Here is a 114,274-nt window from a genome sequence, read left to right as displayed (position 1 = left end):
GCCAATGATCAGTGCGCGGTGGTAGTCCTGCATCGCGCCGGCGAAAATCTCCGAAGCCGAGGCGGACAGGCGGTTGACCAGCAGCGCCATCGGGCCTTTGTAGAAGGCGCCCGGGTTTTCATCTTCGAGTACATCGACCCGGCCATCGGCGTTACGCACGAGCACGGTCGGGCCTTTGTCGATGAACAGGCTGGTCAGCTCGGTGGCTTCCTGCAAGGAGCCGCCGCCGTTGTTGCGCAGGTCGATGACCACGCCGTCGACTTTCTCTTTCTGCAACTCGGTCAGCAGTTTCTTGACGTCGCGAGTGGTGCTCTTGTAGTCCGGATCGCCGGCACGGAAAGCCTTGAAGTCGAGGTAGAAGGCCGGAATCTCGATGACGCCGAGCTTGTAGTCCTTGCCATCCTGCTTCAGGTTGAGGACCGACTTTTTCACGGCCTGGTCTTCAAGCTTCACCGCTTCGCGGGTGATCGGCACGATCTTGGAGGTCTGGTCGTTCGGCGCATTGCTGGCCGGGATGACTTCCAGGCGCACCACGGTACCTTTCGGACCACGGATCAGCTTGACCACTTCGTCCAGGCGCCAGCCGACCACGTCGACCATCTCTTTGTTGCCCTGGGCAACGCCGATGATCTTGTCGGCCGGTGCGACCTGCTTGGTCTTGTCGGCAGGACCTGCCGGCACCAGACGCACGACTTTCACCTGGTCGTTGTCGCTCTGCAACACAGCGCCGATGCCTTCGAGGGACAGGCTCATGTTGATGTCGAAGTTTTCCGCGTTATCCGGCGACAGATAGTTGGTGTGCGGGTCGTAGGACATGGCGAAGGTGTTGATGTACGCCTGGAAGATGTCTTCCGGACGGGTCTGGTCCAGGCGCGAGAGCTGATTCTTGTAACGCTTGGTCAGCGTTTCCTGAATCTGCTTGGGCTCTTTGCCAGCAATCTTCATCCGCAGCACTTCGTCCTTGACGCGTTTGCGCCACAGGTCGTCGAGCTCTGCGGTGGACTTGAGCCAAGGCGCGTCCTTGCGATCGATCAGCAAGGTTTCCTTGGCGGTGAAGTCGATCTTGTCGACGCCCTTGTTCAGCTCCGCAAGGGCAAAGTCCAGACGCGCTTTTACGCGGTCCAGGTAGCGCTTGTAGATGGTGAACCCGGCGTTGAGGTCGCCGCTTTTGAGGAAGTCGTCGAACTGGGTTTTCCACTTGTCGAATTCGGCAATGTCGCTGGCCATGAAGTAGCTGCGCGACGGATCCAGCAGCTTGAGGTAGCTGTCGTAGATGATCACGGAGCGTGCGTCATCGAGCGGCGGCTTGCTGTAGTGGTGACGCTTGAGCAACTCGACGACATTCAGACTGGCGATCACTTCGTCACGATCTGGCTGAAGCTTGTCCCAGCTATTGGCTGCGAACGTATTGCTCGACATCGGCATCAGGCCGATACCAATAAATAGGGCGAGGGCGGTGCTGGGGAACAGATGCTTCATGCTGATTCGACGCGGGGACAATTGATAACGCATATTAGGCCGTCTTTGAAGTCGCCGGTACCACAAGGGCCGGTCGCATAATGCAAAAAGCCCGGCGCTACAGCTTCGGGCTCAGTCCAGACTCACTATGGAGGCACTGTGAAAGCATTGCAAGGCGTTGACGGTCAAGTGGAGTGGGTTGAAGAGCCCGGTCCTACATGCGATGTAGGGCAAGTTCGCATTCGCGTGGCGGCAGCGGGCCTCAATCGCGCCGATTTGTTACAGAAGGCGGGCCTTTATCCGCCACCGCCGGGGGCCAGTCAGGTACTGGGTCTTGAGTGTTCCGGGGTGATCAGTGAGGTCGGCCCGGGCTCGTCCTGGCAGGTCGGTGATCGGGTCTGCGCCTTGCTGGCCGGGGGCGGGATGGCCGAAGAGGTGGTTGTCGACGGACGGCATGTGCTGCCGGTCCCCGAAGGATTGTCCCTGGCTGAGGCGGCAGCGCTACCCGAAGTCTATGCGACCGTCTGGCTGAATTTGTTTCAATTGGCTGCGCTCAAACCGGGTGAGAAAGTTCTTCTTCACGCCGGAGCAAGTGGAATCGGTTCAGCTGCCATTCAGCTGTGCAAGGCGTTTGGCAACCCGTGCTGGGTCAGCGTCGGTTCTGCCGAGCGTCTGGCCTATTGCGAAGCGCTGGGTGCACAGGGTGGCGTGGTGCGCACCGACGCTCTGGACAGCTTGAGCGACCTGGGGCCGTTCGATGTGATTCTTGACCCGGTCGGCGGCAACTACGCCGCGCTGAACCTCAAGCTGCTGGCTCTTGATGGCCGTTGGGTGTTGATTGGCCTGATGGGCGGCCGTGAGGCAAAACTGGATCTGGCGCAGGTGCTGGCCAAACGCGTGCAGTTGCTGGGTTCGACCTTGCGCAGCCGTGACGATCAGTTCAAGGCGGATTTGTTCAGTGATTTACGCCAGCATGTCTGGCCGTTGTTTGCCGAAGGGCGATTGAGCCCGCAGTTGGCGAAGACCTTCCCGATCAAGGATGCCGAAGCGGCATTTGCCGAGTTGGCGACGAACAAGGTGGCGGGGAAGTTGGTGTTGGTGATCGACGAAAGCCTGACCTGAGGTCTGGTACGGCGCCATCCTTGTAGGAGCTGGCTTGCCGGCGATTCAGACGATGCGGTCTACAGGGTCACCGCGTTATCGTTCATCGCTGGCAAGCCAGCTCCTACAGGGTTTTGCGTTATTTCCAGAGGTGGATCGGCCAGCCGGCTTTTTCGGCGTGCTCGAGCAATACCGGGTCAGGGTTCACCACGTGTGGGAAATCTACCTTCAGCAACAGCGGCAAATCATTACGTGAGTCGGAATAGAAACTCGCGCCCTCCAGGTTTTCCTCTTCCGCATCCAGCCATTCCAGCAATCGGGTGATCTTGCCTTCGCGGTAGGTCAGCGTACCGACGGTGTTGCCGCTATAGACCCCATGCAACACTTCCAACTCGATGCCCAGAATCTCGTCGATGCCCAAGCGGTCGGCAATCGGCCTGACCAGGTGTGTACCCGACGCCGAAATCACCAGTATCCGGTCACCGGCCTTGCGATGGGCGGCGATGGCTTTGGTTGCGTCGCTGAAGATGATCGGTTCGATGAAGTCTTCCACCCACGGCCCGACCAAGTGGTCGACCTCTTCGGGTGTGCGCCCGATCATCGGTTCGAGGCTGAAGGCCATGTATTCCTCCATGCGCAACTTGCCGTGGCTGTAAGCGTCCATCAGTTCGTTGTTCTGACGCATGAACGACTCGGGATCGACCCAGCCCAGCCGGCCCATCTGTTCGCTCCAGAGGGTGGCGCAGTCGCCGTGGATCAGGGTTTCGTCCAGATCAAAAATTGCCAGGGCCATCAGTGCAGTTCTCTCTTCAACATCAGCAAAGTCATCAGGCTACCTCACACAGGGCCGTCGGATCGATGGAAAGCGCCAGACGCTGACCATCGGGGTGCAGATCGGCCGCCGAGCGGTTGAGCACATCCACCACCAATTCCACGCCCCGGGCCTCGATCCGGTAGCGAATCACGTTGCCCAGCAGGCTGTGGCTGCGCACTTGTGCGTCAAGTTCGCCGTTCAGGCTCAGTTCGATGGCTTCCGGGCGAATCGCGATGCGATGCGTAATCGGTCGTTGCAGCAATTTCGAGGCGTTGTCGGCGTCGAGCAGGTTGTAGTTGCCGATAAAGCCGGCAGCGAACACATCCACCGGCGCGGTGTACAGGGTTTCGGCGTCGCCGCTCTGTACGATCTTTCCCTGATTCATCAGGAAAATCCGGTCAGACATGGTCAGCGCTTCTTCCTGATCGTGTGTGACGAAGATCGTGGTCAGGCCCAGCTCGCGCTGGATCTGACGGATCTGTTCGCGCAAATGCTTGCGAATCCGCGCATCAAGGGCCGACAGCGGTTCGTCCAGCAGCAACAGGCGTGGACGGGTCACCAATGAGCGGGCGAGGGCGACGCGCTGGCATTGACCGCCGGACAGTTGGTGCGGATAACGGGCGGCGAAATCGTTGAGCTCCACCAGTTTCAGCACTTCGGCAACGCGCTTTTGGCTGTCGTCGCTGTTGACCTTCTGCATGCGCAAACCGAAAGCGACGTTTTGCTCCACGGTCATGTTGGGGAACAGGGCGTAGCTCTGGAACACCATGCCGATCCCGCGTTTCTGCGGGCTCAGCGGCACGATGTCCACACCATCCAGCAAGATCTTGCCGCCATCTACCGAGGTCAGCCCGGCGATGCAGCGTAGCAGCGTGGATTTGCCGCAACCGGACGGGCCGAGCAGGGTGACGAATTCGCCCTTCTGGATTTCGCAGTTGATGTCGCTGAATACGGTGGTGCCTGCATAGTTTTTCTGCAGATGTTGGACGCTGACATAGCTCATTCGCTTTTGTCCTTGTTCAAGATATTGGCCGCCCAGGTCAGAACCAGTACGAAGAAAAAGTAGGAAATCACCAGCGCACTGGTGAAGTGGCCGCTGCTGTTACGCATGTTGTTGAGGTAGACCTGCAGGGTTTCGTAGCGGGTGCCGACGAGGATGTTGGCGAACACGAACTCACCGAACAGGAACGAGAACGACAGCAGCAACGCGACCATCAGACCTTTGCGCAGGTTCGGCAGCACCACCAGGAATGCCGCCTGAAAAGTGCTGGCACCGAGCAGTTGGGCGGCGTCCATCAGGTCGCGCAGGTTGATCGCTTGCAGGTTGTTGGTGATCGCGCGGTACATGAACGGCAGCGCCACGGTGAAGTAGCAACCGATCAGAATCCATGGCGTGCCGACCATCGCGAACGGCCCTGAACCGTAAAGCTGCAACAGCCCCACCGACGACACCACCGGCGGCACCGCGAAGGGCAGCAGGATCAGGATGTTCATCAGCGCATCGAGTTTCGGGAAGTGGTAATGCACCACGAACAGCAGGGGCAGGATCAGCACCACCGACAGGATCAGCGCACCGATGCAGACCAGCAGCGATTGGCCAAAAGCACTCAGGAATCGCGGATCGCTCCACAGCTGCACATACCATTTGACGGTGAAGCCGCTGGGCAGAATGGTCGCCGACCAACTGCTGGCAATCGAGTAGATCAGCGTGCCAACCAGTGGCAGCAACAGAATGGCAAACAGCAGGTAAACCACGACGCGGTGATAGATACCGACGGGGCCCAATTCAGCGCGAGACATGGTAGCTCCTCTTCAACAGCAGCTGATGCACGATGGTGACCAGGGTCATCAACGCCACCAGCACCACGGCCAGCGCACTGGCGAGGTTCGGGTCCAGGGAAATGTCACCGGAGACCATCGCCGCAATACGGATCGGTAGCACGTTGAAGTTGCCGGTGGTCAGTGCGTAAACCGTGGCGTAGGCGCCGAGGGCGTTGGCCAGCAGGATCACGAAGGTGCCGAGCAGTGCCGGCGTCAGCACCGGCAAACCGATGTGTCGCCAGAACTGCCAGCCGTTGGCACCCAGCAGCGCGGCAGATTCACGCCAGTCCTCGCGCAGGGCGTCGAAGGCCGGGTAGAGCAGCAGCACACCGAGGGGGATCTGGAAATACGTGTAGAGAATGATCAGCCCGGTTTTCGAGTACAGGTTGAAATCCTGAATGATCCCGGCCTGCTTGAGCATGATGGTGATGCTGCCGTTGAAACCCAGCAGGATGATGAACGCGAAGGCCAAAGGCACGCCGGCAAAGTTGCTGGTCATGTTGGCGAAGGCGTTGACGAAGTTACGCAGCTTCGAGTCGACACGGCGCAGGGAATAAGCGCCGAGCACCGCGATGATGATCCCGAACACGCTGGACCAGAAACTGATCTCGAGGCTGTACTGGATCGCCTGCAAATAGAACTTCGAATTGAAGATCTTGGTGAAGTTGGCCAGGCCCCAGCCGAACTCTTCCGATTGCAGGCTGTTGATCATCACCCAGATGAGCGGGGCGATCTCGAACACGATAAAAAACAGTGCGAAGGGCACGAGGCACAAGGCCGCCAGCCATTTGCCGCGAGTCATGGCATTCACTTGAGCAGCTCCCGGCACACTGGTTTGTCGTGGGCCACGCCCAGCAGTTCGCAGACGGTGCCGCAGATGTCTGTCTGTTTCGGTTCGGCACCGGCGTTGAAGCTGAAGGCGTCACCGAGCACGAACAGTGGCACTTCGCGTTCTTCCGGCAACAGGCCGTTGTGGGAGCGGTCGTTGTTCATGCCGTGGTCGGCGGTCACCAGCACCTGGTAACCGGCGTCGAGCCAGTCTTGCAGGTAGTCGGCGAGAATAATGTCCGCCGAGCGGGCGCTGTTGCGGTATTGCGCGGTGTCGAGGCCGTGCTTGTGCCCGGCGTCGTCGATGTTCATGGGGTGCACCAGGAGAAAATTCGGTGCGTGGCGCAGGCGCAGGTGTTCTGCGTCGGCGAACAGGTGCGAGTCCGGGTAGTGATCGTTCCAGTAGAAGTGCCCGTACTGGATCGGCAATTCGGGGGCGTCGGTGTGACGGTCCCGGGCGGCCACGAACGGCGAACGGTTGTACAGCTCACTGACCCAGTGATAAGCCGCTGCTGCGGTTTTCAGGCCCGCTTCGCTGGCGTAGTGATAAATGCTGCGTTGGTTGGACAGGCGCGAAACGTTGTTGTGAACGATGCCGCTATCGATCGGCGTGACGCCGGTCAGGATGCATTCATACAGCGGACGGGACAGGGCCGGCAGTTCGCACTCCAGTTTGTAGAGTGCCGCGCGTCCTGCGCCGACGTAAGCCTGCAGGTGCCCCATGGCGTGGCGCGCAACCTCGTAATTGAGGCCGTCGAGCACGACAAGGATGACGTTGTGCTTCATAGGGGCGGGACTCCGGGAGACTGGAAATATCGTAGAAACCTGTAGGAGCGAAGCTTGCTCGCGAAAGCGTACTTTCAGTCAACATAACTGTTGAATTAAAGTCCCTCTTCGCGGGCAAGCCTCGCTCCTACAAATGAAGCATTACTTCATCTCGACGATGACTTCTTCGTTCCACTTTTGCGGCAGAGCCTTGGAAGTTTTTTCCCACGCATCCGCGTCTTTGATCGGCGTGACCTTTTTGTACTGCTCATTCGGCAGCAGCTTGGCCTGGACTTCGGCTGGCAGGGTCAGGTGCTCGGCACGGATCGGACGGGCGTTACCCTTGGCCAGGTTGATCTGACCGGCATCGCTGAAGATGTATTCACGAGCCAGTTTGGCGGCGTTCGGGTTCTTGGCGTATTTGTTGATGATGGTGGTGTAACCGGAAATCACCGAACCATCGGAGGGGATCAACACCACGTAGTCATCCGGATTGGCCATCTTGGCCTTGTAGCTCAGACCGTTGAAGTCCCAGACCACGCCGACCTCGATTTCACCCTTTTCCATGGTGGCAATCGTCGGGTTGGCCATGGACAGGCGGCCTTGTTTCGCAATGTCAGCGAACAGCGCCAGGGCAGGCTGGAGGTTTTTTTCGTCGCCGCCGTTGGCAAGTGCAGCCGCCAGAACGCCGTTGGCGGCCTGAGCCGCGGTGCTCACGTCACCGATGGATACTTTGTATTTACCGGTTTTAAGGTCGGCCCATTTGGTCGGCGCTTGCGAACCGTGCAGCAGCTTTTTGTTGACGATGAACGCGATGGTACCGGTGTAGGCCAGTGCCCAGTTGCCGTCCTTATCCTTCGCCCAGGCAGGCACCTGATCCCAGGTGCTTGGCTTGTACGGCTGGACCACGCCTTGCTTGACCGCGATAGGGCCGAACGCTGCACCGACGTCGCCGATGTCGGCCGTGGCGTTGTCTTTTTCAGCGGCGAACTTGGCGATTTCCTGTGCCGAGCTCATGTCGGTGTCGATGTGTTTCAGGCCATAGATCTTGGCCAGGTCTTCCCAGGTGCCTTTCCAGTTGGCCCAGTCATCGGGCATGCCGACGCTGTTGACCGCACCTTCCGCTTTCGCAGCGGCTTCGAGGGTTTTCAAATCATCAGCCGCCATGGCGGCGGTGCACATGGCAATGGTCGAACCTAACAGTGATGCCAGGAAAAGCTTTTTCATCCGAAGCTCCTTTGGGCGTTTTCAACGCTGCGATTGCGGTTGTGTTGGTCTAGGTCAGCAATACCTGAGCCAATCTAGGCGCCCCTGATGACATTTTGATGTCGACCAGCGGTCCGTCTGCATTTTCTTCAGATCAACGCTCAGGCTTGCGAGTAAGCGTAGACCATGGCTAAAGAACTGATATGAAAGGACTTGGCCGTTAAATTGCACACGTTTGACTGCACCGTTCAGCGCCTTTGTCATCTGTCAGTCATGTGCAGTGCCTAGGCTTGCTGAAAGTTGACGGAGTCGTTTCAAATGACGGTTCTGCTCCGAAACAGTGCTGGTCTAGTCCAGATAGGTAACGTTGATGCGCATCGAGACAACCAAAGCGGTGACAGCCATCGGGCAGGTTCTTCAGGAACAGCTCGACCACGGCCTGTTGGCGCCTGGCAGCAAGTTACCGGCGGAGCGCAAGCTCAGTGAGTTGTTCGGCACGACACGCATTACCGTGCGCGAAGCGTTGTTGCAGCTGGAGGCCCAAGGGCAGATTTATCGCGAAGAGCGCCGGGGCTGGTTCGTGTCGCCACCGCGCCTGGCTTACAACCTGATGCAGCGCAGCCACTTTCACGCGATGGTCAGCGCTCAAGGGCGGGTGCCGTCTACCGAGGTGATTTCGGCACGCTTGCAGCCTGCGTCGGCGGCGGTCTGTGCCTGGTTGCAGTTACCGGCTTTGTCGAGCGTGATTCAGATCTGCCGCGCGCGGCGAATTGATGAGCGGCTGGTGTTGTACGTGGAGCACTACCTCAATCCGCAGTATTTCCCGGGGATTCTGGAGTTTGATCTGAATCAGTCGATCACCGAGCTGTACGCGCGGCATTACGATTTGCATTACGGGCGGGTGCGCTTCGAGATCGTGCCGACGGCGTTGTCGGTGGATGCGGCGGCGGCGTTACGGGTGTCGGTCGGCAGTCCGGGATTGCGCATCGCCCGGGTCAATTACGACCAACACGAACGGTTGATCGATTGTGACCTGGAGTTCTGGCGGCACGATGCGATCCATGTCGGTGTTGATGTGGTCTGAGCCTGGCCGCCGCAGGTCTCGGTTTTTCATTACCCGAAGCGGTAAATGTCCATGCCCAGCGCGCCCATGGTGAAACCCTGGTGGCTGACGCTGAATGCCCCGCCGGCACTGCGGGCAAAGTACAACGGCAACAAATGTTCATCGCTCGGGTGGTTGCGCACGGCGTTCGGTGCTTGCTGGCGATAGTCGTGTAACGCGGCTTCGTCGTTGGCCTCAAGTTTCTCGATCATCCAGTCGCGAAACACCTTCGCCCACGGTTCTACGCTTTCCGGTCCGGCGTGCCAGTCCAGTTCGCGCAGGTTGTGGGTGATGCTGCCCGAACCGATCAACAGCACGCCGTGTTCGCGCAGGCTGCTCAGGGCATGGCCAACGCGGGTTTGCAGCTCAGGACCGCCGCGTGTGGGCAGCGAGACTTGCACCACCGGGATATCCGCCTGCGGATACATCAACGACAACGGCACCCAGACGCCATGGTCGAAGGGCCGTTTGCTGTCGATGCGAGCGGGCAGGTCACTGCGCTTCAGCAACTCGACAACCTCAGCGGCCAGTTGTGGATCGCCGGGTGCCGGGTATTGCACCTCGAACAACGCCTTGGGAAAGCCGCCGAAGTCATGCCAGGTTTCAGGCTGTGGATTGCCGCTGACCAGCAATTCATTGCTTTCCCAATGCGCGGAAACAATCACGATGGCCCGGGGTTTCGGCAATTCGGCAGCCAGGCGCGCGAGCGCCGGCCCACTGGCACCGGGTTCCAGTGCCAGCATGGGTGAGCCATGAGAGATATAAAGGCTGGGGAACATGAAGGAGCTCCTGAGAGTAAGATGGGCCCATCTTCAGTCAGATCATTGATCTAAATCTAATATAAGTTTTAGGGTGTTTTGATCGAATTTTCGGAGATATTTATGCAGCCGGAGTTTTGGCACAAGCGATGGCAGTCGAATCAGATCGGCTTCCATCTGCCGCAGGTGAACCCTTATCTGCAACGTTTCTGGCCGCAATTGGGGCTGGAGGAGGGGGCGCGCGTACTGGTGCCGTTGTGTGGGAAAAGTCTGGATTTGTTGTGGCTGGCGCACCAGGGGCATGAAGTCCTGGGAATTGAGCTGTCGGAAAAGGCTGTCGAAGATTTCTTCAGCGAACATCACTTTGACCCGAACGTCACTGAGCAGGGGCCCTTCAAGGTCTATCGAGCAGGCTCGATCGAGTTGTGGTGTGGTGATTTCTTCGAGTTGACTGCCGGCGATGTTGCCGATTGCACCGGCCTGTACGACCGGGCGGCACTGATCGCTCTGCCGCCGGCCATGCGCGAGCAATACGCGGCTCATTTGAACCGGATTTTGCCAAAGGACGCGTTGGGGCTTTTGATCACGCTGGATTACGACCAGACGCAAAAAGACGGACCGCCGTTTGCCGTGCTTGATGATGAAGTGCAGCGGTTGTTCGGGGCTGTGTGGTCGTTGAAGATTCTGGAGGATCAGGACGTTCTGGGTGAGAGCTGGAAATTCGTCGAAAGCGGCGTGACGCGGCTTGAGGAGCGGGTTTATCGGGTTTCTGCCAGGTAATTGATGCTGCTTCTACCAGCCTCTTCGCGGGCAAGCCTCGCTCCTACAGGTTTTGTGTAATTCGCCGATTATGTGAACGACACAAATCCTGTAGGAGCGAGGCTTGCCCGCGAAGAGGTCCTGATGAACACCGCATTAATCAAGCAGACAAAAAAAGGCCCGCATCACTGCGGGCCTTTTCTTTTAGTGCCGAGCCTGTCAGCCCCGACGACGCAATGCGTCGATACGCTCTTCCAGCGGCGGGTGGCTCATGAACATGCGGGCGAACCCCTGTTTGATGCCACCGTTGATGCCGAAAGCATTAAGGGTGTCCGGCATGTGCACCGGCAGCCCTTGTTCCGCACGCAGGCGTTGCAGTGCGCCAATCATCGCGTTGGTGCCCGCCAGGCGTGCACCGGCTTCGTCGGCACGGAACTCGCGTTTGCGCGAGAACCACATGACGATGGAGCTGGCCAGAATGCCCAGCACCAGTTCGGCGACGATGGTCGCGATGTAGTAGGCGATGCCCTGGCCTTCTTCGTTCTTGAAGATCACCTTGTCGACAAAGTTGCCGATGATCCGCGCGAAGAACATGACGAAGGTGTTCACCACGCCTTGGATCAGCGCCAGGGTGACCATGTCGCCATTGGCCACGTGACCGATTTCGTGGGCCAGAACGGCTTTCACTTCATCCGGCGAGAATCGCTCGAGCAAGCCCTGGCTGACCGCGACCAGTGCATCGTTCTTGTTCCAGCCAGTGGCGAACGCGTTCGCCTCGTAGGCCGGGAAAATCCCGACTTCCGGCATCTTGATCCCGGCTTCGCGAGACAGTTGCTCGACCGTTTGCAGCAGCCATTGCTCGTGACGTGTGCGCGGCTGGGTGATGATTTGGGTGCTGGTGCTCATCTTCGCCATCCACTTGGAGATGAACAGCGAGAACAGGGAGCCGGCGAAACCAAAGACCGCACAGAAAATCAGCAGCTGATTGAGGTTGAGATCAACCCCATTGGCCGCCATGAACCCGTTGAAGCCGAAAAGGCTCAGGGTGATGCTGGCAATCAGCACGACCGCCAGGTTAGTGGCCAAAAACAGCAGGATGCGCATCATGGTTGTAGAAATCTCCTTTTGCTAAAGATGTAGCGTACTGCGGGGTATATAAGGTGCTGCAACGGGCTATTCAACCGGGTGACTATTTCAAACTGTGTCCTACAGCAACAGTCTAGTCGCTTGCAGGGCATTTCCGACGTGGGCAGGGGAAGTGTTTGTCAGCCGATTCGCGTTGCGGGCCCCGTGATTGTTGGACGCGGTCACAAAGCTTGCTACCGGGCAGCGATTGCAGTGGGGATGTACGGCGAGGCTTAAAGATATGTTGCTGAATTAATCCTCGTGCGACTTTCGTGGAAAAGTCGCACGCGGCCAGAGCGATTACTGGCGATAGGATTTGAGGAAGTTGCCGATTCGTCCGATGGCCATGTCCAGGTCGTCGACACGCGGCAGGGTCACGACGCGGAAGTGGTCCGGCCATGGCCAGTTGAAAGCGGTGCCTTGAACCACCAGCAGCTTTTCCGACAGCAGCAGGTCGAGCACGAATTTTTCGTCGTTGTGGATCGGGCAGACTTTCGGGTCGATGCGCGGGAACGCATACAGCGCGCCCATCGGCTTGACGCAGCTGACACCGGGAATGTCGTTGAGCAATTCCCAGGTACGGTTGCGTTGTTCCAGCAGGCGACCTTGCGGCAGGACCAGATCGTTGATGCTCTGATAACCCCCGAGGGCGGTCTGGATCGCGTGCTGACTCGGAACGTTGGCACACAGGCGCATGTTCGCCAGCATGTCGATGCCTTCAATGTAGCTTTGCGCGTGGTGTTTCGGACCGGAGATAGCAATCCAGCCGGAACGAAAACCCGCCACGCGATAGGACTTGGACAGGCCGTTGAAGGTTAGGCACAGCAGGTCAGGGGCCAGGGAGGCGGTGCAGATGTGCACGGCATCGTCGTACAGGATCTTGTCGTAGATCTCGTCAGAAAACACCACCAGGTTGTGCTGACGGGCCAGTTCCAGCATGCCCAGCAGGACTTCCTTCGAATACACCGCGCCGGTCGGGTTGTTCGGGTTGATGATCACCAGCGCTTTGGTATTGGGGGTGATCTTGGCCTTGATGTCGGCCAGGTCCGGCCACCAGTTGGCCTGCTCGTCGCACAGGTAATGCACCGGGTTACCGCCCGACAGGCTCACGGCAGCGGTCCACAGCGGGTAGTCGGGAGCCGGCACCAACACTTCGTCGCCGTTGTTGAGCAGCGCTTGCATCGACATCACGATCAGCTCGGAAACGCCGTTGCCCAGGTAAATGTCTTCAATGCCGACGCCTTCTACCTGCTTCTGCTGGTAGTACTGCATGACGGCTTTACGCGCGCTGAACAGGCCTTTGGAATCGCTGTAGCCCTGGGCGGTCGGCAGGTTGCGGATCACGTCCTGGAGGATTTCATCCGGCGCTTCGAAACCAAAAGGCGCCGGGTTGCCGATGTTCAGCTTGAGGATGCGATGGCCTTCCTCTTCCAGGCGTTTGGCGTGCTTGAGCACTGGGCCGCGAATGTCGTAGCAGACGTTGGCGAGCTTGTTCGATTTGCTGACCTGCATGGCGATGTGTTCCCGAAAATGAACGATCCAGGCGGTGTATGAACTACCGTACTGGGAATCCTGCGTATTCACACAGGCCTGGCGCCTTGAGAGGCAGCACCCATAAATCCGTTTGAATGCGCGTGGTCTGGCTGCCAGACTGGCGTTTGACGAGGCGCAATCATACGTGCCGCCCGATCCGTGGAAAAGGTACAGATCGGGCTTTTTCAGCTGCTGAGGTGTGATGATGGAAAAGTTGGAAAAAACCCTGGAAGAATGGAAGGCCATGCTCGATCCGGAGCAGTACAACGTTTGCCGCCTCAAGGGCACCGAACGGCCGTTTTCCGGCAAGTACAACGGCACCAAAACCGACGGTATTTACCACTGCATCTGCTGCAATGAGCCGCTGTTCGACTCAAAAACCAAATTTGACTCTGGCTGCGGCTGGCCGAGTTTCTATGCGCCGATCGGCGACAGCGCCATGACTGAAATCCGTGATGTCAGCCACGGCATGATCCGCACCGAAGTGGTCTGCGCCAAATGCGATGCGCATCTGGGGCATGTGTTCCCGGATGGTCCGCCGCCGACCGGCCTGCGGTATTGCATCAACTCGGTGTGCCTGGATCTCGTTCCGCGTTCGTGATGCGGGCCCTTGTAGGAGCGAAGCTTGCTCGCGAAGGCGTCGGGTCAGTCAACATCAGTGTTGAATGTTAAGACGCCTTCGCGAGCAAGCTTCGCTCCTACAGATATTCGGCATCCAATAATTTAAATTGCACACAATTCAATTGCTCGCTATGTTTGCCTCATCTTCTTTCATTCGAGAGTCCGAATCATGAGCGACAACCTGCTGAGCATCCCTTGCACCACCATCAAGGGTGAGAAAAAGACCCTGGCGGATTACGCCGGCAAAGCGGTGCTGGTGGTCAATACCGCGAGCAAATGTGGCTTCACGCCGCAATACAAAGGGCTGGAAGAACTGTGGCAGACCTACAAGGATCAAGGGCTGGTGGTGCTCGGTTTCCCGTGCAACCAGTTCGGCAAGCAGGAGCCGGGCAATGAAGGCGCGATTTCCGAGTTCTGTGAACTGAACTTCGGTGTCAGCTTTCCGCTGTTCAAAAAGATCGACGTTAACGGTGCCGATGCCCACCCACTGTTCGTGCAGCTGAAAAAACGCGCACCGGGTGTTCTGGGTTCTCAGGGCATCAAGTGGAACTTCACCAAATTCCTGATCGGCAAGGACGGCCAACTGGTCAAGCGCTTCGCTCCCGCGACCAAGCCGCAAGACCTCAGCCGCGAGATCGAAGCCCTGCTCAAATGAATACCTTGTCCGTCGATTCCCTGAAGCTCGACAGCCAGCTCTGCTTCAAGCTGTACGCCGCTTCCCGGGCGGTGATCCGCGCTTACAAGCCGATGCTCGATCAGCTCGGCCTGACGTACCCGCAATACCTGGCGATGCTGGTTTTGTGGGAATGGCAGGAGGCGGCGCCGGAGCAGCCGACGGTCAAGGCGTTGGGCGAGCGCCTGGCGCTGGATTCCGGCACGTTGACGCCGCTGCTCAAGCGACTTGAACAACTGCAACTGGTGCAGCGACAGCGTTCAGCGCGGGATGAGCGTGAAGTGCACCTGAGCCTGTCGCCCACGGGCAAGGCGTTGCGCGATCAGGTCGGGCCGCTCAAAGCCCGCCTGTTGTGTGACAGCGGTGTCGATCTGGATCGCTTGAATGATCTGCGCGAGGGGCTTGACCACTTGTTGGGACAAATCAAAGCACTGTCGTAGCGGGCATCCACAGGTCCAGCAGGGCGGCCAGTTCTTCCCGGCGGAAAGGTTTGGCCAGGTAATCGCTCATGCCCGCCGCACGGCAGCGTTCGCGTTCCTCGGACATGGCGTTGGCGGTCAGGGCGACGATGGGCAATTGCGGCCAGCGACCGCTGCGACGGATTTGCCGACTGGCTTCGTAGCCGTCCATCACCGGCATGTTGCAGTCCATCAGCACCAGATCGAATTCGCTTTGCTCCAGTTGATCCAGGGCCTCGCCGCCGTGAGCGGCGACAATCACCTCGCAGCCGAGTTTGCCGAGCATGCCCTTGGCCACCAATTGATTGACCGGATTATCCTCCACCAGCAGCACCCGTCCGCGCCGCTGGGGAGTGAGCGCCTCCAGTCGCGCATCGTTGATGGTGTTGATTTCCGGTTGCAACACTCGCCGCAGTGTCTGGTACAGCGCATTGCGCGCCAGAGGCCGGGCCTGTTGTTGTAACGGCGCCAGGGCGCTCGCCTGTTCGCTGGGCATGAAACTGCCGTAAGCGGTCACCAGCAGAATCGGTGCGGTACAGGTGGGGCGCAGGCGAAACAGGCATTCCGGGCAGTCGGTGATGACCACGTCGGACTTCAGACCAATCATCGCGTCATCGATCGAACGCTGCTGATAGTCGAGCCCCCAACCCGGCAACAGACTCTTCAACAGCTCCGCCAGGCCGCTGCTGGCGGTGGTGATCGCGATCACGTTGCCGTGCAGCGTTGCCGGGGCGAAGGCGCGGGTGTGGCTCGGCAGCGGCAGGTCGGCGCAGAACTGGCTGCCGAAACCGGCTTCCGAGCTGATGGTGAGGCGCCCCTGCATGGCTTCGCAGAGGTTGTAAGTCAGCGCCAGCCCCAGCCCGGTGCCGCCAAACTGTCGGGTAATGCCGGCGCCGGCCTGGGTGAATGGCTGGAAAATCTTGACCTGAGCGTCCTGGGCGATGCCGATGCCAGTGTCGCAGACTTCGATTCTGACGCCGTCTTCGTACGTCGACAGGCGAACATCGACCCGGCCGAAACGGGTGAATTTGAGGGCGTTGGACAACAGGTTGCTGACGATCTGCCGGACCCGGGTCGGGTCACCGAGCACCAGCGCCGGGAATGTCGGTTCGATCAGGCACGTCAGTTCGACGCTTGGCGCCGCGTTTTGCGACAGCAGGTTGGCGGTGTCCTCGATCAGCGAACCGAGGTCGAACGGAATGTGTTCGAGTTCAAGCTGTCCGGCGTCGAATTTCGACAGGTCGAGAATATCGTTGAGCAACTCCACCAGCACTTTGCCCGAGTCATGGGCGATAGACAGTTGTTGCTGTTGCTCGGCATTGAGCGGGCCGTCGAGGGACAGCGCGATCATCCCCAGCAAGCCATTGAGGGGCGTACGGATCTCGTGGCTCATGTTGGCGAGAAATACCGAGCGTGCCTCGGCCATGTCCAGGGCGGTGCTGCGCGCGACTTCCAGTTCCTGGTTGGACTGGCTGAGCCGGCTGTTGATCGCCTTGAGTTCGGCGGTACGCGCCGACACGATGTTTTCCAGTTGCCCGAGGTAATCGGTCAAACGGTTTTCAGCGTTGCGCCGCTGCTGGATTTCAGTGGCAATGTTCTCGAATTGCTGGTTGGCAACTTTGACCAGCACGCCGATCTCATCGTTTTTATGCCCGCTCGGGTACTCCAGCCAGGTCGGTTCGACACTGCGCGGATCGCGGCTGCTGAGTTCGCGGATAACCCGCACCAGCGGTTTGGTCAGCATCACATAGAACAGCGCCAGCAGGATACCGGTCAGGATCAGGCTGCGGGCAAAGCCATTGAGCAGGGTCACTTCGGCCCGACGCAGGAAGCGGTTACCGAAAGAATAGGTGTCGACTTCCAGGCGCAAGGTGCCGAGGGATTCGTTGGGCAAGTGATCCAGATACAGCCGGTCTTCGAACGCTCGGTTGGTACCGAACAGGAAGTCGCTGATCACCCGATAGCTGCTCTGCGATGGCGGGCGCTTGACACTGGCCAGCACCGAGCCGTTGTTGTCGGTGAGTTGCGCAGCGATGATCGCCGGTGAACGCAGCAGGCCCAGGGTCAGTTCCTGGGCGAGTTCGGCGTCGATGTTGTAGGCAATGCGCGAAGCAGGGTTATGGCTGATTTCCAGCAAAGACACTATTTCACGGTTGATGGAGGCGTCTTCACTGGCATAATCGATGCCTATTTGCAGCAGGCTGAGCAGCGTACCCAGAATGAAACCGACCAGCACGGTAAGCCGGGCTTGCTTGTAGGACAGCCGGTTGGTGAACTTGATATCCATGGGGTGTCGAACCACTTCCGTTTCCCTTCGCTGCTCAAGCATAGTCGATCATGCATGGATACCGATGTTCTCGCGAGCCCTTGTGCACGGGATGAACACGTCTGTGAATGCTGTATTTCGTCGCTGTAGCGCCATCATTACTGTGAACGTGCCCGAGGAGAAGACGTGGATTCCCGATTGAATGCTTTTCTTGAACGCGCCGATGCCGTTCTGGCCCGTATCGAACCGCTCTTGCCCGCACCTCGGCAAGCCATCGACTGGACGCATTGCCTGGCCGCACGCTGGCAGAGGGAAGGGCGCAGCGGTTTTCTGCTGCCGCTGCAGGTCAGCCTCGATACGCGATTGTCCGACCTGATCGGTGTTGACCGCCAAGTAGAGCAACTGGGTCGAAACACTCAACAATTCCTCGACGGCATGCCAGCCAACCACGCGTTGCTCTGGGGCTCGCGTGGCACCGGTAAATCGTCGCTGGTGCGCGCGCTGCTGGCCGAACACGCCAAGACCGGTCTGCGACTGATCGAGATCGAACGTGATCACTTGGCCGACTTGCCGCGTGTGGTCGAGCAAATCGCCAAACTGCCCCAACGTTTCGTGCTGTTCTGCGATGACCTGTCGTTCGAAGCGGGCGAGGGCGACTATCGCGTGCTCAAGAGCGTGCTCGACGGTTCTCTCGAACAGGCGCCGGACAACGTTTTGCTGTACGCCACTTCCAACCGTCGCCACCTGGTGCCGGAAAAGGAAAGCGATAACGAAAACTGGAAAAGGGTCGACGGCGAATTGCACCCCAGCGAGGCTGTGGAAGACAAGATCGCGCTGTCGGACCGTTTCGGCCTGTGGTTGTCGTTCTATCCGTTTACGCAGGAACACTTCCTTAATGTGGTCGAGCACTGGATCGGTCAACTGGCCGACAAGGCCGGCCTGAAGTGGCAGCGTGACGAAGAACTGGACATCCTCGCGGTGCGCTGGGCCACCGGCCGAGGCAATCGCAACGGACGTTGCGCCTATCAATTTGCCCGCTATTGGGTCGGGCTCAAGCTGTTGGAGCACAAGGCATGATCGATTTACAACAAAGCGGCCAAGGCCTGGAAGGCTACGGCATGCTGCACGCGCAGCTGGAATCCTTGCTGGCGGACGAGCGTGATTTCATCGCCAACGCCGCACAGTTTTCCGCGTTCCTGTACAACCAGCTCGACGACTTGAACTGGGCCGGTTTCTACCTCAATCGCAATGAAGAGCTGGTGCTGGGTCCGTTCCAGGGGCAGATCGCTTGCGTACGCATCCCGTTCGGTCGTGGCGTGTGCGGGACGGCGGCGGCGACGTTGCAGACTCAGTTGGTCGAAGACGTGCACGCCTTTCCCGGGCACATCGCCTGCGACAGCGCGTCGAACAGCGAACTGGTTGTGCCGCTGGTCAAGGACGGCCGCCTGATCGGCGTGCTGGACCTCGACAGCCCGAAACTGGCGCGCTTCACCGAACATGATCAAGCCGGGATTGAAAAGCTGGCGGCCATCTTCCTGCGCCTGACCGACTGCTGATTACCCCCTCAAGCCTGCCTTGGCCAGCAGGCCTGGCGGGTCTACGGCATCGATCTGTTGCGGATCGAGAAATCGCTCGGCGTATTGCCGGTAGATTTCGGCGTTGATGAACAGCCTGAACAGTTCCGGGTCGATGTGGGCGTCACGGCACATGGTGGCCATGATGCCCAGTGCTTCGCTCAACGGCTTGGCTTTCTTGTAGGGACGATCGGCGGCGGTCAGCGCTTCGAAAATATCGGCAATCGCCATCATCCGCGCCGGCAGGCTCATTTCCTCGCGCTTCAACTGTTTTGGATAACCGGTGCCGTCCATTTTTTCGTGGTGGCCGCCGGCAATTTCCGCGACGTTGTTGAGGTGGCCGGGGAAGGGCAGGTGGCTGAGCATCAGGATCGTCTGCACCATGTGGTGATTGATGATGTAACGCTCCTCGCGCGTCAACGTGCCTCGGGCGATGCTCAGGTTGTAGAGTTCGCCCCGGTTGTACTTGTAGCGGGGCACATCGAGTTTGAAACCCCAGGGATTGTCTTCCGGCATCAGCTCGCCTTCGGCGCGTTCGAACAGGTGCTCCGGTTTGTCCGCCAGCAGCGGCTCGCTGACCGGCAGGGTTGGCGCCGATGTTCGCGCCTGACGCCGGTTCTCTTCCCAGGAAACGCCCAGCCGGTCATCAAGGGTTCGGGTCCAGGTGCGCTGGGCCAGGTTGCGCAGGCGTTGCAAATCGGACTCGGCCATCGCCTCGCCGCCCAGATTGCAGCGGGCAACAAACGCGAAATCATCGTCCAGCGCCGCCAGAGTGGCATCGCGCAGCTCCGCAAGGTGCTGCTCGTCACCGCCCAGGGCAATGGCTTGCCAGTAGCTGATCCAGGCATCGCGCTTTAGTACTTCGAAGCGGGTGCGGATCTCATGGATGCGGTCGTTCAGGGTTTCCAGCTTGGTGGCTTTATCGACCACGTACTCCGGCGTAGTGACCTTGCCGCAGTCATGTAGCCAGGCGGCGATGTGCAGCGCCTCCCACTCGTCCTCGGTCGGTTGATAACTGCTGAAGGCCGGGTCCTGACTCGCCGCGGCAGCCTGGGCGAGCATCAACGTCAGCGCCGGCACTCGCTGGCAATGACCTCCGGTGTAGGGACTTTTTGCGTCAATGGCGCCGGCCAGCAGTTGAATGAACGCGTCCAGCAGTTGCTTCTGTTTGGCTTGCAGGCGCTGACTTTCGATACTCACGGCCGCCGCGCCGGACACAGCCTGAAGGAACGCGATACGGTCCGGACGAAGTTTTTCCAGATCACTTTGATCGCCGCTGTCCGCCAGCAACAGGACCAGCAGGCCCACGGTTTCGTTATGGCGATTGTGCAGGCGGATACCGATCAGATGCACTCGCGGGCATTCCATCGCCAGCAACACTTTCTGCAAATCCCCCACCTGTTCGAAACCGAGGCTGGTGACCACGTTGTCGGCATGCGACAGCTGCTGTAGCCAGGCAGGGCTCTGTGGGTCCTGGAGTTCATGGCTGCGAATGTCGAATGAGGGCAATGCCTGTGAAATGTCGTTGATGACCAGACCGTGAGGTGTCATGCGATCGCCGTCATTTTCCCGCAGATAGATCAGGCCCGCCTGGGCCTGTCCGATTTTCACGGTTTCGAACAACACCCTTTCCAGCAAGGGGGCAAACCGGGTCTCGGCGCTCAGGCTGTCGGTGATCCGGAAAAAACTCGCCAGGGTGTCTTTCATGCGCGCCATCGACACGCTCAGTTGGTCGACTTCGAGTACCGGAGAGCGACGGGAGGCCGGAAATTTGAAATTGAAACTGCGAATCGCATCGGCTTCCTGCACCAGAGCACGCAGGGGGGTGACCAGAATTCTGGAGGTCAACCAGCCCAAGGGCAGGCACAAAAGCAACGTGGCCAGCGTAATCAGCGCGCCCTGCCAACGCATGCGGTAGGCATCGGCGAGCAATTCGTCTTCCGGTACCAGCAGCGCCAGTTGCAGCCCCTGCGGACCACCTTCCTGCATGCTGCTGCGGGCAACGATCCACTGCCGGCCGGCGGCCCTCAGCCGATTGCCTGTTGGCGGGTTGTTCAGCAATGCGCCGAGGCCGGGACTCAGGTCGGCAGCCTTGCTCAAGCGTGCGGTCTGATCGTCGACGATCAGTTTGTTGCTGTCGGGGTATGCGATGGCATTGCCCTGGGCATCGAACAGCACGATTTCGGTATTGGGGGTTACAACGTGCTTGGCCAGCGTCGCGGACAGTTCCGCCAGGGTCAGGTCGGCGCCCATGATGGCGTGCTCGCCGCTGCGCCGGGCGAGGGTGGTGCCGATATTGCGGGTGGAGAAAAAGAGGTAGGGCTCGGTGGTGATCTGATCGCTGTCGCCGCGAGCGCTGGAGTACCAGGCGCGGGTGCGCGGATCGTAGGTGTCGTCGGGGTTGTCGTGACGGCTGAGGAGGTTCAGGTCCTGATCGAAAAACAATGACTGGGAATGCACCGGGCCGCGGTTTTGCTCGATGCTCCAGACTTGATAAACCGCCTTGTCCGGGGCCTTGAGCAGCGCTTTCAGGGTGGCGGTTCGCAAGGGGCGAACCATGAAGAAATCACCGTTGTCGTAGCCCAGATACAGCGAGGCCAGGTCAGGATTGTCCTTGAGCGACTGGCTGAAGGGTTTGAGCAATGCCAGGCGCTGCTCCAGGTCAGGCGCCTGCGCCGCCGGGTTGAACACCAACAGGCTCAACAGATGGCGAATGGGCCCATAGGTGGCGTGCAGGTCCAGGCGGACATCTTGCTCGATGCGCTCGAAGAGCTTCTCACTGCTGGACAGAATGATTTGCGTGGTTTGCCCATAGTTGAAAATGCCCAGCACCACGCCAGTCAGCAGCAACAGGAAGGTGAACATCACGCTGATATGGACGTGCAGGGGAAACCGTCGTTGATCCGGGCGCAGTGGGCTGGTCATTGCGGGGTCTCTCCATGATGTTTAACACACTGCTCAGCGACCAAGCATAGTTAAGGCTCCGTCATTCTGCTTTTGTCGTTTTGTCCAATTTGTTGCTGCAATGCCTGTTCCAGTTCAAGCATGGCGCGCTCCATGGCTTTGCAGCATTGCGCCACTTCTTCTTGATGGAAGACGCCAAGGCAGACCTGCTCAAGCGCCTCGCAGCTGTCCATCAAACGGGTGGCCTGGACAATGCGCGCGGCGCCCTTGATTTTGTGGGCGATGTCGAGAAAAGCCCGCGGGTCTTTTGACCGGGATAATGCCCGCAGCGCTAGCAGGTCCTGGCGGTTACTGCTCTGCAGCTCGGTCAACAATCGCCTGTCCATCACGGGATTGCCACCGGTCAACAGGTGCAGACCTTGCAGGCTGAAGGCGGGATCGCGAACGGGCGGTTTGATGCCGGCCACCCATTCGCTCAACGCGGTCAGCGTCAGTGGCTTGAACAGGCAGTCGTCCATCCCGGCTTGTTTGCAGCGCAGTAGCTCTTCGGGCTGTGCGTTGGCGGTGAAGCCGAGCACGGTGCAGGGCGGTCGTTTCGAATGCTGTTCATGGCGGCGAATGGCGCGGGTCAGCTCGTATCCGTTCATGATCGGCATGTTGGAATCGACAATCACCAGATCGAACAGCCCGTTTTTCCACGCTTCCAGTCCAGCTTCGCCGTCTTCTGCGACGCTGAATCGATGCCCCAGAAACTCCAGTTGCTGACACATCAGCAAGCGATTGGCCGGGTGATCGTCGACCACCAGAACGTTCAAGGGCGTCGTCGTGTGGATGGGCACTTCAGCAGCTTTCGGCACCTGTTCGACGGGGACTGTGGCCAGGTGCAGCGAAACCTGAACCTGCGTACCTACCCCCGGCTGGCTGCTCAAATGCAGGCTGCCGCCCATCATTTCGCACAGGCTTCGGCTGATCACCAGACCCAACCCGGCGCCGCCTCTGCCGGCCTGCCCGTGGTCATTGGCCTGGGCGAAAGGTTCGAACAGGCGTTGCTGATCCTGTTCGCTGATACCGATGCCGCTGTCCTCAACCAGCAACAGCATCCGGATGTGCCCGGGCTCGGTGCCCGGGAGCAACTCAACGGTGATTCTGACCTCGCCTTGCTCGGTGAATTTAATGGCGTTGCTGACCAGATTCGACAGCACCTGCTTGAAACGCATTGGGTCCAGCAGGACACCGACGGGCGGGTTGGCCGGGTTGAACTCAAGTCGCAGATCGAGGTTTTTCTGGCGGGCCAGCCCATCGAAGATCCTTGCAACCGAGCCGATGATTTCAAGCGGATTGACGCGTTGCGGGCTCAGGCTCAAGCGCCCGGATTCGATGCGGGCGATGTCGAGAATGTCCCCGATCAGTGCCAGCAGGTCCTTCGCCGAGTTGTACGCCACGTCGATGGCCGGGCGATCCGGATGGTTGCGATCGATCCGCCTCAGCGTCAGTTCGAGCATGCCGATGACGGCATTCATCGGGGTGCGGATTTCATGGCTCATGGTCGCCAGGAACGTGCTTTTGGCCCGGTTGGCTTCATCGGCGCGATCTTTCGCGCAGCGCAGCTCGTCGAACAGTTGCCGCCGTTCACGCAATTGATCGTTCAACGCACGCTCAGCCGCCTGGCGTTGTTTTATCTGGCGACGCATGTAAGCGTTCCACGCCGCGGAAATCAGCAGCAGCACGCCGGCACCGATAACGATCTGATAGAACAATCGCTGGTAGTTGCGCCAGGTACTTTGCGATGAAGCCGAATAGCCACGCCAGCGGCTGTTGATGATGCCGAGCTCTTCCGGCGCGATGCTCAGCAGCGCCTTGTTGAGGATGGCGTTGAGTTCTTTGGCGTCTTGCCCGGTCGCCAGCGAGAACGCGGCCTGGCGGGTGCCGATGGTGGTGCTGATCTGAAGCGTGTGTTCAAAGAGACGCGATGACATGAAGTAGTTGGCGATCACCAGTGAGTTCACCGCACCTTCCGCTTTGCCTTCGGCGAGCAACTCAACCGCGCTGAACGTGTCTGGCGTCTCTATCAGCTTGATTCGCGGGAACTCCCGACGCAGGTAATCCACCAGTGGATTGCCTTGGGCGATGGTCAGGCGCTTGCCTTGCAGTTGCTCAAGGTTGGTCGGGCTGTCGGCGGCTTTGCGCGTCAGCAACACAAAGGAGTTTTGCAGATAGGGACGGGTGAAGTTCAGGATCGTTTCACGTTCATCGCTGGGGAGCAGGGCGGCGATCACGTCGGCCTGATGATCTTTGATCTGTTTGATCATCTCGTCATCGCTTCGGCTGCGTCGGATATCGAAGCGCAGGCCGGTACGCAATCTGATCAGTTCAAGCAGGTCTGCGGTAACGCCGCGAAAGTTGCCATCGCTGTCGAAAAACGTCAGCGGTGCATAGGCTTCATTGACCACCACGCGCACCACCGGATGTTGCGCGAGCCAGCGTTCTTCGAGGTGGGTGAGCTGCAGTTTCTGGTCGGTGAGCAGAATGTCGCTGCCGGCACTCCAGCGTTCGGCAATGTTTTCCCGCTCGCTGGCGGGGATGGCCATGAGCATCGCGTTGATGATTGCGAGCAGTTCCGGGTTGTCTTTATGCACGGCAAAACTGAATCCGTGGGCCTCGTGTTTGCCGAAGTTGGCCATGCGGATATTGTTCAGGTAACCCTTGTTGATCATGTAGTGGGTCGAGATGGTGTCGCCGAGGAAGACGTCAGCCTGGTCGAAAGCCACGGCATTGATTGCATTCTGATAGGACGGATAAGACGTGATAACGGCTTTGGGATACAGGGCCCGGACTTCCTCCAGCGGCAAATAGTGATACACCATGCTCAACCGCAGACCGGCGAGGCCGTCGGTCAGGGATCGGGTTTCTCCTTCCCGTGTCACCAGAACCGGCTGGTCCACGGCGTAGGGGGTTGAAAGCACGATATCGGCGTTGTGAGCCTCGAAGCCATTGGCGGTGCCGAGCAGATCGACCTCGCCTTTTTCGAGCGCCTTGATCGCAGCCCCTCGGGACGCGAAGCGCTGCACCTTGATCGGCAAACCGATGGCCTTGCCGAGGAGGCCCGCGTAATCGGCGGTGAAACCTTCGTAATCCTGGCCGCTGACGGTCAGGTCGAAAGGTGGGTAGTCCGGCGCTGACGTGCCGAGAATCAGTTGCCGTTTACCGGTGATCCATTGTTGTTGTGCTTGATCCAGTTGGACGTCCAGGTGTCCGGCCGTTGAGCGACTGAGCAGGTTGTAGTGCTCGCTGGCTGGCTGTGCGGCAAGCACCGAAGAGGTCAGGCATGCGGCGGCCATGAGTAGCAGATAATCCTTTATGCGACTGGGCATCCTGTGTCTCACACCAATGCGTTACGTTTTGCCATCTCGATGAGTTCAACCAGGGATTTGGCTCTGAGTTTTTGCATGAGTCTTTTTTTGTAGGTGCTCACAGTCTTGTTGCTGAGAAACATGCCTTTGGCAATTTCCTTGTTGGTGCGGCCCTGGGCAAAAAGTTGCAACACCATCAGCTCTCGGTCGTTGACTGACTTGAACAGTTCCAGTTCTGCACAGCGCACCTCATCGCCGCGAACAGGATTCAGGGCCTGGCTCGGGAAGTAGTTGTAACCGGACAATACTGCTTTGATAGCACTCACCAGTTCACTCAGGTCTTCCTGTTTGCATACATAACCTGAAGCACCGGACTGCATGCAGCGAATACCGAAAAGTGTCGGGCATTGTGCAGTTAATACCAGTGTTTTCAGGGGGGTACTCATCGCGTTGAAGCGGGCGAGAACTTCGAGACCATCCAGTTTCGGAATGCTGATATCGAGAATGACCAGGTCGGGCATGCATTCGCGAACCATCTGCATGGCATCGACCCCATTGTCGGTTTCGCCGACGACTTTGTAGCCTTCGTGCTCCAGCAACATTCGGACGGCGAGACGGATGACGGGGTGATCGTCGACAATAAAAACGGAGTTCATAATCAAATCCCATACGAGCTCTAATAAAGCGCGCACCTTAGCTCAGATAGTTGAGGGGACGCATGAACTGACGGACCTCAAGCAGCAATATAGGAATAATCCTACAAACGAATAGGAAAGGGGCTACGAATCAACTAGGTTTTTAATGAAGATGGCTGGAAGTTGCGTGTGGTCAGTCAGTCTGTTGGGAGTTTTTGTTTGTTGTTTTCAAGTTGTGTATCGAAAAGCAGTTATCGCACTTGTGCTGTTTTTATAATGAGGCCAAGGTCAATAAGTTTCTGAATTCGGATTGTTTCAAGGGTTTGATCAAATAACCAAGTAAGGGTAGCCCCCGCTCGTTGGCTGTTTTCTCAATTTCATCAAGTTCTGTACAACTCAGGCTGCTTAACAGTATGGCCTGCCTGATCATTCCTCGATGACTGGCGAACTGGACAAGATCAAGTCCGGGAAGGTCGGGCAAACATTGATCGCACAATAGAATATCGAACGGTTGCACAGCCCTGAACATTTGCTGCAACGCGCCTTTGGCACTGTCGGTGGTGGTCACTTGAGTGAAGCCGTAACTTTCAAGCAGGTACTGAGTTGCCCTGAGTTGAAAGGGATGATCTTCCACCAGCAGGATGCGCAGGTCGTCTTTGAACATGGAGTTACTCACGCTTCGTCTCTGGGACGCGTGATTATTTCGCGAGTATTCCGAGTAATCGATCAGCTTGCTCGACGTGAGGTGTAGGGCGATTCAGCGAGCGTTGAGTGCACTTGGGCGTTGGGAGGCTGATCAGCCATTTCAGGTGGCGTAATGGCTGATCAACCTGCTCTCGTCAGTGGCTCGAACGTCCGGTCATCTCCAGGGCCATTTCGCTGGCATAGCTGTCGGTCATGCCGGCGATGAAGTCAATCATGCGCAGGAACGACGTGTGCAATGGCCCGTGAGGGTCTGGCGCGTTGTTACCCAGCAAATCGAGGATGCGACGGCTCTTGAACGAAGGCGCCCGCCCGTTGTGCTGTTCCAGGGCTGCGCCGCAGAAGGCGTTGAGCAGGATTTCCAGCGTGGTATAGGCACCGATTTCGTGCAGGGTCTTGCGCTTGTCCTGAAAGATTTTCTTGCGCGCCATGTCCTTGGCATTCAGTACGCAACGCTTGGCCGGACCGTGCATGTGCTCCACCAGATCACCGGGCAGTGTACCGGCCAGCAATGCATCCTGTTGCTCGACAAAAGCGCGGGCGGCGGCGTTGGTCAGGTGTTCGATGGCCTTGCCGCGCAGGATCGCCAGTTTGCGTCGGCGCGAGTCACTCGGGCCGAGCAGGCGATAGGTTTCCGGCAGATCGTCGCCGACCAGGTCCAGCAACAGGGACTCGACTTCAGCGTACTCCAGCAACTCCATTTCCAGACCGTCTTCCAGATCGATCAGCGCGTAGCAGATGTCATCGGCGGCCTCCATCAGATAGACCAGCGGATGGCGGGCCCAGCGCTGCTCTTCGAGTTGCGGCAGGCCGAGTTTATGGGCGATCTGCTCCAGCAGCGGCAACTCACTCTGATAGCAGCCGAATTTGTGCTTCTTGTAACCCAGCGAATCGGCGTGCATGGCCGTCCATGGGTATTTCAGGTAAGTGCCCAGCGTGGCGTAGGTCAGCCGGGTACCGCCATCGAACTGATGGTACTCAAGTTGGGTGAGCACCCGGAAACCTTGGGCGTTGCCTTCGAAGTTGAGGAAGTCATTACGTTCGGCTTCGCTCATTGCATCCAGCCAGCCGCGGCCGGCAGCCTGTTGGAACCAGTGACGGATCGCGTCTTCGCCGGAGTGGCCGAAGGGCGGGTTGCCGATGTCGTGGGCCAGGCAAGCGGATTGCACCACCATGCCCAGATCACTGGGTTCGCACCAGTCGGGCAGGGCGCTGCGGATGGTTTCACCGACACGCATGCCCAGCGAGCGGCCGACGCAACTGACTTCCAGCGAGTGGGTCAGGCGCGTGTGGATGTGATCGTTGCTGGTGACCGGATGCACCTGGGTCTTGCGTCCGAGGCGGCGAAACGCTCCCGAGAAAATGATGCGGTCGTGGTCTTTGTGGAAAGGGCTGCGGCCGAGTTCTTCCGGGCTGTGCAGCGGCTTTCCGAGGCGTTCGCGGGTAAGCAGGGTTTGCCAATCCAAGGCTGATTCTCTCCGTCAGGTGACTGATGCCTTAAGCTTCCCGGTTCGCGTCAGGACCTGCAAGCGGAACTACAGCCCCGCAGCGTCGATGTCGATGAGCAGCAGTCGCTCGCCGTTGGCGAAAAATTGCCCGGCGGTGAGGCAGTACTGGTTGCTGGTGGCGTCGCGGTAAGTGTTGGAAAGCGTCAGTCGGCGCTCATCCCAACCCTCCGCCAGCAAATGATAAAAGTACGGACGCCATGACCAGTTATGGCCCAGGTAGCGATCGTCGGCTTCCCAGCCGCTGTTGCGCCATTCGAGGTTGGGCGTCAGTTGGGTGCCGTGGCGGTCGCATTGATAGAAACGCAAGAGCCAGGGAAAGGCGTCCAATTGTGGCAATGCGCTCAGCGGTGCGCTGGCCTGGGCCCAGGCTTGCAGAATCGCCATCAGCTCGCAAAGTTGCTGGCGCATGCTCATCAGGCGACCGCGCTCAGTCAGTTTTTGCTGTACATAGCGCTGACGCAGCTGGGCGAAGCGCTCGACGAAGGCGTCGGTGGCGAAGAAGTCAGCCTGCGCACGGGCGAACAGAAAACCCTGCACATAGCGCGATCCGCACTCCAGGGCAAAATTCAATTGAGCCTCGGTTTCCACCCCTTCGGCAATGATCCAGCACCCGGTTTTCTCCGCCATTTGCGCCAGGGCCTTGACCACGTCGCTGCTGGGGCCGCCCAACGCCGCGGCCTGGAACAGTCGCATGTCGAGCTTGAGAATGTCCGGTTGCAGGGCCAGCACGCGATCAAGCTGTGAGTAACCGGCACCGAAATCATCGATGGCGATTCGCGCACCGGCGTGCCGGTATCGCGCCACCACGTCAGCCAGACGCTGGATGTCACCGCCCAGTTCAGTGATCTCGAACACGATTCGCTGCGGGTCGACGCCGTGCCGGCTCAATTGCTTGAGGCTCGGCAGTGCCTGGTCCGCGCGCAAGCGACTGATCCAGCGCGGTGACATGTTCAGGCTGAGAAACCACTCCGGGGGCGCTTCATGCAAACGGCTCAGGGCGTTATCGCGGATCTGGCGGTCCAGGCGACGCAGGGCGATGGCGGGTGTTCTCGGGTCGGCGAACAGTGGACCCACCGAGGCCAATTGACCGTCGGCCTGACGCAGTCGGCCCAGTGCTTCGACGCCGGCGATACGGCCGGTGGCGGTATCGATGAACGGCTGAAAGCAGGCGAGCGGTTGCCCGTCGATCACGAGGCCTCCTTAGTAAGGTCTTGTTTTTGGATTAAACCTGATGCCGGGTAGGCGCGCAGGTTTGAACCCCTCGATAAAGAGGTTCATCCCGGAGATGTTGCAAGAATGCAGCCAGCTAGTGGCTTCAGTGTTTGGGCGAGTTGCCTTGCAGGATCAGCTTGATCAGCGGCCCCAGCGTGGTGCCTAGCCGAACCAGTCGAGTCAGGGTGCTGACGCCACCGCTCTTGGCGCCCTTGCCGGTCAAAAAGCCCAGCAGGGTCACGGCCGCTACGCCCCAGAGCGGGGCGTGCTTGATGCCGAAGCCGTCTTGCAGGTTTTGTGTCATCCCGCGCACACGTTGCAAGGGTTGCAGCAGTTGCGCGGATTCGTGACGGATTTCCTGGCGATGCATCTCCATGCGCAGACGGATCAGCGCCTTGCGCATTTCCGTGCGCGAGCTGTTGTGAGGCAGTTCAGGCAGGCTCATGGCAGCAGGCGCTCCCGATCGTTGGCCAGTTCTTCCAGGGTGCCATTGAAGGGCGAGGATTCATCGAAAATCGCTGCTCTCAAGCGCATCGCGCAGAAGATGGCCGCGAGGGTGTAGAACACGCAGAGCCCGATGATGGCGGGCAGGCGATAGGTGTCCCAAAACAGGATCAACACCAGCGTCGACAACCCCACCAGCAACAGCAAGGCAAACACCAGCGCCAGGCCTGCGAACAGCAACAGGCTGACGGTGCGGGCTTTTTGTTCCTGCAATTCGATGCCGAACAGTTCGACATGGCTGTGCAGCAGTCCAAGGAAAGCGGCACCCAGGCGCCGCGATGAGGAGCTTGGGCCCGTCTCGGACGAGCCGGATTCACCGATCGCCATAATCAGCGCCGTGTTGCCAGCAGACCGATCAGGAAACCCACGCCGGCCGCGATCCCGACCGATTGCCATGGGTTGGCCTGAACATAGTCTTCAGTGGCGGTGACGGCGGCCTTGCCGCGTTCGCGCAGGGAGTCTTCAGTCAGTTTCAAGGTTTCGCGTGCACGCAGCAGGCTGTCGTGGATCTGTTCGCGCAACTCATCCGCCTGATCACCGGCCAATGTGGCGGTGTGTTCCAGCAACCGCTCGGTGTCGCTGACCAGGGTCTGGAAGTCGTTCATCAGGATTTCTTGAGCAGTCTTTGCCTTGATGCTGGCCATTGGTGATCTCCGTAAGTGGCTTCTGTTGCGTTCGAGTATGAGCCTTGCGCGAAGGTTCAGTACAAATGACTGGTACAACTTTTGCTATGTCGTGGTGCGTCAGCCCGCGTGTTTGCGCTGTTGCTGGGCAAGAATCGAGCAAAACCTTATCTCAAATAATGAAACCTCGCGCAAAGGTTCCAACCTTGTGCGCCAAAGTGACTCATCGGGATCAATGGACTGATCCGGCGAAGTTGCAACTTGGTGCATGAATTGTCTGCGCGAACTGCTTTGGTGCTTTTTTAGCCTTCAGGTCTGCCAACTCCATGGAAAATCTGCAAAGCGCTGTGGACAGTCTGGTCCATAGCTCCAACACGTTGTTCATTCTGATCGGTGCAGTCATGGTCTTGGCCATGCACGCCGGTTTTGCCTTTCTCGAAGTCGGCACGGTTCGACAGAAGAATCAGGTTAACGCCTTGTCGAAGATCCTCAGCGACTTCGCCATTTCGACCCTTGCCTACTTCTTTATAGGCTATTGGATTTCCTACGGGGTCACCTTCATGCAACCGGCGGCGGTGATCAATGCCGATCATGGCTATGGCCTGGTGAAGTTTTTCTTTCTGCTGACGTTCGCCGCAGCCATACCGGCAATCATTTCCGGCGGCATCGCCGAGCGCGCCCGGTTCGTTCCGCAGTTGTGTGCGACGGCGTTGATCGTGGCGTTCATCTATCCCTTTTTCGAAGGCATGATCTGGAACGGCAACTTTGGCTTGCAGGCCTGGTTGCTGGCGCGCTTTGGTGCCAGCTTCCATGATTTCGCCGGTTCGGTGGTAGTCCATGCCATGGGCGGCTGGCTGGCGCTGGCAGCGGTGTTGTTGCTCGGGCCGAGGCAAGGTCGCTATCGCGAGGGACGCCTGGTGGCGTTCGCACCGTCGAGCATTCCCTTCCTGGCCCTGGGCTCGTGGATTCTCATTGTGGGCTGGTTCGGTTTTAACGTGATGAGTGCGCAAACCCTGCAGGGTGTCAGCGGGTTGGTCGCGGTGAACTCGCTGATGGCCATGGTGGGCGGCACCGTGGCAGCGCTGATCGTCGGGCGCAATGACCCGGGCTTTCTGCATAACGGCCCGCTGGCCGGGCTGGTGGCGATCTGCGCCGGTTCCGATCTGATGCACCCGGTCGGCGCGCTCGTGACCGGCGCCATCGCCGGGGCGCTGTTTGTCTGGTGCTTTACCGCTGCGCAAGGCAAATGGCACATCGATGACGTATTGGGTGTCTGGCCGTTGCACGGTCTGTGCGGTGTCTGGGGCGGGATCGCCTGTGGCATTTTCGGTCAGAGCGCACTGGGTGGCCTGGGTGGGGTGAGCCTGGTCAGTCAGTTGATCGGAACCTCCCTCGGGGTGGTCGTGGCGCTGGCCGGCGGCTTTACCGTGTATGGCGTGATCAAGGCGTTCCATGGCCTGCGCCTGAGTCAGGAAGAAGAGTATTACGGCGCGGACCTGTCGGTGCACAAGATCGGCGCCGTGAGCCAGGACTGAGTCAGGTTTCTTCATCGTCGGCACCGGGATAAAAACCGTGCAGCAGGCGATAGCGGTCATGCCGTATCTGGTCGGCTCGCTCTTGGACCTGATGCGCGGGTATACCCAGCATGATCAACGCATGGGAGGCGAGCATCAGGCTCGACTCCAGCAATTCGGGCACGACTTCGCTGGCGCCGGCTGCTTTCAACTCGGCCAGTTGGCTGTCGTCCCGAGTGCGTACCAGGATTGGAACGGTCGAGTTTAATCGGCGCGCCTCCTGGAGAATCAGCAACGCGATATCGGCCTGGTCCACGGCAATCACCAGCAGCCTGGCGCGCGCCAGTCCTACCGCCAGCAGCAGTTCACCGCGTCGTGAGTCGCCATAGTGCACACAGGTTTCACCCACGGCGGCTTCCTGGACACGCACCGGATCGGTGTCCAGCGCGATATAGGGCTGCAGCGCATTGCGCAGCGCTCGCCCGATCGACTGACCGACGCGACCATAGCCACAGATCACCACATGGCTGTGCAGTCCGGCGTTCAGCGCGCTTATTTCGTCGAGCTTGGCTTCTTCGTTGGGCTTGCGGTGCAGACGCGTTGCGATGCGGGGCGCCGAACGCAGCAACAGTGGCGTCAGCAGCATCGAGCAGAAAGTCGCGGCCAGCAGCAGCCCGCCGAGGTCGGCGGGCATCATTTTGTTTTGTTGCATCAGGGCCATCAACGCGAAGCAGAACTCGCCGCCTTGGGCCAAAGCCAGGCCGCTGCGCCAGGCGGTCTCGACATCGCTGCCGCGCCATTTGACCAGCAGCGCGACCACGCAGCCTTTGATCAGCAGCAAGCCGATGGTCAGGCCGAGGATCAGCAGGCCGTGGCTGGCGAACAACTGCAGGTCGATCAACATGCCGATGCTGACGAAAAATACCCCGAGCAGAATGTCGCGGAACGGACGGATATCGGCCTCGATTTGATGGCGGTAATGACTTTCCCCCAGCAGCATGCCGGCGAGAAATGCCCCCAGGGCAGGGGAGAGTCCGAGCAGGTGAGTCAGCCAGGCGGTCAGCAGCACAATGACCAGCGCCAGCAGCACAAACAGCTCGGCGGAGCGGGCCGCCGCCACTTCATGGAACAGCCGCGGCAGCAACCAGCGACTGGTCAGCAACAGTCCGACGAACAGCACAACGGTCTTGCCGAGCGTCACAGGTAACGCCCAGTACCAGGCCTGATCGCTGTTCCCGGCGAACACAGGCACCAGGGTCAGCAGCAACACCGCCACGACGTCCTGGAACAGCAACACCGCAATGGCGTTCTGGCCGTGGCTGCTGAAAATCTCGCCGAGACTGCCCAGTTCCTTGCTGACAATGGCGGTGGACGACAGCGACAGACCGGCACCGAGCAGCAGCGCAGGGGTTACCGACATGCCGAGCAACATCAGCACCCCCCCAAGCAATGTCGCGGTGACCAGTACTTGCAGGCCGCCCAGCCGAAACACCACGTGGCGCAACGCGAGCATTTTCGTCAGGGAAAACTCCAGCCCGAGGGAGAACAGCAGGAACACCACGCCCAGCTCGGCGAGGTCGGGCAACTCCTCGCTTTCATTGACCCAGTTGAACGCAGTCGGCCCGATCATCAACCCCACGCACAAATAGCCCAGCACCGGTGGCAGGCGCAGGCGCTGGAACAGTGCAATAACCACCAGAGAGGAGGCGAGGATGATCAACAGGTTGGCGAACACAAAAAACTCCGGTCAAGGTGCGAGTTACTCAAGCGTAGAGGCAAAAAAAGCCGCGAGCATCGCGCAAGTGACATTGCGCTTGAGTGATTTGAGTCAGGGAGTTGCCGAAAACTTTGGAAATGCGTCGTTGCCAAGGCGCCTGAGTCATTGGCTCGACTGCTTCTTATAGCGGGCCTAGAATAAACGCTCACTTTACCGGGTTGTGTGCTCATGCCTCCTGAATGTCAGCTTTTCGGCACCCTTGGGTGCCATCTCTGCGAAGTGGCCGAAGCCATAGTGATGGAATTTGTCGAGCACGGTCTGCTGGTCGAGCTGGTGGATATCGCTGACGATGAATCATGGTTCGAAGCCTACAGCCTGCGCATTCCGGTGTTACGGCGAGTCGATACCGGCGCTGAGCTGGGTTGGCCATTCAGTGCCGACCAGGTCGTGGCGTTCCTGCGCTGACCTCGACATTTTTCTCGATTCCCATCTGTCGCTGTTCTCGTTTCGGTCATTGGCGAAATGCAGGTTATTCGGTTACTGTATGTGCATACAGTTATTCCGGTCACCTGTCGTGTTCTCTTTATTGCGGATTCAGGCAGGTGATCCCGGAAGTCAGAGGGATGAATCTTGGTCAATGTCGAACAGTTGAAGAACAGCGTGAACCGGATGTCGGTGGACGTAGTGCGTGAGGCCGTCCACGAGTTGCGTCTGGATGGCCTGGTCACGGAAGGAAAAACACCGTTCAACAAGCTGCATTTCAATACCTGTTTCGCTGAAATCGAAGCATTGTTCCAGCGCGCGGGTTATCACCGGCAGCTGGACGTCGTGGGCTATCAGGGCTTGTTGTACGCACTTTACGATCCGGGTCGCTGGGAGGCGGTCGATGTGTTGCGCTGGCTCAAGGAGTTCACTGAAGCGGCGGCGCGCACGCAGTCGATTCCGGCCTGAGGATTCTCTGCTAGGTTCGGTCCGGCCTCTGTTGGATAATGCCGCCCTGCATTGAGGGTCAGAACTTCCGTATGTCCACTTCATCTTTTTCTGCTGCGCACAGTCAGGCCAGTACGCTCTACTTGCCGGCCGGCCCGTGGCAGACCGTACTTGAATGCCTGTGCGAGCACTTCAGTGCCATCGGTCGCGAGCAATGGCTGGACCGAATCGCCCGTGGTCGCGTCCTCGACGGGCACGGTGCGCCAATTGCCCTTGATCTTCCTTACAAGGAAGGCCTGCGGATTCACTACTTTCGGGAAGTGCCGGACGAAAAGCCGATCCCTGTGGTCGAGTCGATTCTGTACGCGGACGAGCACCTGGTGGTGGCTGACAAGCCGCATTTCCTGCCTGTGACGCCAGCGGGTGAATATGTCGAGCAGACGCTGCTTCGACGGTTGATCCGTCGGCTGGATAACCCGCACCTGGTGCCGTTGCATCGCATTGATCGGCATACGGCGGGGCTGGTGCTGTTTTCAGCCAATCCTCAGAGCCGTTCCGCGTATCAGTCGTTGTTTCCAACGCGGCAGATCGAAAAGCGCTACGAGGCTATTGCCAGGGCATTGCCGGAACTGACCTTTCCCTTGGTCCACAAGAGTCGGCTCGTTGATGGCGAGCCTTTCTTTCGTATGCAAGAGGGGCCGGGCGCCAGCAATACCGAGACGGCCGTCGAGGTCAGGGAGAAGAACGGCGATCTCTGGCGATATGCGCTTTACCCGGTGACAGGCAAGAAGCATCAGTTGCGGGTGCACATGACGGCTTTGGGGGCCAGCATCTGCAATGACCCGTTCTATCCGCAAGTGCTCAAGGATGTCGAAGACGACTATGCCAATCCGTTGAAGTTGCTCGCACAAGGGCTTCGGTTTGTGGACCCGGTCACGGGGGAGGAAAGAGACTTCGAAAGCGCTATCACCCTGCAATGGTGATGGCTGTTTTTCAGCCATGAAAAAGCCCGCATAAAGCGGGCTTTTCTGTATCCGGTTGGTGCCGCAAAGATTACAGCTCTTTGACGGTACGAACTTGATCCTTGTTGACGCGGGTTTGTTTGCCGTCCAACTGTTCAAATTCGTAGAAACCCGATTCCTTATCGTATTTTGGCGAGTCGACAGCCTGGATTTCGCGACCATCATTCAAGGTGATCACTGCAGGCGATGCGCAACCGGCAAGGGTAGCGAGGCCGAGTGCGAGCATGAAAGCGGCGAGGGTCCGTTGAGTCATTTAGTGTGTCTCCGAATATGAATTCTTTTGGTAACTGAGCTTGAGACGTTCGCGACACGCGCAAGTTCATTCTCGTGTCAGTCTGACACAGTGTTGTGGGCACTTAACAGTTCCGGTGTATTGAGGTTGGCCAGGCGAGGATCGTTGTCGGGGCACTGCAACGCCGTGGCGCCCAGTTTGCGCATGAGGCGCCCCGGGCTGCGTTCGCCGTCATTCCAGGCACTTTCGAACGCTTCTCGCAGGGCAAGCGGAATGATGCACAGCAAGGGTTCCCAGTGTCCGTCATGGCGCAGCATCAGCGGTTTGTCCGGATGCTCGCTGGCAGTTTCGCGCATGCTGTGGAGCAGCTCGGCATCGATGCGCGGTACGTCACAAGGCAATACCAGCAGATACGCATGACGAGCGGCCTTCAGGCCTGCACGCATGCCAGCCAACGGACCGGGGAAATCGCCTTCGTCGTCATGGACCAACAGGTCGGCGTAGGGCGCATACTTTTCCAGGTTCCTGTTGCAGGAGATGATCAGGTCATCGCTCAGCGGACGGGTCTTGCGATGCAAATGCGCGATCAGTGGCTCGCCGTGCCACTCGATCAGCCCTTTGTCCTGGCCGCCCATGCGTTGGCCGCGCCCCCCTGCCAGGAGCAGAATGGAACAGGGTGGCAAATGTGTATTCGAGGTCATGGCAGGTCTCCATGGGGGCGGCGAAAAAAGGAGGCGCTGTGATATAACACCGGGCTGTTTCTCCTACAACTGGACGAGCCTATGAAAGCCAAGGCTGATGTACCTTTCGCACCGCTCAACATCGCGGTGCTGACTGTCAGCGATACCCGTACTCTGGAAACCGACACGTCAGGCCAGGTCTTCGTTGACCGCTTGATCGCTGCTGGCCATAACCTGGCCTCTCGGGTTCTGCTCAAAGATGACCTCTACAAAATCCGCGCGCAAGTCGCCAACTGGATTGCCGACGATGTGGTGCAGGTTGTCCTGATCACAGGTGGTACGGGATTCACCGGGCGCGACAGCACGCCCGAAGCGGTGAGCTGCCTGCTGGACAAGCAGGTCGATGGATTTGGCGAGCTTTTCCGGCAGATATCGGTGGCGGATATTGGCTCCTCCACTGTTCAGTCCCGCGCCTTGGCCGGTTTGGCCAATGGCACGCTGGTCTGCTGCTTGCCCGGCTCGACCAACGCTGTGCGAACCGGTTGGGACGGTATTCTCGCTGAGCAACTGGATTCGCGGCACCGCCCATGCAATTTCGTGCCTCATCTGAAACAGGCGCAGCCCTGTGAATCCCGTGGGTAAGCCAGGCAAGACAGGCAGCCTGATGGCTGTCGAAGTCGCACTGGCGCGCTTGCTGGAAATGGCTGAAGCCACGCCGATTCGTGAGCGTGAGCGCTTGCCCCTGGCGCAGGTTGAGGGTCGTGTTCTGGCCGATGACCTGATCTCGACGCTTGATCTTCCTCCGTGGCCCAACAGTGCAATGGATGGTTATGCGTTGCGCGCGGCCGACTGGACGGGAGAGCCGTTGGTGGTCAGCCAGAAGATTTTTGCAGGCAACGCTCCACCGCCTTTGACGCCCGGCACCTGTGCGCGAATCTTCACCGGTGCGCCGGTTCCTGCTGGGGCCGACTGCGTAGAGATGCAGGAAAACGCCGAAATCCAGGCGGATGAACGAGTCCGTTTCACCGAAGCCCTGGCGCCAGGACAAAACATCCGGCCACAAGGCCAGGAAACTACCTTCGGTGAACTGATTCTGCCAGCCGGCACACGGCTTGGGCCAATTGAGCAGGGCCTGGCTGCTTCACTGGGATGCGCAGAGCTTGAGGTGATTCGCAAAGTTCGCGTCGCCGTTTTGTCCACCGGTGATGAATTGGTTGAACCGGGTAAGCCGCTGGGACCTGGCCAGATCTACAACAGCAATCGTGTGTTGCTCTGCAGCTGGTTGCAGCGATTGGGTTGTGAGGTGATCGACGCCGGTATTCTTCCAGATGACCTCGAGACCACTCGTGCCCGTCTTGCCAGTTTGGCAAGCGTCGATCTGATCCTCTCGACCGGTGGCGTATCGGTGGGTGAGGCGGATTTTCTGGGCATTGCCTTACGGGAGGAGGGCGAGCTGACATTGTGGAAACTCGCTATCAAACCGGGCAAACCGCTGACCTTCGGACATTTCCGTGGGGTTCCGGTCATTGGTTTACCCGGTAACCCGGCGTCGACCCTGGTGACCTTTGCCTTGTTGGCAAGGCCCTATCTATTACGCCGCCAAGGCGTAAAAGTGGTTGAGCCGCTGAAATTTCAGGTGCCGGCAGGGTTTAACTGGACCAAAGCCGGCAGTCGACGCGAGTACTTGCGTGGACGTCTGGAAAACGGCCGGGCGATCATCTACAAAAATCAGAGTTCAGGTGTACTGCGCAGCGCAGCCTGGGCCGATGGTCTGGTTGAAGTGCTGGAGGATCACACGCTAATTGAAGGTGACAGCGTGTATTTCATCCCGCTGAGCGAAGTTCTGGGCTGATATCTGCCTCACGCTGGCCACGCAAACCCGGTTGATCGAACCGGGTTTTGCGTTGATGGCTGACGCTTAATGTGCGATGAGTGCCACGACCTGGTCGAAACGACTGTTGGCGATCCAGCCCAGAAGGCCGAGCACCACGGCAGTGCCACCGGCTGAATAGGCAAGCCGGTGTTTGATCGATTTCACGTCACTGCGGACTTCATCCATGTCTCGTCGGATGTATTCGAGGTGAGTTTCCAGTTCGACGACGCGAGGTTCCATTTCGGCTTCTCCAGTGGGTTTTGTACTTTTATTGAATTCGGCTTGCTGTTTGGCCCGTCTTTCCGCGAGTGGTGCAACCGGGATGCCCGGTAACCTGATGTCATGGCTTTGCATGGTACGTCCCTGTAATTCCTGCTGATGACTGATAAACCGCGGCCACCAAGGTGTACCAATCAAACGGGTGGGTCAATTGAGCCGATTCCTCAGGTTTTGTAAGAAAAAATCCCGCCTTGTAGGACCTCAATCCCGGACTCCTTGAAATAATTCGGTTTCCTGCGACTTTTATGGTGCGCATCGCGGTCAACATCTCCCATACGGAATGCAAACATGGGGGTGATCACAATGAGCGAACGCAAGGCACTGTTGATTCTGCATGGCAAGCAGGCGCTCAACGAGGAGGTTCGTGCGGCGGTCGAGGGCAGGCGCGCACAAGGTTGGGAGTTGACTGTTCGATTGACCTGGGAGGCCGGCGACGCACGACGCCTGGTGGATGAGGCTCTGGCGGCGGGCTACAGGCAGATCATCGCTGGGGGCGGTGACGGAACGTTGCGTGATATTGCCGAAGCCATGGCTGCACAGTCGACGCAGGCCAGTCTGGTGCTGATGCCGTTGGGAACCGCCAACGATTTCGCGCGCGCTGCCGGTGTGCCTCTGGAACCCGCCCAAGCCTTGAATCTTCTGGAAACTGAACCGTGTGCCATCGACCTGGGAGAGGTCGGCGGGCAGGTGTTTCTGAATATGGCCACGGGCGGCTTCGGCAGTCAGGTCACGGCCAATACCTCAGGGGAATTAAAGAAAGTGCTTGGAGGTGCGGCCTACCTGTTCACGGGGTTGTCACGTTTCAGCGAGTTGCATGCGGCCTATGGCGAGCTGCATGGCCCGGATTTTCAGTGGAGTGGCGAGCTGCTGGCACTGGGCATCGGCAATGGCCGCCAGGCTGGCGGTGGTCACGTACTGTGCCCACAGGCGCTGGCGGATGACGGTCTGCTGGATATCAGTATTCTGCCTGCACCGCAGGAAGTGGTGGGTACGTTGAAAAGTTTGCTCTCCGACGGCTTCGGTATCGACAGCATGTTTGTGCGCGCCCGTCTGCCATGGGTCGAGATCAAGGTCTCGGAAGGTCTTTACATCAATCTCGATGGTGAACCACTGGAAGGTGACAGCTTGCGTTTCTCGGCGTGCCCGGCAGCACTGCGGGTACATTTGCCCGAGGACTCGCCGCTGCTGAGCGTTCCGGCAATGATCAATCGTCCAGACTGATGATTTGCTCGCGCACGGCGAACAGCACCAGGCCTGCCACGTCGTAAATCTGCAAGCGCTTCATGATTTGCGAGCGGTGGGTTTCGACCGTCTTGATACTCAAACCCAGGCCATTGGCGATTTCCCGGGTGGATTTTCCGCGAACAATCAGCCGCAGGATTTCCAGCTGACGTGCGGTCAGGTTGTGCGAGTCCGCGGGTTCCGGCTGATGTTTCTGGTTGCGGGTTAGCGCCTGGTTGATAACCGTATGGGCGATGGCCGGGCTCAGGTAGCGTTCGTTGTTGCGCAGGGCTTCCAGGGCATGTTCGAGTTCGGTGGCCGTGGTGTCCTTGAGCAGGTAACCGTGGGCGCCGGATTCCAGTGCCTGCATGATGAGCGCCGGGTCGGTGTGCATCGACAGAATCAGCACCTTGCTTTGCGGGCGCACGCGCTTGAGGCGCTGCAAGGCTTCAAGGCCACCGGTTTCCTTCATGGAAATATCCAGCAGCACGATGTCCGGGGACAGATGCTCGACCATTTCGAGCAGCTGCGAGCCGTCATTGGCCTCGCCGATGACGGCGTAGCCGGGAATATCCAGCACCAGAGCGCGCACGCCAGCCCTGATAAGCGAGTGGTCATCCACCAGAAGTAAGTTACAAGTCAACGCATAACCTTATTCGTACTGGCCCGTTCGAGCGCACGTGGCGCCCAGGGGAAGAGAGCTTCGATTTGAGTACCTTTGCCCGGTTCGCTGGTGACGGTCAATGTACCGCCCAGTTGATCGATACGTTCCGACATTCCGGCCATTCCGCGCTGGCCCTCACGACCCGGATCCGTCGCCGGCGCGAAACCCAGGCCGTCGTCGCTGATCAACAGCGTCAAGCCTTGAGGCTGGCGTTGCAGGCGGACCAACAGATTTTTCGCCTCGGCGTGGCGCAGTATGTTGGTCACCGCTTCCTGGGTGATTCGAAAGGCGGCCACCGCCATTTCTTCGGGGATGCCGGTCAAGCGTGAATGGCATTCCAGGCTCCAGTTCACCGTCGTATTGCCCAGTGTCTTGAGCAAATGTGCACGCAGACTGGCTTCCAGCCCCAGGCTGGTCAACTGTCTGGGGTTGAGGATGGCCGATACGTCACGCACTTTGGTCAGGGTTTCTTCCAGCGTGTCGCAGAGCGCCGCGCATTGCTCTTGCAGTTCTTCGGGCATTCGGCGTCTGAGCCAATCACTTTGAAGTTTTGCCGCGGTCAATAACTGGCCAATATCGTCATGCAGTTCACGACTGAGCCGGTGGCGTTCGTTCTCCTGAACCTTCAATAAACGGTCGGCGAGCTCTTGAGGCTCGAACTTTATCGACTTGCGCGACAGGCGATGCTGCACCCAGACGCACGTCAGCGCTGCAATATTGAGCAGCAGCAGACTTAACGGCAAGCGTGTGGACAGGCCATAGATCAGCAGGCTGCCGAGCGCCGAGCAGGTACACAACAAAAGCGTGAACCGACGCGCGTTTACTCGGGAGGGGGGCCACATGGTGATTGACTTGAGGCTGGCGTACATAACGGATGGAGCCAATGGATGTTCGCTGCGGGCAGACCGGTCTAATGGACTGACGGGTCTCTGTCTGAGTCACTCTGCCATTAATTGACGTCAACTAATGGTCGGCATAATACCACTTAACATACCGTTGGTCGCGTTCGGTATATATGTCTATAGAGTCAGGAAATAAAGGTTTTGGACGATAGTTCCACAATGGAAAAGTTTATCGGCAGGAAGGGAATAGTTACTTGTATCGGGCTGTCGTTGACAGGCATGAAATATTCAATTGCGACATGAGCGTGATCAAGTTACAGAGTGACATCTTGGCAATATGAATACAAACCACGGAGTAATTATCGGGTGAAATTAAGCCTGCCGCTCCGTAAAGGAAACGAGCCGGAACGGTTTGGAATTAACCGGTGGCTGAAACTGGTTTTGCCCGACCTGGTAGGCAAAGGCTTCGATCAATGAGGTTTGTTCACTGTCGTCGAGGCTGAGTTGGCCGGTGGTCTGATCGATCAGTTCGAGTTGCCAGGCCATCAATGTGAAGCAGTCTTTCAACGCATCCAGCGCCTGAGCATGCAGGTCGACGTGGTTTTGGGCATGGTTCAGCAGGCCATGAATGTGCAGCGAAAACTCCGAAACGGCGACCAGGGCGAGGGCATCGGCCTTGTTGGCCAGCTTGAGCAGGGTGCTGAGCATGCATTCGATGGCGTCCTTGTCATTGCTGATCAGTTGCAAATGACTCAGGCACTCCTCGGATTTGGCCAGGAGTGTTTCAGCTTCGGCGAGAAACTCCGGGAACCGCTTGGCCCACTCGTTACGGTCGTTCGGCATGCTTATCTCCACAACGTCATGTCAAGTGAGGGAATGTCGTGTGTGTCAGCGAGAATGATCTGCGCCATGGCGTTGCCGTGCCGTCGTGAGATCGCGCTCCAGCCGGGCTGTCTGCAGGCGGAGGAGTTCAAGAGGGTGGATGGCCACTGACCTGCGATCGCACACAAAAGCCTGACTCCGTTCATGCAATGAGAATGGCGTCACATTAATGGCTATTGGATATTGCGAATATCAGGTTGGGCCTGATTGTTACTAGGGGAATCCCTTACGCACGGGAACCTAATGGACGAAACAGGGTCGCGCCGCAGGGAGTGAAGCAGATGAAGTGATGGCGCCAGTAAAGCATGATGTTAATGTGACATCAATGCCTGAGCGTGGCATTTTGCATCGGGGTCAAGGTCCTGAAAAAACAGCCGATAACCCTCTTTAGTGAATTCATCAGAACAAGTACCAGGAGTCATTGATGGCCGGCATTCTCGACACGGTAGACCAACGCACGCAACTGGTGGGTGAGAATCGCCTGGAAATTCTCATGTTCCGCCTGGCTGGGCGGCAATTGTTCGCGATCAACGTTTTCAAAGTGCAGGAAGTGCTGCAACTGCCGAAACTGACCCTGATGCCCCAGCGCCATCCGTTCGTCTGCGGCGTGGTCAACCTGCGTGGCCAGACGCTGCCGGTGATCGACCTGTCCCAGGCCATCGGCATGCGTCCGCTGGTGCCGAGCCCTACCAGCACGATCATCGTCACCGAGTATAACCGCTCCGTGCAGGCTTTCCTGGTGGGCGGTGTGGACCGCATCGTCAACATGAACTGGGAAGCCATTCTGCCGCCGCCGACCAGCGCCGGCCGTCAGCATTACCTGACTGCCATCAGCAAGGTCGATGATCAGTTGGTGGAGATTATCGACGTCGAGAAAGTCCTCGCCGAAATCGTTCCGTACAACGCCAAGGTGTCCCGCGACAAACTCGACGATCCAATACTGGAGCGCGCCCGTGGCCGTGAAGTGCTGCTGGTGGACGACTCCAACGTGGCGCTCTCGCAGTTGCGCGACACCCTCGGCCAGTTGGGCGTGAAGATGCACATCGCCAGCGATGGCTTGAAAGCGCTGAACATGCTCAAGGGCTGGGCGGATACCGGCGTGAACATGACCGACAAATTGCTGATGATCTTCACCGACGCCGAGATGCCGGAAATGGACGGCTATCGCCTGACCACCGAGATCCGTAACGATCCGCGTCTGCGCGGCCTCTACGTGGTTCTGCACACCTCGTTGTCCGGCAGTTTCAACGACTCGATGGTCAAGAAGGTTGGTTGTGACAACTTCCTCTCCAAATTCCAGCCGGACAAACTGGTCGATGTGGTGCGTCAGCGCCTGATGCTCGACGAAGTGCCTGCCTGATCACGATACAGTTTCCTGTGGGAACGAGCCTGCTCGCTCCCACAGGGTTGGTAATCCAGTTCGCAGTCTTTGATTCGGCGATCAAGCTCGTATAGGGTGGCATTTTTGTCCTCCAGGGAGCTGGTCATGCTGCGTCTGAGCGCGCTTTATCGTTATCCGTTGAAATCCGGCAAGGGCGAGATCCTGCAACAGGTCAGTCTCGACAAACTGGGGCTGGACGGGGATCGACGCTGGATGCTGGTGGACGAGGCCAGCGGGCGCTTCCTGACCCAGCGTGCGGTGGCGCAGATGAGCCAGCTGTCGGCGTTGTGGAATGCCCAGGGTGGTTTGACCCTCAGCGCTCCCGGCCACACGCCAATTGATATTGCCTTGCCTGCCAACGACGCTGAGTTGCGTGGCGTGACCATCTGGCGCGACACCTTGCGTGTGCCTGATGCCGGTGACGAGGCGGGGGCCTGGGTCAGCAGATTCATTGGCAAGCCGACTCGCCTGGTGCAGGTGCCGGTTGATCGCGCTCGGACCACACAGGCCGGTTATGGCAAGGACGACGATCAGGTGGCCTTCGCCGATGGCTTCCCGTTGCTGCTGATCGGGCAGGCGTCCCTTGAGGATCTGTCACAAAAAGTCGGGCGTTCGTTGGAGATGCTGCGTTTTCGACCGAATCTGGTGATCGAGGGCAGCGAGGCGTATGCCGAGGACGGCTGGAAGCGTATTCGTATCGGCGATGTCGAGTTTCGTGTGGTCAAGCCGTGTTCGCGCTGCATTCTGACCACCATCGATCCGCAGACCGGCGAACGCAGCGATGACCGTGAACCGCTCGCGACCTTGCAGAAGTATCGTGCCCAGGAAGACGGTGCGATGTTTGGCCAGAATCTGGTCAATGACGGTAATGGCCAGCTCGAAGTCGGTATGCCGGTCACGATCCTGGAATAAGCGACCCTGAATGAAAAATGCCCGTGTCCAAGGACACGGGCATTTTTTTGCGCTGTGAAAACCCGGGGTTTTAGCCGCGGTATTCGCACAGGTAAGCAGTGTCGACGGCCACTTTCAGCTGGAATTTGCTGTTGGCTGGCACGTTGAACTGGCTGCCGGCGGCGAAGGTTTCCCAGTTGGTGCTGTCTGGCAGTTTGACGGTCAGGGCGCCGGTCACCACGTGCATGATTTCACGCTGGCTGGTGCCGAATTCGTATTCGCCCGGAGCCATGACGCCAATGGTCGCCGGACCTTCAGCGGTGCCAAAGGCGATCGACTTGACGGTGCCGTCGAAGTACTCGTTGACTTTAAACATGGGCGATTCCTCGAAAAGGGCTAAAAAGGGCCGGCCAGTATGCACAAGGCCCTTGGCGCCGTCACCTCTCTAGAGCGGGAGAATCAGCGGTAACAGACGCGCTGTATTGCGCGCATCTTCCAGTGCCCGGTGCTGCTGGCCGGTGAACTGCATGCCGGCCAGTTGCAGGGCGCCGTTGAGTCCCAGCGGGCGTTCCAGCCGTCGGGCCTTGGCAAAGCGCTGCTTGAGGTTCATGTGCGGCACGCGACTCAGTTGGCTGTCGAGTTGCAAGCGCTCCCACTCCTGGAGCAGTTGCCTGCGATCGTAATCGCCCCAACTGGCCCAGCCTTCCAGCCGTGAATGATGTTGGCCGAGCCAGCGCTCGAAGACCGGCCAGACCTCGGTCAGCGCCTGTGCGCTGTCGATATTCGCCTGGGTGATGCGGGTCAACTCGCGACAAAACGGCGTGAGCAGGGGCCGTCGCAGCGGTCGCACGAAGCGCTGGAAATGGTCCTGCTCACGCCCTTGGCGGTCCACCAGCGTGGCGCCGATTTCGATGATTTCCATTTCCGTAACTGGCCAGCCACCTTCATCGGTGGTGGCTTCCAGATCGATCACCAGCCAGTGAGGCATTGAAGGGTTCCCGGTATCCGCATCCTGATAGGGCTTGAGCGTAGCCAAACCCGACGGATCCGCCTAGCGGCTTATTCGACCTCCAACAAAATCTGACGATTTTTTACCTGATCGCCGACCTTGACCTGCAAGCGTTTGAGCACGCCGTCGATGCCGGACTTGAGCGGATGCTCCATTTTCATTGCTTCCAGCACCACCAGCAGTTGGCCTTTACTGACCGGGCTGCCTTGTGCGACCAGCACGTCGACGATCGCGCCGTCCATCGGCGCCTTGAGCGTGCCGGAGCTGACGCTGGTCTGGCCGCTGACCAGCGCTTGCGTGCGATCCTCCAGGCGCAGGCTGCCGGGGCGGGTGAACAGCCAGAGTTGTCCGGCCTCCAGACGATACGCATGACGCTGGCGGATGCCGTTGATGTCCAGGGTGGCCCAGCGTCCGTCGCACTGGATGACGTTCAGTTCGAAGGCCTGTGCGGCGACTTCAATCCGGTACGGTTCACCTGGTACCGCGTTCAACTGCACCGGCCAGTCCCGATCCTCCAGGCCGATGCGATAGTGCAGCGGCACACTGGCGTTGTTGCGCCAGCCGGCCAGCGCGGCGGGATGAGCCTGCGCCGAAGCCTGATAAAACAGCGCCGCCGCAATCGCCAGTTCTTCAGCACTCGGGTTATGCGGATGCAAACAAGGATGGTCGGCGAAATGCGTCGGGATGAACCCGGTGCTGAACTCGCCACTGATGAAGCGTGGATGTTCCAGCAGGCTGGCAAGCAAGCGCTGATTGCTCGGCAAGCCCAGCAGCACACTGTCTTGCACCGCGCGCAGCAACTTGCGCCGGGCTTCTTCACGGGTAGCGCCGTGGGCGATGATCTTGCCCAGCATCGGGTCATAGAACGGGCTGACGTGTTGACCTTCGATCAACCCATGGTCGATCCGCGCTCCACTCTGCAAGGCCGGTTCCCAGGTGGTGATGCGCCCGGTCTGCGGGAGGAACCCTTGGGTCGGGTCTTCGGCATATAGCCGCACTTCCATGGCGTGGCCGTTGAGTTGCACCTGTTCCTGGCGCAATGGCAGCGGTAGCCCTTCGGCGACGTGCAACTGCCAGGCCACCAGATCGAGGCCGGTGATCAATTCAGTCACCGGGTGTTCCACCTGCAACCGCGTGTTCATTTCCAGAAAGTAGAACTGCCCGTGCGCGTCCAGCAGAAACTCCACAGTGCCAGCGCCCACATAGTTCACCGCGCGACCGGCCTTGAGCGCCGCTTCCCCCATGGCCTGGCGCAGTTCGGCGGTCATGACCGGGCAGGGCGCTTCTTCGATGACTTTCTGATGGCGGCGCTGGATCGAACAGTCGCGTTCGCCGAGGTAGATCAGGTTGCCGTGTTGGTCGCCGAACAGCTGAACCTCAACGTGACGCGGATCGATCAGCGCTTGTTCGAGGATCAGTTCGTCGCTGCCAAATCCGTTCAATGCCTCGGAGCGCGCGGTGCGAATCTGTGCGAGCAAATCCCCTGCATCTTGCACCAGGCGCATGCCGCGCCCGCCACCGCCGGCACTGGCCTTGATCATCAGCGGAAAGCCGATGCGTTCGGCTTCGCGGCTCAGGCTCGCATCGTCCTGCCCGGTGCCTTGATAGCCTTTGATGCAGGGCACACCGGCGTCGAGCATGGCGAGTTTCGACAGGCGTTTGCTGCCCATCAGTTCGATGGCTTCGGGGCTGGGGCCGATGAAAGTGAGGCCGGCGTGCTGGCAGGCGCGGGCGAATTCGGCATTTTCCGAGAGGAAGCCGTAGCCGGGGTGGATCGAATCGGCACCGGTGCGGCGGGCGGCGTCGAGGATGGCCGGGATGTTCAGGTACGACTGCTGGACCGGGGCCGGGCCGATGTTGACGGCTTCGTCGGCGATTTGTACGTGCAAGGCATCCGCATCTGCGTCGCTGAACACAGCGACGGTGCGGTAGCCCAAGGATTGGGCCGTGCGCTGGATGCGGCAGGCGATTTCACCGCGGTTGGCGATCAGGATTTTTTTCAGGGCGGGCATGGTTTATTCCCTTGGTTTTTGCGGTGAAAGTGATGGCCTCATCGCCGGCAAGCCGGCTCCTACAGGGATTTGTGTCGTTCACTAGACCGTGTAGGAGCCAGCTTGCTGGCGATGCTTTTAAGGCGCCCACCCCGGTTTACGCTTCTGCACGAAGGCCATCGTGCCCTCGACTCCTTCCGCTCCGATCACCGCTTCGCTGAACCACTCGGCCGCTTCATCCAGCAACGCATCCGACGGTTGCCCGGCACTCGCCAGCAACAGTTTTTTGGTCGTCGCATTGGCCCCCGGCGCGCAGCACAGTAAGTGCGCCAGAATTTCACCGAGACGCTCGGCCAAGGCTTGCGCGTCATGCTCGACAAAATGCACCAGCCCCATGCGCCGCGCCTGGTTGCCATCGAACCGCGCCGCCGTCAGCGCCAGGCGCCTGGCCTGAGTCAAACCGATGCGCTGGACCACAAACGGCGCGATCTGCGCGGGCAGCACGCCGAGGCTGGTTTCCGGCAGCCCGAATTGCGCCTGATGATCCGCCAGGGCGACATCGCTGACGCAGGCCAGACCCAAACCGCCGCCAAGCACTGCGCCTTGCAACACGGTGATCACCACTTGCGGCGCGTGTTGCACCTCTTGCAGCAGCGCGCCGAACGCACGGTTCAGATCACGGTAGGCGTTCGCGCCTTGAGCACGGGCGTTGGCCATGTCCTTGATGTCGCCACCGGCACAGAAATGTCCACCGGCACCGCCGATCACCAAGGCCCGAATCGCACGGTTATCGCGCACGGCCAACAGCACCGCGCGCAGTTCGGCGACCATTTGCAGGCTCATGGCGTTGCGGCTTTCCGGGCGGTTGAGGGTGATGTGCAGCACACCGTTATGCGGTTCGAGCAATAACGTCTGGCAATCCGGCAGGGTGCTCATTTCTTTTTCCCCGGCAGGATGCCCATGAGTTTGCAGATGATCCCCAGCATGATTTCGTCGGCGCCGCCGCCAATCGACACCAGCCGAACATCGCGGTAAGCGCGGGCCACGGGGTTGTCCCACATGAAGCCCATGCCGCCCCAATATTGCAGGCAACTGTCGCTGACTTCGCGGCCCAGTCGCCCGGCCTTGAGTTTGGCCATCGACGCCAGACGCGTGACGTCCTGACCTTTGATGTACTGCTCGGTGGCCTGATAGACCAGCGCCCGCAGGCATTCGATTTCGGTTTGCAGTTCGGCGAGGCGAAAGTGGATGACCTGATTGTCGATCAGCGCATTGCCGAAGGTTTTACGTTCCTTGCAATACTCGATGGTGCTGTCGATGCAGTATTCCAGGCCCTTGATCATGTTCGCCGCGCCGAACAGGCGTTCTTCCTGAAACTGCAGCATTTGCATCATGAAGCCCGCGCCTTCATGGCCGATGCGGTTGCGTTGCGGCACGCGCACGTTGTCGAAAAACACCTGGGCGGTTTCCGAGCTGCGCATGCCGAGCTTGTCTAGATGCGAACTGAGGCTGATCCCCGGCGTGTTCATCGGCACCATGATCAGCGACTTGTTGATGTGCGGTTTGTCGTCCGAGGTGTTGGCCAGCAGACAAATGAAATCGGCGCTTGGCGAGTTGGTGATCCACATCTTGCTGCCGTTGATCACGTAGTCGTCGCCGTCCTTGCGGGCGGTGGTTTTCAACCCGGCCACGTCGGAACCGGCGCCGACTTCGGAAACGCCGATGCAACCGACCTGTTCGCCGGTAATGGCAGGGCGCAGAAACTCTTCACGCAGTTCATCGGAACCGAAGCGCGCCAGCGCTGGAGTGCACATGTCGGTCTGCACACCGATGGACATCGGAATGCCGCCGCAATGAATGGTGCCGAACTCCTCGGCGGCGACAATCGAATAGCTGTAGTCGAGCCCCATGCCGCCGAATTTTTCCGGTTTGGAAATTCCCAGCAGGCCCAGGTCACCGGCCTTGCGGAAGATTTCGTGGATGGGAAAGCGCCCGGCCTTTTCCCATGCCTCGACGTGCGGGTTGATCTCGTTTTCGACGAATTGGCGAACGGTGCGGCGCAGTGCTTCGTGTTCCTGGGTGAAGATCATTTTTATTGTTCTCCTCTGGCCGGTTCAGAACCGGGCTACGCCAAAACTGTTGGTTTGCAGCGGCCGCACATCGGCCTCATGACAGATGTCCAGCAAGTAACCGAGCAGGGTCCGGGTGTCCCGCGGATCGATGAGCCCGTCGTCCCACAGACTGGCGCTGCCATAAAGCGCGGTGGACTGGCTGTCGAGTTTCTGTGCGGTGACCTGCTCCAGCATGTCGAGCATTTTCGGGTCGGGCACCAGGCCGTCCTTGAGTTGTTTGGCTTCGGTGACGATGCGCAGCACCTTGCCGGCCTGCGCGCCGCCCATCACCGCCGTGCGGCTGTTGGGCCAGGCGAAGATAAAGCGCGGGTCGAGGCCGCGACCGCACATGGCGTAGTTACCGGCACCATAGGAACCGCCGACGACGATGGTCAGTTTCGGTACGCGGGCGTTGGCCACCGCCTGAATCATCTTCGCGCCGTGCTTGATCACGCCTTGCTGTTCCGACTCGGTGCCGACCATGAACCCGGTGGTGTTGTGAAAGAACAGCAGCGGCGTCTGGCTCTGATCGCAGAGCTGGATGAATTGCGCGGCTTTACTCGCCCCTTTGGGGGTGATCGGGCCGTTGTTGCCAATGAATCCGCAGGCGCGCCCCTGAATGTGCAAATGGCCGCAAATGGTTTGCTGATCGAACTCACCCTTGAACTCAAGGAAGTTCGAACCGTCGGCAATCCGCGCAATGATTTCGCGCACGTCGTAGGGCTTTTTCGGATCGTCCGGGATCAGTCCCAGCAGCTCGTCGATAGGGTAGAGAGGTTCTTTCCACTGCCGTTCGGGCAACCATTGCAACTGCTCGTTCCATGACAACAGGCTGACAATCTCGCGCACCAGGCGCACGCCATCGGCATCGTTCTCGGCCAGGTATTCAGCGGTGCCGGCGGTTTGCGCGTGCATCTCGGCACCGCCCAGTTCTTCGTCGGTCGCCACTTCTCCGGTCGCGGCTTTCAGCAATGGCGGGCCGGCGAGAAACAGTTTGGCTTTGCCACGCACCACTACCGTGTAATCCGAGAGCCCTGGCTGATAAGCACCGCCCGCCGTGGCCGAACCGTGGACCACGGTGATCTGCGGCAACCCCATGGCCGACATCCGCGCCTGATTGGCAAAACTGCGCGCGCCTTCGACGAAAATCTCCGCTGCGTAATTGAGGTTGGCGCCACCGCTTTCGGCGAGGGTGATCACCGGCAGTTTGTTCTCCATGGCGATCTGTTGCAGACGCAGGGACTTTTTCAAACCGCTGGGGGAAATCGTCCCGCCCTTGATCGCGCTGTTGTTCGCCACGACCAGAACCCGCACGCCGGACACGTAACCGATCCCGGCGATCAAACCGCCGCCGGCTGAGCTGCCGTCCTTGTCGTCATGCAATTTGTAGCCGGCCAGGCTCGCCAGTTCGAGGAACGGTGCACCGGGGTCGAGCAGAAGATTGAGGCGTTCGCGGGGCAGCAATTGCCCGCGCTTGTCGAACCTGGGCTTGGCTTCGGCCGCTTTGTTCAGCAGGTTCTGTTCGAGCTGACGGACTTGCTCTATCCCGGCCAGCATCGCTGCACGGTTCTGGGCAAACTGTTCGCTGAACGGGTCGACTTGCGACTGAATCACCGGCATGACTTATTCCTTGTCCTTGAGCACGTCCGGCAAATACGCGCGGTGGAACCCGTTGTACGACTCACTGATCTTGGCCTTGTGGATCGGCCACGCCCGACCGCCAAGGCTGGCGGCGCCGTCGATACGCAAGGTGCTGCCACTGACAAACGCTGCGGCCGGACTGAGCAGGAAGACGATCGCGGCGCTGACTTCCGATTCGGTGCCGATGCGTTTCAGCGGCACGTGCTCGCGCAAGGTCGGAATCACCGCTTTGAACGCACCTTCGTAAGTGTCCATGCCGCTGGAGGCGATCCAGCCCGGCGCCACTGCATTGACCCGCACCCCGGCGTAACCCCATTCGAACGCAGCGGTCTTGGTCAGGTTGTCCATGCCTGAGCGCGCCGCGCCCGAGTGGCCCATGCCGGGCATGCCGTTCCACATGTCGGCGAGCATGTTGACGATGGCGCCGCCGTGTTGGCTCATGGACTGGTTGAAGACTTCGCGCGCCATCAGGAAACCGCCCACCAGGTTGGTGCGCATCACCGTTTCGAAACCCTTCTGGTTGATCGAGGCCAGTGGTGAGGGGAATTGGCCGCCGGCATTGTTGACCAGTCCGTGGATCGGACCGTGCTTGCGGATCAGTTCGCTGACCAGATGCTTGACCGCTTCTTCGTCGCGAATATCGCAGGTCTGCCAATCGGCCTTGCCGCCATCCTCGGTAATCTCGGCAACCACGGATTTCAGTTTGTCGGCATTGCGCCCGATCAACAGCACATGGGCGCCGAGGGCCGCCAGTTCATGGGCGGTGCAGCGACCAATGCCGCTGCCGCCACCGGTGACGATGATGTTTTGGCCGGCAAACAGATCAGCTTTGAAAATCGAATCGTAGGCCACGGCGGCAGTCCTCTAGTTGACCTGGTCGGCGATGCGCTGCGGCACCGGAATCTGGATGTCCAGCAGTTGTTGGGCGAAGGCTTTACCTTGCGGATCGATCCGCAGACTGGCCACGCCACCACCGCCAAGGGCGTTTTCCAGCAAGAAATTCAGGCTGTGGGTCGCGGGCAGGTACCAGCGCTCGACGCGCCCGTGAATCGGGTCGAGCACATGGCTCATCCAGTCGACCATCACTTCCGGGGTAAGGGCTTCGGCGATCCACGGCAGGTACTCCGGCTCGCGTGCCATGACGCCGATGTTGCTGTGATTGCCCTTGTCACCCGAGCGTGCGACCGCGAGCTTGATCAGCGCCACGCTGGCATCGGCGCGACCGGTGGGTTTCGGTGGGTCGTACGGCACCGGCAGGTCCGCGGTGGTGAGCGCGTCGAGGGCGGGCAGGGCGCACGGATGACGTTGACCATTGAGATCAATGTCCAGCGTGCAGGCGGATTTGTCGATGAGGAACGAGAACAGCCGGATCAGCGGATACACCGTCGGCCGTCCGCCGACGATGCCGGTCAACCCCGGCGCCATGCCGGTGGCGGCCTGGGCGATTTCCCGGGAGAACACGATCAGCGCCTGTTTGTCCGGATGGCGCACGGCGAGTTTGATCACCACTTCGCGGCTGTCGCGACGCTGGCCATGGGGACCGTACGTGGCCTCGCTGCCGAGCAGTTCAATATTGACTTCGCTGTAGGGCGCCCAACCGCGCTGGCTGAAGATTTCCGAGGTCTTGCTGATGATCGCTTCGCTGACGCGCCGCGCCTTGTCCACCGCATCGATCCCGGCGATCAGGCAACTGGCGGTGCAGCGGAAACCGTCCGGATACGTCGCGCTGACCTTGTACTGATCGGTGGGCGGCAAGCCTTTGGCGCCGTGTACCTGAACTGCGTTCTTGCCTTGTTGCTGAAGTTTGACCTGGGTGAAATCGCAAATCACATCGGGCAGCAGATAGGCCTGCGGGTCGCCGATTTCATAGAGCATCTGCTCGCCGACCGTGAGTGGCGTGACGAGACCGCCGGAGCCTTCGGGTTTGCTGACGATGAACTGGCTGTCGGCGCTGACTTCGACGATGGGGAAACCGATGTGTTCGTAGTCGGGCGCGTCGCGCCAATCGGTGAAGTTGCCGCCGGTGCACTGGGCGCCGCATTCGATGATGTGACCGGCGAGTGCGGCTTGCGCGAGTTTGTCGTAGTCGTGCCAGGACCAGCCGAATTCATGCACCAGTGCAGCGCTGACCACGGCGCTGTCGACCACGCGCCCGGTAATGACGATGTCCGCGCCCAGGCGCAAGGCTTCGACGATGCCTGGCGCGCCGAGGTAGGCGTTGGTGGAGACGCACATCGGCGGCAAGGGCGCGCCGCTGAACATTTCGCGAAGGCCGCGGGTGCTCAGGTGTTTGAACTGCGGTTGCAGGTCATCACCCAGCAACACGGCGATTTTCAGCGCCACGCCGGCCTTGTCGCAGGCCGCTTGCAGGGCAGCGGCGCAGGCCTGCGGGTTGACGCCGCCGGCGTTGCTGATGACGCGGATGTTCTGTGCGGCGAGCTGCGTGAGCAGCGGGCTGAGCACTTCGATGAAGTCGCTGGCGTAGCCGGCCCGGGGGGCTTTCATCCGCGCACCGGCCATGATCGACATCGTGATCTCGGCCAGATAATCGAACACCAGGTAATCCAGGCGTCCGCCTTCCACCAGTTGCGCGGCGGCGGTCGAGGTGTCGCCCCAGAAGGCGCTGGCGCAACCGATGCGAACAGTTTCAGGCACAGCCCTTTCCATAGCCACCTCCCTCAGACGTGTATCGAGACTACCAAGCAAGCGCTTGGTTTGTAAACGACTTAAATATCTTCTGCCCGAGCGCTTGCTTGGTTGCCTTCGTCAGCTTAAATTGCCCGCGCAACCCCGCTGTTTTAGCGGTGAGTACGACTGTAGGAGAGAACGGGTGGACGAGCAAAAAGCCCTGAGGGTAATGCGCGAATTGGTCGACAACGGCCAGTTGACCGACCCGGACAGCGCCCGTGGCAAATTGCTGCAAGTGGCGGCTCACCTGTTCCGCAACAAAGGCTACGAGCGCACCACGGTGCGTGATCTGGCCGGCGCGGTGGGCATTCAGTCGGGCAGCATTTTTCATCACTTCAAAAGCAAGGACGAGATCCTGCGGGCTGTGATGGAGGAAACCATTCGCTACAACACCGCGTTGATGCGTGCGGCGATCGCCGAAGCTGAAAACGTGCGCGAACGGGTACTGGCGCTGATTCGCTGTGAGTTGCAGTCGATCATGGGCGGCAGCGGCGAGGCCATGGCGGTGTTGGTGTACGAATGGCGTTCGCTGTCCGAGGACGGGCAAGCGAAGGTGTTGGCGTTGCGCGACATCTATGAAGACCTCTGGCTGCAGGTGCTGGGGGAGGCCAAGGACGCGGGATTCATTCGCGGGGACGTGTTTATCACCCGGCGTTTTCTGACCGGTGCGCTGTCCTGGACCACGACCTGGTATCGCCCGGATGGCAGCGTGAACCTCGATCAATTGGCCGATGAGGCGTTGATTCTGGTGCTCGAAGAAAAACAATAGTGTTGCCCGGAGCCGCAGGAAACTGGCTAAGTGGCCGAAACCGCCTAGCTTGAATGAATTGATGCGTACTTTTTTGGGGAGTGGGTTGTTTTGATGTCTTCGCCAATTCGGACGGCCTCGCGGCTTTTTCTGGCGGCGCTTGCAGCGCTTTGGGTATTACCGTCTCCGGCGGCGCAACTGGTGCGGGTCGGTGCCGCGCATTTTCCGCCGTACACCGTACGCCCTGAATCCGGTGCTGACACCGGGCTTCTGCCGCAATTGGTGGAGGCGCTCAATGCCTTGCAAACCGACTACCAGTTTGTGCTCGTGCCGACATCCATTCCGCGACGCTTCGGTGACTTCAAGCAGAGCCGGGTGGACATGGCTATTTTCGAGAACCCGAACTGGGGCTGGAAGGACATTCCCCACGTCAGCGTCGACATGGGCCTGGAAGATGCCGAGATTTTTGTCGCGCAACGGATACCCAATCGTCAGCAGAACTATTTCGCCGATCTTGCCGGCAAGCGTCTGGCGCTGTTCAGCGGCTATCACTACGAATTCGCCAACTTCAATGCCGACCCCAAAGTCCTCGCGCAAAACTACAACGCCACGCTGACCTATTCCCATGACAGCAACCTGCTGATGGTGCTGCGCGGGCGCGCCGACATTGCCCTGGTGACGCGCTCCTACCTGAGCGATTACCTGCTGCGTAACGAGAAGGTCGCCGATCAGTTGCTGGTGTCCGAGCGCATCGATCAGGTCTATCACCATTACGCCATTCTCCGTCCGACGGCGCCCATCAGTGGCGTTGCCTTCGGCAAGTTGCTGCAAGGGTTGCGGGACAACGGCCAGATGCTGAGGATTTTCGATCCTTACAAGATCGCCATCGTGCCAGTTCCCCAGGATTGACGATAAGGCTTCAACCCCCTGGAAAGTAGCAGGCGCCCATACGTCGTAAATTCCTTTTTTCGAGGAGCAAACTGTCAAATGTGACAGTAGTCGCTCTCATTGCCTTGCGGTTAGATGACTTTCCGGTGCTGAACCCTTTAATGGGGGAAAGCCTCATTACGAAAAGGCATCTGCAATGTCAAATAACGAATCGAATTTACTCCCGCGTCTTCCAACTCCGTTGGTGAAGCAAGCTGTCGGCAAGTTTCTGACTGTGCCGACGCCGGATGGAGAGTCCGGTATCACTGTTGATGTTGCCCGTTGGCGGACTATTGAGGTTGGCCAACCGACTACTTTGCATATCTGTGGGTACAATCGGGATGGCTCGACAATGATGCAGCTCATCGTAGATAAGGAGCCTGTAACCCAAGACGAATATGTGAAAGGTTGGTCTCGAGACATTAGTTGGGAGCATTTTCAAGGCCTGCTTGACCGCAGTCACCTCATGTTTGTTTTTCAGGTGCCGCTGGAGAACGGCGAATGTGGTTGCCCGGATTTGTTTCCGCCACTGAGTCTTGAGATTGTGTTGCGCTACGAAGATGTAACAACGTTCAGTGCGAAGGACGGGACAGATAACTGGAACGGCTGGATGAGGGGAGAGGCTGCGGCTGACCCTCGAGATCTCACTGTCAGGCAAGATGGGAATGGCTATGCATTATTCAGCAACACGTTCACCAGTCGATCTTCAGGCGTTCTGTTAAGCAAGAGCTTCCAGGATTTAGAGGTGGGGCGCGTGTATACCTTTGGGATTGACGTGCGCCGTTGGATAAACCGTTATGCAGTTCCAGTGCTCTCACTTGAATCCAGTGCTGGTGTCATTGTCCCACCCACTGAGATTACATCAGCGGTAAACCGCCTGGAGGGTTCGTTTACGGCGGACTCGTCGCAAATGGACTTGGAGATCGTCAGTCATATCGCCACTGGTGTAGGGAACGACTACATCATTAGCAAAATCTGGCTTACGTCACTCTGAGGTTTACGACAGTCATCGCTAAATTTCCAAGCCTGGCTCACGTTCCTAAGTGAACTGTCGATGATCGTGAGCCCGACCCATGCCCAATCTGAATGACCTGACTGCCGTGGCTTTGCCGACAGGCAACCGCCTTGTCGCGGATGAAACCGAAAACCGCCTGAGCCTGAGCCTGGACGCGCAACCGCTGATTACCTTGCGGCTGACGCGTGAGCCCGAGTTGCACGTGCATGTCGAGGCTCGCGTCGACACTCAGGCCGTGTGGGCCGCCGGTTATTGGCTGTTTGCCCGTGACCCGGCTTGCCAGCGCCTGACCTGGCACCTCGATAAAGCTCCCGCCGAAGCCTTGCTCAGCGGGTTGCTGGTGTCGACCGAACTCGCCGGCCAGTATCGCTGCGAGCGCACACTGTTCTGGCAGTTGCCGCAGCCTTGGCTGGGGACATCGCTGACCAGCGGCTACCCGCAGCAAATGGTGATCAGCGCTGGCAAGCGTCATCCATTGCGCCCGGTGAAACCGCGCGGTGAAGTCTATCGACGTTTCGATGCGCGGCTGGGGGCGTGGATTTCCCTGCGAACGCTGGACATCGACCTGGACCTGGCGCGGTTCAATCGCTGGCAGAACAGTGCGCGGGTGGCGAGTTTCTGGCAGGAAGAGGGCAGCCTTGAACAGCATCGCGAATACCTGGGCAAACTCGACGCCGACCCCCACACCGTGACGTTGATCGGCTGTTTCGATGATCAGCCGTTTGCTTATTTCGAAGCCTACTGGGCCAAGGAAGACCGCATTGCGCCGTTCTACGATGTCGATGATTACGACCGTGGCATTCACATGCTGGTCGGCGAAGAAAACCATCGCGGTCCGCACAAGGTGGCGAGCTGGTTATCGGCGTTGACGCATTACCTGTTTCTCGACGATCCGCGTACCCGGCGGGTGGTTGCAGAGCCGCGAGCCGACAACGCGAAGATGATCGGGTACATGCAGGGTCAGCGGTTTCATTGCGAGAAAGAGTTCGACTTCCCGCACAAGCGCGCGGCGTTGATGGTGTTGGGGCGGGAGCGGTTTTTTGAGCGGTGTGGGTTGGCTTGATGCTTATGGCTCAAGATCCGTAGCGGTCTTGAGTCCGCCTTCGCGGGCAAGCCTCGCTCCTACAGGTTAGTGTCGTTTTGGCGAGCGACACGGACCTGTAGGAGCGAGGCTTGCCCGCGAAGCTTTTAACGGCGGGAGAAAGTGTCTGCGCGACTGCCCGACACCTTGCGGCAATGCACCAGCGCGTCGCGAATCATGAAGTTCACCAGGGTTGGCGAAACACCCAGTTCCTTGGCGATGTCCTTTTGCGGCACGCCGTGCAGGCGGTACATCTCGAAGGCGTAACGGGTGCGGCTCGGCAGCTCCGTCAGCGCGTCGGCGATGTTTTCCAGGGTCGAAAAATTGATGTGCGAGGTTTCCGGCGAAGCGCCTTGAATCACCACGTTCAGCCCTTCTTCTTCAGGCCCCGAATACTTCTGCTCCAGCGCCTGTTTGCGGTAGTGGTCGATCGCCAGGTTACGCACGATCTGGAACAGGTAACTGAGCTGAGCCTTGATCGAGGAGGTGATCTGCGGCGCCGATTGCAGGCGGAAGAACGCATCCTGAACCACATCTTCGGCACGGGATCGGCAGCCGGTAATACGGGCGGCAATCTTGACCAGAATCAGTCGATTGTCCACGAATGCCTGAAGTAGCGGTGAATCGCACCTGCTTGTGGATACTTGTTCCGTCATGGAAATCACCTTGCTGCAAATGGGGTCGTGGGACGACGGGTATATCGGAGCCGTCCTACACATCGAGCGACAAATTATTCTGAATGATAATGATTGTCAATTGAGAAAGAGAACTAATCCTTCTCTAAGGTTCGCAGTGAGAACTGCGACACGCTGTTGCGCTCGCTTGCGACACCCAGCCCCCGTTGGCGATCAAGCCTGCCGACTAATTATTTCAAGACGCCATCCGTTCTCATTGGTGAATGGCTCCGGGCGCAAGCCCCGGCCAAAACAGCATTCCCAATGCCTTGCGCGGTCGGCGAAGACCGCGTCCTGCATGCCCCTGAAGGGGCGTGAAAGCAGAAAACCGATTCCAATTGCAAGCCGAATTCAGGCAGGAAACCTCATGACCGACGCGTTCAAAATACCTGGCACACTGGTCCAAGCCCTTCAGCGCCGCGCGGCCCTGACGCCGGATCGGGTGGCCTTGCGTTTTCTCGCCGAAACCCCGGATCAGACGGTGGTGCTCAGTTATCGCGAACTGGATCAGCGGGCGCGCACCATTGCCGGCGCGTTGCAGGCCGAAACTGACTTTGGTGATCGCGCGGTGCTGCTGTTTCCCAGCGGTCCGGACTACGTCGCGGCGTTTTTTGGTTGCCTGTATGCGGGCGTGATCGCGGTGCCGGCTTATCCGCCGGAGTCGGCCAAGCGTCATCATCAGGAACGCCTGCTGTCGATCATCAGCGACGCCGAACCGCGCCTGCTGCTGACCAGCGCCGGCCTGCGCGATGCGTTGCTGCAAATCGAAGGCGCGCCGCCGCTGCTGTGCGTCGACACCCTCGACGGTGCACTGGCTGCCCAGTGGGTCGAACCGAATCTCGAAGGCGACCACATCGCCTTCCTGCAATACACCTCGGGCTCCACCGCGCTGCCAAAAGGCGTGCAAGTCAGCCATGGCAACCTGGTCGCCAATGAGTTGCTCATTCGCCACGGTTTCGGCATCGACCTGAACCCTGACGACGTGATCGTCAGCTGGCTGCCGCTGTACCACGACATGGGTTTGATTGGCGGTCTGTTGCAGCCGATTTTCAGCGGCGTGCCGTGCGTGTTGATGTCGCCGGCGTACTTCCTCGGTCGGCCGCTGCGCTGGCTCGAAGCGATCAGCGAGTACGGTGGCACCATCAGCGGTGGGCCGGATTTTGCCTACCGTCTGTGCAGCGAACGTGTCAGTGAATCGGCGCTGGAACGCCTCGACCTCAGCGGCTGGCGCGTGGCGTATTCCGGTTCCGAACCGATTCGCCTCGACACCCTCGATCGTTTCGCCGAGAAGTTCGCGACTTGCGGTTTCACCCCGGACAGTTTCATGGCGTCTTACGGCTTGGCCGAGGCCACGTTGTTCGTCGCCGGTACACCCCGTGGTCAAGGCATCGGCAACCTGCGCGTGGATGATCAGGCGTTGGCGCAAAACCGTGCCGAAGCGGGTGAAGGCAGCGCGATCATGAGTTGCGGCATCAGCCAGCCAGATCACGCGGTGCTGATTATCGACCCATTGGCGCTGACCGAACTGGCCGACAACGCGGTCGGCGAAGTCTGGGCCACCGGGCCGAGCATCGCCCATGGCTACTGGCGCAACCCCGAGGCCAGCGCCAAGACCTTCGTTCAACACGACGGCAAAACCTGGCTGCGCACCGGCGACCTGGGTTTCATGCGCAACGGCGAGCTGTTCATCACCGGTCGCCTGAAAGACATGCTGATCGTTCGCGGTCACAACCTGTACCCGCAGGACATCGAGCAGACCATCGAGCGTGAAGTGGAAGTGGTGCGCAAAGGTCGCGTCGCCGCGTTCGCCATGAACATCGACGGTCAGGAAGGCATCGGCATCGCCGCGGAAATCAGTCGCAGCGTGCAGAAAATCCTGCCGCCCGAGGCACTGATCAAAGCCATCCGCCAGGCGGTGGCCGAGGCGTATCAGGAAGCACCGAGCGTGGTGGTGTTGCTCAATCCGGGCGCATTGCCAAAAACCTCCAGCGGTAAACTGCAACGTTCGGCGTGCCGCAATCGGCTGGCGGATGGCAGCCTCGACAGCTACGCACTGTTCCCATCGGCGACCCCTGAAAACCAGGCAAAAACCGAGTCGGGTTCCGAGCTGCAAAGCTTGATCGGCCAGATCTGGGCCGAGCAATTGCAGGTGAAACAGATCGGTGCCGATGACCACTTCTTCCTGCTCGGTGGCAACTCCATCGCCGCCACTCAGGTGGTTGCGCGTTTGCGCGAAGAGTTGGGTCTGGAGCTGAACCTGCGCCTGCTGTTTGAAGCGCCGACCCTCGGTGCATTTACCGCGGTGGTCGCACAGCAACAACAGGATGGCGGCCTGGCCCAAGGCGCGATCAGCACGCTGTCGCGCAGCGAAGCGATGCCGCAATCCCTCGCGCAAAACCGTTTGTGGATTACCTGGCAGCTCGACCCGCAAAGCAGCGCCTACAACATTCCCGGCGCCTTGCGTTTGCGTGGCGAACTGGATGAAGACGCCCTGCGCGCCAGTTTCCAGCACCTGATCGAACGCCACGAATCCCTGCGCACGCGCTTCTTCGAACGTGACGGCGTGGCGCTGCAACAGGTCATTGCCGCTGGCGAATTCAACCTGCAACGGATCGACATCAGCGATTTGCCCGTCGCCGAGCGTGAAGCCCGCGCGCAGCAAATCCGCGAGGACGAAGCGCACACCCAGTTCGATCTGGAGAAAGGTCCGCTGCTGTGGGTGACGCTGGTGCGCCTCGATGACGAGGATCACCAGTTGCTGGTGACGCTGCACCACATCATCGCCGATGGTTGGTCGCTGAACGTGCTGATCGACGAGTTCTCGCGCCTGTATGCCGCTGCGTCCCAAGGGCAAACGGCAACGTTCGCGCCATTGCCGACCCAGTACGCCGACTACGGCAGCTGGCAGCGTCAATGGCTGGCGCAAGGTGAGGGCGAGCGGCAACTGGCCTACTGGAAAACGCAGTTGGGCGAGGAGCATCCGACCCTGGACCTGGCCACCGATCACCCGCGTTCGGCGCAACACCGTCACAGCGCCGCGCGCCACACCGTGCGTTTGGCTGCCCCCCTCAGCGAGGCGATTCGCCAGACTGCCCAGGCCCACGACGCCACCTCATTCATGCTGTTGCTCACGGCGTTCCAGAGCCTGTTGCACCGTTACAGTGGCCAAACCGACATTCGCATCGGCGTGCCGAACGCCAACCGTCCGCGCCTGGAAACCCAGGGCTTGATCGGCTTCTTCATCAACACTCAGGTGCTGCGTGCCGAGGTGGATTCGCGGTTGCCATTTGTTGAACTGTTGGCGCAAACCCGCCAGACAGCCTTGGGCGCCCAGGCGCATCAGGACCTGCCGTTCGAACAACTGCTGGAAGCGTTCCCGCAGGCCCGCGAACAAGGCTTGTTCCAGGTCATGTTCAACCATCAGCAACGGGACCTGAGCGCACTGCGTCGCTTGCCCGGGCTGCTCGCCGAAGAACTGCCGTGGCACAGCCGCGAAGCCAAGTTCGATTTGCAATTGCACAGTGAGGAAGACCGTAACGGTCGCCTGAGCCTGTCGTTCGACTACGCCAGCGAGCTGTTTGACGCCACTACCATCGAGCGTCTGGCCGAGCATTTCAGCAACCTGCTGCGGGCCATTTGCGAGCAGCCGGTCACCACCGTCGGCGACCTGCAACTGTTGACCGCGAGCGAGCACGATCAGCAAACCTCGTGGAGCGTCGCACCGTGCACACCGGCCAGCCAATGGCTGCCGGAACTGCTGAACGAACAGGCGCGCCTGACCCCGGAGCGCACCGCGCTGCTGTGGGACGGCGGCAGCCTGGACTTCGCCGAACTGCACGCCAAGGCCAACCGCCTTGCGCATTACCTGCGCGACAAAGGCGTCGGCCCGGACGTTTGCGTGGCCATCGCCGCCGAGCGTTCGCCGCAACTGTTGATCGGCCTGTTGGCGATCATCAAGGCCGGTGGTGCCTACGTGCCGCTGGACCCGGATTACCCGACCGAGCGCCTGGCGTACATGCTCGGCGACAGCGGCGTCGAATTGCTCCTGACCCAAACCGAATTGCTCGACCGGCTGCCGGCCACCGATGGTGTCAGCGTGATCGCTATGGATGCACTGCACCTGGAGAACTGGCCGAGCCAGGCGCCGGGCCTGCATCTGCACGGCGACAACCTCGCTTACGTGATTTACACCTCTGGCTCCACCGGCCAGCCGAAGGGCGTCGGCAACACCCATGCGGCGCTCGCCGAACGCCTGCAATGGATGCAGAACACTTATCGCCTGAACGACACCGACGTGCTGATGCAAAAGGCGCCGATCAGTTTTGACGTGTCGGTGTGGGAATGCTTCTGGCCGCTGATCACCGGGGCGCGTTTGCTGATTGCCGGGCCCGGCGAACACCGCGATCCGCACCGCATTGCCCAACTGGTTCAGCAATACGGGGTGACCACGCTGCACTTTGTGCCGCCGCTGCTTTCGTTGTTTATCGACGAGCCGCTCACCGCCGAATGCACCAGCCTGCGTCGTGTGTTCTCGGGCGGCGAAGCCTTGCCGGCGGAACTGCGCAACCGCGTGCTGGAGCAACTGCCGACCGTGCAACTGCACAACCGTTATGGCCCGACTGAAACCGCGATCAACGTCACTCATTGGCATTGCAGCACGGCCGATGGCGAGCGCTCGCCGATTGGCCGTCCGTTGGGCAACGTGATTTGCCGCGTGCTCGACAGTGAGCTCAACCCGGTGCCGGCCGGTGTGCCCGGTGAGTTGTGCATCAGCGGCATCGGTCTGGCCCGGGGGTATCTGGGGCGTCCGGGGCTGACGGCTGAACGTTTTGTCGTTGACCCGTTGGGCGAGCAGGGCGCACGTCTGTATCGCACCGGCGACCGCGCCCGTTGGACCGCCGATGGCGTGATCGAATACCTCGGCCGTCTCGATCAGCAGGTCAAACTGCGGGGCTTTCGCGTCGAACCGGAAGAAATCGAAGCGCGTCTGCTGGCGCAGGACGGTGTCGCGCAAGCCGTGGTGCTGGTGCGCGAAACCGGCGCTGGCGGGCAGTTGATCGGTTACTACACGGCCAGCGAAACCAGTGAATCCGAAGACACTCAAACCGCTCGCCTGAAAACCGCGCTGGCGGCCGAGCTGCCGGAGTACATGGCCCCGGCGCAGCTGATGCGCCTTGACGAAATGCCCCTCGGCCCAAGCGGCAAACTGGACCGCCGTGCCTTGCCGGAGCCGCAATGGCAGGTGCGCGAACACGTCGAGCCGGTGACTGAACTTGAACAGCAGATCGCCGCGATCTGGCGTGAAGTGCTGGGCTTGAAGCAGATCGGTCTGCGCGACGACTTCTTCGCCCTCGGCGGCCATTCGCTGCTGGCCACGCAAATCATCTCCCGCATCCGTCAGGCCTGCGACGTCGAATTGCCGCTGCGCGCGTTGTTCGAAAACAGTGAGCTGGGGGCATTCTCCCGGCAGGTTCAACAGATTCAGGCCAGCGGCAACACCAACAAACAACCGCCGATTGAAAAGGTCGACCGCAGCCAACCGGTGCCGCTGTCCTATTCCCAGCAGCGTATGTGGTTCCTCTGGCAGATGGAGCCGGACAGCCCGGCCTACAACGTCGGCGGCATGGCGCGGTTGCGCGGGGTGCTGGACATCGGGCGCTTCGAGACAGCGTTGCAAGCGCTGATCATGCGTCACGAAACCTTGCGCACCACGTTCCCGAGCATCGACGGCGTGGCGCAACAGCGCGTGCACCCGGAAACCGGGATGCGCATGGACTGGAAGGATTTTTCCGCGCTGGACGCCGATTTGCGCGAACAGCGGGTGCAGGCACTGGCCGACAGCGAAGCGCATCAACCCTTCGATCTGGAAACCGGGCCGCTGCTGCGCGCCTGCCTGGTCAAGACCGCCGAGCAGGAACATTACCTGGTGCTGACCCTGCACCACATCGTCACCGAAGGCTGGGCGATGGACATTTTCGCCCGGGAACTCAGTGCGCTTTACGAAGCGTTCGTCGATGACCGCGAATCGCCACTGGCGCCGCTGCCGGTGCAATACCTCGATTACAGCGTCTGGCAGCGCCAGTGGCTGGAGTCCGGCGAACGTCAGCGTCAGCTCGACTACTGGACCGCGCAACTGGGCCGCGAACATCCGTTGCTGGAATTGCCCGCCGACCGTCCGCGTCCTGCGGTGCAAAGCCATCAGGGCGAGCTGTTCCGTTTCGACCTGAGCGATGATCTCGCCGCACGAGTCCGCGCCTTCAACGCGCAAAACGGCCTGACCCTGTTCATGACCATGACCGCCGCGCTGGCCGTGCTGCTTTACCGCTACAGCGGCCAGACCGACCTGCGCATCGGCGCGCCGGTGGCCAACCGCATTCGCCCCGAAAGCGAAGGGCTGATCGGTGCGTTCCTCAACACCCAAGTGCTGCGTTGCCAGCTCGACGGGCAGATGTCCGTTGGCGAACTGTTCGAGCAGGTGCGCCACACCGTGATCGAAGGCCAGTCCCATCAGGACCTGCCGTTCGATCATTTGGTTGAAGCGTTGCAGCCACCGCGCAGCGCTGCGTACAACCCGCTGTTCCAGGTGATGTGCAACGTGCAGCGCTGGGAATTCCAGCAGAGCCGCACGCTGGCCGGCATGACGGTCGAGTACCTGGCGAACGATGCGCGAGCGACCAAATTCGACCTCAACCTGGAAGTGACCGACCTCGATCATCGGTTGGGTTGCTGCCTGACTTACAGCACCGACCTGTTCGATGAACCGCGCATTGCGCGCATGGCCGGGCACTGGCGCAATCTGCTGGAAGCGTTGCTGGCCGATCCGCAACAGCGCCTCAGTGAACTGCCGTTGCTCGAAACCACGGAACAGCAAAAGCTGCTCGACAGCCTGGGCATCGAACCGGGTGAACATCGACTGGATCAGTGCATTCATCACCTGTTTAGTGAACAGGCGCTGGTGCGCAAGGATGCGCCGGCGCTGACGTTCGCCGGGCAAACCCTGAGCTACGCCGAACTCGACAGCCGCGCCAATCGCCTGACCTGGATGCTGCGCGAACGGGGTGTCGGGCCGCAGGTTCGCGTCGGTCTGGCACTTGAGCGGTCGCTGGAAATGGTCATCGGCCTGCTGGCGATCCTCAAGGCGGGTGGCGCTTATGTGCCGCTCGATCCGGAATACCCGCTCGATCGCCTGCATTACATGATCGAAGACAGCGGCATCGGTTTGCTGCTCAGCGATGCGGCGATGTTCCAGGCCCTGGGTGATCTGCCGACAACCGTCAGTCGCTGGTGCCTCGAAGATGACGCTGCCGAATTGGCCAACTACCCGGCCACCGAACTGCCGTTCATCAGCCTGCCGCAGCATCAGGCGTACCTGATTTACACCTCCGGTTCCACCGGCAAGCCGAAAGGCGTGGTGGTGTCCCACGGTGAAATTGCCATGCACTGCCAAGCGGTAATCGAGCGTTTCGGCATGCGTGCGGACGACTGTGAGCTGCACTTCTATTCGATCAACTTCGACGCCGCGACCGAGCGTCTGCTGGTGCCGTTGTTGAGCGGTGCGCAAGTGGTCTTGCGTGCTCAAGGGCAGTGGGACGCAGAAGAAATCTGCGGATTGATCCGTCGCCACCACATCAACATCCTCGGCTTCACCCCAAGCTATGGCAGCCAACTGGCGCAGTGGCTGGCGACTCAGGGTGAAACCTTGCCGGTGCGCATGTGCATCACCGGCGGTGAAGCCCTGACCGGCGAGCACTTGCAGCGCATTCGCGCAGCGTTCAAACCGAGCCTGTTCTTCAACGCCTACGGCCCGACCGAAACGGTGGTCATGCCGTTGGCCAGTCTTGCACCGCAGCAACTTGAAGAAGGGTTGGGCAGTGTGCCGATCGGCAGCGTGATCGGTGCTCGCGTGGCCTACATTCTCGATGCCGACCTGGCACTGGTGCCGCAAGGCGCAACCGGTGAGTTGTACGTCGGCGGTGCCGGTCTGGCCCAGGGTTATCACGACCGTCCGGGCATCACGGCGGAACGCTTCGTGGCCAACCCGTTTGCAGCGGATGGCGGGCGGATTTATCGCACCGGCGACCTGGTGCGGCAGCGCGCCGACGGTCTGGTGGAATACCTCGGCCGCATCGACCATCAAGTGAAAATCCGCGGTTTCCGCATCGAACTGGGCGAGATCGAAACCCGACTGCTGGACCATGATTCGATCCGTGAAGCGGTGGTGCTGGCGCTGGACGCCCCGAGCGGCAAACAACTGGTTGGCTATCTGGTCACCGAAGTGGCTGAGCAGGACGAAGCGCAACAAGCCGAGCTGCGCGAAGCCCTCAAGGCTCACCTGAAATCGCAATTGCCGGAATACATGGTACCGACGCACCTGATCCTGCTGGCGAGCATGCCGCTGACTGCCAACGGCAAACTCGACCGTCGTGCATTGCCGGCGCCGGACCCGGAATTGAATCGTCAGGACTATGTGGCGCCAAGCAACGAGCTGGAACTGACATTGGCGCAGATCTGGTGCGAAGTGCTGAACGTCGCGCAAGTCGGCCTCAACGATAACTTCTTCGAACTGGGTGGCGACTCGATCCTGTCGATCCAGGTGGTCAGCCGCGCGCGGCAGCAGGGCATTCACTTCAGCCCGCGTGACCTGTTCCAGCACCAGACAGTTCAAACACTCGCCGCCGTGGCCAGCCGCACCGAGCAGGTTACGGCCGAGCAGGGTTTGCTCACCGGCGAATCGCGTCTGACCCCGATCCAGCACTGGTTCTTCGACACCGACATGCCCGAGCGTCAGCACTGGAACCAGGCGTTGTTGCTGGAACCGACCGTTGCGCTGGAACCTCATCGCCTGGAGCAAGCGCTGCTGGCGGTGATCGAACAGCACGACGCCTTGCGCTTGCGCTTCACCGAGGCCGGCGGCGCATGGACGGCGGCGCACCAGAAGGTGGGAGACGCTCCCGTGTTGTGGCAAGTGCATGTGCCGGCGATGGATAAATGCGCGGCTTTGTTTGCCGATGCCCAGCGCAGCCTTGACCTCGAACAGGGGCCGTTGATGCGTGTGCTGCTGATCGATGGTCCCGAGGGCCAGCAACGGCTGTTCTTCGCGATCCATCACTTGGTGGTGGACGGCGTTTCCTGGCGTGTGCTGCTGGACGATCTGCAAACGGTGTATCGCCAACTGGCGGCTGGGCAGTCGGTGAAACTGCCGGCGAAAACCAGCGCCTTCAAGGATTGGGCAGCCCGCTTGCAGGCGTATGCCGGCAGCGAATCCCTACGTGAAGAACTGAGCTGGTGGCAGTCGCAGCTGGCCGGACCGAGCGTCGAATTGCCGTGTGATCGCCCTGAGGGCGGCCGGCAGAATCGTCATGCGCAAACCGTCAGCGTACGCCTCGACGGCGAGTTCACTCGCCAGTTGCTGCAACAGGCACCGAGCGCCTATCGCACCCAGGTCAACGACCTGTTGCTGACGGCATTGGCCCGCGTGCTGTGCCGCTGGAGCGGGAATGAATCAGCGCTGATCCAACTTGAAGGCCACGGTCGCGAGGCACTGTTCGACGAGATCGACCTGACCCGCACTGTCGGCTGGTTCACCAGCGCCTACCCGCTGCGCCTGACACCCTTCAACATTGAAGAAGCCGCCGGCCAGGGCGCTTCGATCAAGGCGATCAAGGAACAACTGCGCGGCGTGCCGCACAAGGGCCTGGGCTATGGCGTGTTGCGTTACCTCGCCGACGACCTGTGCCGCGAAGCCATGGCCGCGTTGCCGGTGGCGCCGATCACCTTCAACTACCTCGGCCAGTTCGACCAGAGCTTTGGCGCGGACGCGTTGTTCCGTCCACTGGATGAACCGGTCGGTGCCGCCCACGATCCGAAAGCGCCGCTGCCTAACGAGTTGAGCGTTGACAGTCAGGTCTACGGCGGTGAATTGGTGCTGCGCTGGACCTTCAGCGCCGAGCGCCACGATCCGCAAACCATCAGCGAACTGGCGGACGCCTACCTCGGCGAATTGCAGAGCCTGATCGTGCATTGCCTGCGTGACGAGGCGGGCGGCTTGACGCCGTCGGACTTCCCGCTGGCGAAGCTGACCCAGCCGCAACTCGATGCACTGCCGATTCCGGCCGCCGCCATCGAAGACGTCTACCCGCTGACCCCGATGCAGGAAGGCATGCTGCTGCACACCTTGCTCGAACCGGGCACCGGCCTCTACTACATGCAGGACCGCTACCGCATCAACAGCGCGCTCGATCCGCAACGTTTTGCCGAGGCCTGGCAAGCGGTGATCGCCCGTCACGAAGCCTTGCGTGCATCGTTCTGCTGGAACGTTGGCGAAGACATGCTGCAGGTTATCCACAAGCCGGGCAGCACGCCGATCGAGTCCCTCGACTGGACGACAATCGCCGAGGCCGAGCAAGAACCCAAGTTGCAGGCGTTGCTGAAAAGCGAGCGTGAAGCCGGGTTCGATCTGCTCAACCAGGCCCCGTTCCACCTGCGTTTGATCAAGGTTGGCGAAGCGCGCTATTGGTTCATGATGAGCAACCACCACATCCTCATCGATGCCTGGTGCCGCTCGTTGCTGATGAACGATTTCTTCGAAATCTACACCGCGTTGGGTGAAAGTCGCGAAGCCCAACTGGCTGTGCCGCCGCGCTACCGCGACTACATCGGCTGGCTGCAACGCCAGAGCCTGGCCGAAGCGCGGCAGTGGTGGAAAACCAACCTGCAAGGCTTCGAACGGACCACGCCGATCCCGAGCGACCGGCCGTTCCTGCGTGAACATGCCGGCGACAGCGGCGGCATGATCGTCGGCGACCGCTACACCCGACTCGATGCCCGCGACGGTGCGCAACTGCGTGAACTGGCGCAGGCCCATCAACTGACCATCAACACCTTCGCCCAAGCGGCGTGGGCCCTGGTCTTGCGGCGCTTGAGCGGTGATCGCGACGTGCTGTTCGGCGTCACGGTGGCCGGGCGCCCGGTGGAAATGCCGGAGATGCAACGCACCGTCGGGCTGTTCATCAACAGCATCGCGCTGCGGGTGAAGATGCCGGAAGACGATCAGCGTTGCAGCGTTCGCCAGTGGCTGAGTGGCTTGCTCGACAGCAACATGCAACTGCGCGAGTACGAATACCTGCCGCTGGTGAGCATTCAGGAAAACAGCGAATTGCCGAAGGGCCAACCGCTGTTCGACAGCCTGTTCGTGTTCGAAAACGCGCCGGTGGAAGTCTCGGTACTGGACCGTGCGCAGAGCCTCAACGCGACCTCGGATTCGGGCCGCACCCACACCAACTTCCCGCTGACGGCGGTGTGCTATCCGGGCGATGACCTGGGCTTGCACCTGTCTTACGACCAGCGTTATTTCGATGAGTCGACCGTTGAACGCATGCTCGGTGAGTTCAAGCGCCTGTTGCTGGCGCTGGTCGAAGGTTTCCATGGCGACATGGCGGACTTGCCGCTGCTGGGGGCCGAGGAACAGGATTTCCTGATCCACGGCTGCAACCAGAGCGAACACGATTACCCGTTGGAGCAGAGCTACGTTGCGTTGTTTGAAGCGCAGGTTGCACAGCATCCGCAACGGATCGCCGCCAGTTGCCTCGATCAGCAACACAGCTACGCCGAACTGAACCAGTGCAGCAACCGTCTCGGCCATGTGTTGACGGCAGCCGGTGTCGGGCTGGATCAGCCGGTGGCGTTGCTGGCCGAACGTAACCTCGATCTGCTCGGAATGATCATCGGCAGCTTCAAGGCCGGTGCGGGTTATCTGCCGCTGGATCCGGGGCTGCCAAGTCAGCGCCTGAGCCGGATCATCGACCTGAGCCGCACGCCGTTGCTGGTCTGCACCCAGGCCTGTCGCGAACAGGCGGTGGCGTTGCTGGAGGAATTCGGTTGCGCCAATCGGCCACGGTTGCTGGTGTGGGAAGAGGTGCAGGCGAGCGAAGTGTCGGTGGCGAATCCGGGCATCTACAGCGGCCCGGACAACCTTGCCTACGTGATCTACACCTCGGGTTCGACCGGCCTGCCCAAAGGTGTGATGGTCGAACAGCGCGGCATGCTCAACAACCAATTGAGCAAGCTGCCGTACCTGAACCTCAGCGCTGCCGATGTGATCGCGCAGACCGCTTCGCAAAGCTTCGACATTTCGGTCTGGCAGTTCCTTGCCGCACCGTTGTTCGGCGCGCGGGTGGACATCGTGCCGAACACCATTGCCCACGATCCGCAAGGCTTGCTGGCGCATGTGTCGGCCCAGGGCATCACCGTGCTGGAAAGCGTGCCGTCGCTGATTCAGGGCATGCTCGCCCAGGAACGCATGAGCCTCGACGGCCTGCGCTGGATGCTGCCGACCGGTGAGGCGATGCCGCCGGAACTCGCGCACCAATGGTTGCTGCGCTACCCGGACATCGGGCTGGTGAATGCTTACGGTCCGGCGGAATGTTCGGACGACGTGGCGTTCTTCCGTGTCGACATGGCGTCGACTCGCGGCAGTTACTTGCCGATTGGTACGCCGACCGACAACAACCGTTTGTACCTGCTCGATGGCGCGCTGGACCTGGTGCCGTTGGGTGCGGTGGGCGAACTGTGCGTGGCCGGCACCGGTGTCGGTCGCGGCTATGTCAGCGATCCGTTGCGCACGGCGCAGGTGTTTGTGCCGAACCCGTTTGGCGCGCCGGGCGATCGTCTGTATCGCACCGGCGACCTGGCCCGTCGTCGCAGTGACGGTGTGCTGGAGTACGTTGGGCGCATCGACCATCAGGTGAAAATTCGCGGCTACCGCATCGAGCTGGGTGAAATCGAAGCGCGTCTGCATGAGCAACCGGAAGTGCGCGAAGCGGCGGTTGGTGTGCAGGAAGGCGTGAGCGGCAAGCATCTGGTCGGCTATTTGGTTGCGACTGATTCTTCACTTAATCCGACTGAGCGCCTGGAGCGCATCAAGCAGCGCCTGCGCGCCGAGCTGCCGGAATACATGGTGCCGCTGCACTGGTTGTGGCTGGAACGGATGCCGCTCAATGCCAACGGCAAACTGGACCGCAAGGCACTGCCGGCGCTGGAGATCGGCCAGTTGCAGAGCCAGGATTATCAGGCGCCGCGCAATGAACTGGAGCAGACGTTGGCGGATATCTGGGCCGAGGTGTTGAAGGTCGAAAAGGTCGGTGTGCGCGACAACTTCTTCGAGTTGGGCGGGCATTCGCTGCTGGCGACGCAGATTGCGTCGCGGGTGCAGAAAGCCCTGCAACGGGATGTGCCGCTGCGGGCGATGTTCGAGTGCAGCACGGTGGAGGAATTGGCTGAGTACATCGACGGGTTGGCGGCGAGTGACATCACCGAGGACAAGGTTGATCGGTTGAATGACTTGATGGCGGAGTTGGAGGGTCTGTAATTCTCTAGCGTCTGTAAGGGCCCCTTCGCGGGCAAGCCTCGCTCCTACAGGATTTGTGTCGTTCATAATAATTGCAATCGACACAAATCCTGTAGGAGCGAGGCTTGCCCGCGAAGGCGTCATTTCAGCCACCACAAAGTTGACTCTGGATCGCTGGCGGCTCAGTCTGCCCGCTCCCTTTTTGGCAGAGGAGACAGTTTGATGCCCTTCGTTACGATTGACGGACAACCCCTTCACTACATCGATCAAGGCACCGGCCCCGCCGTATTGCTCGCCGGCAGCTACCTCTGGGACCAAACCATGTGGGCGCCGCAGATCGCCGCCCTGTCGCAGCAATACCGGGTCATCGCCCTGGACCTGTGGGGCCACGGTGAGTCAGGCTCGCTACCCGAAGGCACGCAATCGCTGGATGACATTGCACGTCAGGCGCTGGCCTTGCTCGATCATCTGCACATCGACCGTGTCACGCTGGTCGGTCTTTCCGTCGGTGGCATGTGGGGCGTGCGCCTGGCGCTGTCGGTTCCTCAGCGGATCAACGGCCTGGTGCTGATGGACACCTACGTCGGTGTCGAACCTGAACCCACTCGCCAATACTATTTCTCGCTGTTCAAACAGATCGAAGACAGCGGCGTGATTGCACCGCAACTGCTCGACATCGTCGTGCCGATTTTCTTCCGTCCGGGCATCGACCCGCAGTCGGCGCTGTATCAGGATTTCCGCGCAAAACTGGCTGCGCTGCCGCCAGAGCGTCTGCGCGAAAGTATCGTGCCGATGGGGCGGATCACATTTGGGCGCGATGATGTGTTGCCGCGCCTGGGCGAGCTGGAGGCTGAGGCCACGCTGGTGATGTGTGGTGATCAGGACAAACCGCGGCCACCGTCGGAAACCATTGAAATGGCCGAGTTGATCGGTTGTCCGTATGTGCTGGTGCCGGAGGCGGGGCATATCTCCAATCTGGAGAATCCGCGGTTTGTGACTGAGGTGTTGCTGGAGTTTCTAGCCCGGAAAAATTAGTCGATCTTGCTGACGCCTTCGCGGGCAAGCCTCGCTCCTACAGAAGTTGTGTCGTTCACAATAATCGCGACCGACACAACTTCTGTAGGAGCGAGGCTTGCCCGCGAAGAGGCCGGTGAATTCACTTCGGCCCGAGAATCTTCACCAGCTTGTCCGGCGACGGCGCGCCTTGCTGCTGTTGCAGCTCGCCCTTGTCGTCCATGTAGAAAATCGCCGGCGTGGCCTGCAACTCCAGGTCTTCCATCAACTGCATGTTCGCCGCCAGTTTCGCCTGAATCGCCGGCGGTACTTCTTTCAGCGCCTTGAGCGTACTGGCCTTGCCAGCCCCTTCGTGGTCTTGCAGGGCTTTTTGCGGATCCTTGGCGGCCAGCAATGCCGCGGATTTGCCCGGACTGTCTTCACGAATGATCCCGACCATGATGTGCCGCAACTGCACCTTGCCGGCCTTCACCCACGGCCGCGCCTGTTCCCAGAACACGTTGCAGTAAGGGCAGTTCGGATCGCTGAACAGGTACACCACGCGCGGCGCATCCTTGTTGCCGTCACCGATCCAGTTGCTCGCTTCCATCTTGCCCCAGATTTCCTTGGCCATCGGCGCGTACACCAGTTTCTGCAACGGCGCGCTGCTCAGGTCTTTGCCGTCGGCGTCGTACAAATTGCCCAGCAACACATGTTTGCCATCCGGCGTCAGGTACAGCGCCATGCCACGGTTCTGGTACTGCGCGGCATAACCGCGCAAACCATCGGGCGCATCGAACTGGCCGACGATTTTCGCGCCCTTGGCTTCGATCTTCTTGATTGCTTCGGGCAACTCTTCGGCAGCCTGTACCGACGGCAGGTGCAGCAGGGCGGCGCCCAGGGTCAGCGTCAGCAGGTGGCGGAGGCGGGGCATGGCAGTTTCCTTGAAGAAGTGGACGGTGTGGCCGGATTCGGGGTGTCAAAGTTTTCCAGGGCGCGGGCCAGGCTGGCGTCCGACAGTTCACCCAGATGACTGCCCAGCAAGCGACCGTCAGGGCTATAGAACAGCGTAGTCGGCAATGCCATCGAACCGACGGCCTGACCCAATCGACCGCTGCCGTCGAACAGTACGTTGGACAGGCTCAGGCCTTGGGTTTCCAGAAAGGTGCTGACGCTTTGCATGCTTTCCGCCTGATTGACGAACAGGAAGGTCAGGTCCGGGCGGTGTTGCTGAGCGTTTTCCAGCACCGGCATTTCCCGGCGGCACGGCGGGCACCAGGTGGCCCAGAGATTGATCACCAGCGGCCCGCCCTTGTAATCCGCCAGTTGCACCGTTTCACCGGCGGCATTGCGCAGGGTGATGTCTGGCAGGCGCGTGCCTTGTTCGTAAATGCTCAGGGAGAACGTCGCGAGCAGCCAGAACGCCAGGCCACTGGCCACGCCAAAGCCCAGTGGGCGACGTAAACCCGGTTGACGCCAGCCTCGATACACCGCGGCCAGCAGCAGCGCGATCACACCCGGCCAGGCGAGAAAACCACCGTCGCGCAGGTCGATGACTTGCCACGGATCGTCGCGATAGTGCTTCCAGTACAGCGCGACGAAACTGATTCGGGCCGCCAGCATGCCCAGCAGGAACAGGCTGAACAGCACCGACTCGGGATTTTCACCGCCACGCTTGGCCGCCCGCCAGCCGACAAACGTCGCCAGCGCCAGGGCACTGATCAGCAGCAGGTGGTTAAGCGCGATGGCAAACGTGCCGAGGGTGAAAGTCAGCATTAACGGGCGTCTCGGGTGGTGGTCCAGCGTTGCAGGAAGGTGTCGGCATCGACCTCGCCGGTGATGCGCTGGCTGCGACGCTCGATGCCATCGGCGCCGATCCACAGAAAACTCGGTGGCCCCGGCACTTTATAACGGCCAAGCAGTTCGCGGCTGGCGGCATTGTCGGCGGTCACATCCAGCCGTAGCAAGCGCACATCGCTCAAGGCGTCGAGCACGCGGGGTTGGCCGAACACCTGTTTTTCCATGACCTTGCACGACACACACCAGTCGGCGTAGTAGTCCAGCAGCACCCATTGGCCCTGAGCTTGTGCGGCATCGAGCTCCCGTTGCAGAGCGGCCGGGTCCTTGATTGTGGTGAAAGCTTCGTGGCCGACAGGGCGGGCGGCATTGCCCGCATTGGCGGCGCTATAGACTTGCAGCGGTTTCAACAGGTCATCACCGCCGCCCGCCGCACCGATCATCAACAGACTGCCCCACAGGCCGAGCAGCAATGAGCTGGCACCGAACAGATGCGCGACCCGCCCGAAACCTTGCGACTGCTTCCAGGCGCTGTAGGCGGCAATCAGCAACAACGCACCGCACAGACCGATCCACAGCGATTCATCCAGTACCGGGCGCAACATCAACAACGCGGTGGCGAGGAACAGGAAGCCGAACACGCCTTTGAGCAGGTTCATCCAGGCCCCGGGTTTGGGCAGGAAGCGGTTGCCGACGGTCACCAGCAACAACAGCGGAACACCGATGCCGATGCCCATGGCAAACAGAATCAACCCGCCGTGCAGCGCATTGCCGCTTTGCGCGATGTAGAGCAGGGCGCCGGCCAGCGGGGCGGTCATGCACGGACCGACCAGCAGACCGGACAGCGCGCCCAGCACACCCGCGCCGATCAGGCTGCCACCGCGCTGATTGCGCGAGACGTTTTCCAGCCGATCGCGCACGGCGACCGGCAGTTGCAACTCGAAGAAGCCGAACATCGGCAACGCCAGCAGCACAAACACGGCGGCGAAACTGCCCAGCAACCAAGGGTTTTGCAGCAGTGCCTGCAAATTCGCACCGAGCAGCGCCGCCAGAACGCCCATCGCCGCGTACACCAGCGCCATGCTCACGACATAGCTGGTGGCCAAGGCAAATCCGCGTTTAGGTGTCGCGCCACTGCCGACAATCATACCGGCCAGAATCGGCAGCATCGGCAACGAGCAAGGGGTGAAGGCCAGCAGCAGGCCCAAACCGAAGAACACCAACAAGCTCCAACCCAACGCCCGTTGTTGCAGACTGCTGGCCAGGGCTTGATCCGGCGCTTCATCGGCCGCCGAAGCGACAACACTGCCGCCCAGGTCCACGACCTGGGTTTGCGGCGGATAACACAATCCGGCATCGGCGCAGCCCTGGAAGCCGACCTTGATCTGGCCGGTCGCGCCCGCCGGGATCTTCAGCTCCAGGCCCTGGCGATAAACCGGCTGTTCACCGAAGAATTCATCACTGTGAGACTCGCCTTCAGGTAACACAGGGTGCAGCTCAGCGGGCAACCCATCGAACTTAAGGCGTTTCTGATAAAGGTAATAACCGTCGGTGATCTGCCAATAGAGCTGTGTTTCACCTGATTCGAGACGCTCGGAGGTGAAGGCAAACGCTTTTTCCACTGGCAGGAATTCAGGTTTGGTTTCGAACGGATTGGTCCCTGCCTGGGCCAGACCCGAGATCAAGAGAGCAAAAAAAAGAAGCAGTGAACGCATGGGTAAGCCTTATCCCTGTGCAGGTGAGGTGCACAGTGGCGGGCGGCGATTAACCGATGATTAACCGCCGCACACTTCTGCCATGACCTGTGAAGAATTCAGTTATGAGTCAGTCCTGGCCAGCCCTCGTCTACGTCTCTTGCTTCCCCTTCCAGAATGTTTTTATCGATATTGTATTTCAAGTATTTATTGTCGCTCAAAAAGATGTACAGATAGCTGTCAGTAACGGAGGCATGGATCTGCACAGCAGTGATAATGTCATCGACATAAGGGCCGAGTCTTGGCCAGGTTGTGTATTTTATATCGCCGAGGACGAGCTTTTTACTGTGCCAGTCAAGCTCCAGGTATTTGCCGTTTTTTAAAATAAACTTGAAGATGGTTTGGCCAGAGGATCTGAACGGTCGCTGCCAGAAGGTACCTGCAATAATATCGTCGAAGTAGGGCAGTAGCATGCTCCATATCGACTCGCTGACTGGCGTGAAACTGAAAGGAGTATCTGCATCTTGATCGTATTCGCACACCATCGGTGTTTTTTCATCGTAGTAAAATAACCAGAGAATATCAGCGTCTAATTCGAGCCTGTTGGTGCCTACTATCCGGTCTGTGGAGAATCCGAAGCACAAATCTTGTGCGTGCGGATGAAACTCTCCCCAGTTATCTTGAGTTACCGCAGTTGGGTGGCTCGAAGCAACACTGCCTTCGCTGTTGTTGTATCGTGAATAGGTATCGTCATCTTTGAAGAAAAAATAGCAGCGATCTCTGCCTGAGCGCCAATCAACGGCTACGAAGTTTTTTAGTTCGGGCATGATTTAAATCCTTTTTATCAGTGTTTGTAATGGCGCGGAAGCGCGATAAAGGTAAGTTATAAAAGTAGTGCTGTAGTGATAAGTGTGAAGATTGAAGCGCGTAACAATTGTGGTTGAATCTTTTGGTGATGTCTGAAATATAAGGTGGTATCGCAGGTGTTAGTTGTGGGGTTTCATTTTGATGGTGTTGGTTGTGCTCTGTAATAGAGTGTTTGCTTTAGGTTGTTATAGTGCGAAGTGTTGTCTGTGTTTGTATGTTGGTCAATGCTTGTGGCGTTAAAGAATGTGTATTGTTGTTGTTGTTGTTGTTGTTGTTGAGAGTTGTAAGTCTGTGTTCAAAAGGTTTCAATGATCCGGTCGTTTTGGTGGATGGCCGAACGGGAAATTTTCGCGGTGCAGGTCATTCAGCGATTTCCCTCAATGATGATGAGCGGCAGCGGCATAATGCCGGGTTAATCGATACTCTTTTTAATGACCATTTTTGCGAAGGTCTTATCCATGCACGTACTGGTTTGCGAAGACGATGAGCTGATCGCCAGCGGCATTGTCGCCGGCCTCACTGCCCAGGGCCTGACGGTGGAGCACGTCAACACTGCCTCGAAGGCCCGGGCCATGCTCAAGGTCGCCGAGTTCGACGTGATGGTGCTCGACCTCGGTCTGCCGGATGAAGACGGGCTCAAGCTATTGCAGCAGTTGCGCCATCATGGCCTGGAGATTCCGGTGCTGATCCTCACCGCGCGGGATTCGGTAACCGACCGCGTCGATGGCCTGCAAGCGGGGGCCGACGATTACCTGCTCAAGCCGTTCGACCTGCGCGAACTCGCCGCACGCCTGCACACATTGTTGCGACGGGTGGCGGGGCGCAGCGTCAACCTGATCGAACACGGCCGCTTGACGTACGACCCGAGCAGCCGCGAAACCATGCTTGGCGGTCAGCCGGTGGATCTTTCCCGTCGCGAACAGTCACTGTTGCAAGCCTTGTTGCACAACCGTGGCCGGGTGCTGTCCACGGAGCAGTTGAAAGACAGCGTCTATGGGTTCAACGACGAACTGGAAAGCAACGCCCTCAACGTGCATATCCATCACCTGCGGCGCAAGCTGGGTAATGGCATTGTCGAGACCGTGCGCGGCCTGGGCTATCGCCTGGGGCCGGCCGATGATGGAGAGGAAGTGAAAAAGTGATGAGCCTGCGATTGCGCCTGAGCCTGACGCTCGGCGCCGCATTTGCGCTGATCTGGGCCCTGGCAGCGGCCTGGATGCTCAGCGACCTGCGCAACCAGATGATGTTTTCTCTCGACCAGCGGTTGGTGGCGTCGGCGCGCATGGTCGCCGGCCTGATGGAGCAACTGCCGCCGTTGCCGACCAAGGGCGAGGGCACCCATTTCAGTGCGGAACAACTGAACATTCCGGGCGGGATGGCGTGTCAGGTCAGCTCGCTGCGCGGCGAAATCCTCGCCCGCAGCCACACCGATCCACAACAAACACTGCAAGCCGAAAAAATGGGCTTCCACGATCAGATGATCGACGGCGCGCCCTGGCGCAGTTTCACCCTGGCCCGTGGCGATCTGCGCATCACCACGGCGGATCGGCAGATCGAACGTGAAGCGCTCAACATGTCGATCCTGCTGGCCGCTTCGGTGCCGGTGGGCGTGGCGTTGCTGGGTTGCCTGTGCCTGCTGTGGCTGGGGATCGGCCAGGGCCTGGCGCCGCTGAACCGCATGCGCGATGCCTTGATGCGACGCAGCGCCGACTCGCTGGAACCCTTGCAGATTCAGCCGCTGCCCAGTGAGTTGCAACCGTTGCTGGACACTCAGAACCAGCTGTTCCAGCGCATCGGCAAGACCATCGAGCGCGAACGCCGATTGACCGGCGACGCGGCCCACGAACTGCGCAGCCCGCTGACGGCCATCAAAACCCACTTGCAAGTGGCGCGCATGACCGATGGCGCGGCACGGGATCAGTCCCTGGCACGGGCCGAAGAGGGCGCCGACCGCCTGCACCGCACGCTTGAGCAATTGTTGTTGCTGGCAAGGGTCGAGGGCAGTCTGTCGTTCGACGACGGTGTGCAATGCAGCGCCGAGCAAGTGGCGAAACTGGCGATTCAGGATGCCGCCAGCGGTGATCGTCAGCGGATCAAATTCAAGCTGCCACCGAAGCTCTCCCACGCGCCGGTGCAAATGCCGGCGGTGCTGTCGATCGCGGCGTTGCGCAACCTGCTGGACAACGCGCTGCGCCATACCCCGAACGACGGTGCGGTAGAACTGAGCCTGGTAACCACCGGCAACCGCGTGCAGTTCGTCGTGCGCGATCATGGGCCGGGCATTGCCGAAGACGACCTGCAACACCTGACCCAACGCTTCTGGCGCAACGGACAGAGCACCGGCTGCGGTCTGGGGTTGGCGATTGTCCAGGCGATTGTTCAGCGTTGTGGCTGCACGCTGCATTTCGACAGCCGGCCGGATGGCTTGCGGGTCGAGCTGACGATGCCGTTGCAAACGGTCTAACAAACGACATACATCCTTGTAGGAGCAGAGCTTGCTCGCGAAGGCATCCGTACATTCAACGTTGATGTTAACTGTACGGACGTCTTCGCGAGCAAGCTCTGCTCCTACAGGGGGTGTGTTGCACATCAAATGTAACGTCTCGCCATTGGCGTTCCGACGGCCACCAGCGCTATCGTCCCCGGCAGCTTTTTCTCAATGGATTGAGGTTACAGCGCCATGGAAACCCCTCTACACATCTGCAAGGCAACCCCCGCCGACGCCGGGATCATCAGCCGGATCGTCGAGCGTTCCATCCGCGTCGGCTGCGCGCTCGACCATCGCAACGACCCGCAAACCGTCGCCACCTGGACCCACAACAAAACCGTCGAACACATTCAACCGTGGCTGACCGACCAACGGTTGTACCTGAACATCGCCCTGTTGCAGGACAAACCGGTCGGCGTCGCGATGGCGGCGATCAGCGGCAAGCTTGCGTTCTGTTACGTGCAGCCGGAATGGTTTCGTCGTGGCGTCGGGCAAGCGCTGGTGCGCGACCTTGAAGGCTGGCTGATCGATAACGGGCTGGCTCAGGTACGACTCAACAGCACCCGGACCAGCGAAGCCTTTTACCGGCATCTGGGTTATCAGCCCTGTGCTGAAACCTTCACCGTAGCCGGGCTTCGTGCCATCCCCATGCACAAGGGCCTGACCCCGCCTTCATAGAAAGCCGGGCAAGGGTCTAAATCCTCGGCGCCCTGATGCGTTTCCAGAACAGGAAAACCTTATTGAGGGGTCGAGAGATGTCAGTCGCTACCAGCCTAATGGAAGATCAGTTGGCCCGGATCGCTCCGGCGCCGGCCGAAACGCTTTATCAGTTCAACGAATCGCCATTGCTGGCGCGTCAGAGCCAGCAGGAGTCGAATGCCCGCAGCTACCCGCGACGCATTCCCCTGGCACTCAAGCGCGCGAAGGGCATTTATGTCGAAGACGTCGAAGGCCGCAGCTTCATCGACTGCCTGGCCGGCGCCGGAACGCTGGCCCTGGGGCATAACCATCCGGTGGTGATCGAAGCGATCCAGCAAGTGCTGACCGATGAACTGCCGTTGCACACCCTCGACCTGACCACCCCGGTCAAGGATCAATTCGTCCAGGACCTGTTTGGTCTGCTGCCGCCAGCCCTGGCTGCGCAAGCGAAAATCCAGTTCTGCGGCCCGACCGGCACCGACGCCGTGGAAGCTGCTTTGAAATTGGTGCGCACCGCCACCGGACGCAGCACTGTGCTGTCGTTCCAGGGCGGTTATCACGGCATGAGCCAGGGCGCGTTGAGCCTGATGGGCAGCCTGGGGCCGAAAAAACCGTTGGGCGCATTGCTCAGCAGTGGCGTGCAGTTCATGCCGTATCCCTACGATTACCGTTGCCCGTTCGGCCTCGGCGGCGCGCAAGGCGTGCAGGTCAACCTGAACTACCTGGAAAACCTGCTGAACGATCCCGAGGCGGGTGTGCAATTGCCGGCCGCTGTGATTGTCGAGGCTGTTCAGGGCGAGGGCGGGGTGATCCCGGCCGATCTCGATTGGTTGCGCGGTCTGCGTCGCATCACCGAAAAGGCGGGTGTGGCGTTGATCGTCGATGAAATCCAGAGCGGTTTCGCCCGCACCGGCAAGATGTTTGCCTTCGAGCACGCCGGGATCATTCCGGACGTGGTGGTGATGTCCAAGGCCATCGGCGGCAGCTTGCCGCTGGCGGTGGTGGTGTATCGCGACTGGCTCGACACCTGGTTGCCGGGCGCGCATGCCGGGACCTTCCGTGGTAACCAAATGGCCATGGCGGCGGGCTCTGCGGTGATGCGTTATCTGGCTGAACACAAGGTTTGCGAACACGCTGCGGCCATGGGCGAGCGCTTGAGCGAACACTTGCGCATTCTTCAGCGGGACTTCCCGCAACTGGGCGATATTCGCGGTCGTGGCTTGATGCTTGGCGTCGAACTGGTTGACCCGGCCGGCGTGCCGGATGTGCAAGGTCATCCTCCGATCTTCGCTCGACTGGCGCCGCTGGTGCAGCGTGAATGCCTCAAGCGTGGGTTGATTCTTGAGCTGGGCGGTCGGCATGGCGGCGTGGTGCGCTTCCTGCCGCCGCTGGTGATTAGCGCTGCGGAAATCGATCGGGTGGCGGAGATTTTTGGCCGGGCGATGGCTGCTGCCACTGCCAGCCTCTAAATTTTCCGGGCCCCGCAACGTTCTTTCTACATAACGGCTGCGCACGCAGTGCAGCCCACCCTTACAGCGATGGAGAGACACCATGACGTCAGTATTCGACCGCGAGGACATCCTCTTTCAGGTCGTGGTCAACCACGAAGAGCAGTACTCGATCTGGCCCGACTACAAGGCCGTGCCGGAGGGCTGGCGCACCGTGGGCAAGAGTGGCTTGAAAAAGGAATGCCTGGCTTACATCGAAGAAACCTGGACCGATATGCGTCCGCTGAGTTTGCGCAAGAAGATGGAAGAGCAGGCGGCTGTGGCTCACTGACGTCTTCGCGCAAAGAGAAGCCCGCTGGACCGAGAAGGTCAGCGGGCTTTTTTGCGTCTGCATGTTGTGGCGTCGAGCGCGGAACCTGTAGGAGCCAGCTTGCTGGCGATGGCTGTGTTTCAGCTGACGAGTTTTTTGATGGAGTACAAATCCATTCCTGCGGTAACGGCCGCTGATGGTTTCGCCCTTACGGCGAGTCCCTTTTTCAAACGCCAAAAAGGAACCAAAAGGCTTTGCCCCTGACGTACGGCCCTTCGCCTAGGCTCAGGGTTCCCTCGCTCCGGTCCTGCTCCGTGGGCCCGCCGCCATCGGCCATCCCTGGCCGGGGGCGGCTACCGCGGCATCCTTGCCGCGGTGCCCACTGCGCAGAACCTCCACTCGGCCTCCCGACGGGGCAGATCAAAAGCCAAAGCAAAATCAAAAGCCAAAGCAAAATCAAAAGCCAAAGCGAGGCGGCCTGTCAGCCGACCTGTCTCTTTGATCGTACGCATCCCCCTGTAGGAGCCGGCTTGCTGGCGATAGCGGTGGGTCAGACACCTGTTTGTTGACTGAACGGACGCCATCGCCAGCAAGCCGGCTCCTACACGGGGATTGGGTTCACACGATTCAAAATTGTAGGAGCTGGCTTGCCGGCGATGGACGTCAACGATAACGCGGGGTGTCTGAATGAACGCGGTGTCTGGGCGTTTTTCGCCGGCAAGCCGGCTCCTACAGGGAATCCCATACGCTTTTGATTTTCACCACTCATCAGGCCGAGCGTTAGCTCGCCTTCCGCTTTTGATCTGAGCGCCCCCTCGAGAGGCCGAGTGGAGGTTCTGCGTAGTGGGCAACCCGGCATGGATGCCGGGTTAGCCGCCCCCGGCCATGGATGGCCGATGGCGGCGGGCCCACGGAGCAGGACCGGAGCGAGGGCATGGCGAGCCTTAGCGAGCCACCGAACGAAAGGGGCAAGAGCCCTTGGTTACTTGGGGCTCTTCCAAGTGACTCGCTGTAAGAGCGAAACCAATAGTGGCCGTAACCGCAGCAATGGATATGTACACCTGAACGAAAATGGTCGGCTATCAGGCCTCCATCGCTAGCAAGCCAGCTCCTACAGGGGATTTGTGTAACGCCCACCGTAGAGAATGATCATGCGGTCCAGCCGACGCTAAACCCCACTCAACCCCTTGATCACCAAATCCACATTCCCCTCCAGCTCAGCCACCGGGTCCGCCGCGTCCACACTCAAAACGACCAACCGGCTCCCGGCCTCGGCAATCACCGCTTTCACCGCGTCCGACGGCTGCCGATGATGCAACACCACCGCCACGTCATTGTCCTTGAGCGTCGCGCCCAATTGCTTCAGCGCCTCCGGTGTCCACTCGGCGTCAGGCCGCGCATCGAGACCGATCAGTTCCAGATTGAGCCCGCCAATCAGGTAACCAAAGTGATCGCTTAGGCTCATCACGCTCAGATTGTCAGCACTGGCCAGCCGCGCTTCGCTGTCGGCGCTGAACTTGAGCAAGCGCTGTTTCAATGTCGCAAGGTTGGCCTCGATCACAGGCTTTGCAGCAGGAGCAAGGCGCACCAGGTCCGCCGCCATCACATCCGCCATGCGCCCCATGTTGTTGCTGGAAAACCACGGCTGACTGTTCAAGCCATCGACCTTGTTGCCGGGCTGTACGGCAATGCCGGGCAGGGCGCCGTCCACCGGGCGCGCGGCGTCGACTTCGACGATGCGAACATTGCTGCGCCGGGCGATCGGGTACAGCGGATCATCCGCCCACAACGAACGAAGACCAATCACCGCATCGGCGTCAGTCGCCAGTTTCGCCAATGCCGGCGCACCGCGCCCGGTGAAGTAAGCCGTCTGACGGCTGCCAGGCAGGTTCGCCGGTGCCGCGCGTTCAAGGTTGACGTTGGTGCCCTTGAGCAATACTTCGCCCAGACCATAAGTGATCGGCAAGGACGCCAGCACATGCAACGGTTTGGCGCTGTCCGCCGCAAACGAGGTATTGACCAGCCCGCACAGGGCGACGGCCAGGGTCAGTTGACGCAGAGAAAATGACATTTATCCGAGGTTCCCTTTCAGGCTTGGGACGACGCCGCGCGCAATGGCGGCGAGGGCGAAGGCGATACCGGCCACCAGAATGATCGCGGCGCCGGACGGGATCGGCAGGTCGAACACAATCGGCGCAAGAATCCCGCACAGCGTGCTGACCGTGGCGATCAGTACCGAGCACCAGAAGAATCCCTTGAGCGACTGGCTGAGCAACCTCGCTGCCGCCGCCGGAATCACCAACAGCGCACCGACCAGAATCGCCCCGATGACTTTCACTGCCGCCACGGTGATCAGCGTCACCAGAATCACGAACAGGTAATCCAGGGTCTTCACCGCCACGCCGCGCACCGCTGCCAGTTGCGGGTTGAAGCTGGCGAGCATGATGCGGTTGTACAGCGGCAAGGCCAGCGCCATCACCAGCGAACCAACGATGGCCAGCACCAACAAGTCATTGCCGTTGACGGTCAGCACCGAACCGAACAGCACGTTCTCCAGGATGTGCACGTTGATCTTGCCCGCCAGAATCAACAGCAGGCTCGCGCCCAGTGCCAGCGACACCGACAGGAACACACCGATCAAGGTATCTGGCGCCAGGCCCGTACGGTTGCGCAGGTAGTTGAGCAAAATGCCGAATAACAGGCAGTAACCGAACAAGCTGCCATAGGGCCCGGTGTAGGGTTCGCCGAGCAGAATGCCGATGGCCACGCCAGTCAGCGCCGCGTGACCCACCGCTTCGGAGAAAAACGCGAAGCGCTTGACCACCACCAGCGTGCCCAAGCCGCCCAGCACCGGGCCGATCAGCAAACCGGCGAGCAGCGCGTTGACCACAAATCCATACGCCAGCGCCTCAGGCAGATAACCCGAAGACGCCCAGCCCTGAACCATCAAGCGAAAGGCTTCGTAACTCATCAGACAGCGCTCCGTGGATGGGTCGAGAACAGGGTCAGCAAACGTTCCGGGGTCAGCGCCTGTTTCGGCGTGGCATCGAACAGTACCCGGCGATTGAGCCCGGTGACGCGATCCGCCAGACGCCCGACCGCTTCCAGATCATGCTCGATCCACAGCACGGTGATCCCGCTCTGACGCCAGTCGCCGAGCAACCGTTCGAACACCTGAATGCCCGCCTCATCGAGGGCCGACATCGGCTCATCGAGTACCAGCAATTGCGGCGCCGGGATCAGTCCCTGTGCGAGCAACACGCGCTGACGCTCGCCTCCGGACAAGGCGCCCATGCGCCGCTTGCGCTTGTCCTGCATGCCGACCCGTTCCAGCGCTTCGCCAATCGCTGCCGCGTAATGCTTGCTCAACCCGAGGAACGCCGGGCGTCGCTGGCACATCGCGGCCATGAAGTCGTCGACGGTCATCGGCAAGCCGCGATCAAACTCCAGCGCTTGCGGCACGTAGCCGATGGTGCCGGGTTCGCCGGGCCATTGCAGGCTCAAGCGACCCTGATGCGGCATCTGCCCGAGCAGGGTCTTGATCAGCGAACTCTTGCCGCCACCATTGGGACCGACCAGTGCATGCACGCTGCCGGGCTGAACCTGGAAGGTGACCTGATCAAGGATCGTCGTGCGACCCAGGGTCAAACTGACCTCCGCAAAATCCAGCGTCGGCCCCGCCCCCTGTAGGAGCCGGCTTGCCGGCGATAGCGGTGTGTCATTCAACGATGATGTCGGCTGACTCGACGCCTTCGCGAGCAGGCTCGCTCCCACCGGGGATTCGCTGAGTGTTTCTTTAGCGGTCATTGCCCAGACTCCTGAATCGCCCGAACCACGGTGTTGAGGTTGCCGGTCATTTCCTTTTCATACTTGTCGGCGGTGTATTCGCCATAGGAAATGTGCGACAGCGGGTACAGCTTCACCCCGGATTCACGCTGGATGGTTTCGACGTAGGTGGACGGGAAATCCATCTCCGAGAAAATCACTTTCACGTCCAGTTCGCGCAGTTGATCGATGGTCTTTTTCAGCTGGCTCGGGCTCGGTTCGATGCCGTGCGCCGGTTCGACCACGGCGGTCACTTCCAGGCCGAACTCGCGCAGCAGGTAATCGTAAGCCGCATGAACCGTGGCCACGCGCAGTTCGGCGTTCGGCGCCTGGGTCAGTTTCGCCAGGGCATCGGCGCGCATCTGCCGCAGACGTTTGCCGTAGGCGCGGGCGTTTTGGGTGTAGGTCTTGGCGTTGGCCGGGTCGAGCTTGCCGAGTTCCCGGGCAATGTTATTGACCTGGGCAATGGAGGCGCTGATCGACAGGAAAGTGTGCGGGTTAACGACTTTGCCGGCACCGCGCGCGGCAACACCGGTGGCGGCCAGCAGCGGTACGTTTTCGTTGGCTTCGATCACGGCCACGTTCGGCGTTTCGCTGGCGGCGATCATGCGGTCGGCGAAGTCGTCATGACCGACGCCGTTGAGCACGATCACGTCCAGCCCGCTGATGCGCTTGATGTCTTCGGCGCGGGGCTCGTAGGCATGCGGGTTGAAGCCGGCCGGAATCAGCGGCACCACTTCGGCCTTGTCGCCGACGATGTTGGCTACGTAGCTGTAATAAGGGTGCAGGGTGATGCCGATGCGCAGGCGCTTGGCTTCATCGGCGCTGGCCAGTGGCGTCAGCAGCAAGGCAAGCAGGCCGATCAGCAGCGGCCGCAAGAATGAACGTTGAGATGAAATAGGCATGGGAAAGCGGTCTTCTCTCGGGTGAAGGCGAGGGTTCAGTGCCGGTGCTGGCGGGTCACGCCGGCATCGAATTGCGCGACGATCTGCTGCCAGCCAGCGCTTTCGAGCGCGGCGTCCGTGAGGTCGGCCGGGGTTTTGAGGTCGGCGCCACGGTTGAGCCAGATGTCTGGCGCATCGTCGTCGGCAGTCAGGCGCATCAGAAACGAACCGGCCACGGCGGACGACTGGCTCTGGCCGAAATACGCCTTGGCGTCGAGCAATTGCCAGGCATGAGCGCCACGGCTGACGGAACTGGCGTCCTGGGCAAACGGCGCAAAACCTTCGTCCGCCAGGGCTTCGGGTGTCGGCAGGGTTTGCTGTTCCTGACGCAGCAGGTGAATCTCGTCCAGCGTCACCCGCAGGTCGGCGTAGATGCCTTGCTCGGAGGCGCTGAGGTCGCGACGGGCATCCAGTTGATGGCTGCTGACGGTGCTGGTTTCCTGGGACTCGTGACGCCAGGCGACCACCGAACCGGCGACCGCCAGGATCATCAGGCACAGCAGCAATACATACAGGGTTTCATGGCCGGCACCGGCCGGGCGGACGACATGGGTAGTTGGCGTACTCATGGGGCTTGGATGTCCGCTTGGTCGATCTCGACGACGTGGCCGGGACCGGCATCGAACAGCACATAAAATTCGGCGCTGGGCTTCTTGAAGGTCAATTTGGAATCGGCACCGAGCTTGCCCGGCACCAGGATGGTTTCGTCGTAGCCGATCACATCCAGGGTCACGCCCGGTGCACCGCTGCCGTCGGAGAAACCGCCGGTGCACTGAATCTGCTCGGCGTCGATAGCCTTGCACTCGCACATCGGGTTGTGGGCCAGGGCGCTGGCGCTGAAGCCGGCGCACAGCACCAGCAACACGGCGTGGAGAGGGCGAAATGCGTTGCTCATGGTTTGCCTCCTTGTTTGTTCAGCCACTCGAGGGTGGCGGGGGATGCCTGGCTCAGCGGGATGGACGCTTGATGCATCGCGCCGTCCCAGCCTTCCATGGTGATCCACAGCTCGGCGTCGGCCTTGGTCTTTTCCGGGATCGGCAGCATGGCGCCCATGCGGTAGGGTGTGCCGAAGAAAATCACCCCGGCGGCGCGCAGGCTGCGCGGTTTGCCGATGCGCAGGTAAGTCGCCTTGACCTGCTCGCGGCAGCTGTCGCACAGCGCCGCGTTGAAACTCTTCATGTAACCGGCCGGGCCATCGGGCCGCGGTGCTTCGTTGCGAAGTTCCGCCAGGCGCAGGCTCCACGGCCCGACCTGAACTTCACCGATTTCCCGCTCGCCCAGGCCGGTGTCCCCGCGAAACAGCGCGGCATCGGCAAAGTACTTGGGCATGAAACCCAGCGGCACCAGCAACAGCAAAACGTTGATGTGGAAGCGCCATTTGTGCCAGAAACGGCTCAGTCTGGACCCCGGTTTTTCGGCGGCGAACAGGCTCATTGGCTGACCTCCGTGATGTCGTGGCTCGTGACATGAGTGGCATCGGCAGCGCGAGGACGTTTGTTGCTGCGCTTGAGGGCGTTAGCGGTGGCCAACGCAGTGCGCTTGGTCCAGATCAGCAGGCCGCTGAGGACCATCATGCTCAGGAGCAGGCCGAAGAAGAACCAGATCAGCTTGATCCAGAGCCCGCCGAAATCGCCGGTGTGCAGTGGCCGCATCGATTCGGTCACCAGTTCCAGCCCCGAGCGGTCCGAAAGCAGGCGGGTGACAGCGACGTCGCCGGTGTACGGGTTGATTTCGGCAGTCTGGAACATCAGCGGATACCAGCTGCGGCCGCCCACCGAAAGATAGCTGTAGGCATTGGCGGGCAGGCTGATGAAGCTGTCTTCGAGGCCGGGAATGCGTGCCTTCGCTTCACGGATTGCCGTTTCCAGGCTGATCATCGGTGCCGGCGAGCCGTCGGCGGTGAGGGGCACGCTCTCACGCGGGACCACCGGCGCCACCGGGGCGGTGGAAATCGTAATCTGGTTATCGAACATGAACGCTTCGATCAGGAACCAGGTGCTGGTGACGGAAATCACCGCGATGAACCAGATCGACCAGATGCCGCTGAGGCGGTGAAAGTCGCCCCAGAAAATCCGCGCGCCGTGACGCAGGCGCAGGGTAGGTCGCAGAAACCCTTTCCAGAACTTCTTGTAGACCACCAGCCCGGTAATCAGCGAAGCCAGCAGCGGCAGGCTGAGAAACGACACCAGGTACCAGCCCCAGCTGTAGCCATTGGTGAACGGCACCAGCCACCAACCGTGCAAGGCGCGGGTGAAGGCCCTGAAGTTGAATTGCGGAGCCGTGCCCTGGATCACGCCGCTGTACGGGTTGACGTAGACCACCACCGAACGGCCGTCGGGGTAGGTCACTTCCACGTCCAGGGCGAAATGCGTTTCGTCAGGTCGGCTGATGCTTTCGACCAGGATCTGCGGCTCGGCCTGCTTGATCGCGGCGATGAGCTGGTCATAGCTCAACAGCGGCGCATCATCGGAAGGTTGGCTGGCGCGCATTTGCGGGTTGGCCAGCCAGACGATTTCCTGGCTGATCACCGCCAGCGTGCCGGTCACACAGACGATCAGCACAAAAAACCAGATGGGCAGGGCCAGCCAGCTGTGGACCAGAAACCAGAGTTTTGAGCGGGATTTCTTCGACATGATTAAGGTCTTGTATCGATGAGAGGGCCTCTGCTGCGGGCTTCCCAGCGTGGGGTCCATGAAAAGTGCGGTCGTGGCTTTTGCCTACGCGAACCGCCTGCATCTATATAAGACGAATGAGAATCAGAAATCCCGAACCTCGATATGAAAGTAAATGTTTCGTATTCCTGCGAACGCAAAACCCTGTAGGAGCAAGCTTGCTCGCGATGGGGCCGTGTCTGTCACCCTTATGGCGACTGATACACCGCCATCGCGAGCAAGCTTGCTCCTACAGGTTGCGGGTGTGCCTTGATTCAACACGAACCATGTTCCAAGGGATCACTCTCCGGCCATTGATGGGGCCGGGCGACTGCCTAAGATGGGGCGCAGACGCCTGAAACCCGCGAGCCTGAGCGAATATCCCCATGACTTCAGCAAGAACCCTTTACGACAAACACATCGATTCCCACACGGTGTGTCGCCTCGATGACCAGGGCCACGTCCTGTTGTACATCGACCGCCAGGTCATCAACGAATACACCAGCCCCCAGGCCTTCAGCGGTTTGCGCGAAGCCAAGCGCGGGGTCTGGCGCCCCGGCACCGCGCTGGCGGTGGTCGATCACGTCAACCCCACGGCGCCCAACCGCATTGCGGCGATGCCGGACGCCGGCGGTGCGCGGCAGGTGTCGTACCTGGCGGAAAACTGCCGGGACTTCGGCATCGAATTGCTCGACATCCTCGACAAACGCCAGGGTATCGAGCACGTCATCGCCCCGGAGCAGGGGTTCATCCTGCCGGGCATGGTGATTGCCGCAGGCGACAGCCACACCACCACCTATGGCGCCCTCGGCGCATTCGGTTTCGGCATCGGCACGTCGGAGATCGAACACCTGCTGGCGTCTCAGACCCTGGTCTACAAACGCTTGAAAACCCTGCGCGTGACGGTGGACGGTGAGCTGGCGCCGGGGCTGACGTCCAAGGACGTGATCATGGCGCTGATCGGCCGGATCGGCGCGTCCGGGGCCACGGGCTACGCCATCGAGTTTCGCGGTTCGACCATCGATGCACTGAGCGTCGAAGCGCGCATGACCATCTGCAACATGGCGGTGGAGGCGGGCGCGCGGGGTGCGTTCATGGCGCCGGACGACAAAGTGTTCGTCTACCTCAAGGACAAACCCCGCGCGCCCAAAGGTGCGCTGTGGGAGCAAGCGGTGCAGACATGGCGCGCCTTGCACAGCGATGCCGACGCACTGTTCGACCGTGAAGTGTCGCTGGACGCCAGCGCGCTGGAGCCGATGGTCACCTGGGGCACCAGCCCGGATCAGGCCTCGCCGATCGGCGCCCGCGTGCCGGACCCGCAAGACATCAGCGACCTGATCCTGCGCCAGGACATGCGCCGCGCCCTGACTTACATGGGCCTCGAAGCGGGCATGCCGCTGAGCGACATCGTCATCAGCCACGCGTTTATCGGCTCCTGCACCAACGCCCGTATCGAAGACCTGCGCGACGCCGCCAGCGTGGTGCGCGGCAAACACGTCGCCGAACACGTGCGGGCGATGATCGTGCCGGGCTCCACCGAAGTGCGCGATCAAGCCGAAGCCGAAGGCCTGGCGGCGATTTTTATCGACGCCGGTTTCGAGTGGCGCCAGTCCGGGTGCTCGATGTGCCTGGCGATGAACGACGACGTGCTGGCGCCGGGTGACCGCTGCGCCTCCAGCACCAACCGCAATTTCGAAGGCCGCCAGGGCGCCGGTGCCCGTACGCACCTGATGAGCCCGGCGATGGTCGCTGCGGCGGCGATCACTGGCCGCTTGACCGACATCCGTCACTTTGGAGCCCGCGCATGAGCCTGCAACCCTTCACTCAAGTCAGCGGTAAAGCCGCGCCAATGCTCGCGGCCAACATCGACACCGATGTGATCATGCCCAAACAGTTTCTCAAGGGCATCGACCGTTCCGGGCTGGATCGGGGGTTGTTTTTTGATCTGCGTTTTTTGCCTGACGGCCAACCCAACCCTGAGTTCGTGCTCAATCAACCGGCCTGGCAGGGCGCGAGTTTCATGGTGGTCGGGCCGAATTTCGGCTGCGGATCGAGCCGCGAACATGCGGTCTGGGGTTTAAAGCAGATGGGCATCCGTGCGCTGATCGGCAGCAGTTTTGCGGGGATTTTTTACGACAACTGCCAGCGTAACGGAGTGCTGCTGATTACGCTGGATGAGCCCGTGTTGCAGCGGCTCGGGCAAGTGGTCAGTCAGCCAGAGACGGCGCTGATCAGCGTTGATCTGGAAACGCAGCAGATTCGTCTTCAAGGGGAGGTCATCCCTTTCGAAATCGACACCCTGCGCAAAACCGCGCTGCTGCTGGGCCTCGACGCCATCGGCAGCACCTTGCAGCGCAGCGAACAAATCAAAGCCTTCGAACACCAACACCTGACCGCCAACCCCTGGCTAAGCTGAAATCGCCTTCGCGGGCAAGCCTCGCTCCTACAGGTCAGCGCGAACTTTGTAGGAGCGAGGCTTGCCCGCGAAGAGGCCCGCCCATACACCGCAAATCAAACCGACAACCCTTTGAAATGCTCCTGCAAAAACTCCACACACGCGCGCAACTTCCCCGAGTACGCCAGCCGCGTCGGGTACACCGCCCATACGTTGGCGCTCTGGGTGTATCCGGGCAGCACCTGCACCAATCGCCCCTGCTCCAGCAACGGCTTCACATCCCACAGTGACCGCAACAACACCCCGCGCCCATCCAGTGCCCACTGCAAGACAATCTCGCCATTATTGGACGACAACGGTCCGCTGACCCGCACACTTTCCTGGGCCCCGTCGTGCTCCAGGTTCCAGATGCCGAAGGCGTTGTCCCGCTCCTTGATCACCAGGCAATGATGCTGCTCCAGATCGCCCAGCGTCTGCGGCGTGCCGTGACGTTGCAGATAACCGGGCGCCGCGCACAACACCCGCCGATTGCTCACCAGTCGCCGGCCGATGTGCTGGCCGGGGATGTCATCGCCGACACGGATCTCCAGGTCGAACCCTTCGTTGACGATGTCCACCACCCGATCAAACAGGTCGAGGCGAATCTCCAGGTCCGGGTAACGTTCGGCCAGCAGTGACAGGGCCGGCGCCACGTGATTGCGCCCGAAGCCAAAACTGCTGCACAAATGCAGACGCCCGCGAGGGCTGTCGTGGGCGTCGGAGAGTTCGTCGTGCAGTTGCTGGAAATCATCGAGAATCCGCAACGCCCAGCGCTGCACGCGCTCACCGTCCTCTGTCAGGGCGATGCGGCGGCTGGTGCGGTGCAGCAGGCGCGTGCCGAGGGTGGTTTCGAGAATCTGGATACGTTTGCTGACGTAGGCGGGCGACAGGCCCAGTTCATCCGCTGCGGCGGCGAAACCGCTTTTACGAATGACGGTAAGTAATACACGCAGGTCTTCGGGCAGGGGCACGGTGTCTTTCTTGGTGGTCATGACAGAACGGGCACTGGCGGCATGAGCCGCCAGCATAGCATCGGTGTGAACGCCGACTTACTCAGCAGACAGCTTGGCCGCCGCCGCTGCCGCCCGAGCGTGGCGCCCGCGTTTGAGGGCGATCGGCGCCATCTTGCTGCGGTCCAGTTCACCTTCCCAGGCGGCCACCACCAGCGCTGCAACGGCGTTGCCGATGATGTTGGTCAGGGATCGGCATTCGGCCATGAAACGGTCGACACCGAGGATCAGCACCATCGCCGCCACCGGCACGGTCGGCACTACGGCCAGGCTCGCCGCCAGCGCCACGAACCCCGCACCGACCACCGCGCCCGCGCCTTTGGAGGTGAGCATCGCCACGGCCAGCAAGGTCAGTTGCTGCTCCAGGCTCAAGTCAATGTTGGTCGCCTGGGCCAAAAACAGCACCGCCAGCGTCATGTAAATGTTGGTGCCGTCCAGGTTGAAGGTGTAGCCGGTCGGCACGACAATCCCCACCACGCCTTTGGAGGCGCCCAGGCTTTCGAGTTTCTGGATCAACTGCGGCAGCGCCGATTCCGAAGAGCTGGTGCCCAGTACGATCAACAGTTCTGCCTTGATGTACGCCAGCAGTTTGAAAATGCTGAAGCCGGCATAACGGGCAATGCTGCCGAGCACGCACGCAATGAAAATCAGCGCGGTCAGGTAGAACGTGCCAATCAGCTTCAACAGCGGCAGCAACGAGCCGAGTCCGTACTTGCCGATGGTGAACGCAATCGCGCCAAACGCCCCGATCGGCGCGACGCGGCTGATGATGCCGACGATGCGGAAGAACACTTCGCTGGCCTGATTGATCACGTTCACCAGTGGCCGGCCCTTTTCACCGACCATCACCAGCGCAATGCCGAACAGCACCGAGACGAACAGCACGGGCAGGATTTCACCCTTGGAGAAGGCATCAAAAAAAGTCGTCGGAATCACGTGCAGCAAAAAACCGGTGATGCCTTCGCCGTGTTCGGCCTGACCGACAAAACCGGCAATCGCCGACGAATCCAGCGTCTTTACATCAATGTTGAACCCCGCGCCCGGATGCAGCGCATGCGCCGCCAGCAGGCCGATCAACAGCGCAAGGCTGGAGACGATTTCGAAGTACAGCAGCGCCTTGCCACCGACCCGGCCGACCTGTTTCACGTCGTGCATGCTGGTGATTCCAGAGACCACTGTGCAGAAGATGATCGGGCCGATGATCATCTTGATCAGCTTGATGAAACCGTCACCCAACGGCTTGAGGTCGATGCCGATCTGCGGCCAGAAATGGCCGATCACAATGCCCAGCGCGATGGCGATGAGCACCTGCACGTAGAGGGTTCCCAGCAGTTTCTTGATGGTCATTTTTATTATCTCGAGACGGTTTTTGGGCATGACGATCCCGCGCAGGCCAGTGACGGCCTGCGGCGGAAAGTGGATTCAGATCAGTACGGCGCGGCTGTCAGCGCAGGAAAGCCAGGACTTCGGCGAGCAGCAGTTCGGGGGCTTCTTCGGCGATGTAATGGCCGGCGGGCAGCGCTTTGCCGCGCACGTCGGTGGCCACGTGTTGCCATTCCTTGAGCGGTTCGAAGCAGCGCCCGACCGTGCCTTCGGCACCCCACAGCACCAGCAGCGGCAAGTTCAGATGACGGCCGGCGTCGATGTCGGCGCGGTCATGATCCAGATCGATGCTGGCGCTGGCCCGGTAGTCCTCGCAGATCCCGCGTGCGGTGCCCGGCTGTTTCAGGCAGCGCAGGTATTCGCCAAAGGCCTCGGCGGTGAACGGTTTGAGCCCGGCACTGCGACTGCCCATCACGCTGCGCAGATAGGATTCGGGATCGGCCTCGATCAGGGTTTCCGGCAACGGAGCGGGGCGGATCAGGAAGAACCAGTGCCAATAGGCGCGGGCAAAGGCTTCATTGGTTTGCGTGTACATCGACAGCGTCGGTGCGATGTCGAGCAACACCATGCGTTGCACGGCTTGCGGATGATCCAGCGCCAGGCGATGGGCAACCCGGGCGCCACGGTCGTGTGCGAGCACCGAGAACTGCTCGAAGCCCAGGGACTTCATCAGCTCGATGCTGTCCTTGGCCATTTCCCGTTTGGAGTAGTTGGTGTGGTGGTCGTTGGCCAGCGGTTTGCCGCTGTCGCCGTAACCGCGCAGGTCGGCGGCGACTACGGTGAAGTGCGCTGCCAGTTGTTCGGCAACCTTGTGCCAGATGACGTGGGTCTGCGGGTGACCGTGCAGCAACAGCAGGCCCGGCCCGCTGCCGCCGATGCGGTAGGCAATGTCCACACCGTTGACGTGGCGCTGGTCTTTGAGGAATCCGGCGAACATGGGATGACTCCTTGTTGTAGTTGCCTGCATCCTGAAATTGTTCGACGGCTACGGCAAGGCGCAAAGCGTGGTGCGCTTGTTCATGAAGTGTGTTGTCTCGGAGGCCGCCTTCGCGGGCAAGCCTCGCTCCTACAAAAGCACAACCGGACCTGTAGGAGCGAGGCTTGCCCGCGAAGAGGCCCTGATATTCACAGAAAATCTCAACCCTGCTGAAACATCTCCTTGGCCCGCTGCTCAATCTGCGCCTGGGTCAAATCTTCCTTGCGCGTGGCCAGAAACCACAAATGCCCATACGGATCTTTCAACGTCCCCGAACGGTCGCCGTAAAACTGATCCTTGACCTCGGACACCACCGTGGCGCCCGCCGCAATCGCTTGTTTGTAGGACTTGTCCACATCGTTCACATACAGGTGCAAGCCCACGGACGGTGACTTGTCCGGATTGCTCAACGGCCCCTGATCGCACGGCGTGCCGAGCATGATCGGGCAGTCGCCGATGCGCAGTTCGGCGTGGCCGATGCTGCCGTCGGGCATGGACAGACGCATGACTTCGGTCGCGCCGAAAGCTTTCTTGTAGAACTCGATGGCTTCGGCCGCTTTTTGAATGCCCAGATAAGGGGTGATGCTGTGATAACCCTCTGGAATGGGTTTGACGCTCATGGCTATTCTCCCTGTCTATTGTTGAATTGAAGGTAGTCCTTCGCCGGTTTCCGACCGGATAACTATAGGCCAGCGCCTTTTACGCATCCGAGTGCCCGACGAGCAGCAGCGCCACTGTTCGGCCATAAACAGTGAAGCAGCAGAATGCTCGGGTTTCTCACTGAATAACCGTTGAAAACCCCCGAAACTGCCCGAAAACACGGGCCCGGGCGGTCAGGCACAGAAGCTGCAATGTCCTCCGGTAAACACTGTTGCCGAGAGACTTGTATGCCTGAATCTGCCGTTTATCCGATCAACCCGCCGGCCGCCCATCGGATCGCCGATGAAGCCGAAGCCTTGCGTGTGGCCGAGCGCGTCGCCGCGGTCTTGCTGGAGCAGGACGCCGAGCGCGACCGTACACGCCAGGTGCCCGCCGAAATCGTCGACCTGTATTCCAACAGTGGCTTGTGGGGCATCAGCGTGCCAAAGGAGTTTGGTGGCGCGCAGGTGTCCTACGCGGTGCTGGCGCAGGTCATCGCGATCATCTCGGCGGCCGATCCGTCCCTGGGGCAGATCCCGCAAAACCACTATTGCCTGCTGGAAGATATCCGCCTGCAAGGCACGCCCGAGCAGCAGGCACATTTTTTCGGCCTGGCGCTGCAAGGTCATCGCTTTGCCAATGCGTTGTCGGAAACCGGCGGCAAAAACGTGCAGGACATTCAGGCGACCATTCGCCGTTATGGCGACGGGCATGTGATCAACGGTCGCAAGGGTTATTGCACCGGTTCACTTTACGCCCACTGGCTGGCGGTGCTGGCGCTGGATGAAGAGCAGAAGGGCCAGTTGTCCTTCGTCGAACGCGGCACCCCAGGGCTGGTGATCGTCGACGACTGGGACAGCATCGGTCAGCGCACCACGTCCAGCGGCACGGTGCTGGCCGAGGACCTGCACGTCCCGGCGTTCAACGTGTTCCCGACGTATCGTTCCTATGAAAGCCCGACCCTGGCCGGCCCGTTCGCGCAATTGACCACCGCCGCCATCGACGCCGGCATCGCCCGCGCAGCGCTGCGTGACACCATCGCCTTCGTTCAGCAATTCGCCCGGCCGTGGATCGATGCAGGTGTGGAAAAAGCCAGTGAAGATCCGCTGACCATTATTCAGGTTGGTGGCCTGGAGATTCGCCTGGAAGCTGCCGAAGCCTTGCTGGAACGTGCCGGTTGGGCGCTGGATGCGGCGCGCCCGGCACCCGACGAAGACAACGTCGCCCGAGCGTCCCTCGCGGTGGCCAAAGCCAAAGTGCTGACCACCGAAATCGCCATCGAAGCCACCAACAAACTGTTCGAACTCGGTGGCACCCGTTCGACCCTGAAGAAGCACAACTTCGACCGGCACTGGCGCAATGCACGGGTGCATACCCTGCATGACCCGGTGCGCTGGAAATACCACGTGGTCGGCAACTGGCTGCTCAACGGCGTTAAACCGCCGCGCCACGACTGGTCCTGATCATGGCCGAATGGTTCAAAAACATTTACTGGGCCGACATCGGCCAGGCCTGTCTCGACACCTTGAGCATGCTCGGTGCCGCCCTCGGTTTCACCGTACTGCTGGGGTTGCCGCTGGGGGTAGTGCTGTTCCTCACCGGTAAACGCCAGTTGCACGAAGCCATCGGCGTTTACCGGGTGTTGTCGGTGATCGTGAACATGCTGCGTTCGCTGCCGTTCATCATTTTGCTGATTGTGTTGATTCCGCTGACAACGCTGCTGGTCGGCACTTCGCTGGGCGTGCCGGGGACCATTCCGCCGCTGGTGGTTGGCTGCACGCCGTTCTTCGCGCGGCTGGTGGAAACCGCTTTGCGCGAGGTTGATCGCGGCGTCGTGGAAGCGACCCAGGCCATGGGCGGCACCACCTGGCAAATCATCCGCCACACCTTGTTGCCCGAGGCTCGCGGCGGGTTGCTGGCGGCGGTCACTGTCACCGCAATCGTGCTGGTGGATTACACGGCGATGGCCGGGGTGATTGGCGGCGGAGGCTTGGGCGACCTGGCGATCCGCTACGGCTACCAGCGATTCCAGACCGACGTGATGGTGGTCACCGTGGTGCTTTTGCTGATCCTGGTCCAGGCCCTGCAAATGACCGGCGACCGATTGGTGGCGCGCTACAGCCGACGATAAACATTCGACTCAACAAAAAAACTCAGGCCTCACGTCCGCCCCACGACGGCCACTCAATCTGCCTAGGAGCACAACATGAAAAAGACCCTGGCCATTCTGGCTGCCCTTGTGTCGTTGAGCGTTCACGCCAACGAAAAACTCACCGTCGGCGCCACGCCGGTGCCGCACGCGGAGATCCTCGAGTTCGTCAAACCCACCCTGGCCAAGGAAGGCGTGGACCTGGACATCAAGGTCTTCACTGACTTCATCCAGCCCAACCAGCAGCTTGCCCTGAAGAACCTCGACGCCAACTATTACCAGTACCGGCCGTTTCTCGATGACTACAACAAGACCCGTCACACCGATCTGGTGCCGGTGGTCGGTGTGCACATCGAACCGTTCGGGGCCTATTCGACCAAGATCAAAAACATCGCCGAACTGAAGGATGGCGCCACGGTTTCCATCCCCAACGACCCGGTGAACACTGGCCGCGCACTGGTGCTGCTGCACGAGGCCGGGCTGATCAAACTCAAGGACCCGAGCAACACCCTGGCGACTCAGCGCGACATCGCCGAAAACCCGAAGCATTTGAAGATTCGTGAACTGGAAGGTGCGTTGCTGGCGCGTTCGGTGAGTCAGGTGGACCTGGCGTTTGTGTTCGCCAACTACGCTCTGGAAGCGGGGATCGACACCAACAGCGCGTTGATCGTCGAGAAGGGCAAGAGCCTGTACATCGAATTCCTGGTGGCCCGCCCGGACAACATCAACGACCCGGGTTTGCAGAAACTGGCCAAAGCGTTGAATTCCGATGAAGTGCGGCAGTTCATCTTGACCCGCTACAAAGGGCAGATTGCTCCGGGCTTCTGATCTCCAGCCATTCTTGAGGACGCCTTCGCGGGCAAGCCTCGCTCCTACAGGTACGGTGGTGCTTTTGTAGGAGCGAGGCTTGCCCGCGAATGGCGCGCCGCCTATTCCGGATCAACCCCTGATTCCAACAGCTGCGCCCCCGGCCCCCGATCCCCCAACACATCACCAAAATTACGCAACGGACACGCCTCCATCGACAAACACCCACAGCCAATACAGCCGTTGAGCGTATCCCGCAGCAAGGTCAGCTGATTGATTCGCTCATCCAGCTCCCGGCGCCATTGCGCCGACAACACCTTCCAGTCCGCCGCCGTCGGCGCGCGGTTATCCGGCAGGGTTTTCAACGCCTCGCCAATCTCCGCTAGCGGAATCCCCAAGCGCTGCGCCACTTTGATCAACGCCACCCGCCGCAACACTTCACGCGGATAGCGCCGCTGGTTGCCCTGATTGCGCGTGCTTTTGATCAAACCCCGGGATTCATAAAAATGCAGCGCCGTGACCGCCACGCCGCTGCGGGCGGCGACCTGGCCGACGGTGAGCTCTTTATGCAGTTGTTGCGAGGTGATCATGTGAAAAATGTCCCTTGACCTCTAGTTAACTCGAGGTTTTACCCTGCAGGCCTTCGGATCGCAAGATCCGGCTTACACGTCAGTGGGGACTCTTCATGCAAGCGCCAGAGAAAAATCGCAGCTTCACCCAATTGATCGAATTCGAGATCGAACCCCATCAACAGCCCGCCCTGGTGTCGGCGCTGTCGTTACAGACCGAACGCCTGGCTCAGCGTTACAGCGGTTTTCTCAGTGCGAGCATCCAGGCCAGCGACGATGGCCGGCGGGTGCTCAATTACCTGCAATGGCAATCGCGGGAGGCGGGGGAAGCCGCGTTTCAGGGTTTTGAAAGCGGCGAGCAGGATTTCTGGCAATTGATCCGCGCCCATCAGGCGAAAACCGTGACGTTCGGCTCGTTCCAGGTGCTGCACAGCCTGGAACGCAGCCACGACAACGCGCTGCATTGCAATTTAGTGGGCTAAATCGACAGCTGCATCAAGCGCTCGCCCTGCACGTTTTCCGTGGGCCGGCGCTTGTTCACCGCCAGTTCGCCGATCTTGATCAGGCGCGTGCGTGTGACGTTGCGGCTCAAGCCCAGCAGTGCGGCGGTGTGCACCTGGTTGTAATGGCTGAAACGGTAAGCCGCGCGCAGCAAGGCGTCCTCGACTTTCTCGTGCAGCGCGCCGGCCTGTTCTTCGAACAGCTTTTGAAACGCGCGGTCGAGCAAGGCTTCCGGTGAATCGTCGAGCTGGCTGTGATAGTCGTCCTGACGCTCGATGCGCATGTTCGACAGGCGCAGGTCATCGCGCTCGATCACGCCGTTACGGCAGATCAGCAAGGTGTGGTGAATGACGTTTTCCAGTTCGCGGATGTTGCCCGGCCAACTGTAACTGCGCAGTTTCAGTTCGGCTTCCTTGCTGATGGTGATGGTGCCGTAGCCGAGGCGCTGACTGTAGGCTTCGACGAAGTGACGGGTCAGCGGCAGGATGTCCCCGGGGCGATCACGCAGCGGGCTCAGTTCCAGGCTGACCACGTCGAGGCGGTAATACAGGTCCTCGCGGAAATGCCCGGCGTTGATGGCTTTTTCCAGTTGTACGTTGGTTGCCGCCAGTACGCGCACGTTGATCGGAATGCTTTTGCGCGAGCCCAGGCGCACCACTTCGCGCTCCTGCAACACCCGCAGCAACTTCACCTGAATCGCCATCGGCAGATCACCGATTTCATCGAGGAACAAGGTGCCGCCGTCGGCCTCTTCGAACCAGCCGGCCTTGGCGCTCAAGGCTCCGGTGAACGCGCCTTTTTCGTGGCCGAACAACTCGGCCTCGACCAGGGATTCGGAGAACGCGCCGCAGTTGACGGCCACAAACGGGCGGTTGCGCCGGGCGCTGAGGTTGTGGATATGCCGCGCCACCAGCTCCTTGCCGGTGCCGGTTTCGCCGATGATCAGCACGCTGGCTTCACTCGGCGCGACCTGTTGCAAATGCGCGAGCAAGGCCTGGGATTTCGGGTCTTCGAATACTTGCGCGGTGGCGCGGATCGACGTGGCCAGGGCGGGCGAGGGCGGTAAGGTCAGCAGTTGCATGGGGCAGGCTCCATGAGAAGGCTATGAATAGAAAGTCGGAATCGGCAGGGACTGGTTCAACGCCCAGTCGCCCAGTTCATGGAGTTTGTAATCCACCGGGTCGTGCAGGGTTTGCGTACGCAGGTTGCGCCAGTGACGGTCCAGGCGCAGCGAGGCGTGAGTCGAGCGCGCGCCGGTCACTTCGAACAGCCGGCTACAGAGTTCGAGGCCGTTGCGCGTGGCGGCGACCTTGGCCGTGGCGATTGCGGTGGCGAGGTGTCCACGTTCTTCGGCGCTGAGGTTCGGGCCTTTCGCCCAGGCCTTGTCGAGCAGGTCGGCGGCGCGTTCCACCAGCAAACGAACGCCTTCGAGCGCGACCCAGAATTCGCCGTAATGGCCGAGCACGTACGGGTCCTGACGCACATCCTGAGCGCTGGATTTATGCCACGGGCGGGTTTCGGTGAGGGTGTATTGCCGCGCCTCTTCAAAGGCACCTTCGGCGATGCCGAGGAACATGTGCGTAAAAGTAAGCTGCGCGATCAATGGCCGCAGGCAGGCGAACGGTGTGCTCAGCGGACCCGGGTCGAGCAGCAATTCCGACTCTTCGACCCGCACCCGTTCGAACGAAGCGCTGCCGCTGTCGGTCTGGCGCTGGCCCATGTTGTTCCAGTCGTTGTGCAGGGTGATGCCGCTGCGGCCGCTGGGGATGGCCGCGATCAACAGCTTGCCGCCGGCGCTTTCATCCACTGCCGAGGCGATCAGCATTTCCGAATCGCTGGCGCCGGAGCAGAAACTTTTCTTGCCGGAAAACTCGCGCCAGCCACCGAGTTTTTTCACCACGGTGCGGGTGTCCAGCGGATTGAGGGCATTGCCCCAGAACCAGTTCTTGCGCGCGGTCTGTTCGAACCACGGCTGCCACTGCTCGGGTCGGGCGAACAGGCGCACGGTGGCGAGCATCAGGTGATGAAAACCGAAGACGTGGGCAATCGAACTGTCGACCTTGGCGAACTCGCGCACGATGGTCAGGGTTTCACTCCAGCTGGCGCCGAGGCCGCCGTACTGGGTGGGAATGCTCAACGCGAGCAGACCGCTTTGGCGCAGGGCGTCACGCTCGGCTTTCGGCGTACCGCCACGTTCGTCGCGCTCGACCGCGGTCAAGGCAAACTCGGCGGCCAACTGGCGGGCGGTTTGCAGGGGGGATAACAGGGCGCTTAGCGGCTTGGCAGTCACGCGGGGGGTCCTCAATAAATTCAACACCGATTCCCTGTAGGAGCGAGGCTTGCCCGCGAAGAACGATGACGCGATGCATCGGATAGACCGCAGCGCTTTCTTCGCGGGCAAGCCTCGCTCCTACAGGTAGTAGGTGGGTCAGGCCGTGGCTTTGGCGGGCAGCACATCATTGGCGATCATTTCGCCAAACGGCCCGGTGAGGTTGGTCACGCCACGCCCCGCCAGGCTTGCGTACGGTTCAGGCAACAGCGGGAACACCAGCTCGGCAAAGCGATACGCCTCTTCAAGGTGCGGATAACCGGAAAAGATAAAGCTCTCGATCCCCAGGTCCGCGTATTCCTTGATCCGCGCCGCCACTTGCTGCGGGTCACCCACCAGCGCCGTGCCGGCACCGCCGCGCACCAAGCCAACACCGGCCCACAGGTTGGGGGCGATTTCCAGGTTGTCGCGACGTCCGTCATGCAACGCCGCCATGCGCCGCTGGCCTTCGGAGTCAAAACGCGAGAACGACTTTTGCGCGGCAGCGATGGTCTCGTCGCTGATGTGTTCGATCAGTTTGTCGGCGGCTTTCCACGCCTCTTCGGCCGTCTCGCGAACGATCACGTGCAAGCGAATCCCGAACTTCACCGTGCGCCCGTTGCGTGCTGCGCGCTCACGCACATCAGCGAGTTTTTCCGCGACGGCGGCCGGTGGTTCGCCCCAGGTCAGATAGACATCGACCTGCTCGGCGGCGAGTTCATGGGCGGCTTCAGAGGAACCACCGAAGTACAACGGTGGATAGGGTTTCTGCACCGGCGGATAAAGGGCCTTGGCGTTTTGCACTTGCAGGTGTTTGCCTTCGAAGTCCACCGCTTCGCCTTGCAGCACGCGACGCCAGATCTGCAGGAATTCGTCGGTGACTTCATAACGCTCGCTGTGATCGAGGAAGATCCCGTCGCCACGGTTTTCGTCCGGGTCGCCACCGGTCACCACGTTGATCAGCAAGCGGCCGTTGGACAGACGATCCAGTGTCGCGGCCATACGCGCCGAGACCGTCGGCGAAATAATCCCCGGACGAATCGCCACCAGATAACGCAGGCGTTCGGTCAACGGCACCAGCGCCGAAGCGATGACCCAGGAATCCTCGCAGGAACGCCCGGTGGGAATCAGCACGCCGTGGTAGCCGAGGCTGTCGGCGGCCTGCGCCACTTGTTTCAGATAGTTGAGCGTCACCGGGCGAGCGCCCTGGGTGGTGCCCAGGTAATGGCCATCGCCGTGGGTCGGCAGAAACCAGAAAACATCCATGAAAAGATCCTTAAGCGATTTTCAGCAGATTTTTGGGGTGCACGCCGAACAACGGCGCGGCGCGTTCTGCAGCAAGGCGAATGCGGGCCTTCAAGGGCTCACTGGTTATTTGGTAATTGGCAAAATCGGCTTCGGTGGCGTAGACGCCGATCGGCAGGGTCAGCGCCTGGAAGAAACTGAACAGCGGGCGCAACTGGTGATCGAGCACCAGTGCATGCCGTTCGCTGCCACCGGTGGCGGCGAGCAGCACCGGCGTATTGATCAGCGCGTTCAAGTCGATCAGGTCGAAGAGGTGTTTAAGCAGGCCCGGATAGGAGCCGCGATAAACCGGCGCGGCGACGATCAGCAGGTCAGCGTTTTCGATGGCTTGCAGCTCGGCTTCGATGTCGGCGCTCAGTTCCTGGCGCGACAGGGCCGCGCCCAGTGGCCGGGCGATGTCGCCCAGTTCGATCAGCTTGCTCTCGATCGGCAATTGCCCGGCCAGTTCGGCCAACAGCGCTTGGGTCAGCACCAACGTGCGGGACGGACGCCAGGTACCGCCGGAGAGGGCAACGACTTTCAATGGACGCGACATGATCAGTTCCTTTTTAAACAGTTGCTCAGCGAGCAGTGAGTAGTGAGTAGTCACAGGGCTTGAGCAAGAGCTGTACCAATCCTTCGAGCCCACGATTTACGTGGCTTGCAGCGTATTGATGACTACGTGCTGTTCGATTTTAAGGACTGTTTGTTGAATGACTGTTGCCTGGCAAACAGTTGCGTGGGCAACAGTTGTGTAAGGCGATGGGGTTGTTATAAAGGCTGTTTGTTATTCCTCAAAAGATCATTGCAAGATATTTATAGATCATTAAGAAATATGCACGTCCCTTGTAGGAGCCGGCTTGCCGGCGATGGCGGCCGCAAAAACACCGCAAGGTCCAAGGTCCTCATCGCCGGCAAGCCGGCTCCTACAAGGTGTGGTAATTCGGCTTCAATACCCACTATCGAGAGCGTTGATTTCTGCCCATCCAAAGGCGCGAGTAGCCTGTGTTCATTGCCCCGAACCCAGATGCCAGGACGCCAGACCATGAAACCTCTACTCGCCACTTTCCTGATGCTCGCCGTCTCCGTTCTCGCCGGATGTGCCAGCCACGTATCCCCGGAATTGCGGCCCTACACCGCCGAGGAAACCCGTGAACTGGCACTGGAATCGCTGAATCGTCGCGGTTTGTCCTTCGATGAATACCACGCGAAAAAAGCTGAATTGCTCGGTCAGCCACAGAAATCCTTCAGCTTCGACAAACAAGGCGAAATGAACGCCGAGCGCACTGTTCAACTGCACGGTCGCCCAAGCTGAGCGACTGTACTGCTCGAAGTTTCACCCAACTGTCCATGGGTTTCCCGGCAGGCGTGCGATAGGGTCAATACCTGAATGACCCTGACGGACTGCCACCAATGACGCTCTCGCTCGATCTGCTGCTGGGCTTCGCCCTGTTCGCTCTCGTTACCTCGATCACCCCCGGCCCGAACAACACGATGTTGCTGGCATCGGGCGTGAACTTCGGCTTTAACCGCACCATCCCCCACATGCTTGGCATTACCTGCGGGTTCTTCGTCCTGGTGGTGGCGGTGGGTTTTGGTCTGGGTGCAGTGTTTCAAAGCTATCCGTTGCTCTACACCGTGCTGCGCTACGTTGGCGCGGCGTATTTGTTGTACCTGGCGTGGAAAATCGCGCATTCCGGTCCGGTATCCGACGGCGAGAACGGTGAAAGCAAACCGATCAGCTACCTCGGCGCGGCCGCATTCCAGTGGGTCAACCCCAAGGCCTGGATCATGGCCATCGGTGCCATCAGCACCTACACGCCGATGCAGGGCTATTTCACCAACGTCATCGTGATTGCGGCGGTTTTCGCCCTGATCAACCTGCCGAGCGTCGGCGTCTGGGCCGCGTGCGGCACGCTGCTGCGCAACGTGCTCAAGGACCGCCGCTGGTTGCGCGTGTTCAATTGGGGCATGGCCGCGTTGCTGGTGGTTTCGCTGTATCCATTGATGCTGGAAAGCTTTAGCTGACGCATTGCTTCAACCGGTTGCCCGATGCCTGTTAAGCTCGACTTCAGGAGCGTTCCTACGCACTTTCAAGTGAAGTCGTACTTTCTTAACGCATCCGATCAGGTATTGCTGGCGCACGGGTTGCCAGCACCTGATCCCGGAACAAGCTCTGCGAGTCTTTTATGAATAAACGTCCGTTGTATTTCGACTACGCCGCCACCACGCCGGTGGACGAGCGGGTCATCAAGGTCATGGTCGAGTGTCTGGGGTTTGCCGGGAACTTCGGCAATCCTGCGTCCAGCTCCCATGCATTCGGCCAACAGGCCCGGCAATCGGTCGAGCAGGCGCGACAGCAAGTCGCCGGGCTGGTAGGGGCGCAAGCCGACCAGATCGTCTGGACCTCCGGCGCCACCGAATCGAATAACCTCGCCCTCAAGGGCGTGGCCCAGGCTCGCGGGGTGTCCGGCGGGCACATCATCACCAGCCAGATCGAACACAAGGCGATTCTCGACACCGCAAGGCAATTGCAGGATGCCGGTGTTGCCGTGACGTATCTGGTGCCCGACGCGCAAGGTCTGATTACCCCGCAAGCGGTCAGCGAAGCGATGCGCGAGGACACCTTTCTGGTGTCGCTGATGCTGGTCAACAACGAGTTGGGCACGGTCAATGACATCGCCGCCATCGGCGAGGTCGTGCGGGCCCGCGAGGCGTTGTTCCATGTCGATGCGGCCCAGGGCGCGGGGAAAGTGGCCATCGACCTGGCGCAATTGCCGGTGGACCTGATGTCGTTTTCGGCGCACAAGATCTACGGTCCCAAAGGCATCGGCGCGCTGTATGTCGGGCCTCGCGCGCAACAGCGTTTGCAGGCGCAGATTCACGGGGGCGGCCATGAAGGTGGCTTGCGTTCCGGGACCCTGGCGACTCACCAGATTGCCGCCATGGGCGTGGCGTTCGCCTTGGCCGCGCAACTGTTCGATGAAGAGAAAGCCACGATTGCGCGCCTGCGCGAGCGCTTGCTCGAACACCTGTCGGGCATTCCCGGCGTGCGCCTCAATGGCAGCGCGACCCAGCGCATCCCTCACACCTTGAGCCTGACCTTCAGTGAAGGCGAGTTCAACTCCGCGGCGTTGAGCGCATCGATTGCGTTTTCTGCGACCTCGGCCTGTAATTCCGCGAGCAATGCGCCGTCCCATGTGCTGCTGGCACTGGGGCATGACGCCCGCTCGGCAAGCCGCACCATTCGCTTGAGCCTGGGGCGTTTCACTACCGAGCAGGACATCGACCAGGCGGCACAACTGATTAAAGCGGCCTGCGCCAGTGCCCCGGCATTCTGGCAATAAGGCCTTAAGTGCCGACGTTGATCGGCACTCAACAATAATGATGAAGTGATTAGCAGGAGACATGATGAGTACGCAGCCTTCGATCAATGGATCGGTGCCCGAGCGCCTGGCGCACACCCGCAAGCTGATGAGCCGGGAGGGCATTCACGCCCTGCTGGTGCCGTCGGCCGATCCGCACCTGTCGGAATACCTGCCGGGCTACTGGCAAGGACGGCAATGGCTGTCGGGCTTTCATGGCTCGGTGGGCACGCTGATCGTCACGCCGGATTTCGCCGGTGTCTGGGCCGACAGCCGTTATTGGGAGCAAGCGACCAAGGAACTTAAAGGCAGCGGCATCGAACTGGTCAAGCTGCAACCGGGTCAACCCAGCCCGCTGGACTGGCTGGCCGAGCAAACCCCTGAAGGTGGTGTTGTCGCGGTAGACGGTGCGGTGATGGCCGTGGCCTCGGCACGTACGTTGGGTAGCAAACTCGAAGAGCGCGGCGCCCGTCTGCGCACCGACATCGATCTGTTGAGCGAAGTCTGGAGCGATCGCCCGGTACTGCCGAACGAGCCGATCTATCAGCACCTGCCGCCTCAGGCGACGGTCAGCCGTGGCGAAAAACTCGCCAACCTGCGCGAGGTGTTGAAAGAGCGTGGCGCCGACTGGCATTTCATTGCCACCCTCGACGACATCGCCTGGCTGTTCAACCTGCGCGGCGGCGATGTGTCGTTCAACCCTGTGTTTGTCTCTTTCGCCTTGATCAGCCAACAACAGGCAACCCTGTTCGTGGCCTTGAGCAAAGTCAGCACCGAGCTGCGCGCGATCCTCGAAAAGGACGGCGTGACCCTGCGCGATTACAGCGAAGTGGCCGACGCCTTGCGCGCAGTGCCGAGCGGCGCGAGCCTGCAAGTCGATCCGGCACGCGTCACCGCCGGTTTGCTGGATAACCTGAACAGCGGCGTGAAACTGGTCGAAGGCCTGAACCCGACGACATTGGCCAAATCGCAGAAAAGCCTGGCCGATGCCGAGCACATCCGTCAGGCCATGGAGCAGGATGGCGCGGCGCTGTGCGAATTCTTCGCCTGGCTGGAGTCGGCGTGGGGCCGTGAACGCATCACCGAACTGACCATCGACGAACACCTGACCGCAGCGCGCACGCGTCGTCCGGACTACGTGTCGCTGAGTTTCAACACCATTGCCGCGTTCAACGCCAACGGGGCGATGCCGCATTACCACGCGACCGAAGAAGAGCACGCGGTGATCGAGGGCGACGGTCTGTTGCTGATCGACTCCGGCGGCCAATACCTGGGCGGCACCACCGACATCACGCGGATGGTGCCGGTCGGTACGCCAACCGATGAGCAGAAGCGCGATTGCACACGTGTGCTCAAAGGCGTCATCGCATTGTCCCGTGCGCAATTCCCTCGGGGCATTTTGTCGCCGTTGCTGGACGCCATCGCCCGTGCGCCGATCTGGGCGGAAAACGTGGATTACGGTCACGGCACCGGGCACGGCGTCGGCTACTTCCTCAACGTTCACGAAGGCCCGCAAGTGATTGCCTATCAAGCTGTTGCTGCGCCGCAAACCGCGATGCAGCCGGGCATGATCACTTCCATCGAGCCGGGCACCTACCGTCCGGGTCGCTGGGGCGTGCGGATCGAGAACCTGGTGTTGAACCGTGAAGCGGGCAAGAGCGAATTCGGTGAGTTCCTGAAATTCGAAACCCTGACCTTGTGCCCGATCGACACGCGCTGCCTGGAACCGTCGTTGCTGACTCAGGACGAAAAACAGTGGTTCAACGCGTATCACGCCGAAGTGCGCGAACGCTTGAGCCCGCTGGTCGACGGTGCAGCCCTTGAGTGGCTGAACACTCGAACCGCTGCTATCTGATCGGCTAGAGTTCAGGCGCTGCTTCCAGCGCCTGGCTCATGTAGTCGACAAAGGCTTTGACCCTGGCGGATTGGCGACGATTCGCCGGGGACACAGCATGCATCGGCAGTGACTGCGCGGTGTAGTCCTGCAAAATCGCTGTCACTCGCCCGGCTTTCAAGTCTTCGCTGAACAGCCACACCGGCGACAACGCAATCCCCAGTCCCCCCAACACCATCTCGCGGATTGCCTCCGAGTTGTTGCTTTGCGCATTGCCCTTGATCCGCACCTCGTGGCGTTGATTGTTTTTCTCGAAAACCCATAAATTCTGGCTGTTCAACAGATTGAACTGCAGGCAGTTGTGCCCGCCCAGTTCTGCCGGCGTGTGCGGTTGGCCGTGTTTTTTGAGGTAGGCCGGCGCTGCGACAGTGACGCGGTGGGTGGTGCCGATGTGGCGGGCGATCAGGCCGCTGTCATTCAGTTCGCCGATTCTGAAGGTGACGTCCAGTCCTTCGCTGACCAGGTCCTGGTTTTGATCACTCAGTTGCAGGTCGATTTCTATGTCGGGATGGCGCTCAAGGAATTGCGCCAGACGCGGGGCAATCTGCAAACGCCCGAAGCTGACCGAGGAGCCGATGCGCAGGTGACCGGCAATGCGCTCCTTGCCGGACTGGAAACTGTGCTCGGCCGCATCGACGGCCGCGAGGATTTGTCGACATTCGTTGTAGTACCGCTGGCCTTCATCCGTCAGGGAAAGCTGGCGGGTGCTGCGTGCAATCAGTTTTCCGCCCAGCCCGGTCTCCAGTGCCTTGAGCACTTTGCTGATGGTGGGCTGGCTGGTCTGCATCTCTCGGGCAACGGCAGAAAAGCTGCCGCGTTCGACGACCCTTACGAAGATCGCCATTGCATTGAGTTTGTCCACGGGGAGTTCTCATTGATGCCGGATAGGCATGGTCACTATAGCTATTTAGCGTCTTATCAGCATGAGTCGGTTGGCCGAAGATTTATCCCACAGCCACCTCTGACGGAAATATGCGAAATGACTGACTCACTTGAAATGCGCGCTCTGATTGTCGACTCGGCCAACGCGCCGCTACGCTTGGCTTCCATTCAACGGCCGGTGCCGGAAGCAGGGCAGGTATTGGTCCGGATCAAAGCCAGCGGGGTAAATCCACTGGACGGAAAAATCCGTTCGGGCCAGGCCGCCCACGCGCGTCAGTCATTGCCGGCGGTGTTGGGCATTGATCTGGCGGGAACCATCGAGGCGTTGGGGGAGGGGGTCAGTGGATGGCTGCCGGGCGATGAGGTTTATGCCATGGCCACCGGAATTGGCGGGGCGCAGGGTTCGTTGGCGGAGTACGCAGCAATCGATGCCAGACTGCTGGCGCGCAAGCCAGGCAATTTGAGTATGCGTGAGGCGGCGGGGTTGCCGTTGGTGTTGATTACGGCGTGGGAAGGGTTAGTGGACCGGGCGCGGGTGCGTGCGGGGCAGAAGGTGCTGATTCATGGCGGTGCGGGTGGTGTGGGGCATGTCGCGGTGCAAATAGCCCGCGCCTTCGGTGCCCAGGTGTTTGCCACCGGTTCTGCCAGGCATCAGGCAATCATCGAAGGCTTTGGTGCGACGTTTATCGACTATCGCCAGTCTTCGGTCGAGGAATATGTAGCGCAACACACGGATGGGGAGGGCTTCGATATCGTCTACGACACGGTGGGCGGTGAGACCCTGGATGCGTCATTCAAGGCTGTACGGGTTTATCACGGTCATGTGTTGAGTTGCCTCGGTTGGGGGCAGCACAGTTTGGCGCCGCTCTCGTTTCGTGGCGCAACCTATTCCGGCGTGTTTACGTTATTGCCGTTACTCACCGGCGTGGGGCGCGAGCGTCACGGGGAGATTCTTCGTGAGGCGGCTCGCTTGATCGAGGCGGGCAAGCTGAAGCCGTTGATAGATCCTCGGGCGTTCACTCTGCAAACCGCCGAGGCCGCCCATGAGCTGCAGTTTTGCGGAGCGGCTCAGGGGCGGTTGGTCATCGAGATTTAACGCAGGGCTTCAATCACGAAGTCCAGTCGATCCTGGCCGAAGAACAGCTGGTTATCGATGAACATGCTGGGGGCACCGAACACGCCGCGTTGCACCGCTTTCTCGGTGTTGTCCTTGAGCGCTGCCTTGACGTCTTCATCGGCGGTCAGGGCCAGCACTTCGTTGGGGTCAAAGCCGTTCTGCGTCAACACTGAAGCGACGGTCGCCGGGTCATCGAGGCTGCGTCCCTCGACCCAAAGCGCTTTAAACAGGCAGTCGATGAATGCCTGGAAGCGTTCGGGATGGCGTAACTGCATGCCAGTGACGGCGCGCATCAGCATCAATGTATTAATGGGAAAGTGCGGATTGAACTTCAGTGGCACGCCATAACGTTTGGCGTAGCGGTCCAGGTCCTGAAACATATAAAGGCCCTTGGCCGGAATGGTCGCGGGGGATGCGTTGCCGGTGGCTTTGAAAACGCCGCCCAGCAGCATCGGGATGTAGACCAGTCGGCTGTCTGTCTGCTCGCAGATTTTTGGCAGTTGGGTATAGGCCAGATAGGTGGCAGGGCTGCCGAGGTCGAAGTAGAACTCAACGGTTTTGCTCATGTTCAATGCGCTCTGTTTATTGTTATTGGGGAGGGCTTACCAGCGTTCGCTCCAGGGGCGCAGGTCCAGTTCGAAGGTCCAGGCGTCACGGGGCTGGCTGTGCAGGTACCAGTAGTTCTCGGCGATGTGTTCGGGATTGAGGATGCCATCCTGATCCTTGGTGGCGTACTTCTCGGGAAAGGTGTCGCGGATAAAGTCGGTATCGATAGCGCCGTCGACGACGACGTGAGCAACGTGAATATTCATCGGCCCCAGTTCGCGGGCCATGCTTTGAGCCAGTGCGCGAATGCCGTGCTTGGCACCGGCGAATGCTGCAAATCCGGCGGCACCCCGCAGGCCGGCAGTCGCGCCGGTAAACAGAATCGTGCCCCGCTGACGCTTGGCCATGCGCTTGGCCACTTCACGGGCATTGAGAAATCCTGAGAAACAGGCCATTTCCCATATCTTGAAATACTTGCGAGCGGTTTCTTCGAGAATGCTGCACGGCACATTGGCGCCGATGTTGAACACAAACGCTTCGATGGGGCCGATCTGGCTTTCAATCTGCTCGACCAGCGCAATCACGTCCTCTTCCTTGCGCGCATCACAGGCAAAACCATGGGCTTCACCGCCCTCGGCTTTGATGGCGTCCACCAATGGCTGGAGTTTGTCCGCACTGCGCCGGGTGACACAGGCGACAAATCCTTCTTGAGCAAAACGCTTGGCAATAGCTCCACCAGTAGCATCACCGGCGCCGACAACCAGTACGACCTTCTTATTATTCATGAGGTGCTCTCTTTGCTAAACGATCGTTAACTAAACGAACGTTATGCTACGATTCGGCAGGCGTCAAGATGATCAATACAGAGGGCAAGGCAATGCGTTACTCGGCCAATCACAAACTGGAAACCAAACAGAAGCTGCTGGAAAGCAGTGCGTTGTCGGCGAAGAAGTCGGGTTTCGCAACAGTCGGTGTCGATGCCTTGATGAAGGCGATCGGCTTGAGTGGTGGGGCTTTCTACAGCCACTTTTCGTCGAAGGATGAGCTGTTCGCTTCAATTGTCGAGCGTGAGCTGGTTCAAAGTCTGGAACGATTGGGGGCGGATCAGGACCGTGACAGGCTCGAGCGTTGCCTGAAGCATTATTTGAGCATGTCCCATGTCGAACACCCGGAGTCGGGTTGCGCCTTGCCGGCATTGGGCGCCGAAATAGCCCGTTCAGACGTGCTGGTCCGGCAGCAAGCGGAGAACTGGATTTGTCGGCTACAAGAGAGTTGGGCGCGGATTCTGGAGAGCGACAGCCTGGCATGGGCGATTCTGTCGCAATGCATCGGCGCGTTGGTTGTGGCGCGAATGCTCGCCACCCCTGACATCCAGCGCACGGTACTGAAGTCCAGTTACGATGAGATCAGCCGTCAGATCGCCGGCCCGCGGACCTGAAGAGACGGCCTACTTGCAGATGACGATCATGCTGCGGCTGGTATAGCCGGCCGGGTTGAGACCAAACGGATAATCGCCAGGTTCTTCCACGCCATCCCCTGATTTTGCGATGACCTTGTATCCCTTGGGCGCACAGGAGTTGGCTGCGCTGGTGTAGCACTTGTCCCAGGATGACGACAGCCCGGAACAGTTGATATGCAATCCTTTCTTGCCACGTTTGGTATGAGTTTCCGAAGTCGCCGCGCAGCCCGCAACTGCAAGTATGGCGATCAGTATCAAAATTCGTTTCATTGCTGTCCTTATAGCGTCCCCGGATCTTTGCGCCCGGGTCTGGCCGTGTTCGCTTTAGCTTGAAGCGTTCTTATATCCCTATCGTGAAAAATCCATGTCTGACACTGGGTTACGGGCTTAAACATGGCCTAATTGCGCGGTAAATACCAGACCTTCGTCAAATCCTGTATTAATCCGCGGCAACCGCAGGTTTGGCGGCACCGCCCATGGTCATGGTCGCGCCGACGGAAGCCAGAATGATGCAGATGATAGCCATCCACTGTGACAGTGAGAGGTATTCATGGAGGAACAACAGACCTGACAGGGCACCGATCGCAGGTTCAATACTCATCAGCGTGCCGAAGGTCCGGGCTGGCATTCGGGTCAGGGCGACCATTTCCAGCGTATAGGGCAGGGCAGTGGACAACAGGGCGACGCCGATCGCTATGGGGATCAGCGATGGCGTCAGCAGCGCGGCGCCGGCATGCACAATACCGATAGGCGCTACGAACAGTGCGGCAATCATGACGCCCAGTGCAGCAGTCTGTACGCCATTGTCTGCACCGGCCTTCTGGCCGAATAGAATGTACAACGCCCAGCAGACTCCGGCCCCCAAGGCATAACCCGCACCGACCAGATCGATACCGGCAGTCGTGGCTCCCGTGGGTATCAATAACAGCAACCCGATGGCGGCCAGTGCGATCCATAAAAAGTCGATCGCGCGACGTGAGGCATAAATAGCAACCGCCAGCGGCCCGGTGAACTCCAGCGCTACCGCGATTCCCAATGGGACTGTGCGCAGGGACATATAGAAGAGGAAGTTCATGCCGCCGAGTGCCATCCCGTAGACAATGACCGTGCGCAAGGATTTCGCGGTGAGCTTCGCACGCCATGGGCGCAGCAGTATCAGCATGATTACGCTGGCGAAAATCAACCGCAGGGTCGTTGTCCCCTGCGCACCGATAACCGGGAACATGCTTTTGGCCAGGGAGGCTCCGGACTGGATCGACGCCATGGCTATCAATAGCAGGCCAACCGAGAACAGGGTAGAGGCAAGGCTGCGGGGGTGGTCATTCATTGCGTGGCATCGTCCAAGGCAGGAAACGAACGTATTGTTCTAGTGTTGGGCAATATACTGCGCATTCAAGGTGTTCGCGTCTATATATAAGCAGTGATTTTGAGCATCCTGATAGAAAGGCTGAATTAGGGGTTGACGGCAGATTCTGGAAGTCTATAATTCGCCCCACTTCCGGCGCAGTCGAAACGGAAAACTCCTTGGTAAACAAAGAGTTACGCAGTTTTCGACAGCGAGTTGCTTCAGGTCATCG

At 60.1% G+C, this 114,274-nt stretch carries 103 protein-coding genes (1 of these 103 cut by a window edge); 41 read left to right on the top strand and 62 right to left on the bottom strand.

Annotated features, from left to right (window positions below):
- Positions 1–1,479: the 5' portion of a carboxy terminal-processing peptidase gene (locus KGB25_RS12165; protein WP_008040905.1), read on the bottom strand. The gene continues 603 nt to the left of window position 1, outside the view; 1,479 of the gene's 2,082 nt are visible here — the first part of the coding sequence; the start codon lies at positions 1,477–1,479; its stop codon lies beyond the left edge, outside the window.
- 138 nt (positions 1,480–1,617) lie between these two features.
- Here KGB25_RS12165 and KGB25_RS12160 point away from each other — a divergent pair, with 138 nt between their 5' ends.
- The gene (locus KGB25_RS12160; protein ID WP_223435050.1) at positions 1,618–2,580 is read left to right on the top strand and encodes a zinc-binding dehydrogenase; all 963 of its coding nucleotides are present in this window, start codon (positions 1,618–1,620) and stop codon (positions 2,578–2,580) included.
- A gap of 118 nt (positions 2,581–2,698) precedes the next feature.
- Here the strand turns inward: KGB25_RS12160 and KGB25_RS12155 are convergent, their stop codons facing one another.
- From KGB25_RS12155 to KGB25_RS12130, 6 genes are all read right to left on the bottom strand, one after another.
- Entirely contained in the window at positions 2,699–3,352 is a 654-nt protein-coding gene (locus KGB25_RS12155) for an HAD family hydrolase (RefSeq protein WP_008040903.1), read from the bottom strand.
- A 34-nt stretch (positions 3,353–3,386) separates the two neighbouring features.
- Positions 3,387–4,376, bottom strand: coding sequence for an ABC transporter ATP-binding protein (locus KGB25_RS12150; RefSeq protein ID WP_008030381.1), 990 nt, complete (start codon positions 4,374–4,376; stop codon positions 3,387–3,389).
- A complete protein-coding gene (locus KGB25_RS12145; protein ID WP_008030379.1) occupies positions 4,373–5,173 on the bottom strand; it encodes an ABC transporter permease in 801 nt (266 codons plus the stop codon). Before KGB25_RS12145 ends, KGB25_RS12150 begins: the two co-directional genes overlap by 4 nt.
- On the bottom strand, positions 5,160–5,996 hold the full coding sequence (locus KGB25_RS12140; protein ID WP_162130714.1) for an ABC transporter permease: 837 nt from the start codon (positions 5,994–5,996) through the stop codon (positions 5,160–5,162). Before KGB25_RS12140 ends, KGB25_RS12145 begins: the two co-directional genes overlap by 14 nt.
- A 5-nt stretch (positions 5,997–6,001) precedes the next feature.
- Complete coding sequence (locus KGB25_RS12135) at positions 6,002–6,808, bottom strand: alkaline phosphatase family protein (RefSeq protein WP_223435049.1); 807 nt, start codon at positions 6,806–6,808, stop codon at positions 6,002–6,004.
- Positions 6,809–6,949: 141 nt separating this feature from the next.
- Positions 6,950–8,014: an ABC transporter substrate-binding protein gene (locus KGB25_RS12130; RefSeq protein ID WP_223435048.1), complete on the bottom strand. Its 1,065-nt coding sequence runs from the start codon at positions 8,012–8,014 to the stop codon at positions 6,950–6,952.
- A gap of 349 nt (positions 8,015–8,363) precedes the next feature.
- Here KGB25_RS12130 and KGB25_RS12125 point away from each other — a divergent pair, with 349 nt between their 5' ends.
- Positions 8,364–9,077 (top strand): UTRA domain-containing protein, encoded by a 714-nt coding sequence (locus KGB25_RS12125; protein ID WP_008030372.1) that lies wholly within the window; start codon positions 8,364–8,366, stop codon positions 9,075–9,077.
- A 29-nt stretch (positions 9,078–9,106) separates the two neighbouring features.
- On the opposite strand, the gene KGB25_RS12120 is transcribed toward KGB25_RS12125, so the two are convergent.
- Positions 9,107–9,874 (bottom strand): DODA-type extradiol aromatic ring-opening family dioxygenase, encoded by a 768-nt coding sequence (locus KGB25_RS12120; protein WP_223435047.1) that lies wholly within the window; start codon positions 9,872–9,874, stop codon positions 9,107–9,109.
- A gap of 102 nt (positions 9,875–9,976) precedes the next feature.
- Here KGB25_RS12120 and KGB25_RS12115 point away from each other — a divergent pair, with 102 nt between their 5' ends.
- Positions 9,977–10,633, top strand: a complete 657-nt coding sequence (locus KGB25_RS12115; protein WP_223435046.1) for a thiopurine S-methyltransferase — start codon at positions 9,977–9,979, stop codon at positions 10,631–10,633.
- A gap of 198 nt (positions 10,634–10,831) precedes the next feature.
- On the opposite strand, the gene htpX is transcribed toward KGB25_RS12115, so the two are convergent.
- Positions 10,832–11,719: a protease HtpX gene (gene htpX, locus KGB25_RS12110; protein WP_008044359.1), complete on the bottom strand. Its 888-nt coding sequence runs from the start codon at positions 11,717–11,719 to the stop codon at positions 10,832–10,834.
- A gap of 318 nt (positions 11,720–12,037) precedes the next feature.
- On the bottom strand, positions 12,038–13,249 hold the full coding sequence (locus tag KGB25_RS12105; protein ID WP_008030363.1) for a pyridoxal phosphate-dependent aminotransferase: 1,212 nt from the start codon (positions 13,247–13,249) through the stop codon (positions 12,038–12,040).
- A gap of 226 nt (positions 13,250–13,475) precedes the next feature.
- Here KGB25_RS12105 and msrB point away from each other — a divergent pair, with 226 nt between their 5' ends.
- The 3 genes from msrB to KGB25_RS12090 all read left to right on the top strand — a co-directional run bounded on the left by msrB (position 13,476) and on the right by KGB25_RS12090 (position 15,004).
- Entirely contained in the window at positions 13,476–13,871 is a 396-nt protein-coding gene (msrB, locus tag KGB25_RS12100; protein WP_207285752.1) for a peptide-methionine (R)-S-oxide reductase MsrB, read from the top strand.
- A 189-nt stretch (positions 13,872–14,060) separates the two neighbouring features.
- Positions 14,061–14,546, top strand: a complete 486-nt coding sequence (locus KGB25_RS12095) for a glutathione peroxidase (RefSeq protein ID WP_008030357.1) — start codon at positions 14,061–14,063, stop codon at positions 14,544–14,546.
- Entirely contained in the window at positions 14,543–15,004 is a 462-nt protein-coding gene (locus KGB25_RS12090; protein ID WP_008030355.1) for a MarR family winged helix-turn-helix transcriptional regulator, read from the top strand. Before KGB25_RS12095 ends, KGB25_RS12090 begins: the two co-directional genes overlap by 4 nt.
- Here the strand turns inward: KGB25_RS12090 and KGB25_RS12085 are convergent.
- A complete protein-coding gene (locus KGB25_RS12085) occupies positions 14,988–17,309 on the bottom strand; it encodes a response regulator (protein ID WP_317850744.1) in 2,322 nt (773 codons plus the stop codon). The two genes, KGB25_RS12090 and KGB25_RS12085, sit on opposite strands and share 17 nt — an antisense overlap.
- A 165-nt stretch (positions 17,310–17,474) precedes the next feature.
- On the opposite strand from KGB25_RS12085, the gene KGB25_RS12080 reads away from it, so the two are divergent.
- Complete coding sequence (locus tag KGB25_RS12080) at positions 17,475–18,365, top strand: ATP-binding protein (protein WP_008030353.1); 891 nt, start codon at positions 17,475–17,477, stop codon at positions 18,363–18,365.
- Complete coding sequence (locus tag KGB25_RS12075; RefSeq protein WP_008030351.1) at positions 18,362–18,844, top strand: GAF domain-containing protein; 483 nt, start codon at positions 18,362–18,364, stop codon at positions 18,842–18,844. Before KGB25_RS12080 ends, KGB25_RS12075 begins: the two co-directional genes overlap by 4 nt.
- Here KGB25_RS12075 and KGB25_RS12070 read toward each other — a convergent pair whose 3' ends face one another.
- The 9 genes from KGB25_RS12070 to KGB25_RS12030 all read right to left on the bottom strand — a co-directional run bounded on the left by KGB25_RS12070 (position 18,845) and on the right by KGB25_RS12030 (position 30,321).
- Complete coding sequence (locus KGB25_RS12070) at positions 18,845–21,787, bottom strand: HD domain-containing phosphohydrolase (RefSeq protein WP_223435044.1); 2,943 nt, start codon at positions 21,785–21,787, stop codon at positions 18,845–18,847.
- Between the two features lie 50 nt (positions 21,788–21,837).
- Positions 21,838–25,137 carry a transporter substrate-binding domain-containing protein gene (locus KGB25_RS12065; RefSeq protein ID WP_223435043.1) on the bottom strand — a complete coding sequence of 1,100 codons (3,300 nt, stop codon included), beginning with the start codon at positions 25,135–25,137 and terminating at the stop codon, positions 21,838–21,840.
- An 8-nt stretch (positions 25,138–25,145) separates the two neighbouring features.
- The gene (locus tag KGB25_RS12060; RefSeq protein ID WP_008030344.1) at positions 25,146–25,772 is read right to left on the bottom strand and encodes a response regulator transcription factor; all 627 of its coding nucleotides are present in this window, start codon (positions 25,770–25,772) and stop codon (positions 25,146–25,148) included.
- A 250-nt stretch (positions 25,773–26,022) separates the two neighbouring features.
- The gene (locus KGB25_RS12055) at positions 26,023–26,415 is read right to left on the bottom strand and encodes a response regulator (RefSeq protein ID WP_008044369.1); all 393 of its coding nucleotides are present in this window, start codon (positions 26,413–26,415) and stop codon (positions 26,023–26,025) included.
- Positions 26,416–26,590: 175 nt separating this feature from the next.
- A complete protein-coding gene (locus KGB25_RS12050; protein ID WP_008044371.1) occupies positions 26,591–27,919 on the bottom strand; it encodes a deoxyguanosinetriphosphate triphosphohydrolase in 1,329 nt (442 codons plus the stop codon).
- A gap of 69 nt (positions 27,920–27,988) precedes the next feature.
- Positions 27,989–29,152, bottom strand: coding sequence for an EAL domain-containing protein (locus tag KGB25_RS12045; protein WP_008044374.1), 1,164 nt, complete (start codon positions 29,150–29,152; stop codon positions 27,989–27,991).
- A 124-nt stretch (positions 29,153–29,276) separates the two neighbouring features.
- Positions 29,277–29,618, bottom strand: a complete 342-nt coding sequence (locus KGB25_RS12040; RefSeq protein WP_223435042.1) for a hypothetical protein — start codon at positions 29,616–29,618, stop codon at positions 29,277–29,279.
- Positions 29,615–30,004 (bottom strand): phage holin family protein, encoded by a 390-nt coding sequence (locus tag KGB25_RS12035; protein ID WP_223415847.1) that lies wholly within the window; start codon positions 30,002–30,004, stop codon positions 29,615–29,617. Before KGB25_RS12035 ends, KGB25_RS12040 begins: the two co-directional genes overlap by 4 nt.
- Positions 30,005–30,006: 2 nt before the next feature.
- Complete coding sequence (locus tag KGB25_RS12030) at positions 30,007–30,321, bottom strand: YqjD family protein (RefSeq protein WP_008030332.1); 315 nt, start codon at positions 30,319–30,321, stop codon at positions 30,007–30,009.
- Between the two features lie 305 nt (positions 30,322–30,626).
- On the opposite strand from KGB25_RS12030, the gene KGB25_RS12025 reads away from it, so the two are divergent.
- Complete coding sequence (locus KGB25_RS12025; RefSeq protein ID WP_192227862.1) at positions 30,627–31,835, top strand: ammonium transporter; 1,209 nt, start codon at positions 30,627–30,629, stop codon at positions 31,833–31,835.
- Between the two features lies 1 nt (position 31,836).
- Here the strand turns inward: KGB25_RS12025 and KGB25_RS12020 are convergent, their stop codons facing one another.
- Positions 31,837–33,549, bottom strand: coding sequence for a cation:proton antiporter (locus tag KGB25_RS12020; RefSeq protein WP_008044387.1), 1,713 nt, complete (start codon positions 33,547–33,549; stop codon positions 31,837–31,839).
- Positions 33,550–33,759: 210 nt separating this feature from the next.
- Here KGB25_RS12020 and KGB25_RS12015 point away from each other — a divergent pair, with 210 nt between their 5' ends.
- The 3 genes from KGB25_RS12015 to KGB25_RS12005 all read left to right on the top strand — a co-directional run bounded on the left by KGB25_RS12015 (position 33,760) and on the right by KGB25_RS12005 (position 35,444).
- Positions 33,760–33,996, top strand: coding sequence for a glutaredoxin family protein (locus KGB25_RS12015; protein ID WP_207285760.1), 237 nt, complete (start codon positions 33,760–33,762; stop codon positions 33,994–33,996).
- Between the two features lie 165 nt (positions 33,997–34,161).
- Positions 34,162–34,482 (top strand): hypothetical protein, encoded by a 321-nt coding sequence (locus KGB25_RS12010; RefSeq protein ID WP_008030323.1) that lies wholly within the window; start codon positions 34,162–34,164, stop codon positions 34,480–34,482.
- A gap of 71 nt (positions 34,483–34,553) precedes the next feature.
- Positions 34,554–35,444 carry a pseudouridine synthase gene (locus tag KGB25_RS12005; protein WP_223435041.1) on the top strand — a complete coding sequence of 297 codons (891 nt, stop codon included), beginning with the start codon at positions 34,554–34,556 and terminating at the stop codon, positions 35,442–35,444.
- Between the two features lie 70 nt (positions 35,445–35,514).
- Here the strand turns inward: KGB25_RS12005 and KGB25_RS12000 are convergent, their stop codons facing one another.
- Together KGB25_RS12000 and mobA are read right to left on the bottom strand one after the other, a co-directional pair.
- Positions 35,515–35,736, bottom strand: a complete 222-nt coding sequence (locus tag KGB25_RS12000; protein ID WP_008030318.1) for a YgdI/YgdR family lipoprotein — start codon at positions 35,734–35,736, stop codon at positions 35,515–35,517.
- A 77-nt stretch (positions 35,737–35,813) separates the two neighbouring features.
- Positions 35,814–36,416 (bottom strand): molybdenum cofactor guanylyltransferase MobA, encoded by a 603-nt coding sequence (gene mobA / locus KGB25_RS11995; protein WP_223435040.1) that lies wholly within the window; start codon positions 36,414–36,416, stop codon positions 35,814–35,816.
- Positions 36,417–36,497: 81 nt separating this feature from the next.
- Here mobA and moaB point away from each other — a divergent pair, with 81 nt between their 5' ends.
- Together moaB and glp are read left to right on the top strand one after the other, a co-directional pair.
- Positions 36,498–37,037, top strand: a complete 540-nt coding sequence (gene moaB / locus KGB25_RS11990; protein ID WP_008030315.1) for a molybdenum cofactor biosynthesis protein B — start codon at positions 36,498–36,500, stop codon at positions 37,035–37,037.
- Positions 37,038–37,059: 22 nt separating this feature from the next.
- Positions 37,060–38,247 carry a gephyrin-like molybdotransferase Glp gene (gene glp, locus KGB25_RS11985; protein ID WP_223435039.1) on the top strand — a complete coding sequence of 396 codons (1,188 nt, stop codon included), beginning with the start codon at positions 37,060–37,062 and terminating at the stop codon, positions 38,245–38,247.
- Between the two features lie 66 nt (positions 38,248–38,313).
- Here glp and KGB25_RS11980 read toward each other — a convergent pair whose 3' ends face one another.
- The gene (locus KGB25_RS11980; protein ID WP_207285764.1) at positions 38,314–38,622 is read right to left on the bottom strand and encodes a hypothetical protein; all 309 of its coding nucleotides are present in this window, start codon (positions 38,620–38,622) and stop codon (positions 38,314–38,316) included.
- A gap of 228 nt (positions 38,623–38,850) precedes the next feature.
- On the opposite strand from KGB25_RS11980, the gene yegS reads away from it, so the two are divergent.
- Positions 38,851–39,768 carry a lipid kinase YegS gene (gene yegS / locus KGB25_RS11975; protein ID WP_223435052.1) on the top strand — a complete coding sequence of 306 codons (918 nt, stop codon included), beginning with the start codon at positions 38,851–38,853 and terminating at the stop codon, positions 39,766–39,768.
- Here yegS and KGB25_RS11970 read toward each other — a convergent pair.
- The 3 genes from KGB25_RS11970 to KGB25_RS11960 form a co-directional block, all read right to left on the bottom strand.
- A complete protein-coding gene (locus KGB25_RS11970) occupies positions 39,752–40,411 on the bottom strand; it encodes a response regulator transcription factor (RefSeq protein ID WP_032828800.1) in 660 nt (219 codons plus the stop codon). The genes yegS and KGB25_RS11970 overlap by 17 nt on opposite strands.
- Positions 40,408–41,301, bottom strand: coding sequence for a sensor histidine kinase (locus KGB25_RS11965; protein WP_008030303.1), 894 nt, complete (start codon positions 41,299–41,301; stop codon positions 40,408–40,410). The genes KGB25_RS11970 and KGB25_RS11965 overlap by 4 nt, the downstream gene beginning before the upstream one ends.
- 345 nt (positions 41,302–41,646) lie before the next feature.
- Complete coding sequence (locus tag KGB25_RS11960; RefSeq protein ID WP_008030299.1) at positions 41,647–42,117, bottom strand: hypothetical protein; 471 nt, start codon at positions 42,115–42,117, stop codon at positions 41,647–41,649.
- 463 nt (positions 42,118–42,580) lie between these two features.
- On the opposite strand from KGB25_RS11960, the gene KGB25_RS11955 reads away from it, so the two are divergent.
- Positions 42,581–43,516: a chemotaxis protein CheV gene (locus KGB25_RS11955; protein ID WP_008044401.1), complete on the top strand. Its 936-nt coding sequence runs from the start codon at positions 42,581–42,583 to the stop codon at positions 43,514–43,516.
- A 126-nt stretch (positions 43,517–43,642) separates the two neighbouring features.
- The gene (locus tag KGB25_RS11950; protein WP_192227855.1) at positions 43,643–44,449 is read left to right on the top strand and encodes an MOSC domain-containing protein; all 807 of its coding nucleotides are present in this window, start codon (positions 43,643–43,645) and stop codon (positions 44,447–44,449) included.
- A 70-nt stretch (positions 44,450–44,519) separates the two neighbouring features.
- Here KGB25_RS11950 and KGB25_RS11945 read toward each other — a convergent pair whose 3' ends face one another.
- The 8 genes from KGB25_RS11945 to KGB25_RS11910 all read right to left on the bottom strand — a co-directional run bounded on the left by KGB25_RS11945 (position 44,520) and on the right by KGB25_RS11910 (position 53,835).
- Positions 44,520–44,804 carry a pyrimidine/purine nucleoside phosphorylase gene (locus KGB25_RS11945; RefSeq protein ID WP_008030293.1) on the bottom strand — a complete coding sequence of 95 codons (285 nt, stop codon included), beginning with the start codon at positions 44,802–44,804 and terminating at the stop codon, positions 44,520–44,522.
- Between the two features lie 69 nt (positions 44,805–44,873).
- Positions 44,874–45,416, bottom strand: a complete 543-nt coding sequence (locus KGB25_RS11940; protein WP_008030291.1) for an exonuclease domain-containing protein — start codon at positions 45,414–45,416, stop codon at positions 44,874–44,876.
- 71 nt (positions 45,417–45,487) lie between these two features.
- Positions 45,488–47,449: an acetyl/propionyl/methylcrotonyl-CoA carboxylase subunit alpha gene (locus tag KGB25_RS11935; protein ID WP_223435038.1), complete on the bottom strand. Its 1,962-nt coding sequence runs from the start codon at positions 47,447–47,449 to the stop codon at positions 45,488–45,490.
- Positions 47,450–47,566: 117 nt separating this feature from the next.
- Positions 47,567–48,364: an enoyl-CoA hydratase/isomerase family protein gene (locus tag KGB25_RS11930; RefSeq protein ID WP_223435037.1), complete on the bottom strand. Its 798-nt coding sequence runs from the start codon at positions 48,362–48,364 to the stop codon at positions 47,567–47,569.
- Complete coding sequence (gene atuD, locus KGB25_RS11925; RefSeq protein ID WP_008044426.1) at positions 48,361–49,518, bottom strand: citronellyl-CoA dehydrogenase; 1,158 nt, start codon at positions 49,516–49,518, stop codon at positions 48,361–48,363. Before atuD ends, KGB25_RS11930 begins: the two co-directional genes overlap by 4 nt.
- Before the next feature lie 24 nt (positions 49,519–49,542).
- Positions 49,543–51,159: a geranyl-CoA carboxylase subunit beta gene (gene atuC / locus KGB25_RS11920; protein WP_008030286.1), complete on the bottom strand. Its 1,617-nt coding sequence runs from the start codon at positions 51,157–51,159 to the stop codon at positions 49,543–49,545.
- 3 nt (positions 51,160–51,162) lie between these two features.
- Complete coding sequence (locus KGB25_RS11915; RefSeq protein ID WP_008030284.1) at positions 51,163–52,032, bottom strand: SDR family oxidoreductase; 870 nt, start codon at positions 52,030–52,032, stop codon at positions 51,163–51,165.
- Positions 52,033–52,044: 12 nt separating this feature from the next.
- Positions 52,045–53,835, bottom strand: coding sequence for an acyclic terpene utilization AtuA family protein (locus KGB25_RS11910; RefSeq protein ID WP_223435036.1), 1,791 nt, complete (start codon positions 53,833–53,835; stop codon positions 52,045–52,047).
- A 175-nt stretch (positions 53,836–54,010) separates the two neighbouring features.
- Here KGB25_RS11910 and KGB25_RS11905 point away from each other — a divergent pair, with 175 nt between their 5' ends.
- The 4 genes from KGB25_RS11905 to KGB25_RS11890 all read left to right on the top strand — a co-directional run bounded on the left by KGB25_RS11905 (position 54,011) and on the right by KGB25_RS11890 (position 57,621).
- On the top strand, positions 54,011–54,637 hold the full coding sequence (locus KGB25_RS11905; protein WP_008030281.1) for a TetR/AcrR family transcriptional regulator: 627 nt from the start codon (positions 54,011–54,013) through the stop codon (positions 54,635–54,637).
- Positions 54,638–54,730: 93 nt separating this feature from the next.
- A complete protein-coding gene (locus KGB25_RS11900) occupies positions 54,731–55,525 on the top strand; it encodes a substrate-binding periplasmic protein (protein WP_223435035.1) in 795 nt (264 codons plus the stop codon).
- 175 nt (positions 55,526–55,700) lie between these two features.
- The gene (locus tag KGB25_RS11895; RefSeq protein ID WP_223435034.1) at positions 55,701–56,537 is read left to right on the top strand and encodes a sugar-binding protein; all 837 of its coding nucleotides are present in this window, start codon (positions 55,701–55,703) and stop codon (positions 56,535–56,537) included.
- A gap of 79 nt (positions 56,538–56,616) precedes the next feature.
- Positions 56,617–57,621, top strand: a complete 1,005-nt coding sequence (locus tag KGB25_RS11890) for a GNAT family N-acetyltransferase (protein WP_223435033.1) — start codon at positions 56,617–56,619, stop codon at positions 57,619–57,621.
- Between the two features lie 125 nt (positions 57,622–57,746).
- On the opposite strand, the gene KGB25_RS11885 is transcribed toward KGB25_RS11890, so the two are convergent.
- Positions 57,747–58,295, bottom strand: coding sequence for an RNA polymerase factor sigma-70 (locus tag KGB25_RS11885; RefSeq protein WP_008030278.1), 549 nt, complete (start codon positions 58,293–58,295; stop codon positions 57,747–57,749).
- A gap of 385 nt (positions 58,296–58,680) precedes the next feature.
- On the opposite strand from KGB25_RS11885, the gene KGB25_RS11880 reads away from it, so the two are divergent.
- Positions 58,681–71,679, top strand: coding sequence for a non-ribosomal peptide synthetase (locus KGB25_RS11880; protein WP_223435032.1), 12,999 nt, complete (start codon positions 58,681–58,683; stop codon positions 71,677–71,679).
- A gap of 201 nt (positions 71,680–71,880) precedes the next feature.
- A complete protein-coding gene (locus tag KGB25_RS11875; protein WP_223435031.1) occupies positions 71,881–72,693 on the top strand; it encodes an alpha/beta fold hydrolase in 813 nt (270 codons plus the stop codon).
- A gap of 121 nt (positions 72,694–72,814) precedes the next feature.
- On the opposite strand, the gene dsbG is transcribed toward KGB25_RS11875, so the two are convergent.
- From dsbG to KGB25_RS11855, 4 genes are all read right to left on the bottom strand, one after another.
- Positions 72,815–73,585 carry a thiol:disulfide interchange protein DsbG gene (gene dsbG / locus KGB25_RS11870; protein WP_008033705.1) on the bottom strand — a complete coding sequence of 257 codons (771 nt, stop codon included), beginning with the start codon at positions 73,583–73,585 and terminating at the stop codon, positions 72,815–72,817.
- Positions 73,561–74,427 (bottom strand): TlpA disulfide reductase family protein, encoded by an 867-nt coding sequence (locus KGB25_RS11865; protein ID WP_008044449.1) that lies wholly within the window; start codon positions 74,425–74,427, stop codon positions 73,561–73,563. The genes dsbG and KGB25_RS11865 overlap by 25 nt, the downstream gene beginning before the upstream one ends.
- Positions 74,427–76,163 (bottom strand): protein-disulfide reductase DsbD, encoded by a 1,737-nt coding sequence (gene dsbD / locus KGB25_RS11860; protein ID WP_223435030.1) that lies wholly within the window; start codon positions 76,161–76,163, stop codon positions 74,427–74,429. Before dsbD ends, KGB25_RS11865 begins: the two co-directional genes overlap by 1 nt.
- Positions 76,164–76,261: 98 nt before the next feature.
- On the bottom strand, positions 76,262–76,969 hold the full coding sequence (locus KGB25_RS11855; protein ID WP_008044452.1) for a hypothetical protein: 708 nt from the start codon (positions 76,967–76,969) through the stop codon (positions 76,262–76,264).
- A 254-nt stretch (positions 76,970–77,223) separates the two neighbouring features.
- Here KGB25_RS11855 and KGB25_RS11850 point away from each other — a divergent pair, with 254 nt between their 5' ends.
- From KGB25_RS11850 to KGB25_RS11825, 6 genes are all read left to right on the top strand, one after another.
- On the top strand, positions 77,224–77,496 hold the full coding sequence (locus tag KGB25_RS11850) for a hypothetical protein (protein WP_223435029.1): 273 nt from the start codon (positions 77,224–77,226) through the stop codon (positions 77,494–77,496).
- Positions 77,468–78,151, top strand: a complete 684-nt coding sequence (locus tag KGB25_RS11845) for a response regulator (RefSeq protein WP_008033711.1) — start codon at positions 77,468–77,470, stop codon at positions 78,149–78,151. Before KGB25_RS11850 ends, KGB25_RS11845 begins: the two co-directional genes overlap by 29 nt.
- A complete protein-coding gene (locus tag KGB25_RS11840) occupies positions 78,148–79,473 on the top strand; it encodes an ATP-binding protein (protein WP_223435028.1) in 1,326 nt (441 codons plus the stop codon). Before KGB25_RS11845 ends, KGB25_RS11840 begins: the two co-directional genes overlap by 4 nt.
- Before the next feature lie 216 nt (positions 79,474–79,689).
- Entirely contained in the window at positions 79,690–80,175 is a 486-nt protein-coding gene (locus tag KGB25_RS11835; RefSeq protein WP_223435027.1) for a GNAT family N-acetyltransferase, read from the top strand.
- 77 nt (positions 80,176–80,252) lie between these two features.
- Complete coding sequence (locus KGB25_RS11830) at positions 80,253–81,665, top strand: aspartate aminotransferase family protein (RefSeq protein WP_223435026.1); 1,413 nt, start codon at positions 80,253–80,255, stop codon at positions 81,663–81,665.
- 82 nt (positions 81,666–81,747) lie between these two features.
- Entirely contained in the window at positions 81,748–81,975 is a 228-nt protein-coding gene (locus KGB25_RS11825; RefSeq protein ID WP_008033724.1) for an MbtH family protein, read from the top strand.
- Between the two features lie 1,147 nt (positions 81,976–83,122).
- On the opposite strand, the gene KGB25_RS11820 is transcribed toward KGB25_RS11825, so the two are convergent.
- From KGB25_RS11820 to KGB25_RS11785, 8 genes are read right to left on the bottom strand one after another with little or no spacing between them, the layout of a single operon-like run.
- Positions 83,123–84,025: a metal ABC transporter substrate-binding protein gene (locus KGB25_RS11820; RefSeq protein WP_223435025.1), complete on the bottom strand. Its 903-nt coding sequence runs from the start codon at positions 84,023–84,025 to the stop codon at positions 83,123–83,125.
- The gene (locus KGB25_RS11815; protein WP_003226663.1) at positions 84,026–84,925 is read right to left on the bottom strand and encodes a metal ABC transporter permease; all 900 of its coding nucleotides are present in this window, start codon (positions 84,923–84,925) and stop codon (positions 84,026–84,028) included.
- Positions 84,925–85,761 (bottom strand): metal ABC transporter ATP-binding protein, encoded by an 837-nt coding sequence (locus KGB25_RS11810; protein ID WP_223435024.1) that lies wholly within the window; start codon positions 85,759–85,761, stop codon positions 84,925–84,927. The genes KGB25_RS11815 and KGB25_RS11810 overlap by 1 nt, the downstream gene beginning before the upstream one ends.
- The gene (locus KGB25_RS11805) at positions 85,758–86,684 is read right to left on the bottom strand and encodes a metal ABC transporter substrate-binding protein (RefSeq protein WP_008043036.1); all 927 of its coding nucleotides are present in this window, start codon (positions 86,682–86,684) and stop codon (positions 85,758–85,760) included. The genes KGB25_RS11810 and KGB25_RS11805 overlap by 4 nt, the downstream gene beginning before the upstream one ends.
- 35 nt (positions 86,685–86,719) lie before the next feature.
- Positions 86,720–87,292 carry a DUF6162 family protein gene (locus tag KGB25_RS11800; RefSeq protein WP_223435023.1) on the bottom strand — a complete coding sequence of 191 codons (573 nt, stop codon included), beginning with the start codon at positions 87,290–87,292 and terminating at the stop codon, positions 86,720–86,722.
- The gene (locus KGB25_RS11795) at positions 87,289–87,618 is read right to left on the bottom strand and encodes a hypothetical protein (RefSeq protein ID WP_008032642.1); all 330 of its coding nucleotides are present in this window, start codon (positions 87,616–87,618) and stop codon (positions 87,289–87,291) included. The genes KGB25_RS11800 and KGB25_RS11795 overlap by 4 nt, the downstream gene beginning before the upstream one ends.
- Positions 87,615–88,157, bottom strand: coding sequence for a hypothetical protein (locus KGB25_RS11790; protein WP_008032641.1), 543 nt, complete (start codon positions 88,155–88,157; stop codon positions 87,615–87,617). Before KGB25_RS11790 ends, KGB25_RS11795 begins: the two co-directional genes overlap by 4 nt.
- Complete coding sequence (locus KGB25_RS11785; RefSeq protein WP_223435022.1) at positions 88,154–89,356, bottom strand: PepSY-associated TM helix domain-containing protein; 1,203 nt, start codon at positions 89,354–89,356, stop codon at positions 88,154–88,156. The genes KGB25_RS11790 and KGB25_RS11785 overlap by 4 nt, the downstream gene beginning before the upstream one ends.
- 404 nt (positions 89,357–89,760) lie before the next feature.
- Here KGB25_RS11785 and leuC point away from each other — a divergent pair, with 404 nt between their 5' ends.
- Positions 89,761–91,182, top strand: a complete 1,422-nt coding sequence (gene leuC, locus KGB25_RS11780) for a 3-isopropylmalate dehydratase large subunit (protein WP_223435021.1) — start codon at positions 89,761–89,763, stop codon at positions 91,180–91,182.
- Entirely contained in the window at positions 91,179–91,790 is a 612-nt protein-coding gene (gene leuD / locus KGB25_RS11775; protein WP_223435020.1) for a 3-isopropylmalate dehydratase small subunit, read from the top strand. Before leuC ends, leuD begins: the two co-directional genes overlap by 4 nt.
- Positions 91,791–91,885: 95 nt before the next feature.
- On the opposite strand, the gene KGB25_RS11770 is transcribed toward leuD, so the two are convergent.
- The 4 genes from KGB25_RS11770 to KGB25_RS11755 all read right to left on the bottom strand — a co-directional run bounded on the left by KGB25_RS11770 (position 91,886) and on the right by KGB25_RS11755 (position 95,797).
- Positions 91,886–92,836 carry a LysR substrate-binding domain-containing protein gene (locus tag KGB25_RS11770; RefSeq protein ID WP_317848240.1) on the bottom strand — a complete coding sequence of 317 codons (951 nt, stop codon included), beginning with the start codon at positions 92,834–92,836 and terminating at the stop codon, positions 91,886–91,888.
- Between the two features lie 21 nt (positions 92,837–92,857).
- Positions 92,858–94,165, bottom strand: a complete 1,308-nt coding sequence (dctA, locus tag KGB25_RS11765; RefSeq protein ID WP_032829031.1) for a C4-dicarboxylate transporter DctA — start codon at positions 94,163–94,165, stop codon at positions 92,858–92,860.
- 97 nt (positions 94,166–94,262) lie between these two features.
- The gene (locus tag KGB25_RS11760) at positions 94,263–95,138 is read right to left on the bottom strand and encodes an alpha/beta fold hydrolase (protein ID WP_192227833.1); all 876 of its coding nucleotides are present in this window, start codon (positions 95,136–95,138) and stop codon (positions 94,263–94,265) included.
- A 200-nt stretch (positions 95,139–95,338) separates the two neighbouring features.
- Positions 95,339–95,797 carry a VOC family protein gene (locus tag KGB25_RS11755; protein ID WP_223435018.1) on the bottom strand — a complete coding sequence of 153 codons (459 nt, stop codon included), beginning with the start codon at positions 95,795–95,797 and terminating at the stop codon, positions 95,339–95,341.
- A gap of 267 nt (positions 95,798–96,064) precedes the next feature.
- On the opposite strand from KGB25_RS11755, the gene KGB25_RS11750 reads away from it, so the two are divergent.
- The 3 genes from KGB25_RS11750 (at position 96,065) to KGB25_RS11740 (ending at position 98,793) form a co-directional block, all read left to right on the top strand.
- Positions 96,065–97,279 carry an SfnB family sulfur acquisition oxidoreductase gene (locus KGB25_RS11750; RefSeq protein ID WP_223435017.1) on the top strand — a complete coding sequence of 405 codons (1,215 nt, stop codon included), beginning with the start codon at positions 96,065–96,067 and terminating at the stop codon, positions 97,277–97,279.
- 2 nt (positions 97,280–97,281) lie between these two features.
- The gene (locus KGB25_RS11745; protein WP_008032624.1) at positions 97,282–97,947 is read left to right on the top strand and encodes a methionine ABC transporter permease; all 666 of its coding nucleotides are present in this window, start codon (positions 97,282–97,284) and stop codon (positions 97,945–97,947) included.
- 75 nt (positions 97,948–98,022) lie between these two features.
- Complete coding sequence (locus KGB25_RS11740; protein WP_008032622.1) at positions 98,023–98,793, top strand: MetQ/NlpA family ABC transporter substrate-binding protein; 771 nt, start codon at positions 98,023–98,025, stop codon at positions 98,791–98,793.
- A 101-nt stretch (positions 98,794–98,894) separates the two neighbouring features.
- Here KGB25_RS11740 and soxR read toward each other — a convergent pair whose 3' ends face one another.
- Entirely contained in the window at positions 98,895–99,362 is a 468-nt protein-coding gene (gene soxR, locus KGB25_RS11735; protein WP_223435016.1) for a redox-sensitive transcriptional activator SoxR, read from the bottom strand.
- A 95-nt stretch (positions 99,363–99,457) separates the two neighbouring features.
- Between soxR and KGB25_RS11730 the strand changes: the two genes are divergently transcribed.
- Complete coding sequence (locus tag KGB25_RS11730) at positions 99,458–99,823, top strand: antibiotic biosynthesis monooxygenase (RefSeq protein ID WP_223435015.1); 366 nt, start codon at positions 99,458–99,460, stop codon at positions 99,821–99,823.
- Here the strand turns inward: KGB25_RS11730 and KGB25_RS11725 are convergent.
- From KGB25_RS11725 to msuE, 4 genes are all read right to left on the bottom strand, one after another.
- Positions 99,820–100,923: a sigma-54 interaction domain-containing protein gene (locus tag KGB25_RS11725; protein ID WP_008032617.1), complete on the bottom strand. Its 1,104-nt coding sequence runs from the start codon at positions 100,921–100,923 to the stop codon at positions 99,820–99,822. The genes KGB25_RS11730 and KGB25_RS11725 overlap by 4 nt on opposite strands.
- 21 nt (positions 100,924–100,944) lie before the next feature.
- Entirely contained in the window at positions 100,945–102,132 is a 1,188-nt protein-coding gene (locus KGB25_RS11720; RefSeq protein WP_032829030.1) for an acyl-CoA dehydrogenase family protein, read from the bottom strand.
- A 138-nt stretch (positions 102,133–102,270) separates the two neighbouring features.
- Positions 102,271–103,416, bottom strand: coding sequence for an FMNH2-dependent alkanesulfonate monooxygenase (ssuD, locus tag KGB25_RS11715; protein ID WP_008032614.1), 1,146 nt, complete (start codon positions 103,414–103,416; stop codon positions 102,271–102,273).
- Positions 103,417–103,426: 10 nt separating this feature from the next.
- Complete coding sequence (msuE, locus tag KGB25_RS11710; protein ID WP_008032612.1) at positions 103,427–103,990, bottom strand: FMN reductase; 564 nt, start codon at positions 103,988–103,990, stop codon at positions 103,427–103,429.
- Between the two features lie 489 nt (positions 103,991–104,479).
- Between msuE and KGB25_RS11705 the strand changes: the two genes are divergently transcribed.
- The 4 genes from KGB25_RS11705 to KGB25_RS11690 all read left to right on the top strand — a co-directional run bounded on the left by KGB25_RS11705 (position 104,480) and on the right by KGB25_RS11690 (position 108,654).
- Positions 104,480–104,749, top strand: coding sequence for a hypothetical protein (locus KGB25_RS11705; protein WP_008043025.1), 270 nt, complete (start codon positions 104,480–104,482; stop codon positions 104,747–104,749).
- Between the two features lie 98 nt (positions 104,750–104,847).
- On the top strand, positions 104,848–105,462 hold the full coding sequence (locus KGB25_RS11700) for a LysE family translocator (protein WP_008032608.1): 615 nt from the start codon (positions 104,848–104,850) through the stop codon (positions 105,460–105,462).
- 161 nt (positions 105,463–105,623) lie between these two features.
- On the top strand, positions 105,624–106,781 hold the full coding sequence (locus KGB25_RS11695) for a cysteine desulfurase family protein (RefSeq protein ID WP_008043024.1): 1,158 nt from the start codon (positions 105,624–105,626) through the stop codon (positions 106,779–106,781).
- A 64-nt stretch (positions 106,782–106,845) separates the two neighbouring features.
- Positions 106,846–108,654, top strand: a complete 1,809-nt coding sequence (locus tag KGB25_RS11690; protein ID WP_223435014.1) for an aminopeptidase P family protein — start codon at positions 106,846–106,848, stop codon at positions 108,652–108,654.
- A gap of 4 nt (positions 108,655–108,658) precedes the next feature.
- Here KGB25_RS11690 and KGB25_RS11685 read toward each other — a convergent pair whose 3' ends face one another.
- Complete coding sequence (locus KGB25_RS11685) at positions 108,659–109,555, bottom strand: LysR family transcriptional regulator (RefSeq protein WP_223435013.1); 897 nt, start codon at positions 109,553–109,555, stop codon at positions 108,659–108,661.
- 117 nt (positions 109,556–109,672) lie between these two features.
- Here KGB25_RS11685 and KGB25_RS11680 point away from each other — a divergent pair, with 117 nt between their 5' ends.
- Entirely contained in the window at positions 109,673–110,671 is a 999-nt protein-coding gene (locus KGB25_RS11680) for a zinc-dependent alcohol dehydrogenase family protein (protein ID WP_223435012.1), read from the top strand.
- Here the strand turns inward: KGB25_RS11680 and KGB25_RS11675 are convergent.
- Both KGB25_RS11675 and KGB25_RS11670 read right to left on the bottom strand, forming a co-directional pair.
- On the bottom strand, positions 110,668–111,258 hold the full coding sequence (locus tag KGB25_RS11675; RefSeq protein WP_008032600.1) for a 2-hydroxychromene-2-carboxylate isomerase: 591 nt from the start codon (positions 111,256–111,258) through the stop codon (positions 110,668–110,670). The two genes, KGB25_RS11680 and KGB25_RS11675, sit on opposite strands and share 4 nt — an antisense overlap.
- A gap of 36 nt (positions 111,259–111,294) precedes the next feature.
- A complete protein-coding gene (locus KGB25_RS11670) occupies positions 111,295–112,023 on the bottom strand; it encodes an SDR family oxidoreductase (RefSeq protein WP_008032599.1) in 729 nt (242 codons plus the stop codon).
- Positions 112,024–112,115: 92 nt separating this feature from the next.
- Between KGB25_RS11670 and KGB25_RS11665 the strand changes: the two genes are divergently transcribed.
- Positions 112,116–112,676, top strand: coding sequence for a TetR/AcrR family transcriptional regulator (locus tag KGB25_RS11665; RefSeq protein WP_008032598.1), 561 nt, complete (start codon positions 112,116–112,118; stop codon positions 112,674–112,676).
- 9 nt (positions 112,677–112,685) lie between these two features.
- Here the strand turns inward: KGB25_RS11665 and KGB25_RS11660 are convergent, their stop codons facing one another.
- Positions 112,686–112,967 (bottom strand): hypothetical protein, encoded by a 282-nt coding sequence (locus tag KGB25_RS11660; RefSeq protein WP_008043007.1) that lies wholly within the window; start codon positions 112,965–112,967, stop codon positions 112,686–112,688.
- 169 nt (positions 112,968–113,136) lie between these two features.
- Positions 113,137–114,024 (bottom strand): threonine/homoserine exporter RhtA, encoded by an 888-nt coding sequence (gene rhtA, locus KGB25_RS11655; RefSeq protein ID WP_008043004.1) that lies wholly within the window; start codon positions 114,022–114,024, stop codon positions 113,137–113,139.
- Between the last annotated feature and the right edge of the window lie 250 nt (positions 114,025–114,274).

It is taken from the genome of Pseudomonas sp. BF-RE-21 (genome assembly GCF_019947305.1).
GTDB classification, from domain to species: Bacteria; Pseudomonadota; Gammaproteobacteria; order Pseudomonadales; family Pseudomonadaceae; genus Aquipseudomonas; species Aquipseudomonas migulae.
This window is presented reverse-complemented; position numbering and strand designations above follow the sequence as displayed.

Excerpts from the sequence above, each read along its gene's own strand:
- KGB25_RS11740 (WP_008032622.1), top strand. The coding sequence starts at position 98,023 with ATGAAAAAGACCCTGGCCATTCTGGCTGCCCTTGTGTCGTTGAGCGTT.
- leuD (WP_223435020.1), top strand. The coding sequence starts at position 91,179 with ATGAGCCTGCAACCCTTCACTCAAGTCAGCGGTAAAGCCGCGCCAATG.
- KGB25_RS12005 (WP_223435041.1), top strand. The coding sequence starts at position 34,554 with ATGTCCACTTCATCTTTTTCTGCTGCGCACAGTCAGGCCAGTACGCTC.
- KGB25_RS12075 (WP_008030351.1), top strand. The coding sequence starts at position 18,362 with ATGATCGATTTACAACAAAGCGGCCAAGGCCTGGAAGGCTACGGCATG.
- KGB25_RS11820 (WP_223435025.1), bottom strand. The coding sequence starts at position 84,025 with ATGTCATTTTCTCTGCGTCAACTGACCCTGGCCGTCGCCCTGTGCGGG.
- KGB25_RS11795 (WP_008032642.1), bottom strand. The coding sequence starts at position 87,618 with ATGAGCAACGCATTTCGCCCTCTCCACGCCGTGTTGCTGGTGCTGTGC.
- KGB25_RS11965 (WP_008030303.1), bottom strand. The coding sequence starts at position 41,301 with ATGTACGCCAGCCTCAAGTCAATCACCATGTGGCCCCCCTCCCGAGTA.
- atuC (WP_008030286.1), bottom strand. The coding sequence starts at position 51,159 with ATGCCGGTGATTCAGTCGCAAGTCGACCCGTTCAGCGAACAGTTTGCC.
- KGB25_RS11950 (WP_192227855.1), top strand. The coding sequence starts at position 43,643 with ATGCTGCGTCTGAGCGCGCTTTATCGTTATCCGTTGAAATCCGGCAAG.
- KGB25_RS11670 (WP_008032599.1), bottom strand. The coding sequence starts at position 112,023 with ATGAATAATAAGAAGGTCGTACTGGTTGTCGGCGCCGGTGATGCTACT.
- KGB25_RS11810 (WP_223435024.1), bottom strand. The coding sequence starts at position 85,761 with ATGACCGCTAAAGAAACACTCAGCGAATCCCCGGTGGGAGCGAGCCTG.
- KGB25_RS11830 (WP_223435026.1), top strand. The coding sequence starts at position 80,253 with ATGTCAGTCGCTACCAGCCTAATGGAAGATCAGTTGGCCCGGATCGCT.
- KGB25_RS12135 (WP_223435049.1), bottom strand. The coding sequence starts at position 6,808 with ATGAAGCACAACGTCATCCTTGTCGTGCTCGACGGCCTCAATTACGAG.
- KGB25_RS11875 (WP_223435031.1), top strand. The coding sequence starts at position 71,881 with ATGCCCTTCGTTACGATTGACGGACAACCCCTTCACTACATCGATCAA.
- soxR (WP_223435016.1), bottom strand. The coding sequence starts at position 99,362 with ATGATCACCTCGCAACAACTGCATAAAGAGCTCACCGTCGGCCAGGTC.
- KGB25_RS11725 (WP_008032617.1), bottom strand. The coding sequence starts at position 100,923 with ATGCAACTGCTGACCTTACCGCCCTCGCCCGCCCTGGCCACGTCGATC.
- KGB25_RS12025 (WP_192227862.1), top strand. The coding sequence starts at position 30,627 with ATGGAAAATCTGCAAAGCGCTGTGGACAGTCTGGTCCATAGCTCCAAC.
- KGB25_RS12070 (WP_223435044.1), bottom strand. The coding sequence starts at position 21,787 with ATGACCAGCCCACTGCGCCCGGATCAACGACGGTTTCCCCTGCACGTC.
- KGB25_RS11745 (WP_008032624.1), top strand. The coding sequence starts at position 97,282 with ATGGCCGAATGGTTCAAAAACATTTACTGGGCCGACATCGGCCAGGCC.
- KGB25_RS11835 (WP_223435027.1), top strand. The coding sequence starts at position 79,690 with ATGGAAACCCCTCTACACATCTGCAAGGCAACCCCCGCCGACGCCGGG.
- KGB25_RS11900 (WP_223435035.1), top strand. The coding sequence starts at position 54,731 with ATGTCTTCGCCAATTCGGACGGCCTCGCGGCTTTTTCTGGCGGCGCTT.
- KGB25_RS11845 (WP_008033711.1), top strand. The coding sequence starts at position 77,468 with ATGCACGTACTGGTTTGCGAAGACGATGAGCTGATCGCCAGCGGCATT.
- KGB25_RS11690 (WP_223435014.1), top strand. The coding sequence starts at position 106,846 with ATGAGTACGCAGCCTTCGATCAATGGATCGGTGCCCGAGCGCCTGGCG.
- mobA (WP_223435040.1), bottom strand. The coding sequence starts at position 36,416 with ATGACCTCGAATACACATTTGCCACCCTGTTCCATTCTGCTCCTGGCA.
- KGB25_RS12085 (WP_317850744.1), bottom strand. The coding sequence starts at position 17,309 with ATGGATATCAAGTTCACCAACCGGCTGTCCTACAAGCAAGCCCGGCTT.
- KGB25_RS11945 (WP_008030293.1), bottom strand. The coding sequence starts at position 44,804 with ATGTTTAAAGTCAACGAGTACTTCGACGGCACCGTCAAGTCGATCGCC.
- KGB25_RS11770 (WP_317848240.1), bottom strand. The coding sequence starts at position 92,836 with ATGCTGGCGGCTCATGCCGCCAGTGCCCGTTCTGTCATGACCACCAAG.
- leuC (WP_223435021.1), top strand. The coding sequence starts at position 89,761 with ATGACTTCAGCAAGAACCCTTTACGACAAACACATCGATTCCCACACG.
- KGB25_RS11700 (WP_008032608.1), top strand. The coding sequence starts at position 104,848 with ATGACGCTCTCGCTCGATCTGCTGCTGGGCTTCGCCCTGTTCGCTCTC.
- KGB25_RS11980 (WP_207285764.1), bottom strand. The coding sequence starts at position 38,622 with ATGCAAAGCCATGACATCAGGTTACCGGGCATCCCGGTTGCACCACTC.
- KGB25_RS11880 (WP_223435032.1), top strand. The coding sequence starts at position 58,681 with ATGACCGACGCGTTCAAAATACCTGGCACACTGGTCCAAGCCCTTCAG.
- KGB25_RS11730 (WP_223435015.1), top strand. The coding sequence starts at position 99,458 with ATGCAAGCGCCAGAGAAAAATCGCAGCTTCACCCAATTGATCGAATTC.
- KGB25_RS12030 (WP_008030332.1), bottom strand. The coding sequence starts at position 30,321 with ATGGCCAGCATCAAGGCAAAGACTGCTCAAGAAATCCTGATGAACGAC.
- KGB25_RS11750 (WP_223435017.1), top strand. The coding sequence starts at position 96,065 with ATGCCTGAATCTGCCGTTTATCCGATCAACCCGCCGGCCGCCCATCGG.
- KGB25_RS12090 (WP_008030355.1), top strand. The coding sequence starts at position 14,543 with ATGAATACCTTGTCCGTCGATTCCCTGAAGCTCGACAGCCAGCTCTGC.
- msuE (WP_008032612.1), bottom strand. The coding sequence starts at position 103,990 with ATGTCGCGTCCATTGAAAGTCGTTGCCCTCTCCGGCGGTACCTGGCGT.
- KGB25_RS11760 (WP_192227833.1), bottom strand. The coding sequence starts at position 95,138 with ATGTTCGCCGGATTCCTCAAAGACCAGCGCCACGTCAACGGTGTGGAC.
- KGB25_RS11955 (WP_008044401.1), top strand. The coding sequence starts at position 42,581 with ATGGCCGGCATTCTCGACACGGTAGACCAACGCACGCAACTGGTGGGT.
- KGB25_RS11705 (WP_008043025.1), top strand. The coding sequence starts at position 104,480 with ATGAAACCTCTACTCGCCACTTTCCTGATGCTCGCCGTCTCCGTTCTC.
- KGB25_RS11855 (WP_008044452.1), bottom strand. The coding sequence starts at position 76,969 with ATGCCCGAACTAAAAAACTTCGTAGCCGTTGATTGGCGCTCAGGCAGA.
- KGB25_RS11825 (WP_008033724.1), top strand. The coding sequence starts at position 81,748 with ATGACGTCAGTATTCGACCGCGAGGACATCCTCTTTCAGGTCGTGGTC.
- glp (WP_223435039.1), top strand. The coding sequence starts at position 37,060 with ATGGCTGTCGAAGTCGCACTGGCGCGCTTGCTGGAAATGGCTGAAGCC.
- KGB25_RS12055 (WP_008044369.1), bottom strand. The coding sequence starts at position 26,415 with ATGTTCAAAGACGACCTGCGCATCCTGCTGGTGGAAGATCATCCCTTT.
- KGB25_RS11895 (WP_223435034.1), top strand. The coding sequence starts at position 55,701 with ATGTCAAATAACGAATCGAATTTACTCCCGCGTCTTCCAACTCCGTTG.
- moaB (WP_008030315.1), top strand. The coding sequence starts at position 36,498 with ATGAAAGCCAAGGCTGATGTACCTTTCGCACCGCTCAACATCGCGGTG.
- KGB25_RS12065 (WP_223435043.1), bottom strand. The coding sequence starts at position 25,137 with ATGCCCAGTCGCATAAAGGATTATCTGCTACTCATGGCCGCCGCATGC.
- yegS (WP_223435052.1), top strand. The coding sequence starts at position 38,851 with ATGAGCGAACGCAAGGCACTGTTGATTCTGCATGGCAAGCAGGCGCTC.
- KGB25_RS12145 (WP_008030379.1), bottom strand. The coding sequence starts at position 5,173 with ATGTCTCGCGCTGAATTGGGCCCCGTCGGTATCTATCACCGCGTCGTG.
- KGB25_RS12120 (WP_223435047.1), bottom strand. The coding sequence starts at position 9,874 with ATGTTCCCCAGCCTTTATATCTCTCATGGCTCACCCATGCTGGCACTG.
- KGB25_RS12105 (WP_008030363.1), bottom strand. The coding sequence starts at position 13,249 with ATGCAGGTCAGCAAATCGAACAAGCTCGCCAACGTCTGCTACGACATT.
- KGB25_RS11930 (WP_223435037.1), bottom strand. The coding sequence starts at position 48,364 with ATGAGCACCCTGCCGGATTGCCAGACGTTATTGCTCGAACCGCATAAC.
- KGB25_RS11755 (WP_223435018.1), bottom strand. The coding sequence starts at position 95,797 with ATGAGCGTCAAACCCATTCCAGAGGGTTATCACAGCATCACCCCTTAT.
- KGB25_RS11680 (WP_223435012.1), top strand. The coding sequence starts at position 109,673 with ATGACTGACTCACTTGAAATGCGCGCTCTGATTGTCGACTCGGCCAAC.
- KGB25_RS12095 (WP_008030357.1), top strand. The coding sequence starts at position 14,061 with ATGAGCGACAACCTGCTGAGCATCCCTTGCACCACCATCAAGGGTGAG.
- KGB25_RS12155 (WP_008040903.1), bottom strand. The coding sequence starts at position 3,352 with ATGGCCCTGGCAATTTTTGATCTGGACGAAACCCTGATCCACGGCGAC.
- KGB25_RS12035 (WP_223415847.1), bottom strand. The coding sequence starts at position 30,004 with ATGGCGATCGGTGAATCCGGCTCGTCCGAGACGGGCCCAAGCTCCTCA.
- KGB25_RS11785 (WP_223435022.1), bottom strand. The coding sequence starts at position 89,356 with ATGTCGAAGAAATCCCGCTCAAAACTCTGGTTTCTGGTCCACAGCTGG.
- rhtA (WP_008043004.1), bottom strand. The coding sequence starts at position 114,024 with ATGAATGACCACCCCCGCAGCCTTGCCTCTACCCTGTTCTCGGTTGGC.
- KGB25_RS11960 (WP_008030299.1), bottom strand. The coding sequence starts at position 42,117 with ATGCCGAACGACCGTAACGAGTGGGCCAAGCGGTTCCCGGAGTTTCTC.
- KGB25_RS11800 (WP_223435023.1), bottom strand. The coding sequence starts at position 87,292 with ATGAGTACGCCAACTACCCATGTCGTCCGCCCGGCCGGTGCCGGCCAT.
- KGB25_RS11675 (WP_008032600.1), bottom strand. The coding sequence starts at position 111,258 with ATGAGCAAAACCGTTGAGTTCTACTTCGACCTCGGCAGCCCTGCCACC.
- KGB25_RS12060 (WP_008030344.1), bottom strand. The coding sequence starts at position 25,772 with ATGAACTCCGTTTTTATTGTCGACGATCACCCCGTCATCCGTCTCGCC.
- KGB25_RS12115 (WP_223435046.1), top strand. The coding sequence starts at position 9,977 with ATGCAGCCGGAGTTTTGGCACAAGCGATGGCAGTCGAATCAGATCGGC.
- KGB25_RS12000 (WP_008030318.1), bottom strand. The coding sequence starts at position 35,736 with ATGACTCAACGGACCCTCGCCGCTTTCATGCTCGCACTCGGCCTCGCT.
- KGB25_RS11695 (WP_008043024.1), top strand. The coding sequence starts at position 105,624 with ATGAATAAACGTCCGTTGTATTTCGACTACGCCGCCACCACGCCGGTG.
- KGB25_RS12125 (WP_008030372.1), top strand. The coding sequence starts at position 8,364 with ATGCGCATCGAGACAACCAAAGCGGTGACAGCCATCGGGCAGGTTCTT.
- KGB25_RS12140 (WP_162130714.1), bottom strand. The coding sequence starts at position 5,996 with ATGACTCGCGGCAAATGGCTGGCGGCCTTGTGCCTCGTGCCCTTCGCA.
- KGB25_RS11660 (WP_008043007.1), bottom strand. The coding sequence starts at position 112,967 with ATGAAACGAATTTTGATACTGATCGCCATACTTGCAGTTGCGGGCTGC.
- KGB25_RS12130 (WP_223435048.1), bottom strand. The coding sequence starts at position 8,014 with ATGAAAAAGCTTTTCCTGGCATCACTGTTAGGTTCGACCATTGCCATG.
- htpX (WP_008044359.1), bottom strand. The coding sequence starts at position 11,719 with ATGATGCGCATCCTGCTGTTTTTGGCCACTAACCTGGCGGTCGTGCTG.
- KGB25_RS11890 (WP_223435033.1), top strand. The coding sequence starts at position 56,617 with ATGCCCAATCTGAATGACCTGACTGCCGTGGCTTTGCCGACAGGCAAC.
- KGB25_RS12015 (WP_207285760.1), top strand. The coding sequence starts at position 33,760 with ATGCCTCCTGAATGTCAGCTTTTCGGCACCCTTGGGTGCCATCTCTGC.
- KGB25_RS12040 (WP_223435042.1), bottom strand. The coding sequence starts at position 29,618 with ATGAGCCTGCCTGAACTGCCTCACAACAGCTCGCGCACGGAAATGCGC.
- KGB25_RS11850 (WP_223435029.1), top strand. The coding sequence starts at position 77,224 with ATGTTGGTCAATGCTTGTGGCGTTAAAGAATGTGTATTGTTGTTGTTG.
- KGB25_RS11815 (WP_003226663.1), bottom strand. The coding sequence starts at position 84,925 with ATGAGTTACGAAGCCTTTCGCTTGATGGTTCAGGGCTGGGCGTCTTCG.
- dsbD (WP_223435030.1), bottom strand. The coding sequence starts at position 76,163 with ATGCGTTCACTGCTTCTTTTTTTTGCTCTCTTGATCTCGGGTCTGGCC.
- dctA (WP_032829031.1), bottom strand. The coding sequence starts at position 94,165 with ATGACCATCAAGAAACTGCTGGGAACCCTCTACGTGCAGGTGCTCATC.
- KGB25_RS11940 (WP_008030291.1), bottom strand. The coding sequence starts at position 45,416 with ATGCCTCACTGGCTGGTGATCGATCTGGAAGCCACCACCGATGAAGGT.
- KGB25_RS11790 (WP_008032641.1), bottom strand. The coding sequence starts at position 88,157 with ATGAGCCTGTTCGCCGCCGAAAAACCGGGGTCCAGACTGAGCCGTTTC.
- KGB25_RS11865 (WP_008044449.1), bottom strand. The coding sequence starts at position 74,427 with ATGCTGACTTTCACCCTCGGCACGTTTGCCATCGCGCTTAACCACCTG.
- ssuD (WP_008032614.1), bottom strand. The coding sequence starts at position 103,416 with ATGGATGTTTTCTGGTTTCTGCCGACCCACGGCGATGGCCATTACCTG.
- KGB25_RS11665 (WP_008032598.1), top strand. The coding sequence starts at position 112,116 with ATGCGTTACTCGGCCAATCACAAACTGGAAACCAAACAGAAGCTGCTG.
- msrB (WP_207285752.1), top strand. The coding sequence starts at position 13,476 with ATGGAAAAGTTGGAAAAAACCCTGGAAGAATGGAAGGCCATGCTCGAT.
- KGB25_RS12150 (WP_008030381.1), bottom strand. The coding sequence starts at position 4,376 with ATGAGCTATGTCAGCGTCCAACATCTGCAGAAAAACTATGCAGGCACC.
- KGB25_RS11805 (WP_008043036.1), bottom strand. The coding sequence starts at position 86,684 with ATGCCTATTTCATCTCAACGTTCATTCTTGCGGCCGCTGCTGATCGGC.
- atuD (WP_008044426.1), bottom strand. The coding sequence starts at position 49,518 with ATGATCTTCACCCAGGAACACGAAGCACTGCGCCGCACCGTTCGCCAA.
- KGB25_RS11885 (WP_008030278.1), bottom strand. The coding sequence starts at position 58,295 with ATGACGGAACAAGTATCCACAAGCAGGTGCGATTCACCGCTACTTCAG.
- dsbG (WP_008033705.1), bottom strand. The coding sequence starts at position 73,585 with ATGCCCCGCCTCCGCCACCTGCTGACGCTGACCCTGGGCGCCGCCCTG.
- KGB25_RS11935 (WP_223435038.1), bottom strand. The coding sequence starts at position 47,449 with ATGCCCGCCCTGAAAAAAATCCTGATCGCCAACCGCGGTGAAATCGCC.